The sequence below is a fragment of the Variovorax sp. YR566 genome, from assembly GCF_051992195.1.
In the GTDB taxonomy this organism is placed as follows: Bacteria; Pseudomonadota; Gammaproteobacteria; order Burkholderiales; family Burkholderiaceae_C; genus Variovorax.
In genome coordinates this window covers 1109018-1221830 of record NZ_CP197092.1, presented here as the reverse complement: position 1 = coordinate 1221830, position 112813 = coordinate 1109018, and the positions used below count along the sequence as shown (strand labels likewise).

102 protein-coding genes, 5 tRNA genes and 3 pseudogenes (2 of these 110 cut by a window edge) are annotated in these 112813 nt (G+C 66.5%); 45 read left to right on the top strand and 65 right to left on the bottom strand.

The window, feature by feature from the left end:
* From ACTG4X_RS05655 to ACTG4X_RS05645, 3 genes are all read right to left on the bottom strand, one after another.
* Positions 1–948 carry the 5' portion of an FIST signal transduction protein gene (locus tag ACTG4X_RS05655; protein ID WP_440533384.1) on the bottom strand. 333 nt of this gene lie to the left of the window's left edge, so 948 of the gene's 1281 nt are visible here — the first part of the coding sequence; it begins with the start codon at positions 946–948; the stop codon falls past the left edge of the window.
* 45 nt (positions 949–993) lie between these two features.
* The gene (locus ACTG4X_RS05650; protein WP_440533383.1) at positions 994–1752 is read right to left on the bottom strand and encodes a PhaM family polyhydroxyalkanoate granule multifunctional regulatory protein; all 759 of its coding nucleotides are present in this window, start codon (positions 1750–1752) and stop codon (positions 994–996) included.
* Positions 1753–1845: 93 nt separating this feature from the next.
* A complete protein-coding gene (locus ACTG4X_RS05645; protein ID WP_093079220.1) occupies positions 1846–3291 on the bottom strand; it encodes an aminotransferase-like domain-containing protein in 1446 nt (481 codons plus the stop codon).
* A gap of 114 nt (positions 3292–3405) precedes the next feature.
* Between ACTG4X_RS05645 and ACTG4X_RS05640 the strand changes: the two genes are divergently transcribed.
* From ACTG4X_RS05640 to ACTG4X_RS05595, 10 genes are read left to right on the top strand one after another with little or no spacing between them, the layout of a single operon-like run.
* Positions 3406–4005 carry a LysE family translocator gene (locus ACTG4X_RS05640; protein ID WP_093079222.1) on the top strand — a complete coding sequence of 200 codons (600 nt, stop codon included), beginning with the start codon at positions 3406–3408 and terminating at the stop codon, positions 4003–4005.
* Positions 4002–4952 carry a DMT family transporter gene (locus ACTG4X_RS05635; RefSeq protein ID WP_440533382.1) on the top strand — a complete coding sequence of 317 codons (951 nt, stop codon included), beginning with the start codon at positions 4002–4004 and terminating at the stop codon, positions 4950–4952. Before ACTG4X_RS05640 ends, ACTG4X_RS05635 begins: the two co-directional genes overlap by 4 nt.
* Positions 4953–5012: 60 nt before the next feature.
* A complete protein-coding gene (locus ACTG4X_RS05630) occupies positions 5013–6215 on the top strand; it encodes a PLP-dependent aminotransferase family protein (protein ID WP_440533381.1) in 1203 nt (400 codons plus the stop codon).
* A 23-nt stretch (positions 6216–6238) separates the two neighbouring features.
* A complete protein-coding gene (locus ACTG4X_RS05625; RefSeq protein ID WP_440533380.1) occupies positions 6239–6877 on the top strand; it encodes a LysE family translocator in 639 nt (212 codons plus the stop codon).
* Positions 6878–6889: 12 nt separating this feature from the next.
* Positions 6890–7726, top strand: coding sequence for a PhzF family phenazine biosynthesis protein (locus tag ACTG4X_RS05620; RefSeq protein WP_440533379.1), 837 nt, complete (start codon positions 6890–6892; stop codon positions 7724–7726).
* Positions 7727–7761: 35 nt separating this feature from the next.
* The gene (locus tag ACTG4X_RS05615) at positions 7762–8403 is read left to right on the top strand and encodes a glutathione S-transferase family protein (protein ID WP_093057249.1); all 642 of its coding nucleotides are present in this window, start codon (positions 7762–7764) and stop codon (positions 8401–8403) included.
* Positions 8404–8408: 5 nt separating this feature from the next.
* Positions 8409–9332: a PhzF family phenazine biosynthesis protein gene (locus tag ACTG4X_RS05610; protein ID WP_176928856.1), complete on the top strand. Its 924-nt coding sequence runs from the start codon at positions 8409–8411 to the stop codon at positions 9330–9332.
* A 21-nt stretch (positions 9333–9353) separates the two neighbouring features.
* Positions 9354–10046: a VOC family protein gene (locus tag ACTG4X_RS05605; RefSeq protein ID WP_440533378.1), complete on the top strand. Its 693-nt coding sequence runs from the start codon at positions 9354–9356 to the stop codon at positions 10044–10046.
* A gap of 7 nt (positions 10047–10053) precedes the next feature.
* Positions 10054–10686, top strand: a complete 633-nt coding sequence (locus ACTG4X_RS05600) for a LysE family translocator (RefSeq protein ID WP_093178298.1) — start codon at positions 10054–10056, stop codon at positions 10684–10686.
* A 9-nt stretch (positions 10687–10695) separates the two neighbouring features.
* Positions 10696–11667: a threonine dehydratase gene (locus tag ACTG4X_RS05595; protein ID WP_440533377.1), complete on the top strand. Its 972-nt coding sequence runs from the start codon at positions 10696–10698 to the stop codon at positions 11665–11667.
* Positions 11668–11674: 7 nt separating this feature from the next.
* Here the strand turns inward: ACTG4X_RS05595 and ACTG4X_RS05590 are convergent, their stop codons facing one another.
* The 8 genes from ACTG4X_RS05590 to ACTG4X_RS05555 form a co-directional block, all read right to left on the bottom strand.
* The gene (locus tag ACTG4X_RS05590) at positions 11675–13291 is read right to left on the bottom strand and encodes a phospholipase D family protein (RefSeq protein WP_440533376.1); all 1617 of its coding nucleotides are present in this window, start codon (positions 13289–13291) and stop codon (positions 11675–11677) included.
* Positions 13292–13302: 11 nt separating this feature from the next.
* The gene (locus ACTG4X_RS05585; protein WP_440533375.1) at positions 13303–15531 is read right to left on the bottom strand and encodes a molybdopterin cofactor-binding domain-containing protein; all 2229 of its coding nucleotides are present in this window, start codon (positions 15529–15531) and stop codon (positions 13303–13305) included.
* A 14-nt stretch (positions 15532–15545) separates the two neighbouring features.
* Positions 15546–16532 carry an FAD binding domain-containing protein gene (locus ACTG4X_RS05580; protein ID WP_440533374.1) on the bottom strand — a complete coding sequence of 329 codons (987 nt, stop codon included), beginning with the start codon at positions 16530–16532 and terminating at the stop codon, positions 15546–15548.
* Positions 16529–17173, bottom strand: coding sequence for an aldehyde dehydrogenase iron-sulfur subunit PaoA (gene paoA / locus ACTG4X_RS05575; protein ID WP_097200250.1), 645 nt, complete (start codon positions 17171–17173; stop codon positions 16529–16531). The genes ACTG4X_RS05580 and paoA overlap by 4 nt, the downstream gene beginning before the upstream one ends.
* A 25-nt stretch (positions 17174–17198) precedes the next feature.
* Positions 17199–17546 (bottom strand): DUF4148 domain-containing protein, encoded by a 348-nt coding sequence (locus ACTG4X_RS05570; protein WP_440533373.1) that lies wholly within the window; start codon positions 17544–17546, stop codon positions 17199–17201.
* Positions 17547–17658: 112 nt separating this feature from the next.
* Positions 17659–19065, bottom strand: coding sequence for a sensor histidine kinase (locus ACTG4X_RS05565; protein ID WP_093057239.1), 1407 nt, complete (start codon positions 19063–19065; stop codon positions 17659–17661).
* A gap of 8 nt (positions 19066–19073) precedes the next feature.
* Complete coding sequence (locus ACTG4X_RS05560) at positions 19074–19733, bottom strand: response regulator (RefSeq protein WP_093057238.1); 660 nt, start codon at positions 19731–19733, stop codon at positions 19074–19076.
* Positions 19734–19818: 85 nt separating this feature from the next.
* Positions 19819–20667, bottom strand: a complete 849-nt coding sequence (locus tag ACTG4X_RS05555) for a creatininase family protein (protein WP_440533372.1) — start codon at positions 20665–20667, stop codon at positions 19819–19821.
* A gap of 402 nt (positions 20668–21069) precedes the next feature.
* Here ACTG4X_RS05555 and pgaA point away from each other — a divergent pair, with 402 nt between their 5' ends.
* The 5 genes from pgaA to ACTG4X_RS05530 all read left to right on the top strand — a co-directional run bounded on the left by pgaA (position 21070) and on the right by ACTG4X_RS05530 (position 28333).
* Complete coding sequence (gene pgaA, locus ACTG4X_RS05550; RefSeq protein WP_440533371.1) at positions 21070–23541, top strand: poly-beta-1,6 N-acetyl-D-glucosamine export porin PgaA; 2472 nt, start codon at positions 21070–21072, stop codon at positions 23539–23541.
* Positions 23541–25616, top strand: a complete 2076-nt coding sequence (gene pgaB, locus ACTG4X_RS05545; RefSeq protein WP_440533370.1) for a poly-beta-1,6-N-acetyl-D-glucosamine N-deacetylase PgaB — start codon at positions 23541–23543, stop codon at positions 25614–25616. The genes pgaA and pgaB overlap by 1 nt, the downstream gene beginning before the upstream one ends.
* Positions 25613–26890: a poly-beta-1,6-N-acetyl-D-glucosamine synthase gene (pgaC, locus tag ACTG4X_RS05540; RefSeq protein ID WP_440533369.1), complete on the top strand. Its 1278-nt coding sequence runs from the start codon at positions 25613–25615 to the stop codon at positions 26888–26890. The genes pgaB and pgaC overlap by 4 nt, the downstream gene beginning before the upstream one ends.
* Positions 26880–27452 carry a poly-beta-1,6-N-acetyl-D-glucosamine biosynthesis protein PgaD gene (gene pgaD / locus ACTG4X_RS05535; protein WP_440533368.1) on the top strand — a complete coding sequence of 191 codons (573 nt, stop codon included), beginning with the start codon at positions 26880–26882 and terminating at the stop codon, positions 27450–27452. The genes pgaC and pgaD overlap by 11 nt, the downstream gene beginning before the upstream one ends.
* A gap of 83 nt (positions 27453–27535) precedes the next feature.
* Positions 27536–28333 carry an SDR family oxidoreductase gene (locus ACTG4X_RS05530; RefSeq protein ID WP_440533367.1) on the top strand — a complete coding sequence of 266 codons (798 nt, stop codon included), beginning with the start codon at positions 27536–27538 and terminating at the stop codon, positions 28331–28333.
* Positions 28334–28377: 44 nt separating this feature from the next.
* On the opposite strand, the gene ACTG4X_RS05525 is transcribed toward ACTG4X_RS05530, so the two are convergent.
* Positions 28378–29286: a LysR family transcriptional regulator gene (locus tag ACTG4X_RS05525; protein WP_440533366.1), complete on the bottom strand. Its 909-nt coding sequence runs from the start codon at positions 29284–29286 to the stop codon at positions 28378–28380.
* An 85-nt stretch (positions 29287–29371) separates the two neighbouring features.
* On the opposite strand from ACTG4X_RS05525, the gene ACTG4X_RS05520 reads away from it, so the two are divergent.
* Together ACTG4X_RS05520 and ACTG4X_RS05515 are read left to right on the top strand one after the other, a co-directional pair.
* Positions 29372–30394 carry a zinc-binding alcohol dehydrogenase family protein gene (locus tag ACTG4X_RS05520; RefSeq protein WP_440533365.1) on the top strand — a complete coding sequence of 341 codons (1023 nt, stop codon included), beginning with the start codon at positions 29372–29374 and terminating at the stop codon, positions 30392–30394.
* A gap of 18 nt (positions 30395–30412) precedes the next feature.
* Complete coding sequence (locus ACTG4X_RS05515) at positions 30413–30976, top strand: GNAT family N-acetyltransferase (protein WP_440533364.1); 564 nt, start codon at positions 30413–30415, stop codon at positions 30974–30976.
* Between the two features lie 7 nt (positions 30977–30983).
* Here the strand turns inward: ACTG4X_RS05515 and ACTG4X_RS05510 are convergent, their stop codons facing one another.
* Positions 30984–32357 carry a PQQ-dependent sugar dehydrogenase gene (locus ACTG4X_RS05510; protein WP_097200260.1) on the bottom strand — a complete coding sequence of 458 codons (1374 nt, stop codon included), beginning with the start codon at positions 32355–32357 and terminating at the stop codon, positions 30984–30986.
* Between the two features lie 130 nt (positions 32358–32487).
* Between ACTG4X_RS05510 and ACTG4X_RS05505 the strand changes: the two genes are divergently transcribed.
* The 4 genes from ACTG4X_RS05505 (at position 32488) to ACTG4X_RS05490 (ending at position 37810) form a co-directional block, all read left to right on the top strand.
* Positions 32488–33261, top strand: a complete 774-nt coding sequence (locus ACTG4X_RS05505; protein ID WP_097200261.1) for an alanyl-tRNA editing protein — start codon at positions 32488–32490, stop codon at positions 33259–33261.
* A gap of 43 nt (positions 33262–33304) precedes the next feature.
* Positions 33305–35551 carry a protein-disulfide reductase DsbD family protein gene (locus tag ACTG4X_RS05500; protein ID WP_179830489.1) on the top strand — a complete coding sequence of 749 codons (2247 nt, stop codon included), beginning with the start codon at positions 33305–33307 and terminating at the stop codon, positions 35549–35551.
* A gap of 94 nt (positions 35552–35645) precedes the next feature.
* Positions 35646–36338 (top strand): thioredoxin family protein, encoded by a 693-nt coding sequence (locus tag ACTG4X_RS05495; RefSeq protein ID WP_176928854.1) that lies wholly within the window; start codon positions 35646–35648, stop codon positions 36336–36338.
* Positions 36339–36472: 134 nt separating this feature from the next.
* Complete coding sequence (locus tag ACTG4X_RS05490; protein ID WP_093178278.1) at positions 36473–37810, top strand: MFS transporter; 1338 nt, start codon at positions 36473–36475, stop codon at positions 37808–37810.
* 13 nt (positions 37811–37823) lie between these two features.
* Here the strand turns inward: ACTG4X_RS05490 and ACTG4X_RS05485 are convergent, their stop codons facing one another.
* A complete protein-coding gene (locus tag ACTG4X_RS05485; protein WP_440533363.1) occupies positions 37824–38540 on the bottom strand; it encodes an SDR family oxidoreductase in 717 nt (238 codons plus the stop codon).
* An 80-nt stretch (positions 38541–38620) separates the two neighbouring features.
* Here ACTG4X_RS05485 and ACTG4X_RS05480 point away from each other — a divergent pair, with 80 nt between their 5' ends.
* The 3 genes from ACTG4X_RS05480 (at position 38621) to priA (ending at position 43252) form a co-directional block, all read left to right on the top strand.
* Positions 38621–39556, top strand: a complete 936-nt coding sequence (locus ACTG4X_RS05480; RefSeq protein ID WP_440533362.1) for a LysR family transcriptional regulator — start codon at positions 38621–38623, stop codon at positions 39554–39556.
* A gap of 33 nt (positions 39557–39589) precedes the next feature.
* Positions 39590–40699, top strand: coding sequence for a uroporphyrinogen decarboxylase (hemE, locus tag ACTG4X_RS05475; RefSeq protein ID WP_440533361.1), 1110 nt, complete (start codon positions 39590–39592; stop codon positions 40697–40699).
* Between the two features lie 477 nt (positions 40700–41176).
* A complete protein-coding gene (gene priA, locus ACTG4X_RS05470) occupies positions 41177–43252 on the top strand; it encodes a replication restart helicase PriA (protein WP_093057221.1) in 2076 nt (691 codons plus the stop codon).
* 39 nt (positions 43253–43291) lie between these two features.
* Here the strand turns inward: priA and ACTG4X_RS05465 are convergent, their stop codons facing one another.
* Entirely contained in the window at positions 43292–43501 is a 210-nt protein-coding gene (locus tag ACTG4X_RS05465; protein WP_093079274.1) for a hypothetical protein, read from the bottom strand.
* 240 nt (positions 43502–43741) lie between these two features.
* Here ACTG4X_RS05465 and ACTG4X_RS05460 point away from each other — a divergent pair, with 240 nt between their 5' ends.
* Positions 43742–44419: a hypothetical protein gene (locus ACTG4X_RS05460; protein ID WP_097200265.1), complete on the top strand. Its 678-nt coding sequence runs from the start codon at positions 43742–43744 to the stop codon at positions 44417–44419.
* On the opposite strand, the gene ACTG4X_RS05455 is transcribed toward ACTG4X_RS05460, so the two are convergent.
* A complete protein-coding gene (locus tag ACTG4X_RS05455) occupies positions 44408–45433 on the bottom strand; it encodes an AEC family transporter (RefSeq protein WP_097200266.1) in 1026 nt (341 codons plus the stop codon). The two genes, ACTG4X_RS05460 and ACTG4X_RS05455, sit on opposite strands and share 12 nt — an antisense overlap.
* Positions 45434–45581: 148 nt before the next feature.
* Between ACTG4X_RS05455 and ACTG4X_RS05450 the strand changes: the two genes are divergently transcribed.
* The 5 genes from ACTG4X_RS05450 (at position 45582) to ACTG4X_RS05430 (ending at position 51865) form a co-directional block, all read left to right on the top strand.
* Complete coding sequence (locus ACTG4X_RS05450; RefSeq protein ID WP_093057218.1) at positions 45582–47687, top strand: ATP-dependent helicase; 2106 nt, start codon at positions 45582–45584, stop codon at positions 47685–47687.
* Positions 47684–48145 carry a hypothetical protein gene (locus tag ACTG4X_RS05445; RefSeq protein WP_097200267.1) on the top strand — a complete coding sequence of 154 codons (462 nt, stop codon included), beginning with the start codon at positions 47684–47686 and terminating at the stop codon, positions 48143–48145. Before ACTG4X_RS05450 ends, ACTG4X_RS05445 begins: the two co-directional genes overlap by 4 nt.
* Positions 48145–49320 (top strand): phospholipase A, encoded by a 1176-nt coding sequence (locus ACTG4X_RS05440; RefSeq protein ID WP_097200268.1) that lies wholly within the window; start codon positions 48145–48147, stop codon positions 49318–49320. The genes ACTG4X_RS05445 and ACTG4X_RS05440 overlap by 1 nt, the downstream gene beginning before the upstream one ends.
* A 25-nt stretch (positions 49321–49345) precedes the next feature.
* Positions 49346–50185 carry an ammonia-dependent NAD(+) synthetase gene (gene nadE, locus ACTG4X_RS05435; RefSeq protein ID WP_440533360.1) on the top strand — a complete coding sequence of 280 codons (840 nt, stop codon included), beginning with the start codon at positions 49346–49348 and terminating at the stop codon, positions 50183–50185.
* Positions 50186–50464: 279 nt separating this feature from the next.
* Positions 50465–51865 carry a coniferyl aldehyde dehydrogenase gene (locus ACTG4X_RS05430; protein WP_440533359.1) on the top strand — a complete coding sequence of 467 codons (1401 nt, stop codon included), beginning with the start codon at positions 50465–50467 and terminating at the stop codon, positions 51863–51865.
* A 4-nt stretch (positions 51866–51869) separates the two neighbouring features.
* Here the strand turns inward: ACTG4X_RS05430 and ACTG4X_RS05425 are convergent, their stop codons facing one another.
* The 4 genes from ACTG4X_RS05425 to ACTG4X_RS05410 form a co-directional block, all read right to left on the bottom strand.
* A complete protein-coding gene (locus ACTG4X_RS05425) occupies positions 51870–52259 on the bottom strand; it encodes a hypothetical protein (protein ID WP_440533358.1) in 390 nt (129 codons plus the stop codon).
* A gap of 53 nt (positions 52260–52312) precedes the next feature.
* On the bottom strand, positions 52313–53680 hold the full coding sequence (locus tag ACTG4X_RS05420; protein WP_093079292.1) for a sigma-54-dependent transcriptional regulator: 1368 nt from the start codon (positions 53678–53680) through the stop codon (positions 52313–52315).
* Between the two features lie 7 nt (positions 53681–53687).
* Positions 53688–55541: a sensor histidine kinase gene (locus ACTG4X_RS05415; RefSeq protein ID WP_440533357.1), complete on the bottom strand. Its 1854-nt coding sequence runs from the start codon at positions 55539–55541 to the stop codon at positions 53688–53690.
* A 93-nt stretch (positions 55542–55634) separates the two neighbouring features.
* Positions 55635–56996, bottom strand: a complete 1362-nt coding sequence (locus ACTG4X_RS05410; protein ID WP_093057210.1) for a dicarboxylate/amino acid:cation symporter — start codon at positions 56994–56996, stop codon at positions 55635–55637.
* 252 nt (positions 56997–57248) lie between these two features.
* Here ACTG4X_RS05410 and ACTG4X_RS05405 point away from each other — a divergent pair, with 252 nt between their 5' ends.
* Both ACTG4X_RS05405 and ACTG4X_RS05400 read left to right on the top strand, forming a co-directional pair.
* Positions 57249–58667 (top strand): MFS transporter, encoded by a 1419-nt coding sequence (locus ACTG4X_RS05405; RefSeq protein ID WP_440533356.1) that lies wholly within the window; start codon positions 57249–57251, stop codon positions 58665–58667.
* A 43-nt stretch (positions 58668–58710) separates the two neighbouring features.
* Positions 58711–59406, top strand: a complete 696-nt coding sequence (locus ACTG4X_RS05400) for an aspartate/glutamate racemase family protein (protein ID WP_440533355.1) — start codon at positions 58711–58713, stop codon at positions 59404–59406.
* Positions 59407–59436: 30 nt separating this feature from the next.
* Here ACTG4X_RS05400 and ACTG4X_RS05395 read toward each other — a convergent pair whose 3' ends face one another.
* From ACTG4X_RS05395 to ACTG4X_RS05375, 5 genes are read right to left on the bottom strand one after another with little or no spacing between them, the layout of a single operon-like run.
* Positions 59437–60444 (bottom strand): TRAP transporter substrate-binding protein, encoded by a 1008-nt coding sequence (locus ACTG4X_RS05395; protein ID WP_307616865.1) that lies wholly within the window; start codon positions 60442–60444, stop codon positions 59437–59439.
* A 26-nt stretch (positions 60445–60470) separates the two neighbouring features.
* Positions 60471–61751: a TRAP transporter large permease gene (locus tag ACTG4X_RS05390; protein ID WP_097200277.1), complete on the bottom strand. Its 1281-nt coding sequence runs from the start codon at positions 61749–61751 to the stop codon at positions 60471–60473.
* The gene (locus ACTG4X_RS05385) at positions 61748–62329 is read right to left on the bottom strand and encodes a TRAP transporter small permease (protein ID WP_440533354.1); all 582 of its coding nucleotides are present in this window, start codon (positions 62327–62329) and stop codon (positions 61748–61750) included. The genes ACTG4X_RS05390 and ACTG4X_RS05385 overlap by 4 nt, the downstream gene beginning before the upstream one ends.
* Positions 62330–62344: 15 nt before the next feature.
* Positions 62345–62791 (bottom strand): type II 3-dehydroquinate dehydratase, encoded by a 447-nt coding sequence (locus tag ACTG4X_RS05380; RefSeq protein ID WP_440533353.1) that lies wholly within the window; start codon positions 62789–62791, stop codon positions 62345–62347.
* A gap of 22 nt (positions 62792–62813) precedes the next feature.
* Positions 62814–63824, bottom strand: coding sequence for a TRAP transporter substrate-binding protein (locus ACTG4X_RS05375; protein WP_440533352.1), 1011 nt, complete (start codon positions 63822–63824; stop codon positions 62814–62816).
* A 108-nt stretch (positions 63825–63932) separates the two neighbouring features.
* On the opposite strand from ACTG4X_RS05375, the gene ACTG4X_RS05370 reads away from it, so the two are divergent.
* From ACTG4X_RS05370 to ACTG4X_RS05335, 8 genes and pseudogenes are all read left to right on the top strand, one after another.
* Positions 63933–64715 (top strand): IclR family transcriptional regulator, encoded by a 783-nt coding sequence (locus ACTG4X_RS05370; protein ID WP_093079318.1) that lies wholly within the window; start codon positions 63933–63935, stop codon positions 64713–64715.
* A 73-nt stretch (positions 64716–64788) separates the two neighbouring features.
* Positions 64789–65196 (top strand): PaaI family thioesterase, encoded by a 408-nt coding sequence (locus ACTG4X_RS05365; RefSeq protein WP_440533351.1) that lies wholly within the window; start codon positions 64789–64791, stop codon positions 65194–65196.
* A gap of 240 nt (positions 65197–65436) precedes the next feature.
* Positions 65437–66048 (top strand): hypothetical protein, encoded by a 612-nt coding sequence (locus ACTG4X_RS05360; protein ID WP_440533350.1) that lies wholly within the window; start codon positions 65437–65439, stop codon positions 66046–66048.
* Positions 66049–66068: 20 nt separating this feature from the next.
* A complete protein-coding gene (locus ACTG4X_RS05355) occupies positions 66069–66326 on the top strand; it encodes a hypothetical protein (protein ID WP_440533349.1) in 258 nt (85 codons plus the stop codon).
* A 182-nt stretch (positions 66327–66508) separates the two neighbouring features.
* A complete protein-coding gene (locus ACTG4X_RS05350; RefSeq protein WP_257014997.1) occupies positions 66509–66874 on the top strand; it encodes a hypothetical protein in 366 nt (121 codons plus the stop codon).
* Between the two features lie 30 nt (positions 66875–66904).
* Positions 66905–67108: a hypothetical protein gene (locus ACTG4X_RS05345; protein WP_097200282.1), complete on the top strand. Its 204-nt coding sequence runs from the start codon at positions 66905–66907 to the stop codon at positions 67106–67108.
* A 53-nt stretch (positions 67109–67161) separates the two neighbouring features.
* Positions 67162–67611: a low affinity iron permease family protein gene (locus tag ACTG4X_RS05340; protein ID WP_097200283.1), complete on the top strand. Its 450-nt coding sequence runs from the start codon at positions 67162–67164 to the stop codon at positions 67609–67611.
* A gap of 179 nt (positions 67612–67790) precedes the next feature.
* Positions 67791–67883 (top strand): annotated as a pseudogene (locus tag ACTG4X_RS05335) (prephenate dehydratase); the annotation flags it as partial.
* Between the two features lie 121 nt (positions 67884–68004).
* Here ACTG4X_RS05335 and ACTG4X_RS05330 read toward each other — a convergent pair.
* The 4 genes and pseudogenes from ACTG4X_RS05330 to ACTG4X_RS05315 form a co-directional block, all read right to left on the bottom strand.
* Positions 68005–68229, bottom strand: a pseudogene (locus ACTG4X_RS05330) (3-keto-5-aminohexanoate cleavage protein); the annotation flags it as partial.
* 372 nt (positions 68230–68601) lie between these two features.
* Entirely contained in the window at positions 68602–69708 is a 1107-nt protein-coding gene (locus tag ACTG4X_RS05325) for a relaxase/mobilization nuclease domain-containing protein (protein ID WP_440533348.1), read from the bottom strand.
* Entirely contained in the window at positions 69701–70282 is a 582-nt protein-coding gene (locus ACTG4X_RS05320; RefSeq protein ID WP_257014999.1) for a hypothetical protein, read from the bottom strand. Before ACTG4X_RS05320 ends, ACTG4X_RS05325 begins: the two co-directional genes overlap by 8 nt.
* A 360-nt stretch (positions 70283–70642) precedes the next feature.
* Complete coding sequence (locus ACTG4X_RS05315) at positions 70643–71164, bottom strand: helix-turn-helix domain-containing protein (RefSeq protein WP_440534362.1); 522 nt, start codon at positions 71162–71164, stop codon at positions 70643–70645.
* A gap of 267 nt (positions 71165–71431) precedes the next feature.
* Here ACTG4X_RS05315 and ACTG4X_RS05310 point away from each other — a divergent pair, with 267 nt between their 5' ends.
* Entirely contained in the window at positions 71432–71674 is a 243-nt protein-coding gene (locus ACTG4X_RS05310; RefSeq protein ID WP_097200284.1) for a helix-turn-helix domain-containing protein, read from the top strand.
* 532 nt (positions 71675–72206) lie between these two features.
* Here ACTG4X_RS05310 and ACTG4X_RS05305 read toward each other — a convergent pair.
* Complete coding sequence (locus tag ACTG4X_RS05305; RefSeq protein ID WP_097200285.1) at positions 72207–73466, bottom strand: glycosyl hydrolase family 28-related protein; 1260 nt, start codon at positions 73464–73466, stop codon at positions 72207–72209.
* A 393-nt stretch (positions 73467–73859) separates the two neighbouring features.
* Here ACTG4X_RS05305 and ACTG4X_RS05300 point away from each other — a divergent pair.
* Positions 73860–74622 (top strand): IS5 family transposase gene (locus tag ACTG4X_RS05300; RefSeq protein WP_097200286.1). Its coding sequence is split into 2 segments (ribosomal slippage): positions 73860–74179 and positions 74178–74622, totalling 765 coding nucleotides; the frame shifts between segments, so codons are not numbered across the junction.
* Between the two features lie 167 nt (positions 74623–74789).
* On the opposite strand, the gene ACTG4X_RS05295 is transcribed toward ACTG4X_RS05300, so the two are convergent.
* The 27 genes from ACTG4X_RS05295 to trpE form a co-directional block, all read right to left on the bottom strand.
* Positions 74790–74865 (bottom strand) — tRNA-Phe (locus tag ACTG4X_RS05295).
* 24 nt (positions 74866–74889) lie between these two features.
* Entirely contained in the window at positions 74890–75591 is a 702-nt protein-coding gene (locus ACTG4X_RS05290) for a response regulator (RefSeq protein ID WP_093057187.1), read from the bottom strand.
* 92 nt (positions 75592–75683) lie between these two features.
* Entirely contained in the window at positions 75684–78014 is a 2331-nt protein-coding gene (locus ACTG4X_RS05285) for an ATP-binding protein (RefSeq protein ID WP_440533347.1), read from the bottom strand.
* Positions 78011–78586: a DUF4390 domain-containing protein gene (locus tag ACTG4X_RS05280; protein WP_371127394.1), complete on the bottom strand. Its 576-nt coding sequence runs from the start codon at positions 78584–78586 to the stop codon at positions 78011–78013. The genes ACTG4X_RS05285 and ACTG4X_RS05280 overlap by 4 nt, the downstream gene beginning before the upstream one ends.
* A 46-nt stretch (positions 78587–78632) precedes the next feature.
* Positions 78633–80021: a 16S rRNA (cytosine(967)-C(5))-methyltransferase RsmB gene (gene rsmB / locus ACTG4X_RS05275; RefSeq protein WP_440533346.1), complete on the bottom strand. Its 1389-nt coding sequence runs from the start codon at positions 80019–80021 to the stop codon at positions 78633–78635.
* 80 nt (positions 80022–80101) lie between these two features.
* Positions 80102–80710, bottom strand: coding sequence for a lema family protein (locus tag ACTG4X_RS05270; RefSeq protein ID WP_440533345.1), 609 nt, complete (start codon positions 80708–80710; stop codon positions 80102–80104).
* Between the two features lie 102 nt (positions 80711–80812).
* Complete coding sequence (rpoC, locus tag ACTG4X_RS05265; RefSeq protein WP_440533344.1) at positions 80813–85048, bottom strand: DNA-directed RNA polymerase subunit beta'; 4236 nt, start codon at positions 85046–85048, stop codon at positions 80813–80815.
* Positions 85049–85069: 21 nt separating this feature from the next.
* Entirely contained in the window at positions 85070–89194 is a 4125-nt protein-coding gene (gene rpoB, locus ACTG4X_RS05260) for a DNA-directed RNA polymerase subunit beta (RefSeq protein ID WP_093057182.1), read from the bottom strand.
* 294 nt (positions 89195–89488) lie between these two features.
* On the bottom strand, positions 89489–89863 hold the full coding sequence (gene rplL / locus ACTG4X_RS05255) for a 50S ribosomal protein L7/L12 (protein ID WP_093057181.1): 375 nt from the start codon (positions 89861–89863) through the stop codon (positions 89489–89491).
* A gap of 43 nt (positions 89864–89906) precedes the next feature.
* The gene (rplJ, locus tag ACTG4X_RS05250) at positions 89907–90443 is read right to left on the bottom strand and encodes a 50S ribosomal protein L10 (protein WP_093057180.1); all 537 of its coding nucleotides are present in this window, start codon (positions 90441–90443) and stop codon (positions 89907–89909) included.
* 245 nt (positions 90444–90688) lie between these two features.
* Positions 90689–91387 (bottom strand): 50S ribosomal protein L1, encoded by a 699-nt coding sequence (rplA, locus tag ACTG4X_RS05245; protein ID WP_093057179.1) that lies wholly within the window; start codon positions 91385–91387, stop codon positions 90689–90691.
* Complete coding sequence (rplK, locus tag ACTG4X_RS05240; protein ID WP_007831051.1) at positions 91388–91819, bottom strand: 50S ribosomal protein L11; 432 nt, start codon at positions 91817–91819, stop codon at positions 91388–91390.
* A gap of 143 nt (positions 91820–91962) precedes the next feature.
* A complete protein-coding gene (nusG, locus tag ACTG4X_RS05235) occupies positions 91963–92583 on the bottom strand; it encodes a transcription termination/antitermination protein NusG (protein ID WP_256217011.1) in 621 nt (206 codons plus the stop codon).
* Positions 92584–92967 (bottom strand): preprotein translocase subunit SecE, encoded by a 384-nt coding sequence (secE, locus tag ACTG4X_RS05230; protein WP_093057178.1) that lies wholly within the window; start codon positions 92965–92967, stop codon positions 92584–92586. It lies immediately after the preceding gene.
* A 104-nt stretch (positions 92968–93071) separates the two neighbouring features.
* Positions 93072–93147 (bottom strand) — tRNA-Trp (locus tag ACTG4X_RS05225).
* A 21-nt stretch (positions 93148–93168) separates the two neighbouring features.
* On the bottom strand, positions 93169–94362 hold the full coding sequence (gene tuf, locus ACTG4X_RS05220) for an elongation factor Tu (RefSeq protein ID WP_093060175.1): 1194 nt from the start codon (positions 94360–94362) through the stop codon (positions 93169–93171).
* A gap of 72 nt (positions 94363–94434) precedes the next feature.
* Positions 94435–94509: transfer RNA gene (locus ACTG4X_RS05215), tRNA-Thr, on the bottom strand.
* 51 nt (positions 94510–94560) lie between these two features.
* A tRNA-Gly gene (locus ACTG4X_RS05210) sits at positions 94561–94634 on the bottom strand.
* A gap of 64 nt (positions 94635–94698) precedes the next feature.
* Positions 94699–94784 (bottom strand) — tRNA-Tyr (locus ACTG4X_RS05205).
* Positions 94785–94890: 106 nt separating this feature from the next.
* Complete coding sequence (locus ACTG4X_RS05200; RefSeq protein WP_440533343.1) at positions 94891–95598, bottom strand: uracil-DNA glycosylase; 708 nt, start codon at positions 95596–95598, stop codon at positions 94891–94893.
* Entirely contained in the window at positions 95595–96395 is an 801-nt protein-coding gene (trpC, locus tag ACTG4X_RS05195; protein WP_093058812.1) for an indole-3-glycerol phosphate synthase TrpC, read from the bottom strand. The genes ACTG4X_RS05200 and trpC overlap by 4 nt, the downstream gene beginning before the upstream one ends.
* A 29-nt stretch (positions 96396–96424) precedes the next feature.
* A complete protein-coding gene (gene trpD, locus ACTG4X_RS05190; RefSeq protein WP_093174957.1) occupies positions 96425–97447 on the bottom strand; it encodes an anthranilate phosphoribosyltransferase in 1023 nt (340 codons plus the stop codon).
* 22 nt (positions 97448–97469) lie between these two features.
* On the bottom strand, positions 97470–98132 hold the full coding sequence (locus tag ACTG4X_RS05185; RefSeq protein WP_440533342.1) for a LysE family translocator: 663 nt from the start codon (positions 98130–98132) through the stop codon (positions 97470–97472).
* 16 nt (positions 98133–98148) lie between these two features.
* Positions 98149–99207, bottom strand: a complete 1059-nt coding sequence (gene ltaE, locus ACTG4X_RS05180; protein WP_440533341.1) for a low-specificity L-threonine aldolase — start codon at positions 99205–99207, stop codon at positions 98149–98151.
* A 6-nt stretch (positions 99208–99213) separates the two neighbouring features.
* Positions 99214–99798: an aminodeoxychorismate/anthranilate synthase component II gene (locus tag ACTG4X_RS05175; RefSeq protein ID WP_093058808.1), complete on the bottom strand. Its 585-nt coding sequence runs from the start codon at positions 99796–99798 to the stop codon at positions 99214–99216.
* Positions 99795–100187: a GxxExxY protein gene (locus ACTG4X_RS05170; protein ID WP_093058807.1), complete on the bottom strand. Its 393-nt coding sequence runs from the start codon at positions 100185–100187 to the stop codon at positions 99795–99797. Before ACTG4X_RS05170 ends, ACTG4X_RS05175 begins: the two co-directional genes overlap by 4 nt.
* On the bottom strand, positions 100184–101686 hold the full coding sequence (trpE, locus tag ACTG4X_RS05165) for an anthranilate synthase component I (protein WP_093058806.1): 1503 nt from the start codon (positions 101684–101686) through the stop codon (positions 100184–100186). Before trpE ends, ACTG4X_RS05170 begins: the two co-directional genes overlap by 4 nt.
* 349 nt (positions 101687–102035) lie before the next feature.
* On the opposite strand from trpE, the gene ACTG4X_RS05160 reads away from it, so the two are divergent.
* Positions 102036–102638: a chalcone isomerase family protein gene (locus ACTG4X_RS05160; protein WP_093077145.1), complete on the top strand. Its 603-nt coding sequence runs from the start codon at positions 102036–102038 to the stop codon at positions 102636–102638.
* A 9-nt stretch (positions 102639–102647) separates the two neighbouring features.
* On the opposite strand, the gene gph is transcribed toward ACTG4X_RS05160, so the two are convergent.
* Positions 102648–103289, bottom strand: a complete 642-nt coding sequence (gene gph, locus ACTG4X_RS05155; protein WP_440534361.1) for a phosphoglycolate phosphatase — start codon at positions 103287–103289, stop codon at positions 102648–102650.
* Positions 103290–103847: 558 nt separating this feature from the next.
* On the opposite strand from gph, the pseudogene ACTG4X_RS05150 reads away from it, so the two are divergent.
* Positions 103848–104510: pseudogene (locus ACTG4X_RS05150) on the top strand (IS630 family transposase); the annotation flags it as partial.
* Positions 104511–104555: 45 nt separating this feature from the next.
* On the opposite strand, the gene ACTG4X_RS05145 reads toward ACTG4X_RS05150, so the two are convergent.
* From ACTG4X_RS05145 to ACTG4X_RS05130, 4 genes are read right to left on the bottom strand one after another with little or no spacing between them, the layout of a single operon-like run.
* Positions 104556–105317 carry an SDR family NAD(P)-dependent oxidoreductase gene (locus ACTG4X_RS05145; RefSeq protein WP_007836521.1) on the bottom strand — a complete coding sequence of 254 codons (762 nt, stop codon included), beginning with the start codon at positions 105315–105317 and terminating at the stop codon, positions 104556–104558.
* Between the two features lie 9 nt (positions 105318–105326).
* Positions 105327–105773: a MaoC family dehydratase gene (locus ACTG4X_RS05140; RefSeq protein WP_007836520.1), complete on the bottom strand. Its 447-nt coding sequence runs from the start codon at positions 105771–105773 to the stop codon at positions 105327–105329.
* Positions 105770–107437: an acyl-CoA synthetase gene (locus ACTG4X_RS05135; RefSeq protein WP_007836519.1), complete on the bottom strand. Its 1668-nt coding sequence runs from the start codon at positions 107435–107437 to the stop codon at positions 105770–105772. The genes ACTG4X_RS05140 and ACTG4X_RS05135 overlap by 4 nt, the downstream gene beginning before the upstream one ends.
* Positions 107434–108180, bottom strand: coding sequence for a nitroreductase (locus ACTG4X_RS05130; protein ID WP_440533340.1), 747 nt, complete (start codon positions 108178–108180; stop codon positions 107434–107436). The genes ACTG4X_RS05135 and ACTG4X_RS05130 overlap by 4 nt, the downstream gene beginning before the upstream one ends.
* A 203-nt stretch (positions 108181–108383) precedes the next feature.
* Here ACTG4X_RS05130 and ACTG4X_RS05125 point away from each other — a divergent pair, with 203 nt between their 5' ends.
* Positions 108384–109073, top strand: coding sequence for a Crp/Fnr family transcriptional regulator (locus ACTG4X_RS05125; protein ID WP_007836516.1), 690 nt, complete (start codon positions 108384–108386; stop codon positions 109071–109073).
* 50 nt (positions 109074–109123) lie between these two features.
* Here ACTG4X_RS05125 and ACTG4X_RS05120 read toward each other — a convergent pair whose 3' ends face one another.
* From ACTG4X_RS05120 to ACTG4X_RS05110, 3 genes are all read right to left on the bottom strand, one after another.
* Positions 109124–110506: a tannase/feruloyl esterase family alpha/beta hydrolase gene (locus tag ACTG4X_RS05120; RefSeq protein WP_237726145.1), complete on the bottom strand. Its 1383-nt coding sequence runs from the start codon at positions 110504–110506 to the stop codon at positions 109124–109126.
* Between the two features lie 426 nt (positions 110507–110932).
* Positions 110933–112276: a phenylacetate--CoA ligase family protein gene (locus ACTG4X_RS05115; protein WP_007836514.1), complete on the bottom strand. Its 1344-nt coding sequence runs from the start codon at positions 112274–112276 to the stop codon at positions 110933–110935.
* Positions 112264–112813, bottom strand: the 3' portion of a protein-coding gene (locus ACTG4X_RS05110) for an ABC transporter ATP-binding protein (RefSeq protein ID WP_093208970.1). The gene runs 302 nt beyond the window's last position; 550 of the gene's 852 nt are visible here — the last part of the coding sequence; its start codon lies off the right edge, out of view; the stop codon is at positions 112264–112266. The genes ACTG4X_RS05115 and ACTG4X_RS05110 overlap by 13 nt, the downstream gene beginning before the upstream one ends.

The following is a 112813-nucleotide window of genomic DNA, read 5'->3' as shown; positions in this document are numbered from 1 at the left end:
GTTGCGGCGGCAGAAGGTCAGCCGCATGCCGGCCTCGGCCACATCGGCAATGGCGATGCCGCGCCGCGTCGGGTCCAGCCCGATGATGTGGCGCACCAGCACGTCGGCGCCCAGGTCGCCGGTGCGGCGGATGCCGTCGCTACCGGCATCGGCCAGGCCGACCAGCGTGTTGCGCACGGCGTCGATGGCCTCTTGCGGCCGTTCGAGCGACACCTGCAGATCGGCCAGCAGCACGTCGAGCGCCGGCTCGCCGTCGAGTTTCAGCAGCAGATTGCCGTCGGCCTCGGTGATCTCGCGCTCGCGCACTGCCCCCGAGCGCAGCGGCTGGCAGCCCTGCGTGACGCGCGACACCAGCCGTACGCCCTCGCCGAACACCACGCCCGACAGGCCGCCCGAAAACACCCCACCCGCCGCCCCGTGCCCGCGGATGTTGCCGTTGCCGCCGACTGCGAACTGCAGCGCGCTGCCGCGCCCCGAAGACAGCCCGCCGAACAAATAACCCGTGTCGGTGCGCCCCGCCATCTCGGCGATCAACTCGGCCAGGTCCGGCGTTGCCGGGTCGGCGTGCACCAGCGCCGTGTGCGCCTCGAAGCCGCTCATTTCGGAGTTGCCCAGCGGCGCCACGCCCGAGAACACGCGGTACTGGTCGCTGGGCAAAGCGCAAAGCATCAGGCTCATGCCGGGCTCGTCGAAGTACTCGGCGTTGTTGGCCGACACGCCGATGCCGACAGTGCCCGACCAGTCGGTCACCTCGGGCAGTTCGGCGCTCAGGTGGTCGAGGATGTCCTGCGCCTCGCTCGCATAGTGGTCGGTGATGTAGAGCAGCCCCAGCGTCGGCGACGCGGCGTAGTCGGGCAGGGCCATCTGTGCGCGCAACTGGGCCAGCACGAGGCCGGCCGCCATACGCCATTGCGGATGGGTGGCGTGACCGGAGGGAAACAACTTCATGATGCGTGCCAACCCGTTCTCTTCAACAAATGGATGTGTATGACGTCAGCGCCGGGCGGAGGTTCGCTTGCGCGCGGCGGTCGACGTCTTCTTTTTGGCAGCCGGCGCTGCAGCCTTCTTGGCCGCAGCAGGCTTGCGGGCTGCCGTTGTTGCCGGCTTGCCCACGACCTTGCCGACCGCATCGGCCAGCGGCTGGGCCATGGCCGGCACCTTCAGCTGGGCCGCGTCCTGCAGCGCCGAGCTGGCGATCTGCTGGAACTGTTCGGTGAGCGAGCCCCACCACTGCATGGGATCGACCACGCCGGCGCCATCGGCCGCCGCGGTCTTTGCCTTGGCCGAAGCCGGCCTGCTGCGCGGCTTCGTCGGTGCCGGAGCTTCTTCCTCGGGCACTTCGTCCTCTTCCTCAAATTCCTCGACCTCTTCGGGTTCGGGCTCCGGAGCTGCCGCGGCAGGCGCGGGCTTCATGGCGGCCGCCTGCTTGGTGAACGCGCTGGCGATGTCTTCCATCCGCACGTTCATGCCGCGCAGCGTCGACAGCGTCATCTTCTGTACTTCGAGCGCCTGGATCGTGGCCTTGAGGGCATGGCCGTTCTGCTCGAGCCAGTACTGCACCGTCTTGAGTTCCTGGATGCGCTTGTCGACCTCTTCCACACTCAGCGTGGGAGCCACCCAGCTCGCAAGGCTCGGAATCCCTGGCACAGAACCGGCTCCCGTGCCCGCTGCGGCGCCACCGGCGAGGTTCTTCAGGAAGTCGAATCCGGGGACGAACTGGCTGAAGTCGAAGGGCTTGCTGGCGGTGCTCATGCGGGTGGTCTCCTGGGTGGGTTTTCTTGTGTTGCCAGCTTACTCCAAGCCTCCGGCCTTTTGGCCCGGACCTCCCCCGCCTTTTACCTGCCATCAGAGCTCGCTTCGGACCTTGCTGAACACCTTCCAGAAGGTCGCGTCCTGCGAGGTCGCGAAGTTGATCCGCATCATCGTGCTCGGCGGCCGGCGCGCATGGAACAGGGAGCCCGGCGCCAGCAGGTAGCCCTGGTCGAGCATGCGCTGCGTGAGCGCGTCGGTGTCCACGCCCGTATCGACCCAGCCGAACAGCCCCGCCGGCTCCGAGGCGAAGGTGCAGCCGTGCGACATCGCCAGCTTCACTGCCCGCCCCCGCGCCCCGTCGAGGCGGATGCGCACGCGCTCCGAATGCCGGCGCAGCTGCCCCTGGTCGATGCACCACGACAACGCCCGCTCGAACAGCGTGGGTGAGGTCAGCGTGGCCAGCAGCTTGGTTTCGAGCAGCCGCTCCTTCAGCGCCGGGGGCGCGGCCAGGAAGCCGATGCGCCAGTTGGGCGCCAGGATCTTGGCAAAGCCGCTCACGTAGATGGTGCGCTGCAGCCCGTCGAGCGCGCTGAGCCGCGTGGCGTGCTCGGGCGCGAGGTGGCTGTAGGTGTCGTCCTCGACGATGTGGAAGTCGTATTCGTTGGCCAGCTTCAGCACGCGGTGTGCGCTGCCCGGCGTGAGGCTGTAGCCGGTCGGGTTGTGCAGCACGCTCACGCTGACGAAGAGCTTGGGTTGGTGCAGCGCGCAGTACTGCGCCATCACCTCCAGGTCGGGCCCGTCGGCGCGCCGCGGCACCGGCAGGATGCGCATGCCCAGCGCCTCCAGCCGCGCGAACTCCAGCGCCCAGCCCGGCTCCTCGACCATCACAGGGTCGCCGGCGCGCAGCAGCGTGCGGCTCACGATGTCCAGCGCATGCGTGGCGCCGATGGTGGTCACGATCTGGTCGGGCGACGCCGGCACGTTGATGCCCACCAGCTTCTGCGAGAGGCTGCGCCGCAGGCTCATGTCGCCGGCCGGCTCGCCGTACTGGAGCGACAGCTCCTGCAGGGCGGCTGTACTGGTCATGCGCCGCACGGCCGTGGGCATGAAGGTGGACGACATCCAGTCAGGCGGAAACACGCCCATGCCCGGTTGCGGCTTGTCGCTCGGGCGGTGGAACATGCTGCGTATCAGTGAGCTCGCGTCGGCCGGTATGCGCGAGGCCATCATCTGCACCGCCATCGCCGCCGGCATGCCGCTCGCGCCACCGGCGTCCGCGCCGTGGTTCGGACGGCCGTCCTGTACCGGTGCCGAATCCCGCACATAGAAGCCGCGCTGCCGGCGGGCCTCGACCAGCCCCTGCGCCAGCAGTTGGTCGTACGCGGCGACGACGGTGTACGGGCTCACGCCCTGCTGCCGCGCGCATTCGCGCACCGAAGGCAGGCGAGCGCCGGGCGGCAGCAGGCGGGTGCGGATGCGCTCGGCCAGGCGGTCGGCCAGTTGCCCCGTCAGCGACTGGGTGGAGGTGCGTGTCAGCATGCGTTGTTTTGGGCTGTGCCGGCTTCTGTGTCGAAGGAGTGGCCAATACAGATTGCCTGATTGTTCGACCAACTGTACTGGAACTGTAATGGTCTCAAGTTTAGAGTGTGTGTCATGAACTGGCAAGAATTCACCGCGCTGCTGGTGCTGGCCACGGCGATGAGTTTCTCGCCCGGTCCCAACACCACGCTCTCCACCGCCCTGGCGGCCAACGGCGGCCTGCCGCGCGCCATGCGCTTCGTGGTCGCGGTGCCCGTGGGCTGGACCCTGCTGCTTGCGCTGTGCGCCGCCGGCATCGGCGCGCTGGTGGTGGCAATGCCTTCGCTGCGCCTGGCCATCAAGGCACTGGGCATCGGCTACCTGCTGTGGCTCGCTTACAAGCTCAGCGGCAGCGCCACGCTCGGCAAGGCCGACGGCGCCAAGCTGTCTGTCGGCTTCGGCCAGGGCGTGATGCTGCAGTTCGTGAACATCAAGGCCTGGCTGCTGGCGCTCACGCTGGTGGCCGGCTGGATCGCCGGGCAGCCCGATGCGCTGCGCCGCTTCGCCATCGTGGCGCCGGTGATGCTGACCTATGCCTTCATCAGCAACTTCGCCTACGCACTGGTCGGCGCGCTGCTGCGCGAATGGCTGGCCAAGGGTTCGCGGCTGCTGTGGTTCAACCGCGCGATGGGCCTGGTACTGGTGCTGACAGCCTGGTGGATGGTGAGCGTATGAAGCTCGCCGTGAAAGACGAGACGCTGGGCATGTGGCTCGGCGTTGTAGGCGTGGCCATGTTCGCCGTCACGCTGCCGATGACGCGCCTGGCCACCGGCACGCAAGACGCACCGCAGCTGTCGCCGTGGTTCGTCACGCTCGGGCGCGCGGCGCTGGCGGGCGTGCTGTCGGCCATCTTCCTGCTGGCAACGCGCTCGCCGCGGCCTGCAGCGCACCAGTGGAAGCCGCTGGCCTTCGCGGTGCTGGGCAATGCCATCGGCTTTCCGCTGCTGCTGGCCTATGCACTGCGCGTGGTCACGGCCAGCCATGCGGCGGTGGTGACTGCCCTGCTGCCGCTGGTCACGGCTGCCGTCGCGGCCCTGGTGCTGCACCAGCGCGCACGGCTCGGCTTCTGGCTCTGCGCCATTGCGGGCAGCCTGCTGGTGGTGGCGTTCTCGGTGCTGCGCGCGAGCCAGAGCGGCCATGGCTTCGGCTTCGAATGGGCCGATCTGCTGCTGCTCGGCGCGGTCATCGCCGCCTCCATCGGCTACATCTACGGCGCGCAGGTCACGCCGTCGCTGGGCGCCGAGCGCGTGATCTGCTGGGTCTGCGTGATGGCGCTGCCCTTCACGCTGCCGGTCGCGCTGGCGCTGTGGCCGCAGCAACCCGTCGCCACGGCCTCGTGGCTGGGCTTCGTCTACGTCGGCACGTTCTCGATGTGGATCGGCTTCTTCGCCTGGTATCGCGGCCTGGCCCTGGGCGGCGCGCTGCGCGTGAGCCAGACCCAGCTGCTGCAGCCCTTTCTCTCGATCCTCGCGTCGATCCCGCTGCTGGGCGAGCCGCTCGACATGGTCACGCTGGGCTTCGCCGTCGCGGTGGTGGCCACGGTGGTCATCGGCAAGCGCCTCTCGCAGCCGCAAGACAACAAGGCCCGCGTCGTATACCGTGGCGACATCCAGCCGGATTGAGCGGCGCCGCGCCTGCCCGCATCATTCGAATCTCACCTCACCGCCTGAAAGAAGAAAGCCATGAACTGGAAACTCGCCGCCCGCGCCGCCAAGATGAATCCCTCGGTGCTGCGCGAAATCCTCAAGGTCACCGAGCGCCCCGGCATCATCAGCCTGGCCGGCGGCCTGCCCTCGCCCAAGACCTTCCCGATCCAGGCTTTTGCCGACGCCTGCGCCGAAGTTCTGCACAACGACGGCCAAGCCGCCCTGCAGTACGCCGCCAGCGAGGGCTACGCGCCGCTGCGCCAGGCCGTGGCCGACATGCTGCCGTGGGACGTCGACGCCTCGCAGGTGCTCATCACCACCGGCTCGCAGCAGGGCCTGGACCTGGTCGCCAAGGTGCTGATCGATCCGGGCAGCAAGGTGCTGGTCGAAACGCCCACCTACCTCGGCGCGCTGCAGGCCTTCGGCCCGATGGAGCCGCACCCCGTGGGCGTGGCCAGCGACGATGACGGCGTGATCGTTGAAGACCTAGTGGCCAAGGCCAAGGACGCACGCTTCGTCTACCTGCTGCCCAACTTCCAGAACCCCACCGGCCGCACCATGACCGAGGAGCGCCGCGCCGCGGTGTCGGCCGCCGCTGCGGCTGCCAACCTGCCGATCGTCGAGGACAACCCCTACGGCGAACTCTGGTTCGACGAAGCCCCGCCGCTGCCGCTGGCCGCGCGCAACCCCGAAGGCGTGATCTACCTGGGCTCGTTCTCGAAGGTGCTGGCCCCCGGCCTGCGCCTGGGCTTCCTGGTGGCGCCCAAGTCCATCTACCCGAAGCTGCTGCAGGCCAAGCAGGCGGTCGACCTGCACACGCCGATCTTCACGCAGCGCATGGTCTCGGCCGTGATGAAGGACAAGTTCCTCGACCGCCACGTGCCCACCATCCGCGCCCTCTACAAGCGCCAGCGCGACGCGATGATCGCCGCGCTCAAGCGCGAGATGGCCGGCCTGGACGTGAAGTTCAACGCGCCCAAGGGCGGCATGTTCCTCTGGGCGCGCCTGCCCGAGGGCGTCGACACCGTGACGCTGCTGCCCAAGGCGGTGGAGCGCAACGTGGCCTTCGTGCCCGGCGCGCCGTTCTACGCGGGCGAAGGCGATCCGCGCACGCTGCGCCTGTCGTTCGTGACGGCCAGCGTCGAAGAAATCGACACCGCCATCGCCGCGCTGGCGCAGACGCTGCGCGAAGAGCTGGTGCTGCTGGGCGACAAGAAGCTGGCCGCCGCGCAGGTCTGAAAGCACAAACCAGGAGCCTTCCCGTGATCGGCCTTGCAACGCTGTCGCTCTTCCTGCTCGCGGTCCTGGCGCTGTTCCTGTCGCCCGGCCCGAATATGGCTTTCGTGCTCTCGCACGGCGTGGCCCATGGCCCGCGCGGCGGTCTTGCGGCGGCCATCGGCATCTCGGCGGCCGACCTGGTGCACACGCTGTTCGCGGCCACCGGCGTCACCGCGCTGGTGGCGGCCTGGCCGCCCTCGTTCGATGTGCTGCGCTACGCGGGCGCGCTGTACCTGGTGTGGCTGGCGGCGCAGGCGCTGCGCAACGGTGGCGGACTTCGCATCGGTGCGCAGGCGCAGCCCGCCGGCTTCGGCCGCATCGTGCGCATGGCGCTGCTGAACAACCTCGTCAATCCGAAGGCGCTGCTGTTCTTCATGGTGTTCCTGCCGCAGTTCGTCGATCCCTCGCGCGGCAGCGTGCCGCTGCAGCTGGTGCAGCTCGGCGTGGTGCTGTCGATGGCCGCGCTGGCCTTCAACACGCTGCTGGGCGCGTGCAGCGGTCAGGTCGGCCGCTGGCTGCACAACCGGCCCGGCGCGGCACGGTTCCAGAGCGGCCTGCTGGCCGCCGTGATGCTGGGGCTGGCCGTGCGCCTGCTTTTCCTCGATCGTCCTTCACCTCGCTGAAGAAGGTTTTCCATGAACGTTCTGAAGATCGCGGCCTTCTCGGATCGCGAGACGGGCGGCAACCCCGCCGGTGTTGTCATCGCCGATGCGCTGCCGCCCGCGGAGCAGATGCAGCGCATTGCCGCGGAAGTCGGCTTTTCGGAAACCGCGTTTGCCGCCCGCGCCGATGACGGCGGCTGGCGCGTACGCTACTTCGCGCCGCAGTCCGAAGTGCCCTTCTGTGGCCACGCGACGATCGCGCTGGGCGCTGCGCTGGCAATGCAGCAAGGCGACGGCGTATTCCCGCTGACGCTCAACAATGCGCAGATCACCGTGGAAGGCCGGCGCAGCGGCAGCCTGGTCGAGGCCGCGCTGCAGTCGCCGCCCACGCGCAGCGCCGCTGCGTCGCCCGAGCTGCTGTCCGAGGCCTTGGCCCTGTTCGGCTACGCGCGGCAAGACCTGGATTCGCGCATTCCGCCGGCCGTCGCCCATGCGGGTGCCGACCATCTGGTGCTGGCCCTGAAAAGCCGCGCGGCGCTGTCGGCGATGCACTACGAGCTGGAAGCCGGCCGCACGCTGATGGCCCGTGCCGGGCTCACGACCATCGTGCTGGTCTTCGCCGAGACCGCTCAACTGCTGCACACGCGCAACCCTTTCGCATCCGGCGGCGTATACGAAGACCCCGCCACCGGCGCCGCCACGGCCGCGCTGGCCTGCTACCTGCGCGACATCGGCTGGCCGCACGGCGGCGCCATCGACGTGGTGCAGGGCGAGGACATGGGCATGCTGTCGCGCCTGCACGCCGATATTTCGCCCACACCGGGCAGCTCGATCCGCGTGTCAGGCACCGCGCGCATCATGCGGGCCTGAGTCGCCGAAGCACCAAGGAAAGAAAGAACCAAACCATGCTCAACATCTGGGGCCGCATCAGTTCGATCAACGTCCGCAAGGTGGTGTGGTGCGCGCAGGAGCTCGGGCTCGACTTCCAGCGCACCGAGGCCGGCGGCAAATTCGGCGTGGTGCAGACGCCCGAATACCTGGCGCTCAACCCGAATGCGATGGTGCCCACCATCGACGACGGCGAGGGCGCCGAGCGCGTGACGCTCTGGGAGTCGAACGTGATCGTGCGCTACCTCTGCGCGAAGCATTCGCACGGCAACTTCTACCCGAGCGAGCTGCCCGCGCGCTTCGACGCCGAGCGCTGGATGGACTGGCAGCAGACCACCCTCAACCGCACAAGCCGCGACGCCTTCATCCAGTGGGTGCGCACGCCGCCGTCGGAACGCCAGAGCGCGCTCATCGAGGCGTCCGTCCGCGACAGCGAAGCGCTGTTCTCGATGCTCGACGCGCATCTTGCGAGCCAGCCGTACATGGCCGGCCAGCGCTTCACCATGGCCGACATCCCGGTCGGCTGCGAAGCGCACCGCTGGTTCAACCTGCCGGCTGCCGAATACCGCAGGCCGAACTGGCCGAACGTCGAACGCTGGTATTCAGAGTTGCTTTCCCGCCCGGGCACGCGCGGCGTGCTCGACCTCCCCCTCGAATGAACCCGATGAAATCCCGCCCCTTCAAGCAAGTCGACGTCTTCACCGCCACCGCCTACTACGGCAATCCGCTCGCGGTGGTGATCGATGGCCAGGACCTCGACGACGCCGCCATGCAGCGCTTTGCGCAATGGACCAACCTGTCCGAAACCACCTTCCTGCTGCCGCCCACCGATCCGGCCGCCGACTACCGCGTGCGCATCTTCACTCCCGGCGGCGAGCTGCCCTTTGCCGGCCACCCGACCATCGGCAGCTGCCATGCGTGGCTGCAGGCCGGCGGCAAGCCCAAGGCTGCAGGCCTGGTGGTGCAGCAATGCGGCGCCGGCCTCGTGCCCCTGCGGCGCGACGGCGAGCGCCTGGCATTCGCCGCGCCGCCCCTGAAGCGCAGTGCACCGAGTCCCGCACTGCTGGCCAAGGTGGCCGGCGCGCTAGGCCTGAAGGCGCAGCAGGTCATCGCGGCGCAAGTGCTCGACAACGGGCCGGTCTGGTTCGGCCTGCTGGTGAACGACGCCGACGCCGTGCTGGCGCTGCAGCCCGATCACCGCGCCCTGAAGGAGCTGGGCGTGAAGGCCGGCGTGGCGGGCGTGCCCGCGGCGCACGACACCGCGCTGCTCATCGGCCGCTCGAACCGCGAGGCGCGCGCCTTCGGCAACCGGCCCGCGACCCCGAACGAAGACGGCGCGAAGATTGACCTCGAGGTGCGCGCCTTCGCCGAGCCCATCGGCGTGCAGGAAGACCCGGTCACCGGCAGCCTCAACGCCAGCCTGGCCGAATGGCTGATCGCCGACGGCCACATGCCCGAGCGCTACCTTGCCGCGCAGGGCCAGTGCCTGGGCCGCGCGGGCCGCGTCTACATCGAGCGTGACGCCGAAGGAAAGATCTGGGTCGGCGGCGACGCCGTGACCTGCGTCGACGGCCACGTCACGCTGTAAGCGCAACGCCTGAGGCCCGCCATGCACGCGCAACTCGACCACCTCGTGATTGCCGCCGCCTCGCTCGCCGAGGGCGTGGCCTGGTGCGAGGCAACGCTCGGCGTCACGCCGGCCCCGGGCGGCTCGCATCCGCTGATGGGCACGCACAACCGCCTGCTGAACATCGCGAGCGACGCCTTCCCCGCAGCCTACGCGGAAATCATCGCGATAGAGCCGGGCAAGCAGCCCTCGCGCCCCAAGACGCATCGCTGGTTCGACCTCGACGACGCCGCGCTGCAGGCCGGGCTCGCACAGCATGGCCCGAAGCTGATTCATTTCGTCGCCCGCGTGCCCGACGCGCATGCGGCAACGCGAGCGCTCGCACATGAAGAGCACGCGCACATCGACCGCGGCCAGTTGCTCGAAGCCTCGCGCGACACGCCCGCCGGCCGGCTCGAATGGCAGATCACCGTGCGCGACGACGGCCAGCGGCTGTTCTATGGCGCACTGCCCACGCTCATCCAGTGGGGCCCGGTGCATCCCACCGATGCCATGCCGAAGTCTGGCCTCGCCATGCGCTCGCTGCGCGCCGTGCACCCGCGCGCGCCCACGCTGGTCGCCGCGCTGTCAGCCATCGGCATGACCGGCATGGAGGTCGATGCCGGCCCGCCCAATCTCATCGCCGTGCTCGACACGCCGCGCGGCACCGTCACGCTCGAATCGCAAGGACTCTGACCCGATCATGCTGAGCCTCACCGAAATCGCCTGGTTCGCCCTCGCCTCGCTGCTGCTGGCGCTCACGCCGGGGCCGAACATGATCTATTGCGTCTCGCGCACGCTGGTGCAGGGTCGACGCGCCGGGCTCATCTCACTCGGCGGCGTGCTGCTGGCGTTCCTGGCGCATCTGTTCGCCGCGGCGCTCGGGCTCACTGCGCTGCTGCTGGCAGTGCCGCTGGCGTTCGACGCGATCCGCATCGCCGGCGCGGCCTACCTGCTGTGGCTCGCGTGGCAGGCGGTCAGGCCCGGCGGCAATGCACCCTTCGAGGCGCGCGCACTGCCGGCCGATCCGCCGGGCAAGCTGTTTCGCATGGGCTTTCTCACGAACCTGCTGAACCCGAAGGTGGCGATGTTCTATCTCTCGTTCTTTCCGCAGTTCATTCACCCAGAACGCGGCTCGGTGCTGTTGCAGAGCATGCAACTGGGCATCGCGCAGATGGCGACCAGCGCCGTGGTCAACACGGTGATGATCGTCGGCGCCGCCAGCATCACGGCCGTGCTGTCGCAAAGCGCGGGCTGGCTGCGCGCGCAGCGCTACATCATGGGCAGCGTGCTGGCCGCGCTGGCCGTTCGCGTGGCACTCACCGAACGCAAGTAAGGACATCCCGTGAAATTCACCCGCGAAGAAATCGAAGCCGCGCAGCGCACCGTGCATGCGGCCATGCCGCCCACGCCGCAGTACGCCTGGCCGCTGCTTTCGCAGCGCCTGGGCGCCACCGTGTGGGCCAAGCACGAGAACCACACGCCGGCTGGCGCCTTCAAGATCCGCGGCGGCCTGACCTACTTCGAAACCCTGGCGCGCGAGCAGCCCGGAGTGCGCCATGCCATCAGCGCCACGCGCGGAAACCACGGCCAGTCGGTCGGCTTCGCCACGCGGCGCCACGGGCTGGCCGCGACCATCGTGGTGCCGCACGGCAATTCGACCGAGAAGAACGCCGCGATGCGCGCGCTCGGCGTCACGCTGGTCGAGCACGGCGACGACTTCCAGGCCGCCTCCGAGCATGCGGCCGCGCTGGCCGAACGCGACGGCCTGCACCGCGTGCCTTCGTTCCACCGCGAACTGGTGCGCGGCGTGTCGACTGCGTATGCGGAGTTCTTCGACGCGTTGAAAGACACGCCGCCCGACGTGCTGTTCGTACCCATCGGCCTGGGCTCCGGCTTTGCCGCCGCGGCGGCGGCGCGCGCGCATTGCGGCGTGTCGACCAAGCTCATCGGCGTGGTGTCGGCGCATGCCACGGCGTATCGCGATTCCTTTCGCGCCGGCAAGCCCGTCGAGTCGCCCGTCACCACGCGGCTGGCCGACGGCATGGCCTGCCGCGTCCCGGTGCCCGAATCGGTCGAAGTGATCCTGCGCGAAGCCGACGACGTTGTCACCGTCACCGATGACGAGATCGCCGAGGCCATGCGCATCCTTTTCAGCGACACGCACAACGTGGCCGAGGGGGCCGGCGCAGCCGCACTGGCAGCCGCGCTCCAGCAGCAGGAACGCTGGCGCGGCAAGACGGTGGGGGTGTGCGTGAGCGGGGGCAATGTCGATACCGGCATGTTCGCCGGCGTGCTCGGGCGCAACGCGTCTTGACGCTCCTCTACAGCATCGACTCGGGAATCACGAGCGACTGCAGATAGAGCTTCGCGCGCGTCGCCAGGTCCGCGCCGGGCTCCTCGTCGGTCACCTTGACCGGCTGGTCGCCGTCCACGCGCCACCATTCCAGCTCGCTGTCGCTGCCTGGCTTGAGGCGCACCTGGAAGGCCGAGTGCTGCATGAGTTCGCCGAAGAAGGCGCGCGCCTCCTCGGCCAGCGCGGGGCAATCGATGCGCAGGCCGAACTCGGTGTTCAGCGCGTCCGAGCGCGGGTCCATGTTGACCGAGCCCAGGAAGAGGGTCTTCCTGTCGATCACAAGCGCCTTGGTGTGCAGCCGCACCTGCGTGCCTGCGCCGATGCTGCCGACGAACAGCGCCCGGCCCGCGTTCGGGTGGATCTCGTAGATCTGCATGCCGTCGCCCAGCAGCCGGGCGCGGTAGCGGCGGTAGCCGGTGTGGACTACCGGCTCGTCGGTCGCGGCCAGCGAGTTGGTGATGAGCGTCTGGCGAATGCCCCTCGCCGCATTGCGGCGCATGCCGTCGAGTGCCACCGGACCCGGCACGAAGTACGGCGACGACGTGATGATTTCAACCTGCGCCTGTTGCGCCGCCTCGCCCAGCAGGCGGCGGCTGGTGTCGATGAGCGCACCGCTCGGCAGGCGCTGCGTCTCCGCCTGGCCCCAGGCCTTGGCCGGCGAATCGGCAAAAGCCTGCGCCGTGCCGAACGCAAGCTTCACGCGGCCTGCCCCCAGTTCGTCGCCGAGGGTGACGCGGCCCAAGGGATCGACGGTGCGGAACGGCACCGGCTCGGGCGTGTCGGCGCCATCCACCCGCGCATCGAAGCCCCGGCGCGCGGCTTCGGTGTCGCCCGACGGGCGCAGCACCGACGCTGCGGTGCGCACCTGCGGCGCATTCCAGTACTCGTCGAAGATGCTCGCCATCTGCGGCAGCACCGCGCCCGCCACCAGCACGTCGTAGTCGAAGAAGTTGTCGTCGGTGTCGCGCATGAAATAGACGTCGCCGAGGTTGCGTCCGCCGGCCACGGCCAGCACGCCGTCCGCCACGAACAGCTTGTTGTGCATGCGGCGGTTGACGCGGGCAAAGTCGAGCAGGGCGAAGCCGAAGCGGGTGGCCATGCCGCCGCGCGTGGGAAAGGGATTGAAGATGCGCACTTCCACGTTCGGATAGGCGCCCAGGCCCTCGAGCAAGGGCCCGATGTCTTCCGTGTACAGATCGTCCACGAGCAGCCGCACGCGCACGCCGCGCTGGGCCGCGTTGCGCAGCTCCCGCAACACCAGCCGGCCGGTCGCGTCGTCGTGCAGGTGGTAGTACTGCAGGTCGAGCGAGCGTTGCGCGCCGCGCAGCAGCACAAGGCGCGTGTCCATGCTGGCAAGGCCCAGCATCAGGCGAAAGCCGCTGGCTCCGGGCTCTGCCCCCTCCATCGACGCGGTGGCGATCCGGTCGAGCGGCGTGGCGGGGCCCTGTACGGGCAGCGAGGTGCTGGCGGTGCGCGGCCCTTCGTCGGGAAGCGTTGCGCATCCGGCGAGCGACAGGGCAACGCAGGCTGCAGCGGCCAGCAGGAGCTTGCGAGTCAGTGCGACAAAAGAGGCTGCGGCGGGCATGGCGGCGCCATTCAAGCACGCATCGGCAGCCCGGGCAGCAGTTTGTCGAGCGTGATCGGGTAGTTCCGCACGCGCACGCCGGTGGCGTTGTAGATCGCGTTCGCCACCGCCGCGCCCGAGCCGCAGGTGCCCAGCTCGCCGATGCCCTTCGACTTGATCGGGCTCGCGAGATCGTCGGCGTCCTGCAGGTAGATGGCGTCGATGTCCGGAATGTCGGCGTGCACCGGCACGAGGTACTCGGCCATGTCGTGGTTGACGAAGTAGCCGTGGTGCACGTCGACCACTGCCTCTTCCGTGAGCGCCGCGCCCACGCCGAACACCATGCCGCCGATGGCCTGGCTGCGCGCGGTCTTCATGTTGAGGATGCGGCCCGCCGCGAACACGCCGAGCATGCGGCGCACGCGCGTCTCGCCGGTGTCGATGTCCACCCCCAACTCGCAGAAGTGGGCGCCGAACGCGGCCTGCGCATAGCGGCGGTGCAGGTCGCCGGGCTCGACGTTGCCGAGCACGCTCAGGCCTTCCGCGCCGGCCAGCTCGCCGAGCTCGTGCGAGCGGCGCCCAAGGGCGATGCGGCCGCGCTCGAAGCGCGCCTTCTGCGCGTCGAAGCCGGCACGCTCGGCGAGCAGGCGGCACAGTTGCTGGCAGCCATCAAACACCGAGGCACCGGCGCTCGACGCGCCTATCGAGGCGATCGAGCCCGCGCCCATGGGAAACGCGGTGTCGCCCAGCCGCACGCCGATGCGGTCCATCGGAATGCCCGTCATCTCGGCCGCGATCTGCGCCAGCACGGTGTAGGTGCCGGTGCCGATGTCGGTCATCGACGTCTCGATCAGCAACCGGCCCTGCGCGTCGAGGCTCAGCTTCGCGCTCGACGGCCGCACCGAGTGGTGATGGATGGCGCTGGCCACGCCCATGCCGACCAGCCAGCGGCCGTCGCGCACCCGCCCCGGCACAGTGCTTCTCTTCGCCCAGCCGAAACGCTGCGCGCCTTCTCGCAGGCATTCGACCAGCTTGCGCCCCGAGTAAGGGCGCGACGGCCCGCGCTCGGGGTCATGCTGGCTGTCGTTGAGGATGCGCAGCTGCACCGGATCGATGCGCAGCTTCTCGGCGAGTTCGTCGAGCGCCACCTCGAAGGCCAGTTGGCCGCTGGCGGTAGCCGGTGCGCGCATGGCCGCGGCCTCGGGCAGGTCGAGCGCGGCCAGGCGGTGCGCCGTCATGCGGTGGGGGGCGGCATAGAGCAGGCGCGTCTGGCGCGATGCGCCCTCGTAGTAGTTGCGGCCCGGCAGGTTGCTGGTCCAGGTCTCGTGGCCGATGGCGGTGAGCCGGCCGTCGGGCGTGGCGCCGAGCCGCACGCGCTGGATGGTCGCGGCGCGGCGCGTCGTGTGATTGAGCAACTGCTCGCGCGCCAGCGCCGTCTTCACCGGCCGGCGCAGTTCGCGCGCCGCGAAGGCAGAGAGCACCGCGTCCGCATGCGTGCGCAGCTTGGAGCCGAAGCCGCCACCCACGAAGGCCGAGACCACGCGCACCTGCGCGACCGGCACGTCCAGCATGGCAGCCACATCGCCTGCGGCCCAGTTCGGCATCTGGTGCGAGGTGTAGATCGTGAGCCGGTCGCCGTCCCAGCGCGCGGTGGTGGCCTGCGGCTCCATCATCGCGGGATGCTGGTCGGGCGTGGTGTAGTTCTGGTCGAGCGTGACGGGCGCGGTGTCGAATGCGCCCTGGAAGTCGCCCACCGCCGTGTCGGCCGCGCTCTCGCTGCCTGCGCTCGGGTCGTCGCCGGGCTTGGGGGCGCTCGCCTGCGCGGCCGCAAGATCGAAGCGCCCGGCGCTGCGCTCGTAGTCGATGCGGATCATGAACGCGGCCGCGCGCGCCTGCTCGAAGGTCTGCGCCACCACGAAGGCCACCGCCTGGCCGTGCTGCTGCACTTCCGGCCCCGAAAGCTGCGAGACCACGTTGGCACGCCCCTTCGGCACCATGCGCGGAACGTTGGCGTAGGTGTAGACCAGCAGCACACCCGGCGCACGCTGCGCCCCGGCGGTGTCGATGCGCGTGATGCGGCCCTTGGCGATGCCGGCGAGCACGACCCAGCCGTAGACGGCACCGGGTACTTCGTCGTGGCACTCGTAGCTGTAGTGCGCGTGGCCGCTGACCTTGAGCGGCCCGTCGATGCGGTCGAGCGGGCGGCCCAGCACGCGCACGCGGTCCAGGGCGCTCGGCCCTGCGGCTTCGGTGAATTGCATGGTGCCTGCTCCCTTCAGGTGGTTTCGATCGCCTGCGCCAGCGTGGCGTGCAGGGTGCGGCGCAGCAGCGGAATCTTGAAATCGTTGTGCCCGTGGCCGCGCGCATCGGCGAGCAGCAGGTCGGCAACCGCATCGCGTGCCTGCGCGCCGCCGTCGGTGCCGATCAGGCGCCGCTCGGCTTCCTCGTTGCGCCACGGCTTCGCGGCCAGGCCGCCGAAGGCCAGGCGCACGGCGGTCACCGTGCGGCCCTCGCGCACCACCACGGCCGCGACCGAGACCAGCGCGAAGGCGTAGGACGCGCGGTCGCGCACCTTGCGGTAGAGCTGCACGCCGCCCAGCGGCGCGGGCAGAGTCACGCCGGTGATCAGCTCGTCCGGTGCCAGCACGGTCTCGACCTCCGGCGTGCTGCCCGGCAGGCGATGCAGTTCGGCGATGGGAATACGGCGCACGGCACCGCTGGCCGACACGGTCTCCACATGCGCATCGAGCGCACGCAGCGCCACCGCCATGTCGGACGAGTGCACCGAAATGCACTGCGCGCTCGCGCCGAGGATCGCGTGGATGCGGTTGAAGCCCTCCATGGCCGCACAGCCGCTGCCCGGCGTGCGCTTGTTGCAGGGCTTGGTCGTGTCGTAGAAGTAGAAGCAGCGCGTGCGCTGCAGCAGGTTGCCGGCGGTGGTCGCCTTGTTGCGCAACTGCGCGCTGGCGCCGGACAGCAAGGCGCGCGACAGCAGCGGATGGCCGCGACGCACGCGCGCATCGGCGGCGAGGTCGCTGTTGCGCACCAGCGCGCCGATCTTCAGCCCGCCATCTGGCATGGCTTCGATGCGGTCGAGCCCCAGGCGATTGACGTCGATCAGGTGCGTGGGCTGCTCGATGTCGAGCTTCATCAGGTCCAGCAGGTTGGTGCCGCCCGCGATGAAGCGCGCGCCCGGATGCTGCTGCATTGCCAGCGCCGCGGCGGCCGGCGTGGCGGCGCGTTCGAAGGTGAAAGCCCTCATGTCGCAACTCCCGCCACTTCGCGGATGGCCGCGATGATGTTCGGATAGCCCGCGCAGCGACAGATGTTGCCGCTCATGCGCTCGCGCATTTCCTCGCTGCTGAAGACCGTTGGCGCCGAGAGGTCGTGCGTGACATGGCTCGGCATGCCGCCGCGCATCTCGCCGAGCATGCCGACCGCCGAACAGATCTGGCCCGGCGTGCAGTAGCCGCACTGGTAGCCGTCGTGCTTGACGAAGGCGGCCTGCATCGGGTGCAGCTTCTTCGGCTCGCCCAGGCCCTCGATGGTCGTCACCTGGTCGCCCTCGTGCAGCACCGCCAGTGTGAGGCAGCTGTTGATGCGCCGCCCGTTGACCAGCACCGTGCAGGCGCCGCACTGACCGTGGTCGCAGCCCTTCTTGGAACCCGTGAGGTGCAGCTGCTCGCGCAGCAGGTCGAGCAGCGTGACACGCGGGTCGATGGAGAGGGCGTGCAGTTGGCCGTTGATGCGCAAGCTCACATCCGTTGTCGGGCCCTGCACGGCGGCGTCATGCGCCACCGGCTCGGCATCCACCGCCAGCGGCAACGCGGCAGCCGCCACACCGGCCGCGCCGGTCACCAGCACCGTGCGGCGGGTGTAGCCGTCTGGGGTTTCGGGATTCATCGTGGGTTCCCCCGGTGTTTTTGCTTCAGAGTCGGCTGTCGTTCACAGCGCTTGCGGCAGACCGCGCGGGCGGCATCGTGGAGATGACCACGCTGTTGACGCGCGAGCCGCTGGTCACGTTCTGGTCGGGCGCATTGGCGGCCGCCACCGCGACTTGGCGCATGGCCTCGCGCGAGACGGTGGAGGTGAAGGGATCGGGCCCGCGCGAGCCGCGCGTCACGTTCTGGTCGGGGGCGTGGGCCGTGGCCACGGCCTGGGCCGCCACGTCGTCGCGCGAGAGCAGGCCAGGGCCCTGGTGCACGCCGTCGTAGCTCTCTGCATGGGCCGCACCGGCCAGGATCAGGATGGCCAGGAGGCCGAGGGTCTTTCGCATGTGAACTCCTTTAGAAGACTGGGTTGGCGCCTTGCGGCGCGACCGCTTTCGCGGCTGGAGTCACTGTAGGAAGCCCGCTTTATGCGACCTTTAAGCGAGAGTTACCTGAGCGTTAAGCCGCGCGGCCCACCCCGTGATCGCGCAGGTGATCGCGCAGGTGGACGCGCGCCTGCAGCCCCGCAGGCCGGCCCTGAGCGTCATGGCGGTTGGCCAGCACGATGCGCAGGCCGTTGCGCAGCGCGGCCATGCGCGCGATGGCCAGGCCCAGGCCGCTGCCTTCGGTCGGGTTGCCCGGCACCCGGAAGAAGCGGTCGAAGGCGCGGTCGATCAGCTCGGGCGGAATGCCCGGCCCGTTGTCCAGCACATCGACCACCGGTCGCCCTTCCACCTCGTGCAGCCGCACATCGACCACCCCGCCCTCGGGCGAATGGCGCAACGCGTTGTCGATCAGGTTGTCGAAGACGCTGCGCAGCTCGGCCGGGGGCGCGGTCACCGTCGCGGAGGTCTCGCCCTCGAAGCCGATGTCGATGCGGCGGCGGTCGGCCACGACCATCAGCTGGGCCACGCTGTCGCGCAGCACCGAGGCCACGTCGAGCGACTCCGGCGCCTCGGGCTCGGTGCTGCTTTCCTGGCGCGACAGGCGCAGCAGCTGCTCGATCAGGTGCTGGGCACGCGTCACACCGCCCTTCAGGTGCGTGTAGTGCTCGGCGATGCTCTCGGCCGGCACTTCGGCGCGCATGTTGTCGAGTTGCAGGCCGATGGCGGCGATGGGCGTGCGCAGCTCGTGCGCGGCGTCCTGCACGAAGCGGCGCTGCGCGGCAAAGGCCTGGCGAAGCCGCCCGAGCAGGCTGTTGAAGGCCTCCACCAGCGGCGCGATCTCGTCGGGCACGCGCGACACCGACAGCTCCGAGAGGCTGCGCTCGTCCTGCGCCGCGACGTCGAGCACCACGCTGCGCAGCTTGCGCGACGAGGCCCACACCACCAGCCACAGCACGGCCAGCGACAGGGGCAGCAGCAGCGCGATGGGCGCCGTCGAAGACAGCGCGCGCTTGGCCACCAGCCGGCGCACGAAGCCGCCGTTCTGGATCACCTGCACCTGGAAGCGGTCGGCGTCGGCCACCGGCGCCGTGGAATAGATGCGCCAAACACCGTCGTCGCCGGAGCCCATGCGCACGGTGCTCAGCCCCTCCGCCGGCTGGCGGGCCACGGCCAGCGCGGGCCATGAACTGACCAGCAGCTCACCCCGCCCGTTCCAGATCTGGATGACGAAGGCGCCGCGACCGAAGATGCTGCGTTCGTCCGCCGGCCTGAGTTCGGGCACGGCCACGTTGCTGGCGTAGGAGTCGGCCAGCATCTGCATCTGGTCGTCCTTGAAGGTGACGATGAGCCTGTCGTAGCTGGCGTAGGTGAACCACGCGACGCCGGCCGCCGCGAGAAGATGCACCACCACCAGCCACATCAGCAGCCTGTTGCGCAGCGAACTCGGCGAGTACCAGGGCCGGCCTGGCGCGGCGGTCATTGGAGAACTCATGAATCCACCACGCGCCAGCCCAGCCCGCGCACGTTGCGGATGGTGTCTGCACCGAGCTTGCGCCGCATGTTGTGGATGATCACGTCGACGGCGTTGCTCATCACTTCCTCGCCCCATCCGTAGATGCGGTTCTCCAACTGCTCGCGCGACAGGATCGCGCCCGGGCGCTCGAGCATGGCGTGCATCAGCGCGAACTCGCGGGCCGAGAGCGTTTCGCGCGTGCCCTGGTAGAGCACCTCGCGCGTGGTGAGGTCGAGCTGCACCTTGCCGCTGCCGATGATGGAGTTGGAGGCGCCGTGGCGGCGGCGCACCACCGCACGCATGCGCGCCAGCAGTTCGGGCAGCTCGAAGGGTTTGAGCAGGTAGTCGTCGGCGCCGAGGTCGAGCCCTTCCACGCGCTGGCCGAGGCCGTCGCGCGCGGTGAGGATCAGGATGGGCGTGTCGTTCTTGAGGCCGCGCGCGTGGCGCAGCACCTCGATGCCGTCCATTCCGGGCAGGCCCAGGTCCAGCAGCACGCAGGTGTAGTCGCCATCGGCCAGTGCGCTGCGCGCGAGCAGGCCGTCGCGCACCCAGTCCACCGCCCAGCCCGATCTCTCGAGGCCGCGCAGCAGGCTCTTCCCGATCATTTCGTCGTCTTCGACAAGCAGCACGCGCACGCCGTCTCCCGTTGTTTGGTTGGTGCGCCGCGAAGGTAGCGCAGAACCGTTAGGTCAACGTTAACGCCACGGGGGCGCCATCAACTCAAGGCAGTGGGCCAGTGTTTGCCGTGCCCAGCGGCAGCCGCGACACCTCTGCCAGCAGCAGCGCCAGTTGGCTCGCCGCCGCATCGATCACCGCCTGGCCATGCTCCGCCGTGGCGGCAGCTGCGTTGCCGGCGGCGCCATGGGCGTTGTAGTCCTCCATGGCCCAGCCGAGCTTGGCACTCTTGCCGTTGCCCAGGATCGCGTAGTCGGCCGCGCGCTGCTCGGAGGTCGAGCGGAAATCCTGCGCCTCGCCCATGCGCACGAGTTGCGGCGTCAGCGCCAGCATCATCGAAGTCTCGATCTCGCCCGCGTGCACGCCGAAGCGGTGCTCCTGCGCGCTGAACTGCGTGCCCGCGTCGCCCAGCGGCAGGTTGAACCAGCTCACGCTGTAGACGATGAGCCCGTGCGCCGCGCGCAGCTCGCGCGCCACGATGTCCATCGCGCCCACATGGCCGCCGTGCGCATTGAACAGCACCAGCTTCTTCACGCCCGCGCGTGCCACGCCCGCGCCGATCTCGTTCCACAGGCGGATCAAAGTCTCGGCCGACAGCGTGAGCGTGCCCGCGAAGCGCGCGTGCTCGGGGCTCAGGCCGATCTGCTGGGTCGGCAGGAAGAGCACCGGCAGTTCGGCCGGCAACAGGGGCAGCGACGCGGCGACGATGCCGTCTGCCAGCACCGTGTCCACGCCCAGCGGCAGGTGCGGGCCGTGCTGCTCGGTCGCGCCCAGCGGCAGCACCGCGACGGTGGTTGCCGCATCGAGCGACGCGAAGTCGCGCGTGGTGAGGCGGGACCAGAAGCGGGGAAGTAGCGAAGGCGAAGGCAAAGGGGCCTGGGTAGCAGCGTTCATCGCGCGATCTTAGGCCGGTCGCGAGCCGGCATCGATGGCTTCCGGACCACAAAAGTAAACGACGGGGACGCCAAAAACGCGAATCTGTTCACACATACAACCAGTTCGTGACACTTTGGTTTGCCATTGTTAATGATCCTCTCTAGAGTGATTCCCAAGTGAGTTTTCAAGGTTGCCGGCCTGTCACATACGCTGGCGACCCGGTTTTCGCTGCGGCTTCGGTCGCCGGAAACCGCAGTCCAAATTCAAGGGAGCAGAGTGTTCATCCAGAAAAAAGCTGGAGGCACGGTCATGGCCGGGCGCAAAGCTGCGCTCGCCTGCTCGTTGTCTCATCGCCTTGCACATACATCACAAGGACTTCCACCTCTAGCAGCCTGTGCACTGGCCCTCGTCACGCCCGCAGTGCTCGCGCAGCCGTCTGCCGCTATCGCCGCCACGACCTACGACGTCCGGCAGCACGATGCGCTGATCGTCGCGCGGCGCGAAGGCCGCGTTACCGCGGCTCAGGCGCTCCAGCAATTGAAGGCCTGGCTTGCGGCGCCCATCGGCGACGACGCCCGCCAGCGCGTGGCTTCCGATGCCATCGCGATCGCCGCTGGCGACGGCCAGTTCGCCGAAGCCGTGGCGCTGGGCCGCCAGTTCGCACCGTCGAAGCTGAGCGACTACGCCCTGGGCCCGCTCGCGCTGGCCGCGCGGCGCACCCATGAGCTCGCCCTGCAGGGCGAGGCCGTGGCCGTCTGGCGCGCCCGGCAACCCGGAGCGCGCGAGCCGCGCCTGCACGAAGCCTGGTGGCGCATCGACAGCGGCGACGTCGCGGGCGCGCAGGCGCTGTACCGCGCGCTGTCGCAGCCGGCGCCCACGCAGATCGAAGACCGCGTCGCGCTGCTGGAGCTGCGTGCCGCCCTGGCGCGCGCGGCGAAAGACCCGCTGCAGGCACTCGCTGCCTACACCGAGGCCGGCGCGCTGCGGCCCGAACGCCGCGACATCCGCCGCGAGGCCGACTTTCTGCTCGGCAGCGCCGGCGCCGCATCGAGCGCCTTCGAAGACGCAGAGGCGGCGGAGCGTGCCGCGCCGGGCAGCTTCTCGCCGCTGGCGCTCTCGACCCTGCAGCAGGAGGCGCTGGCGCAGCGGCTGCGCTGGGCGATCCAGGCGCGCGACCAGCGACTGGGCGCGGAGCGCCTCGTCGCGCTCGACCGCGTGCTCGCCGACCAGGAGGCCGCGATGGCACGGGCCGATGCCGCGGCCCTGAAGGCGGACGCCAGCGACGCCGATGCATGGCGCACAGTGCGCGTGCGCCTGCTGTCCGACCGCCTGCTGGCGCTGGTCGAAAGCGGCCGCCCGGCCGACGCCATCGCGCTCTACGACACGGCGCGCGCCACTGGCATGGAGCTGCCCTTCTACGGCCTCGGGGCCGCGGCACGCGCCCTCGCGCAGGAGCGCCGCTCGGCCGAGGCCGTGCCGGTCTACGAGGCGGCCGTGGCACGCGGCGGCGCCGAGCTGCAGACGCCCGACCCGCTCTACTTCGGCCTGCTCTACGCCTACCAGGACACAGGCCGCTTCGAGGACGCCGAGGCGCTGCTGCAGCGGCTGGAGCACGGCACGCCGGCCCTGCTGCGCCTCACGCCCGAAGCCGGCCGCCCCAACGGCGAGTACACCGACGTGAGCGGCCTGCGCGGCCTGACGCAGCTCTACACCGACCGGCCGGCGCTGGCGCAGCAAAGCTTCTCGGTGCTGACGCGTGAGGCGCCGCTCAACCCGGGCTATGCCTACGGCGCGGCCCTCACCGAGCGCCTGCGCGAACACCCCGAAGCCGCGCTCGCGCGCTTCGAGGCGCTGGCGGCCGACTCGCCCTACGACATCGGCGCGCGCACCGGCCATGTCGAGGCCCTGCTCGATGCCGGCGAATTCGCCGAAGCCCGCCGGCGCGCCGAATCGCTCGCGGCCGACCTGCCGGACTCGGTGCAAGTGCGCGACATGGAGCGCAAGCGCCGCGCCCAGGTCGGCCCGCGGCTCGACGTGGACGCCGAAGCCTCCTCCGGCGGTGCGGCCATCGCCAGCCGCGAATGGCGCATCGACAGCCGGCTCAGCTCCGGCCTCATCGACGACCAGTGGCGCGTGTTCTACGACCAGTCGCTGGGCCGCGGCGTCACCGACATCGGCAACGCCAACTGGGCGCGCGGCGGCCTCGGCCTGGGCTGGCAGCGCGGCCGCTGGCTGGCCGAAGGCGCGCTGCAGCACGCCAACAGCGGCCCCTACCGCAACAGCGTGGCCGGCCGGCTCGACTACCGCGCGGGCGACGCGTGGCGGCTGTCGGCCACCTATGACGGCGACAGCAAGGAGCTGCCGTGGAAGGCGCGCGTGGCCGGCATCGGCGCGCGCGAAGCCGGCGCGAGCGTGGGCTATGTGGTGAACGAGTCGCGCCGCTTCGACCTGAAGTGGCAGCAGCTGGACTTCAGCGACGGCAACCTGCGCAGCGGCTTCGACATCGGCTGGAGCGAGCGCTGGGTCAGCACGCCGGGCTTCCAGCTCGAGACGAAGCTTGGCGCCGACGCGAGCCGCGGCCGCGCCATCGACACCGCGCCCTACTTCAACCCCTCGAGCGACAGCAGCGTGCAACTCAGCGTGCGCGCGCAATGGCTCAACTGGAAGAGCGACGACCGCCAGTTCTTCCAGGCCGTGGAGCTCGGCGGTGGCAGCTACCGGCAGGCCGGCTTCGGCAGCGGCCCGATGTGGACCCTGCGCTACGAGCACCGCTGGAACCTCGGCCGCAGGCTCGCGCTGCGCTACGGCCTGAGCATTTCCAGCCATCCCTACGACGGCGTGCGCGAACGACAGCGCGGCGTCTTCCTGAACCTCTCGACGCCCCTGCCGTGATGCGAAGAACGACGAAGAACCCTTTCACCTTCCTGCGCGCAGCCCTGCCATGGCTGCTGCTGGCGCTCTGCCTGCCGGCCCTCGCACAGCCGCTGCCGAGCGCCGACCCCGACGACGGCCTGAGCTTTCGCGTGATCTCCTTCCACGACGTGCGCACCAACGTGCGTGCGAGCTTCGAGACCTCGCCCGACGAGACTGCCGTGGACGAGCGCACCTTCGCCGAAGTGTTCGCCTGGCTGCAATACAGCGGCTACCACCCGGTGAGCCTGCAGCAGATCGTCGACGCGCGCGCCGGTGGCAAGCCGCTGCCGCCCAGGCCCGTGCTGCTGACCTTCGACGACGGCTACCGCAGCGCCTACACCAAGGTGTTTCCGCTGCTCAAGCGCTATAACTACCCCGCGCTGATGGCGCTGGTGACCAGCTGGCTCGAAGTGCCCCAAGGCCAGCAGGTGCACTGGGGCGACAAGCCCGCGCCGCGCGAAGACTTCCTGCTGTGGAGCGAAGCCGCCGAGATGGCGCGCTCGGGCCTCGTCGAGTTCGCGAGCCATACCGACGCAATGCACACCGGCATCCTCGCCAACCCGCAGGGCAACATGCTGCCGGCCGCGGCCACGCACCGCTACGACCCGAAGACCGACCGCTACGAGGACGACGCCGCCTACACCCGGCGCATCGAGACCGACCTGCGCCGCAGCCGCGAGCTCATCGAGAAACGCACCGGCGCGAAGGTGCGCGCCATGGTGTGGCCCTACGGCGCCTACAACGACGCGGCGCTGAAAGCCTCCGCGCGCGCGGGCATGCCCATCACCTTCACGCTGGACGACGGCTCGAACACGCCCGCCGTGCCGCTCTCGCGCATCCGCCGTGCGCTCGCTGCCTACGACAACGAGGCGCCCGAATACGCGCAGCTGCTGCGCAGCCCCGTGGGCGGCGAAGTGCGGCCCGTCAACCGCGTGATGCACGTCGACCTCGACTATGTGTACGACCCCGACCCGGCCCAGCAGGAGCGCAACCTCTCGGCACTGATCGACCGCGTGGCCGCCGTGCGCCCGCGCGCGGTGTTCCTGCAGGCGTACGCCGACCCCGACGGCGACGGCGTGGCCGACGCGCTGTACTTTCCCAACCGCCACCTGCCGGTGCGCGCCGACCTGTTCGGCCGCGCTGCGTGGCAACTGCGCAGCCGCACCGGCGTGAAGGTCTACGCGTGGATGCCGGTCGCGGCCTTCCGGCTGCCGGCCTCGAACCCGCTCGCCACGCACACGGTGGCGGCGCAGGGCGGCGCGATGCCGGCCGACCGCTACCACCGGCTCACGCCCTTCGACCCCGCAGTGCGCGCGCTGGTCGGCGACATCTACGAAGACCTGGGCAGCCACGCCTTCTTCGAAGGCCTGCTGTTCCACGACGACGCGACCCTGTCGGACGACGAGGACGCGAGCCCCGCCGCGCTGGCCACCTATGCGCAATGGGGCCTGCCGCCCGACGTGGCCGCGATCCGCGCGAACCCGGAACTGATGGCGCGCTGGACCACCGCCAAGACGCGCTACCTGATCGCGTTCACGCAGGAGCTCGCCGCGCGCGTGGGAGCCTGGCGGCCCGCGCTGGAAACTGCGCGCAACCTCTACGCGCGCCCGGTGCTGGAGCCCCAGGCCGAGCAGTGGTTCGCGCAGAACTACGAAGCCTCGCTCGCCGCCTACGACTACGTCGCGTTGATGGCGATGCCGCGCATGGAGCGCGAGACCGATGCGGACGCGTGGCTGGGCCGGCTCGCGCGTCGCGCGGCCGATACGCCGCGCGGCCTCGACGGCACCGTGTTCGAGCTGCAGGCGCGCGACTGGCGCACCGGCAAGCCCGTGCCCGACGCGGAACTCGCGCGCCAGTGGACGCTGCTGCAGCGCGCCGGCGTGCGCCACCTGGGCTACTACCCCGACGACTTCCTCGATAACCAGCCATCGCTGGAGACCGTGCGCCGCGCGATCTCGGTGCGCACGCTGCTGCCGCGCGCATTGCGCACGCCTTTCGCCGCGGAAACTCCCGCACAGCCCGCGCAAGCCGCGCCAGGAGAACGGTCGCCATGACCACCACACAGTTCCTCGCGCAGACGCTGCCCACGCTGCTGTTCGGCTTCGTCTTCTACTACCCGTTCTTCATGGCCTATGTGTGGATGGCAGGCGGCCTCTCGCATGCGTGGGTGTTCGAGCGCAAGCGCGACGTCGACGTGAACCCGCTCACCCTGCTGCCCTCGCACCCGCTGGTCACGGTGGTGGTGCCATGCTTCAACGAAGCGCCGCACCTGCGCGAGGTGATCGAGCAGCTGATGCGCACGCGCTACCTGCACTACGAGGTCATTGCCGTGAACGACGGCAGCACCGACGGCACCGGCGAGCTGCTCGACGAGATGACGAAGGAGTACGGCCGCCTGCGCGTGATCCACAACGCAAGCAACCAGGGCAAGGCCGTCGGGCTCAACACCGCCTGCCAGCTCGCGCGCGGCGAATACATCCTGGGCATCGACGGCGACGCGCTGATCGACGAGGACGCCATTGCGTGGATGCTGCAGCCGATGCTGGCGTCGGAGCGCATCGGCGCGGTCACGGGCAACCCGCGCATCCGCACCCGCACCACGCTGCTGGGGCGCATGCAGGTGGGCGAGTTCTCTTCGATCATCGGGCTCATCAAGCGATCGCAGCAGCTGGTGGGCACGCTGTTCACGGTGTCGGGCGTGATTGCCATGTTCCGCCGCCGCGCCGTGCTGGAAGTGGGCTTCTGGAGCCCCGACGTGCTCACCGAGGACATCGACATGAGCTGGAAGCTCCAGCTCGGCGGCTGGCAGCTGCGCTTCGAGCCGCGCGCGCTGTGCTGGATCTTGATGCCCGAGACCTTGCGCGGTCTCTGGAAGCAGCGCCTGCGCTGGGCCGTCGGCGGCATCCAGACCATGCTGCGCTACACCTCGAAGATCCTGCGGCCGCGCCACTGGCGCATGTGGCTCATCTACTTCGAGTACATGACGAGCGTGGTCTGGGCCTATGCGATGGCCGGGGTGCTGCTCGTCAGCCTGGTGCGGCCGTTCCTGCCGGCCGACTCGTCCTGGCACTCGGCATTGCTGCCGCACTGGCAGGGCACGCTGCTGGCCATGACCTGCATCCTGCAGATGCTGCTGAGCCTGTGGATCGACCGCCGCTACGACCGCGACCTGATGCGCTATTTCGCCGGAACGATCTGGTATCCGATCGCTTTCTGGACCATCACGATGGCGAGCACCGTCGTCGCCCTTCCCAACGCTCTGATACGCCGCCGCGGCAAGCGCGCGGTGTGGACGAGCCCTGACCGAGGAGTTTCCGATGCACCTTGAGACCCATGCCCACAGCCGACCGCACGACGACAAACCGCCGCCGAGCCGCCAGCGCTCCTGGGGGCAACCCGCGGTGGACGAACCGATCATCGACGCCGCGCGCATCTCGCTGCGCGCGTTCGGCAGCGGCCGCTCGCCGCAGCGCACGCTGGCCATGTACCTGTGGCTGCGCGTGCTGCGCCCAGCCATCACCATCGCCATCTGGTTCTGCGCGGTCTGGTATGCGTGGCCCTATGTGCTGGGCGCGCGCTCGCAACCCGAGGTGCTGCACCTGCTGGGCCTGTACGCGGTAGTGATCGGCGTGATCCTGGTGTCGATGCTGGCGATGGCGCCATGGCGCCGCCGCCAGCACCGGCGCGAGGCCCCGCCGGAGCAGGAGCAGTCGTCGCTGTTCGCGCTGGCTTCGTACATCGAGGTGCCGCCCGCGCGGCTGTCGGCCTGGCAGCGCACGCGGCAGCTGCTGGTGCACCACGACAACAACGGCCACCTGCGCGACGCCACCGACACCGCGCCGGGCGCGCTGGAGCCCGAACCGCTGCAGCGCGCAGTCGCGCGGCGCTGAGGGCACAGCCGCGTCCGTGCAGGGGTTTCGCGGCGATGCTTCAATCACCGCCTCACACCACTCATCACGGCAAGGACTCTTTCATGGACCTCCAGCTCCAGGACCAGCACGTACTCATCACCGGCGGCAGCAAGGGCATCGGCCTGGCCTGCGCACTGGGCTTTTTGCGCGAAGGCGCGCGCGTGAGCCTCGTGTCACGCGACATCGCCAATCTGGAGCAGGGCCGCAAGACGCTGATCGAGACCTTCGCGCAGGCCGAAGGCCGAGTCTCCGTGCATGCGGCCGACCTCAAGGACCCGGCCAGCGCAGTGGCCGCGCTCGATGCGGCAGAGAAAGCCTTCGGTGCGGTCGGCGTGCTAGTCAACTCGGCCGGCGCCGCGCGCCGCACCCCGCCCGACGATCTGACCGCCGCGTCGTGGCACGACGCGATGGACGCGAAGTACTTCACCTACATCCACATGATCGACCCGGTCGTGAAGCGCATGGGCCAACGCGGCCGCGGCGCCATCGTCAACGTGATCGGCCAGGGCGGCAAAGTCGCAAGCCCTGTGCACATGGCCGGCGGCGCGGCCAATGCGGCGCTGATGCTGGTGAGCGCCGGCATGGCCGCTGCCTACGCCGCCAAGGGCGTGCGCGTGAACGCGGTGAACCCCGGACTCACGCTGACCGAGCGGCTGCAGGAAGGCATGAAGGCCGACGCGAAACTGCAAGGCATCGGCACCGACGAAGCACTGCAGCGCGCCAAGGCCCGCTTGCCGCTGGGCCGCATCGCAACGCCCGAAGAGATCGCCAACACGGTCGTGTTCCTGGCATCGCCGAAGGCGAGCTACGTGACCGGCGCCATCGTGGCGATGGACGGCGCCGTCACCCCAATGATCTGAGGGCAAGTCGCCCGCCGGGGCGAGTCCCGGCCCCGGAAAAAACCTCACCCCAAAGCCAGCAAAGTCTCGAACTTCAAAGCAAGAAAATCGACAAAAGCCCGCACCCGCGCAGGCACGAAGCGCCCACTGGGCAACAGCGCATGCAGCGGGTAAGGCTCGGTCTCCCATTCAGGCAGCAGCCGCACGAGGCGCCCTTCGCGGATGTCATTGCGCACATCAAGCGCCGACTTGAGCGACACGCCATACCCCGCCACCGTCCATTCACGCGCCAGCGAGGCGTCATCCACGCTGCGATTGCCGTTCACGCGCACCTCGGTCCACTGCCCGTTCTGCGCAAACCGCCAGACGCGATGCCGCCGCCCCGAGCGGTTGAAGGTCAGGCAGTTGTGGTGCACCAGGTCTTGCGGCACCTTCGGCGCAGGATGGCGGCGCAGGTAATCGGGCGAGGCGGTGAGCACCGGGTTGGTCAGGGCAAAGGGCCGCGCCACCAGCCGCGAATCGGCCAGCGCGCCGTAGCGCAGCGCCACGTCGACCTCGTCTCGCATCACGTCCAGCGGGCGGTCGCCCACCGAAAGCGACAGCTGCACGCCGGGGTTCAGCGCCAGGAATTCGTCGAACCACGGCAGCAGCGTGCTGCGCGTGAGATCGGACGGCGAGGCCACGCGCAGCGTGCCGACCAGCTCGCCGCGGTCGGCCGTGACCAGCGATTCGCCCTCGTCCAGCAGCTCGAACGCACGCACCGCGTAATCGAGCAGCGTCTGGCCCTGGGGCGTGAGGCGCATGGCGCGGGTGGAGCGCTCGAACAGGCGCGCGCCAAGCTGGGCCTCCAGCCGCTTGAGCGTGGCGCTGGCGGCCGCGGGCGTGATGCCCAGCGCATGCGCCGCCGCCGTGAGCGTGCCGCCGCGCGCCGTGTGCACCAGCACCTGCAGGTCGGAGAGATTTTCAATCTTCATTTGAAAGTGTTGCTGGTTTAAGCCACCTTATCAAACCGGTCTTGCGATCCTACATTCGGAGCATCGTTACTGAAAGGTTCCCGTCATGAAAGCCGTCGGCTATTACCAGCCCCTCCCCATCGACAACCCCGAATCGCTGCAGGACATCGAGCTGCCCGTCCCCGTGGCGGGCCCGCGCGACCTGCTGGTGCGCGTGAAGGCGGTGTCGGTCAACCCGGTGGATACCAAGGTCCGCAAGAACGCCGCGCCCGAGGCCGGCCAGGCCAAGGTGCTGGGCTGGGACGCCGTCGGCACGGTCGAGGCCATTGGCAGCGGCGTGAAGAACTTCAAGGTGGGCGATCGCGTGTACTACGCGGGCTCGATCATCCGGCCGGGCGCGAATGCCGAGCTGCACGCGGTGGACGAGCGCATCGCCGCCCTCGCGCCGAAGAGCCTGGACGACGCACAGGCCGCCGCGCTGCCGCTGACCACCATCACCGCGTACGAGCTGCTGTTCGACCGCCTGCAGGTGCCCAAAAACGGTAGTGCTGGCGGCGGCGAAGGCCAGACGCTGCTGATTACCGGTGGCGCGGGCGGAGTCGGCTCCATCCTCATCCAGCTGGCGCGCCAGCTCACCAAGCTGCGCATCGTCGCCACCGCCTCGCGTGCCGAAACGCGCGCGTGGTGCCTGGAGTTGGGCGCACACGTGGTCATCGACCATTCGAAGCCGCTCGCGGCCGAGCTCAAGGCGGCCGGCATCGGCGAAGTCGACATGGTCGCCAGCCTCACGCAGACCGAGCAGCACTACGCGCAGATCATCGAAAGCCTCAAGCCCCAGGGCCAGCTGGCGGTGATCGACGACATGAAGGTGCTCGACGCGATGCCGCTGAAGACCAAGTGCATCTCGCTGCACTGGGAAATGATGTTCGCGCGCTCGCGCTTCGAGACGCCGGACATCGCCGAGCAGGGCGCGCTGCTGGCGGAAGTGGCGGCGCTGGTCGACGCGGGCCGAATCCGCACGACGGCGAACGCGAGCTTCGGCACCATCAACGCCGCGAACCTTCAGCGTGCACATGCGCTGGTCGAAAGCGGCAAGGCGCAGGGCAAGGTGGTGCTGGCGGGGTTCTGAGTCAGCACAATCGGTCGCATGATCGATAACGCTGCCCGTCCTCGCCTCATCATCGAATTCGAAACCGAACGCCTGCGGATGCGCCAATGGCGCGAGAGCGATCTCGCGCCATTTTTTGCGCTGGCCTGCGACCCGCAGGTGATGGAGTTCCTGCTGCCGCTGGCGACGCGGGCCGACAGCGATGCGCTGGTCGAGCGCATCAGGACGCGCATTGCCGGGAACGGCTGGGGCTTCTGGGCCGTGGAGCACAAGGCGTCCGGCGAGTTCATGGGCTTTACCGGACTGAACTCGCCGCTGGCCGACCTGCCGTTTTCGCCGTGCGTCGAGATCGGCTGGCGCTTCGCTCGCAAGTGGTGGGGTCAGGGGTTTGCGAGCGAGGCGGCGCGCGGTGCGCTGCAGGTCGGCTTCGAAAAGCTCGGGCTCGCCGAGATCGTGGCATTCACCGCCTGGAACAACACCCGATCGGCAGCGGTCATGGAACGCATCGGCATGAAGGAAGACGTGGCCGGTGCATTCGATCACCCGCTGGTGCCCGAGGGGCATCCGCTGCGCCGGCACCGCCTCTACCGAATCCAGCGCTGAAGGAGCGTTACCTCGCCTTCGACACACGCCATACGGCGTTGCCCACGTCGTCCGCCACGATCAGCGCGCCGCCCTTGTCCAGCGCCACGCCCACCGGCCGGCCCTGCGCCTTCTCGTCGGCCGTCAGGAAGCCGGTCAGCACGTCGACCGGCGGTCCGCTGGGCTTGCCGCCGATGAAGGGCACGAACACCACCTTGTAGCCCGACTTGGGCTTGCGGTTCCACGAGCCGTGCTCGCCGATGAAGACGCCGCTGGCGAACTGCTCGGGCATGCCGCCCGCGCGCGAGAACGCCAGGCCCAGCGGCGCGACGTGCGAGCCCAGCGCGTAGTCGGGCGCGATGGCCTTGGCCGCCATCTCGGGGTTCTGCGGCGTCACGCGCGCATCGACGATGCCGCCGTAGTAGCTCCAGGGCCAGCCGTAGAAGGCGCCGTCTTTCACCGAGGTGAGGTAGTCGGGCACGAGGTCGCTGCCGATTTCGTCGCGCTCGTTCACCACGGTCCACAGCGCCTTGGTGTCCGGGTCCCAGCCCATGCCGTTGGGGTTGCGCAGGCCGCTGGCGAACAGGCGCTTCTCGCCGGTCTTGGTGTCGACTTCCCAGATGGCGGCGCGGCCCTCTTCGGCCGCGAGGCCGTTCTCGCCGATGTTGCTGTTGGAGCCGACCGTCACGTAGAGCTTGCTGCCGTCGGCATTGGCGATCACGTTCTTGGTCCAGTGGTGGTTGATGCCGGCGGGCAGCGGCGTCACCAGCGTGGGGTTGGCGCTGATCGAGGTCTGGCCTTCTGTGTAGGGCACCTTCACCAGCGCATCGGCGTTGGCAATGAAGAGTTCGTTGCCGACCAGCGCCATGCCGTAGGGCGACATCAGGTTGGTCATGAACACCTGCCTGACCTCGGCCAGGCCGTCGCCGTTGGCGTCGCGCAGCAGGGTGATGCGGTTGGCGCTGGGCACGCCGGCGCCAGCGCGGCCCATGACCTTGCCCATGACCCAGTTGCGGATCTTGGCCATGAGGCCATCGCCGCCATCGGTGGCGCCGCCGCCGGGCTTGGGCGGCTTGTTGCTCTCGGCCACGAGGATGTCGCCGTTGGGCAGGGTGTAGACCCAGCGCGGGTGGTCGAGCCCGCGCGCCAGCGCCGTCACCTGCAGGCCTTCGGCCGGAGTGGGCGAGGCGGTGTCGGTCCACCCCACGGCGGGGGCGACGTTGACGGTGGGAATCAGGGTCTTGTTCGGCTCGGCCAGCTGTGGGCGGGGGCCGGTGGTCAGCTCGGGCGCCAGCTTGGCGGCCTCGCCGCAGCCGGCGACCAGCAGTGCGGCGGCCAGGGCCAGGGCGGTCGTCTGCCAGGGAAACACGATGCGGGTGGGTGCTTGCTGCGGTTCATTCATGCATGGTCCTTGCGCGGCCGGGGGCCGCATGCACCGGATCATCCACAGCCGGGCGGCCCCGGGGTTGTCGGTCGTGGGCGCTTTCTGGCGTGGGCGCGCCTCATTTGCGCATCGCCGCTACCATCGCCGGATGACCGACGACCTGTTCCGTGCCGACGCCTACCTGCGCACCTGCGAGGCCCGCGTGCTGCGCATCGACGACACCGGCATCGTGCTGGACCGCACCGTGTTCTACCCGCTGGGCGGCGGGCAGGCTGGAGACAGCGGCGTGCTGGCCCTGGCCGACGGGCGTGAACTGGTCATTGCCGACACCCGCAAGGCCAAGGATGCGGAGGGCCTGCCGACCAATGAATTCGTCCACGTGCCGGCCCCCGAGCAAGCCGAGCTGCTGGCCGCGCTGAAGCCCGGCGACACCGTCACCGCCCGCCTCGACTGGGAGCGCCGCCACCGGCTCATGCGCTTCCACACCGCCACCCATCTCCTGTGCCATCTGGTGCCGCAGCCGGTGAACGGCTGCTCCATCACCCCCGAGTACGCACGGCTCGACTTTCACATGACCGACCCGCTGGACAAGGAAGCGCTGACCGCCGGCCTCGCCAGGCTGGTCGAAGCCTCCCACCCGCTGACCGTGGGCGCCATCACCGACGAAGAACTCGACGCCAACCCCGCGCTGGTCAAGAGCATGAGCGTGCAGCCGCCGCGCGGCACGGGCACGGTGCGCACCATCCGCATCGGCGGAACGGGCGAAGGCGACGCGCAGATCGACTTCCAGCCCTGCGGCGGCACGCATGTTGCAAACACTTCGGAAATCGGGGCCGTGGTGGTCACCAAGATCGAGAAGAAGAGCGCCAACAGCCGGCGCGTGGTGCTGGGTTGGGCCTCATCAGCCGATTTGGCCGCCTGAAACATCCGGAACTTCGCCCCCACTGAATGCTCCGACTGACGGCATGATCTTTTCGCGCATCCATTTCGCTACGCTTCTGATAGCAACAGCCGCAGCCAGCATGCCGGCTGCGGCGCAATCGACCTCCAGCCTGCCATCCAAGCCGGGCGCGGTTGTAACCACTCCCCACGTACGCGCCGAACTGATCGCACACGCCCCCGACGGCGTGACGCCCGGCGCCCCGGTGTGGGTCGGCCTGCAGATCACGCACCAGCCCGAGTGGCACACCTACTGGAGGAACGCCGGCGATTCGGGCCTGCCCACCGAGATGACGTGGACCCTGCCGGCCGGCGTGTCCACCGGCGAAATCGCCTGGCCGGTGCCGAAGAAGATCCCGGTCGGCAGCCTCGCCAACTACGGCTACGAGAACACCGTGCTGCTGCCGGTGCCGCTGGAGGTGTCCACGCTCTACAAGCCGCCGGTGGCGCTGGGCGGCACGCCGGCGATGGACATCCAGCTGAAGGCCTCCTGGCTGGTCTGCCGCAAGGAATGCATTCCCGAAGAGGGCACGTTCACGCTGGCCCTGCCGCTGCAAGGCTCGACCGCGCTGCACAAGGCCGATTTCGACACCGCCGCGGCGGCCCAGCCCCAGCCGCTGGCCAAGCCCGGCACCGTCGAAGTCGACGGCCACAACCTGAAGGTGCGGCTCGAAGGCCTGCCGGCCGCCGTTCAGGGCAAGACGCTGGGCTTCTTCCCCGAGACTCCCGAGGTGATCCGCACCGCGGCCGTCTCCGGCAAGGACTGGACCCAATCCTGGCAGGGCAGCACCTGGACCGCGACGATGCCGTTGGCCGACCAGCGCAGCGCCAGCCCCACGACGATGCCGGTGGTGGTGGCGCTGGCCGAGGCCGACCGGCAAGCTGGCCAGCCGGTGGCTTGGCGCGCCGAAGCGCCGGTCACGGGCGCCTGGCCCGCGGGCGCGGCGCCGCGCGCCGAGGTGCCGCCAGCGCTGCAGGCCGCGCTCACCGCCAACGCTGCCAACGCAGCCAACAACGGCGCAGCAGCAACGCCGGCCGGCGAGTTGCCCGCCCCCTCCTCGACCACCTTCATGGCCGCCCTGCTTGGCGCGCTGCTCGGTGGCCTGCTGCTCAACCTCATGCCCTGCGTGTTCCCGATCCTCGCGATCAAGGTGCTGGGCTTCGCGCGGCAGGCGGGCAACGCCAGCGCGCACCGCAAGGCCGGGCTGGCCTACACGGGCGGCGTGATGCTGTCCTTCCTCACGCTGGGCGGCGGCATGCTCGCGTTGCGCGCGGCCGGCGCCGGGCTGGGCTGGGGCTTCCAGCTGCAGTCGCCGGGCGTGGTCGCGGCGCTGGCAGCGCTGTTCACGCTGATCGGGCTCAACCTCGTGGGCGTGTTCGAGTTCGGCCGGGCCGCCCCCTCGTCGGTGTGCAGCGCGCAGGCCAAGCACCCGCTGGCCAACGACTTCCTCTCCGGCGTGCTCGCCGTGGTCATCGCCTCGCCGTGCTCCGCGCCGTTCATGGGCGCGTCGATGGGTTTCGCCATCGGCCTGCCGGCCGCCCAGGCGCTGCTGCTGTTCGTTGCGCTGGGCTTCGGGCTGGCGCTGCCGTATCTGCTGGCCGGCTTCGTGCCCGCCGTCGCGCACCTGCTGCCCAAGCCCGGCCCGTGGATGCACACGCTGCGCCGCCTGCTCGCATTCCCGATGTTCGCCACCGTGGCGTGGCTGGTGTGGGTGCTGGGCCAGCAAAGCGGCATCGATGGCGCCGGCACGCTGCTCGCGCTGCTGGTCTGCCTGGCCGCCATCGTCTGGGCGTTCACGCTGCGCGGACGCACCCGGGTCGTGATCGCGACGATGCTGATCGGCTTTACCGCCGTGCTCACCGCCACTATCGGCCGCAATGTGTTGCAAGTGGTGGAGCCGGCCAGACTGGCATCTGCCCAGGGCACCGCCAGCCAGCGCTGGCAGCCATGGTCCGCCGAGCGCGTGGCCGAGCTGTCTGGCGCCGGCCAGCCGGTGTTCATCGACTTCACCGCCGCCTGGTGCGTGACCTGCCAGTACAACAAGAAGAGCACCCTGGCCGACACGCAGGTGCTGGCCGACTTCGACGCCAAGAAGGTCGCCATGCTGCGCGCCGACTGGACCCGGCGCGACCCCGCCATCACCGCGGCGCTCACCGCGCTGGGCCGCAGCGGCGTGCCGGTGTACGTGCTGCAGGCGCCGGGCAAGCCGCCTGTCGTGCTGACCGAAATCCTCGGTAAAGACGAGGTCCGCGCCGCGCTCGCCGCGCTTTGACCACCGCTGTGACATGGGTTGTCACATGCACTTGAAGAAACCGTTCTAAGCTGCACTCGTTGTTTGGAATTTTGTTTTGGAGTTCAAGCTGGCCATGTCTCTTTCGCCATCCACAGACTCGCGTTCCCGTCGTGCCGCGCGTCATGCCCGCGCCGCCCTGAGCCGGGCCTCCCGCCGTGCCGTAGTCGCCGCCGCCGTGGCGCTCGGCGCCACCTTCCTGATGGGCAGCAATGCCGCCGCCGCGCCCGCCGTGGGCCAGCAGGCGCCCGATTTCGTTGCCGTCGACACCAGCGGCGCCAAGCACAAGCTTTCGGACTTCGCCGGCAAGTTCGTGGTGCTCGAATGGACCAACCCCGGCTGCCCCTTCGTGCGCAAGCACTACGGCAGCGGCAACATGCCCGCCACGCAGAAGGCCGCGACCGACAAGGGCGTGGTGTGGCTGGCCATCAACTCCACCGAGCGCGCCGCCACCGACTACCTGAAGCCCGACGCGCTCGACGCGTGGATGAGGTCGCAAAAGGCCGCACCCACCGCCGTGCTGATGGACGAAGACGGCCTGATCGGCCAGGTCTACGGCGCGCGCACCACGCCGCACATCTTCATCATCGACCCCAAGGGCACGCTGGTGTACGCGGGCGGCATCGACAGCATTGCCTCGGCGCGGGCGGACGACATCAAGACCGCGACCAACTACGTGAACCAGGCGCTGGGCGAGGCCTTCGGCGGCAAGCCGATCTCGGCCGCCAGCACGCGGCCCTACGGCTGTTCGATCAAGTACAAAACCTGAAGTCCGTCCGCGCGACGCAACGTAACGCAATGCGCGCGTGACAGCTACCTGACCTGCGCAGTCAGGTAGCGGTCGGGGAGTCCGGCCTACCCTTGTGCGAGCACATCGCCAATACAGCCCAAGGGGACAAAAAGATGAATCCTGCGCCCAACGCTGCGCAATCGGGCACGGCCGCCCACGCCTCCACCGCCTCGTCCTCCAAGGTCGCCACCGTCCTGCGCGTGACCGGCGGCAACTTCATGGAGATGTTCGACTTCTTCCTGTTCGGCTTCTATGCCACGCAGATCTCGAAGGCGTTCTTCCCCGCGGGCAACGAATTCGCCTCGCTGATGCTGACCTTCATGACCTTCGGCGCGGGCTTCCTGATGCGGCCGCTGGGTGCGATCTTTCTCGGCGCGTACGTCGACCGCGTCGGCCGCCGCAAGGGCCTGATCGTCACGCTCGCGCTGATGGCCGTCGGCACGCTGCTGATCGCCTGCGTGCCGGCCTACGCCACCATCGGCCTGGCCGCGCCGCTGCTGGTGCTGATCGGCCGGCTGCTGCAGGGCTTCTCGGCCGGCGTGGAGCTGGGCGGCGTGTCGGTGTACCTGTCGGAAATGGCGACACCGGGCCACAAGGGCTTCTACGTGAGCTGGCAGTCGGCCAGCCAGCAGGTGGCCATCGTCGTCGCGGCCGCGCTCGGCTACTGGCTCAATGTGACCTTCACCTCGCAGGAGATCGGCGACTTCTACTGGCGCATTCCCTTCTTCGTGGGCTGCCTGATCGTGCCGGTGCTGTTCATCATCCGCCGCTCGCTGCAGGAAACCGAGGAGTTCATGGCGCGCAAGCACCGCCCCGACGCGCGCGAGATCTTCCAGTCGATGGTCGCCAACTGGGGCCTCGTGGTCGCCGGGATGATGCTGGTGTCGATGACCACCGTGTCGTTCTACCTGATCACCGTCTACACGCCCACCTTCGGCAAGGCCGTGCTGCACCTGAGCACCACCGACGCGCTGATCGTCACGCTGTGCGTGGCCATCTCCAACTTCATCTGGCTGCCGATCATGGGCTCGCTGTCGGACCGCGTGGGCCGCAAGCCGCTGCTGATTCTGTTCACGGTGCTGACCATCCTCACGGCATATCCGTCGCTCAAGTGGCTGGTGGGCGCGCCGAGCTTCGCGCGCATGCTCGAAGTGGAGCTGTGGCTGTCGTTCCTCTATGCGAGCTACAACGGCGCGATGGTCGTGGCCCTGACCGAAGTGATGCCGGTGAACGTGCGCACCGCCGGCTTCTCGCTGGCCTACAGCCTGGCGACGGCGCTGTTCGGCGGCTTCACGCCGGCCATTGCAACCGGGCTGATCGAGATGACCGGCGACAAGGGCGCGCCGGGCCTGTGGATGACGGCAGCCGCGATCTGCGGGCTGATCGCGACGCTGGTGCTGTACCGGCGCAACGTGAGTCCGGCGGACGCACGGCGCGTGCCGGCGGTCTGATCCTCCGTCTTCTTCACACCAGCCGCAACCCGCCGTCGCACTCGATCACCGTGCCCGTGGTGTAGCCGTTCTCGATCAGGAACTGGATAGCGTGCGCCACGTCCTGCGGCTGCCCCACGCGGCCGACGGGCAGCGTCTCGACCTGCTGGCGGAACAGGTCGTCCTTCATCGCGGTCGGCACGCGGTTCCACCACGGCGTGTCGATGAGGCCGGGTGACACGGCATTCACCCGGCTCGGCTTCAGTTCGCGCGCCAGGCTGCCCACCATCGCCTCGATTGCGCCGTTGATCGCGGCCAGCCCGGCCGTGCCGGGCAGCGAATTGCGCGCGGAAATCGCCGTCACGAAAGTCAGGCTGCCGCCCTTGCGCAGCACCCGCGCACCGGCTTGCGCCGCTTCGAGCTGCGGCCAGAACTTGGCCTCGAAGCCGCGGCGCAGCGACTGAAGATCGAGTTGCGCGAACTCGCCCGCGCCCTCGCCGCCGCTGAGCGTGAGCACCAGATGGTCGACGGGCCCGGTCTTCTCGAAGAAGGCATCGAGCGCGCCGCGGTCGCAGGCATCGAAGGCCGCGCCGCTCACGTTCGCGCCCAGTCCGCCGATCGCCTCCTGCAGCTTGCCGTTGTCGCGCCCGGTCGCGATCACGCGGGCACCGCTTGCCGCGAGCCGCCGCACGGTTTCGAGCCCCACGCCCGACGAGCCGCCAACCACCACTGTCTGTTGTTCCAAAGCCATGTCGACTCCTTTGAATGCCTGATGAAGAAAGTGCCTTCAGGTTAGGGAGCGGCGCCCTATCATTCAAATCGTTTGAAACCATGGAATACATCAACGAAAGTGATTTCAGGCGGCTCGACCTGAACCTGCTGCTGGTGTTCCACGCGCTGCTGCACGAACGCAGCGTCACGCGTGCGGCGCAGCGCCTGTTCATCGGCCAGCCGGCCCTGAGCGGCGCACTCAAGCGCCTGCGCGCCGCGCTGGGCGACGAGCTGTTCGTGCGCACCTCGCACGGCATGACGCCGACGCCGCGCGCGCTCGAACTCGCGCGCGTCATCGAGCCGCTGCTGCTGTCGCTGCAGCAGGCGCTGCATGCACAGCCGGCGTTCGACCCCGCCACGGCCAAGCGCGTGTTCCGCATCGGGCTGAGCGATGCGCTCGAGGTGGCGCTGATGCCGCAGCTCATGCAGCGGCTTTCCGAACAGGCGCCGGGCGTGCGGCTCATCGCGCGCGCGGCCGACCGCACCAACGCGCCCGGCATGCTCGACGCGACCGAAATCGAGCTGGCCGTAGGCGTGTTCATCGAGTGCGCCGCATGGCACCGACAACGCGCGCTGTTCGGCTGGCACTTCGTCTGCGTCTACAACGCCGCGCTCGTGAAGACGCGGGGCAGGAAGATCACGCTGGCGGAATACCTGCACCACCCGCACCTGCTGACCTCGTTCAGTGCCGACCTGAGCGGCCTCGTCGACGATCTGCTGCGCGAGCAGGGACATGCGCGCCAGGTCGTGTTCTCCAGCCGCAACTTCGCGACCAGCCCCTTCATCGTGCGGCAGATGCCCGCCATCACCACCGTGCCCACCTTCGCCGCCGCCACGTGGCGCGACGCGCTCGGGCTGGCCGTGAGCCCGCTGCCTTTCGAGACGCCCAGCTACGAGGTCTCGCTGCTGTGGGCGGCCGCGCACGACGGCGACCCGGGCCTGAAATGGCTGGTGTCGCTGATGGCCGAGGTGTTCGGCGGCAAGCCCGTCAACTGAGAGGCCAGGACACACCCCTGCGACAATCGCGGGATGCCTTTCGCCCCACTGCACAACGACACTTTCCTGCGAGCCTGCTGGCGCCAGGCCACCGACCACACGCCCGTCTGGCTCATGCGCCAGGCCGGCCGCTATCTGCCGGAGTACGTTGCCACCCGCGCCAAGGCGGGCAGCTTCATGGGGCTGGCCACCAACACCGACTACGCCACCGAGGTCACGCTGCAGCCGCTGGAGCGCTACCCGCTCGACGCGGCCATCCTGTTTTCCGACATCCTGACGGTGCCCGACGCGATGGGCCTGGGCCTGTCGTTCGAGGCCGGCGAGGGCCCGCGCTTCGCGCGCCCGGTGCGCGACGAAGCGGCCGTGGCCGCGCTCGAAGTGCCCGACATGGACAAGCTGCGCTACGTGTTCGATGCCGTGGCCTCGATCCGCAAGGCGCTGGACGGCCGCGTGCCGCTGATCGGCTTCTCGGGCAGCCCGTGGACGCTGGCCTGCTACATGGTGGAAGGCGCGGGCTCCAGCGACTACCGCCTCGTGAAGAGCATGCTCTACAGCCGCCCCGACCTCATGCATCGCCTGCTGGCCGTGAATGCCGACTCGGTGGCCACGTACCTCAATGCCCAGATCGACACCGGCGCGCAGGCCGTGATGGTGTTCGACAGCTGGGGCGGCGTGCTGGCCGACGGCGCGTTCCAGGAATTCAGCCTCGCCTACACGGCCCGCGTGCTGGCCGGCCTCAAACGCACCGGCGCCGACGGCCAGCCCGTGCCGCGCATCGTGTTCACCAAGGGCGGCGGCCTGTGGCTCGACGCCATGCGCGAACTCGACTGCGAAGTGCTGGGCGTCGACTGGACCGTGAACCTGGCCTCGGCGCGAAAGCAGATCGCCGAAGGCTCGGACGGCAAGGCCAAGGCACTGCAGGGCAACATCGACCCCAACGTGCTGTTCGCGCCGCCCGCGCAGATCGAGGCCGAGGTGGCGAAAGTGCTGCAGGCCTTCGGCAAGCCCCACGCCGACCGCAGCACCCAGGGCCCGACGCACATCTTCAACCTGGGCCATGGCATCAGCCAGTTCACGCCGCCGGACCACGTGGCGGCGCTGGTGCAGGCGGTGCACGCCCAGTCGCGCGCGCTGCGCGGTTGACACTGCAGTCTTCGGGAACGGGCCGGCGGGGCACCGAGGCGCCCCGTAAAGTTGGTACGAAGCCGTTTGTCAAGCGCAAAAACGGCATATCGGTCTGACTTATGCACAAAACCCGTGTTGCACTGCGCAAGATTTTCCGGAGGACCTCCCTCTTTGCTCCTAAAGAGATAGCGACGCTAAGTTATTGATTTATATAGGATTTGAACTTTGCTTTTTTTCCGGGCATTCCAGCCAGAGCCTTGATTTTCAAGGCCCCGCAGCGAATCGAGCCGGCTTGTCAACAAAGTTATCCACAGAAACTCTGGACGGCCTCCAAAGCTCTGAAAAATCAACAACTTAAGCGCTCTTGCTCAAAGTCTCCTTAACAAACCTTTCCAACAAGGACCGCTCATCTCCACAGCCGGCCTCCCCTTAGACAGCGCGTCCCAGCCGACGAACGGTGCGCCACCGGCCCTGCCGTGGCGACTCGACATCGCGGTGCAGACGCCCGCGCATGCCGCGCTCGGCGACCTGCTGAGCTACGCCAGCGCCGAGCCGATGCCGCCCGGCACGCTGGTGCGCGTACCGCTGGGCAAGCGCGAAGTGCTGGGCGTGGTCTGGAACGAGCCGGTTTCGCTGGTGGGTGCCGAGCCCGACATGGCGCTGAAGCCTGTGGGCGCGGCGCTCGACGCGCTGGCCCCGCTGGGCGAGGCGTGGCGCGACCTCGTGGCCTTTGCAGCGCGCTACTACCAGCGCTCGATCGGCGAGATCGCGCTGGCCGCCCTGCCGCCGCAGCTGCGCGACCTGTCGACGACGCAGCTGGCGCGCCGGCTCAAGCGCAAGACGACGGCCGGGCCAGTGGCCGAAACAGCCGAGTCGGCGAACCTGATCGCGCTGAGCGCGGAGCAGACGGCCGCCCTGGCGCGCATCGAGGCCGAAGCAGGTACTTTTTTGCTGGTCGGCAGCACAGGCAGCGGCAAGACCGAGGTCTACCTGCGCTGCGTGGCCGACCTGCTGGCGCGCGACCCCGAGGCGCAGGCGCTGGTGATGGTGCCCGAGATCAACCTCACGCCGCAGCTCGAAGCCCGCTTCAAGGCCCGCTTCGGCGAAGAAGCGGTGGTGTCGCTGCACAGCGGCATGACCAACCCGCAGCGGCTCGCGAGCTGGCTGGCGGCGCACAGCGGCGCGGCGCGCATCGTGCTGGGCACGCGCATGGCGGTGTTCGCGTCGATCCCGGGGCTCAAGCTCATCGTGGTCGACGAAGAGCATGACCCGAGCTACAAGCAGCAGGAAGGCGCGCGCTATTCCGCGCGCGACCTCGCCGTGTGGCGCGGCCAGCGCGAAAAGGCCAAGGTGATCCTGGGCTCGGCCACGCCCTCGCTCGAAAGCTGGCACCAGAGCCGGCCCGCCGAAGGCGAAGACCCGGGCGGGCGCTATGTGCGGCTGGCCATGCCATCGCGCATCGGCGCGGGCGAGTTGCCGGCCGTGCGGCTGGTCGACATGAACCTGCAGCCGCCGAAGACGGTGATTTCGGGCGCGCTGCTCGACGCCATCGGCCAGCGCATCGCGCGCGGCGAGCAGAGCATGATCTTCCTGAACCGGCGCGGCTACGCACCGGTGCTGGCCTGCGGCGACTGCGGCTGGAAGAGCGAATGCCCGCATTGCAGCGCGTATCGCGTGTTCCACAAGATCGACCGCACGCTGCGCTGCCACCACTGCGGCTTTACCGAGCGCGTGCCGCGCGCCTGCCCGGCCTGCGGCAACCCCGACATCGCGCCCGTGGGCCGCGGCACCGAGCGGCTCGAAGAGCACCTGGCCGAGCTGTTCTCGGCCGTGAAGCACCCCGACGGCAGCGCAGTGCGCATCGCACGCATCGACGCCGACAGCACCAAGAAGCAGGGCGCGCTCGAATCGCAGCTCGCGGCCGTGCACGCGGGCGAGGTCGACGTGCTGGTCGGCACGCAGATGATCGCCAAGGGCCACGACTTCCGCCGCATCACGCTGGTGGCGGCGGTGAACCCCGACGGCGCGCTGTTCTCCAGTGACTTCCGCGCGCCCGAGCGGCTGTTCAGCCTGCTGATGCAGTCGGCCGGCCGCGCGGGCCGCGATGCCGCGTATCTCGCGGCGCAGGGCGCCAAGGCCGAAATGTGGATCCAGACGCACCATGCGCAGCACCCGCTGTTCATGGCGCTGCGCAAGCACGACTACGCCAGCTTCGCGCAGCAGCAGCTCGACGAGCGCCGCGCGGCCGGCATGCCGCCCTTCGCGTTCCAGGCGCTGCTGCGGGCCGATGCGCGAGAGCAGTCGGTGGCGCAGGGCTTCCTGAACATCGCAGCCGATCAGGCCGAGGCGCTGCCGGGCTCCGACCTCGTCACGCGCTACCCGGCTGTGCCGCTGGCGATCCAGCGCGTGGCCAATGTGGAACGTGCGCAGATGCTGATCGAAAGCCCCTCGCGCGCGGCGCTGCAGCGGCTGCTTGCGAGTTGGCAGCCGCTATTGCACGAGCTGCGGCGCACGCCGGAGGGCAAAGGCGTGATCCGCTGGCTCGTCGACGTCGATCCGCACAGCATCTGAGCCGATGGATCGGCGACTGGTCAACCTGAGACCGCGGTTTCAGTGGTAGCCAGTGGGCTCCTTACCCATGTCCACATAACGCAGCTCGTTGTGCCTGCGCCGCGCGATGCTCACGGGCCAAGCGAACACCACAAGGCTCAGCGCGGCGAGCGCGAGCCCGGTGGCGGTGCCGAACTTGCCGGCATGCCAGAACCAGCCGACGCCGGCGAGACAGGCCAACCACAGCAGGATGCGAAAAAGAATTGCCATTGCGCGCCCCTTCACACCTTTGACTTGCAAGCACTGTAGCAGCGCATCTGCAAACTCAAGCATTCATCTGAAGTCATAGCGATATCTATGTCTTACGGCCTGTCTCGGCCTACCCGAAAATTTGTGAAAAAAGAGTTGACGACATGCCTCGTCGCTGTTCAAGCTGTAACAGCGCGCGAACTCCTCGCGGGTTTCGCGTTCCAAACTGGCTCGCTCATCGAAGGCAAAGGGTAGGTCGCCGTGAAACCGCCGTCTTTCTCAGGTTGGGTTCTCTCGCTCGCGTCGTGCCTCGCCTGCGCTTTTGCCGCACCCGCCGCCTCGGCGGCCGAGCTCGATCTGCAGGGCAGCCGCCTGGTGGTGTCGGGCATGCTCGACGGCACCGCGATCAAGGAATTCACCGACCAGCTGGGCAGCGGAACAGTCCATACCGTGGTCTTCGAAGATTCGTTCGGCGGCACCGCCGAAGCAGCGGGCGCATATGCCGACGCCATCCGCGCGAGCGGCGTGCAGACCGAAATACGAGGCCAGTGCATGGCCGCCTGCGCCTATGCCTTCCTGGCCGGCAAGACACACCGCTTCGGCTATGGCCTGCAGGTCAACGGCATCCTGCTGCCGGTCGCGTCGCGCCCCACGGCCGCCGAGCTGGCAATACGCTGGCGCGGCGACGAGGCCCACAAGACGCTGGCCGACTTCACGCCCACCACCACCTCGGCAGCCAAGCCGGTGGAAGCCAGCGCCCCGCCCGTCGTCAAGGACAACTGGCAGCCCGACCACGGCGTGCTTTTCACCGCGAGCCCGACGCTCTTCGGCCGCATCTACAACACCTACTACTGCGACGGCACGCAGGGCCGCGACTTCTCGAAGTGCGAGCGCCTTGCCGATGCCGATCCGTACAAGCTCGGCGTCCTAACCCCGTAGCACGCTCACCGCGAGCGGAAAGCTGCAGAAGGCGATCGCCGTCGTCCACAGGATGATGCGCGCGATGCGCCCGTTGTCCGCACTGAAGCGCTCGGCCAGCATCGACACGTTGCTCGCGCTCGGCAGCGCCGCGACCAGCACGATCACCACCAGCGCCTCGTGCGACAGCGGCAACCCGAGCGCGATGGCGCCCAGCCCCAGGCCCCACACCAGCAGCGGATGCGCGAGCAGCTTCACCGCCACCACCGGCAGCACGTCGCTCCATGGCGCCTTGGTCGCAGGGCTGCGCGCCGTGGTGCCCATGGCCTCGGCCACCGCGGCGCTGGCGCCATGCTCGCGCGCCAGCAGCGCCGAACGGGCCAGCACCGCCCCGATGGTGAAGAGCGCCACCGGCGAGGCCGCATCGGCCAGCATGGCGATGGTGCGCTCGATGGGCCCCGGCAGCGGCCAGCGCGCAGCCGACAGCAGCACGCCCAGCAGGATCGACCACGGCATCGGGTTGACCAGAATCCCGCGCAGCGCCTTGCGCGCGGCCTGCGTGGCGCCGTGCCGTCCCGCGCCGCCTGCACCGTCGAGGCGCGACAGCGCAATGCACAGCGACGACGTCACCACGAGGTCGAACGCGATCGTGATGATCATCGGCCCCGCTGCCTGAGCCCCAAGGATGGCCACCAGCAGCGGCACGCCCATGAAGCCGGTGTTCGGAAACGCCGCCACCAGCGCGCCGAAGGCCGCGTCGTTCCAGCCGATGCGCGCATTGCGCGTGAACGTCACCACGCCCGCCACCACGGCCAGCGCGCTGATGCCCCAGACCAGTGCAACGCTGCCGTCCAGCAACTGGCCGATGGGCGTGCCCGCGCCGAAGCGCAGCAGCATGCACGGCAGCGCGAAATACAGCACGAAGGTGTTGAGGCCGGGAATGGCATCCAGCGGCAGGATGCGGGCGCGCGCCGCGCCATAGCCGGCCGCGATTAACGCGAAGAAAGGGAAGGTAACAAGGAATACAGGCAGCACCGGACCATTGTCGTTGGCCTCCAGCAGGCTGCATCGGCGTGTCTGGCCTACAACCCCGCGGGGGGCCGGCCCCGTATCATTGCCCGCTTTGCGCCTGCCGTTCCCCACGGCGTTCTTCACGGCCTTTTTCCGGTTCTCTTTTTCTCCAATGTCTCACGGTCTCAATCCCGCGCAGCTCGAAGCTGTCAACTACATGTACGGTCCCTGCCTGGTGCTTGCCGGTGCGGGCTCGGGCAAGACGCGGGTGATCACTCACAAGATCGGCCGCCTCATCCAGTCGGGCATCGCGCCCCAGCGCATCGCGGCCATCACCTTCACCAACAAGGCAGCCGCAGAAATGCGCGAGCGCGCCAAAGACCTGATCGGCAAGGACGCACGCAAGGTCGTTGTCTGCACCTTCCACGCGCTGGGCGTGCGCATGATGCGCGAGGACGGCGCCGTGCTCGGCCTGAAGAAGGCCTTCAGCATTCTCGACAGCGACGACGTCACCAAGATCCTGAAAGACGCCGGCGGCACCACCGACGCGGCCACCGCCCGCATCTGGCAGTGGACCATCAGCAAGTGGAAGAACATGGGCCTGAACGCCGCGCAGGCCGAGGCCCAGGCCGCGGACGACAACGAGCGCATCACCGCGAAGATCATGGGCCGCTACGAAGAGCGCCTGGCGGCCTACCAGAGCGTGGACTTCGACGACCTGATCGGCATGCCGCTGAAGCTGCTCTACGAATTTCCCGAGGTGCGCGCCAAGTGGCAGGCCGCGCTCGGCCACATCCTGGTGGACGAATATCAGGACACCAACGCCACCCAGTACGAAGTGCTCAAGGCCCTGGCCGGCGAGCGCGGCCACTTCACCGCGGTGGGCGACGACGACCAGTCCATCTACGGCTGGCGCGGCGCCACGCTCGACAACCTGCGCAAGCTGCCGGTCGACTATCCCAAGCTCAAGGTCATCAAGCTGGAGCAGAACTACCGCTCCACCAGCGCCATCCTGCGCGCGGCCAACAACGTGATCGGGCCCAACCCCAAGCTGTTTCCGAAGACGCTGTTCTCCGAGCTCGGCGAAGGCGAGCCGGTGCGCATCGTCGATGCCGACAGCGAAGTGCACGAGGCCGAGCGCGCGGTGGCGCGCATCGTGAGCATCCGCGCGGGCGACGCCATCACGCAGGGCAAGCAGCACAAGGAGTTCCGCGACTTCGCCATCCTGTACCGCGCCAATCACCAGGCACGCGTGTTCGAGCAGGCGCTGCGCAAGGCGCAGATTCCGTACAAGGTCTCGGGCGGCCAGAGCTTCTTCGACCGCGCCGAAATCAAGGACCTGTGCGGCTGGTTCCGCCTGTGGGTCAACAACGACGACGACCCGGCGTTCCTGCGCGCCATCACCACGCCCAAGCGCGGCATCGGTCACACCACGCTCGCGAGCCTGGGCACCTTCGCAAGCCAGTACAAGCTGAGCCTGTTCGAGGCGCTGTTCAGCCCCTCGCTGCCCAGCGTGATGCCCAAGCGCACGCTCGAGGGCATCCACGAGTTCGGCCGCTACATCAACGACCTGGAATACCGCGCGCGCCGCACCATGGGCGCGGAAGACTCGCGCACCTTCATGCTCGACTGGCTGAAGGAGATCGACTACGAGAAGCACCTGTACGACGGCGAGGACAGCGAAGCCGCCGCGGCCTCGCGCTGGACCAACGTGCTCGAGTTTGTCGACTGGATGTCGCAGCGCGCCGGCGGCACGCTGGACGACGCCTCGGGCGCCAACGACAACATCGAGACCGAACGCAAGAGCCTGCTCGAGGTGGCGCAGACCATCTCGCTGCTGTCGACCATCAGCGAGCGCGAGCAAGACCAGGACGTGGTCACGCTCTCGACGCTGCACGCCTCCAAGGGCCTCGAATGGCCGCACGTGATGCTGATCGGCGTGAGCGAGGGCCTGCTGCCCTTCAAGCTCGACGACGACAACGGCCGCCAGCAGAAGGTGAGCGAAGACACGCTGCAGCGGCTGCAGGAAGAGCGCCGCCTGATGTACGTGGGCATCACGCGCGCGCAACGCAGCCTGGCCGTGAGCTGGACCAAGAAGCGCAAGCAGGGCCGCGAAATGGTGCCCTGCATACCCAGCCGCTTCATCGCCGAGATGGGCCTCGACAAGGAAACCATCAAGGAAGACCCGCGCGAAAAACTCAAGGCGCTGCGCGCCGAGTTCGCGCGCAAGGCGCAGGACAGCGCGGCAAAGGCGGCGGCAGCCGCAGCAGCGCCATGAGAACGGCCGCCACTGCCGCGCTGCTGGCCGGCGCCCTGCTCGTACTGTCGGGCTGCGCCTCCGTAAGGGCCAGCGCCGACTGCCCCGCCGACGCGCGCGACCTGCCGGTGCAATCGCTCTACGGCCGCTGGGAAGCTCGCTTCGACAACCTGCCGGCCGTGGCCGCCGTGCAGCTCGGCAAGCACCCCGACTACGACGGCGTGCGCGGCACCATCACGCGCAACGGCGCCAACCCCGCGAAGGCCACGATCGCGCAGCTCGCGGGCGACGTGGACGACGAAGGCGCACTCTCCATCGACGAATCGCAGGACGGCCGCGCCATCAGCGGCGTGTGGTCGGGCAAGCTGCAGGCCGGCTCCTGCGGGCGCGAATTCAGGGGCACGTGGCGCAACGCCGCGGACGAAAGCACGCATCCCTTCGTGCTCAGCAAGACGGTTGCCCAGGAAGGAAAGCAATGATGACGACGACACGACGACAACCCCGTTTCAACCTCCGCGCGCTCGCAGCCGTGGCCGCCTGCCTCGGCGGCGCCGCCGCGGTGCACGCACAGGCCGTGGACAAGCCAGCGAGCCCGCTGGCCGACTCCCAGCTCACCTGGCAGCAGTGCGCCGCGCTCGGCGCCAACAACGAAGCGCGCCTGGCCTGCTTCGACCGCTGGGCGCAGCAGCAGACGCTGCCTTCGGTGTCGGTGCCCGTGGCGCCGCCCGTGCTGGCGACCACGCAGCCGCCGGTGGACTCATCGATCCCGGCCACGCGCATCGTCTCGGTCGCCACCACCGAAGGCTGCCGCGACCGCCAGTACTCGGCGCTCTCGCGCTTCTGGGAACTGGAGAACGCCACCGACTGCGGCACCTTCGGCTTCCGCGGCTACCGCCCGCTCAACGTGTCGGCCTCGGCCGCCACCAAGAAGCCCGAGACGCCGACCTCGCCCTCGGCCGGCCACACCGCCGACCCGGTGGCCTACCAGGCCAACGAGATGCGCATCGGCCTGTCGGTGCGCACCAAGCTCGCGCAAGGCATGCTCACGCAGGACGACCCGACCAAGAAAGACTCGCTGTGGTTCGCCTACAGCCAGCAGTCGACCTGGCAGCTGTTCAACGGCGCCATCTCGCGGCCCTTCCGCACCACCGACCACGAACCCGAGCTGATGTATGTCTACCCGACCGACTTCAAGCTGCCGGGTGGCTGGCGCTGGCGCTATTCGGGCCTGGGCATCGTGCACCAGTCGAACGGCCAGACCCTGCCGCTGTCGCGCAGCTGGAACCGCGTGTACCTGATGGGCGGCGCCGAGCTCGACGACCGCTTCACCATCACCGGCCGCATCTGGAAGCGCATTTCCGAGAATGCCGCCAAGGACGACAACCCCGACATCGCCGACTACTACGGCCGCGCCGAAATCACCGGCCGCTGGAACCTCAACCGCGACAACCAGCTCGCCGTGACCGTGCGCAACAACCTGCGCGACAGCGGCCGCGGCTCGGTGCGCCTCGAATGGCTCAAGGCCATCGGCGACCCGACCAAGAGCAACCTGCGCTTCCACACGCAGCTGTTCTCGGGCTATGGCGACACGCTGGTGGACTACAACCGCAAGCGCACGGTGCTGAGCATTGGTCTCAGCCTCGTCGATTTCTGATTCACTTCACACGTCGTATCCCACAATGAGCGCAGACCTCACTCCCGTCGACGACACGCAGCGCGAGATCATCGCGGCGCTGCATGTCGCGCCCGTCTTCGATGCCGCCCACGAGCTGGAGCGCCGCACCGACTTTCTCGCCAGCTACCTGAAGCGCACCGGCCTGAAGACGCTGGTGCTGGGCATCAGCGGCGGCGTCGATTCGCTGACCGCCGGCTGCCTCGCGCAGCGCGCCATCGAGCGGCTGCGCGCCACGGGCTACGACGCCACCTTCATCGCGATGCGCCTGCCCTACGGCGTGCAGAAGGACGAAGCCGAAGCGCAGGCTTCGCTCGCGGTGATGAAGCCCGACCGCACCATCACCGTCGACATCCGCCCCGCCGCCGACGGCATGCTCGCCGCGCTGAAGGCCGGCGACCTGACCTTCCGCGACGCGGCACATGAAGACTTCGTGCTCGGCAACATCAAGGCGCGCCAGCGCATGATTGCGCAGTTCGCGGTGGCCGGCGCGCACGACGGCATCGTCATCGGCACCGACCATGCGGCCGAGGCGCTGATGGGATTCTTCACCAAGTTCGGCGACGGCGCGGCCGACATCACGCCGCTCACCGGCCTCAACAAGCGCCGCGTGCGCGCGGTGGCACAACTGCTGGGCGCGCCCGACGCGCTGGTCTACAAGGTGCCCACCGCCGACCTCGAATCGCTGGTGCCGGGCAAGCCCGACGAAGATGCCTTCGGCGTCACCTACGAGCAGATCGACGACTTCCTCGAAGGCAAGCCGGTGTCGGCCGCGGCCCGACAGATCATTCTTGCGACGCATCGCAAGAGCGCCCACAAGCGCGCGCTGCCCGTCGAGCCCTTCTGACGGCGGCGGCCGCGGGGTTCGCCCGCGGCCTTTTTTCTTTTTTCGAAACGCATAGCGCCCTGCCCAGGGCGCTACTTGGCGCTGGCCGAGCATGAGTCGCCCAGGGGCTGCAGTTCAATGGCATCCTCGGGCACAGTGCCAACCAGGAGAGCGTGAACGGCCCGTCATCACCGAAGGCGTGTTGCTGCAGTTCGGCGACCTCGTCGCGCAGCGCGGCGGCACAGTGCAGGATCGCTGGGCGGTGTATCAACAAACGGGCTGAGGCCTTCGCAACAAACCATGACACACGACGACATGCGACAGACCTTCGACACCATGCGCGCCGCGAGCCTGCGCGCGCAGACGCCGCCGTGGAGCGAGCGCGCCGACCGCTTGAAGCGCCTGCGTGCGCTGGTGAAAGACAACCGCCAGGAAATCGCTGCCGCCATCAGCGCCGACTTCCACCACCGGGCCTTTCAGGAAACCGAGCTTGCCGAAGTGTTCCCCTGCATCGAGGGCGTGCAGCACGCGCTCGCGCACGGCAAGGCATGGATGCGCGTGCGCCGCCGCTCCACGGGCCTGTGGTTCAAGCCCGCATCGTCGCGGATCATGCCGCAGCCGCTGGGCGTGGTGGGCATCGTGGTGCCGTGGAACTATCCGCTGTATCTGGCGGTGGGGCCGATGACCGCGGCGCTGGCGGCGGGCAACCGGCTGATGGTGAAGCAGTCGGAGTTCACGCCGCGCTTCGCCGAGCTGTTCGCCGCGCTGGTGCGAAAGCAGTTTGCCGAAGACGAGATCGCCATCGTCAACGGCGATGCCGAGACCGCGCGCGCCTTCTCCAGCCTGCCCTTCGACCATTTGCTGTTCACCGGTTCGACCGCCGTCGGCCACCACGTGATGCGCGCCGCGAGCGAGCATCTCACGCCGGTGACGCTGGAGCTGGGCGGCAAGTCGCCCGCGATCATCGGGCCCGAAGCCAACTTCGACAAGGCCGTCGAACGCATCCTGGTCGGCAAGACGCTCAACGCGGGCCAGACCTGCATCGCGCCCGACTACGTGCTGCTGCTCGAAGGCCAGCAGCAGCGCTTTGCCGACAGCGCCCGGCGCCTGTTCGCCTCGATGTACCCCACGCTGGCCACCAACACCGACTACACGAGCATCGTGAGCCCGCGCCACTTTGCACGGCTGCAGGAGCTGTCGGCGCTGGCGCAGGAGCAGGGCGCCTCTGCCCTGCCCTTGTCCGACACCGCACCCGACCCCGCAACGCGCCGCTTTCCACCCGTGCTGCTGACCGGCGTGAACGACGGCATGCGTGTGATGCAGGAAGAAATCTTCGGCCCGCTGCTGCCGGTGCTGACCTACAAGGGCATCGACGAAGCCATTGCGTACGTCAACGCACACCCTCGCCCGCTCGCGCTGTACCTGTTCGAGAAGAACAGCGCGACCATCGACAGCGTGATGGAAAACACGGTGACCGGCGGCGTGTCGATCAACGAGACCCTGCTGCATGTCGCACAAGACAACCTGCCCTTCGGCGGCGTAGGCGCCAGCGGCATGGGCGCGTACCACGGCGAGCACGGCTTCGAGACCTTCTCGAAGATGAAGCCGATCTTTCACCAGTCGGCGCTGAATGGCCTGGGCCTGTTCAAGCCGCCCTACGGCAAGACCTTCGAACGGATGATGAAGCTGCTGGTGCGCTGAAGAATCAGGGTGCGGGAATGCTGGCGCCGTCGCCGTTGTCGCGGACGACGGCGTCGTAGCTGCAGACGGCCTGGCCCCTTGCGTCGTACAGGGGCCAGCGCACCCGCGTGCCGTCGGGCGCCGCGTGCGCCACCTGCATCGAAGACGCGTCGATGTTCGCGCCAACGTGGGCATAGCGCGCGTCCACGGTCATGGGCACATGGGGCGAAAAGGCCTGGTAGCCGGGCAGGTCGAACCATTCGTCATGCGCGAGCATGCTGCGCTGGGCGACCTTCCGGACGCGGTGCCGCAGGAAGTGCTGGTCGGCGTCGCGGGCGCAGAACGGTCTGCTCTTCAGGTACGCACGCATGTCGCCCACGATGTCCGCAAAGACGCCCTGGCATGCGCCCCGCATGCCGGCGAGCTGTTGATTTCCACGGAATCCTGACCCCATAAGACTCGAGCTACTTACTTGAACTCGTCCACAGTCACGCCCAGCTTGCGCACCTTGTCGTGCAGCGTCTGGCGCGCAATGCCCAGTGCGGCAGCCGTGGCCGGCTGGTCGCCGTGCTGGCGGCGCAGCTCCTCGACGATCACCGCGCGTTCGAACGACTCCACCTGCTGCGGCAACCCGCGCGGCAGGGCGGGCACGCCTTCGGCGCTGTTGCCGCCGCGCGTCTGCGTCAGGCGCTCGCCGAGCAGGCCCAGCACGAAGCGGTCGGCCACGTTGCGCAGTTCGCGCACGTTGCCGGGCCAGGCGTAGGCCATCAGGTCGGCGAGCTGCGCATTGCTCAGCAGCGGCGCGGGGCGCTCGTAGCGGCTCGCGGCCTGCAGGGTGAAGTGCTCGAACAGCAGCGGAATATCTTCGCGCCGCTCACGCAGCGGCGGCAGCTCGATGAAGGCCACGCCCAGGCGGTAGTACAGGTCGGCCCTGAACTTCTGCTGGTCGCTCATGGCCTTCAGGTCGTCCTTGCTCGCGGCCACCACGCGGCAGTCGAAGGGAATGGTCTTGTTGGAGCCGATGCGCTCGATGCTGCGCTCCTGCAGCGCGCGCAGCAGCTTGATCTGCACCGCCATCGGCATGCTCTCGATCTCGTCGAGGAACAGCGTGCCGCCGCTGGCGTATTCGAACTTGCCCACGCGCATGCGGCTGGCGCCGGTGAATGCGCCGGCCTCGTGGCCGAACAGCTCGCTCTCGGCCAGCGACTCGGGCAGGCCGCCGCAATTGAGCGGCACGAAATGCTGCCGGCGGCGCGCGCTGTGGTCGTGCAGGCAGCGCGCGACCAGCTCCTTGCCGGTGCCGGTCTCGCCGTAGACCAGCACGTCGGCGGAGGTCTCGGCCAGCGTCTTCACGGTCTGGCGCACCTGCTGCATCTGCGCCGACCGACCGATCAGCACCGACTGGATGCCCTGCCAGTTTTCCAGCGCGTCGCGCAGCGCGCGCACCTGAAGGCTGAGCTGGCGGCGCTCGATGGCATGGCGCACGATGGCCACCAGCCGCTCGGAGCTGAAAGGCTTTTCGATGAAGTCGTAGGCGCCCTCGCGCATGGCCTGCACGGCCATTGCGATGTGGCCGTGGCCGGTGACCAGGATCACGGGCAGTTCGGCATCGACGTTGCGCAGCTCGGGCAGCCACTCGGTGCCGCTCAGGCCCGGCAGGCGCACGTCGCTGATGACGACGGCCGGCACGCCGAAGCCGATGTGCGGCCGCGCGCGCTCGGCGCTGGCGAAAGATTCGACCTCGAAACCGGCCAGGGTCAGCACCTGGGTCGTGCTGATGCGGACGTCTTCGTCGTCCTCGACCAGCAGCACCCGGATGGCAGGGGCTTCGCTCACTTGGGGGTCACTCCTGTTGTGCAATGGAAAGGGGGGAATGGGAGGGGACAGGCGGGTTGTGGATCACGGCAATGGCAGCGGGCAGGTCGATGACGAAGCATGCCCCGCCGCCGTCCAGGTTGGCCGCGCGCAGTGAACCGTCCATGGACCGCACCAATTGTGCCGAGATCACAAGCCCCAGGCCCAGCCCCGAGCCCGCGGCCTTGCCGGTGACGAAGGGTTCGAACAGGCGCGGCAGGATGTCGGGGCGAATGCCCGGGCCGGTGTCTGTCACCGACAGGAGCACACGCCCCTCCTTCGGCCGTGCCTCCAGGCGCAGCGTGCGGACCGGCGCGTCCTGCATGGCGTCGATGGCGTTGCGCATCAGGTTGGCGAGCACGCTGCCCAGGGCTGCGTCTTCCGCCATGACGCTCAGCGCCGGGGGCTGCACGTCGACCTCGATGGTCACGCGCTGCTTCTTCGAGGCCTCGGCGACGATCACCTGCGCGTCGGCGATGGCGTGCGACAGCTGCACGGGCGCCAGCGGCAGCTCGCCCTTGTAGGCAAAGGTTCGCAGCTGCGAGGTCAGCCGCGCGAGCCGGTCGACCATGCCGCGGATGCGCTCGAGGTTGCCGCGCACGTCGTCAAGGCGGCTCTTGTCGAGCAGGATGGTGGCGCTCTCCGACAGGGTGCGCATGGCCGTGAGCGGCTGGTTGAGTTCGTGCACCACGCCGGCCGACATCTGGCCCAGCGCGGCCATCTTGCCGGCGTGCACCAGCTCGCCCTGTGCGGCGCGCAGCTGCGCAGTGCGCGCCACCACGGTCGATTCGAGCGTGTCGTGCGCCGCCTGCAGCGCGGCCTGGTTGGCCAGCTTCTGGCGCACCGCGCGGCGCCGCTGCCACAACGCAACGGCCACCAGCAGCAGCACCGCCATCGCGAGGCTGGCGGTAATGGCCGCATTGCGCGCCGCCACGCGCAGCGGTGCCAGGTCGTCGAGCACCACCAGCTGCCAGGGCGCGCCGCGCAGGGTGCGGGCCGAAGCGAGCTGGTCCACGCCGTCGAGCGCGATCACCTGCACGTCGCGGTCGAGCGCCTCCTTCTGCGTCCACCGCAGCGGCTGCAGGGTGGCCTCGCCGTAGGGGCGCGAGCGCAGCACCTCGGCGCGCTGCAGCGCATCGAGCGGCAGCAGCGGGCGGAACTTCAGGTCGTCGCGCGTGGAAAGAATGACCACGCCGCGCTGGTCGATCAGCGCCACGTCGCCGGGCAGCTTGCGCCAGGCGCGCTCGGTCTCTTCCAGGTTGATCTTCACGGCCACCACGCCGCGCGCGGACTGGCCGCGGCGCAACGCATACGAAAGGTAGTAGCCCGGCCGCTTGCTGGTGATGCCCACACCGTAGAAGCGGCCCCTGCCCTGCCCCAGCGCGTCGATCACGTAGGGCCGGAACGACAGGTCCTGCCCGACGGTGGTGCCGGGCTTGTCCCAGTCCGATGCCGCCAGCGAAGTGCCGGCGGCGTCGAGCACATAGAGCATCTCGGCACCGGCGGTGGCGTTGACGCCGTCGAGGTAGCGGTTGACCACGTCGCGCAGGCGAGTGTCGGTCGGCGTGCCGAGCAGCGCCGGCACGACAGGCGTCATCTCCAGCAGCGCGGGGAGGTAGTCGAAGCGGGCCAGGTCGGCGTCGAGCCCGGTCGCGAGCATGTCGAGCCGGTGTTCGGCCGCCTCGCGCAGGCGCGCCAGGCCGGCCTGCATGGCGATCTGGTGGCCGGCGAAGGCGGCCACGGCCACCAGGGCCAGTGCGCCGCACCAGCGCGGCAGGCCGCGCCATCCCCTGGCATTGTCGGAAGGTCCATCGAAACGCCGGGCCGGCTCCCTTGAAATCATGGGAGCGTTATTGCACAAGGCCGGGCCGTCCGCATCGGTGGCAGCCCGATGGCCCTGCGCCGCCCCGCCTTCGCGGGGCCGGTAAGGAAGGGGTCAGGCCTGCCGCGCCGGGCTGGCGGGCATGTGCGCCTCGGTGGCGTCGAGCACGCGCTCGGGCTCGTCGGCCTCGACCGTGCTTTCCTGGTCCAGGTGCTGATGCATGCGCACGGTGTCGAGATCGCCGGTCCACTTGGCGACCACGATGGTGGCCACGCCGTTGCCGATCAGGTTGGTGAGCGCGCGCGCTTCCGACATGAAGCGGTCGATGCCCAGGATGAGCGCGAGCCCCGCCACCGGCACATGGCCCACCGCCGACAGCGTGGCCGCCAGCACGATGAAGCCGCTGCCGGTAACGCCCGCCGCGCCCTTCGATGTGAGCAGCAGCACGGCCAGCAGCGTGAGCTGCTGCGTCAGCGTCATGTCGGTGTTGGTCGCCTGGGCGATGAACACCGCCGCCATCGTCAGATAGATCGAGGTGCCGTCGAGGTTGAACGAGTAGCCCGTGGGCACCACCAGCCCGACCACCGACTTCTTCGCGCCCAGGTTCTCCAGCTTGGCCATCATGCGCGGCAGCACCGACTCGCTCGACGAAGTGCCCAGCACGATCAGCAGTTCTTCCTTGATGTACTTGATGAACTTCCAGATGCTGAAGCCGTGGAACCTCGCTATGAGCCCCAGCACCACGAAGATGAAGAACAGGCAGGTGGCATAGAAGGTGGCCATCAGCTGGCCCAGCTGCAGCAGCGAGCTCACGCCGTACTTGCCGATGGTGAAGGCCATGGCGCCGAAGGCGCCGATGGGCGCGACCTTCATGATGTAGCCGACGATCACGAAGAGCACGTGCGAGCCCTTCTCGATCACGTCGAACACCAGCGTGCCGCGGCCGCCGAACTTGTGCAGCGCAAAGCCGAACATCACCGCGATCAGCAGCACCTGCAGGATCTCGCCCTTGGCGAAGGCGTCGACCACCGTGTTCGGGATGATGTTGAGCAGGAAGTCGGTGGTGCTCTGCATCTTGCCCGGGCCGGTGTAGGCCGCAATGCTCTTGGTGTCGAGCTGGCTCACGTCGACGTTCATGCCCGCGCCGGGCTTCACGATGTTGATGATGACCAGGCCCACCACCAGCGCGATGCTGCTGACGACCTCGAAGTACAGCAGCGCCAGGCCGCCGGTCTTGCCGACCTTCTTCATGTCTTCCATGCCGGCGATGCCCACCACCACCGTGCAGAAGATGATCGGCGCAATGATCATCTTGATCAGCTTGATGAAGCCGTCGCCCAGCGGCTTCATCGAAGCGCCGGTGTCGGGGTAGAAATGCCCCAGCAGCACCCCCAGCACGATGGCCGTGATGACCTGGAAATACAGGGATTTGTAGAAGGGCTTGGGTGCGGTGGTGTGTTCCACGGGGTGGCTCATCGGGTTGTCTCCAATTTCGTGGCCAGGCTCCGCAGCGGGGCGCGCGGCCGGCCCCGTGGTTCAGCAATCGACATGCCACGCGCGGCACCGGTCGCACCGCGCGCTAAGTCCTTGATTTGATGGACCTTTTGGTGAGCGCGCGAACCGCGGCACGCCGACGATCCGGATGGCGCGGGCAACGCCCGTCCGATCCACCGGATCAACGCCTCGGGGAAAACCCTAGCCCTCATTCAACGATGTCAGACTTGCCGCATGAACGACAACGCCCAGCCGGCAGCGGCCACGGACAGCGCCTCCAAGCGCATCGCGCTCACGGTGGCGGCGGCCTTCTTCATGGAGACGCTGGACGCCACCATCATCGTCACCGCCCTGCCGGCCATCGGCGCCGGCTTCGGCATGGGCGCGCTGGACGCGAGCCTGGGCGTCACGGTCTACCTGATCGCGATGGCGGCGCTGGTGCCGGCGGCGGGCTGGTGCGCCGGGCGCTTCGGGGCGCGGCGGGTGTTCGCGCTCGCGGTCGGCACCTTCACCGCGGCTTCGCTGGCCTGCGGGCTGGCGCCCACCTTCGAGGTGTTCGTTGCGGCGCGAGTGCTGCAGGGCGCGGCCGCGGCCTTCATGTCGCCGGTGGGCCGGCTCGTGGTGCTGCGCGAGACGCCGAAGCACAGGCTGATCGAGGCCATCGGCACCATCACCTGGCCGGGGCTCATTGCGCCGGTGATCGGCCCGCCGCTGGGCGGGCTCATCGCGACGCATGCGTCGTGGCGCTGGATCTTCCTGCTGAACGTGCCGCTGGGCCTCGTGGGCCTGTGGCTGATCATGCGGCTGTTCCCGCGCCGCACCGACGTGGCTCCGACGCGCTTCGATGCAGTCGGCTTCGTGCTCACCGCCGTTGCGCTGGCCGCGCTGGTCGAAGGCCTCACGCGCCTGGGCGGCTCGCAGCCGGGCTCGGCCACCACCCTTGGCCTGCTGGCCGTCGGCGCCGTAGCTGCGGCCGCTGCAGTGCATCATGCGCGACGGACAACAGCGCCCCTGCTCGACCTGCGCGCGCTGGCGGTGCCAACCTATGCGCTGGCCACCGCGACGGCCGGTTTCATCTCGCGCATCGCGATCAACGCCTCGCCCTTCTTGCTGCCGCTGATGTTCCAGATCGGCTTCGGCATGAACGCGTTCCAGGCGGGCTCGATGCTGCTGGTGTACATGGGCGGCAACCTCGTGATGAAGAGCGCCACCACGGCGGTGCTGCGGCGCTTCGGCTTTCGCAATGTGCTGACGGTGAACGGTGCGATCTGCGCCGCCACGCTGTTCGGCTGCGGGCTGCTGTCACCGGGCGACCCGCTGCCGTGGGTGTGCGTGCTGCTCTTCGTGGCGGGCATGGCGCGCTCGATGAACTTCACGGCCATCAACACGCTGGCCTTTGCCGACGTGCCCGACGAATCCCGCGCCGGCGCAAGCACGCTCGGCACGATGCTGCAGCAGGTCTCGCTCGCGCTCGGCGTTGCGCTGGGCGCGATGGTGCTCGGCGCGTCGAAGGCACTGCGCGGCGCGCCGGCCGTGCAGCTCGCGGATTTCCATCACGCCTGGTACGTGGTCGGCCTGCTGATGGCCATCGCAACGCTGATGACGCTGCGGCTCGACCGCCATGCGGGCATGGCAGTGTCGCGAAGGCCGTGAGAACATCGTTCGCCCTGCTGTTTCCCTTTCGGAGATTTCTTCCATGCCACTGCACATTGGCATCGTCGGCTGCTCGGCCGAAGGCGCTGCGCTGTGCTATCGCACGCTGTGCGTCGAAGGCGCCCAGCACATGGGCCAGGCCCACGCGCACCCCGAGGTTTCGATGCACACGCACTCGCTCGCCAGCTATGTGGACTGCCTTGACCGCGGCGACGTCGACGGTGTCGCGCAACTGATGCTGTCGTCGGCGGGCAAGCTTGCGGCAGCTGGCGCCGACTTTCTGATCTGCCCCGACAACACGATCCACCAGGCGATGCATCGGGTGCTGCCGCAGTCGCCGCTGCCCTGGCTCCACATTGCCGAGGTGGCTGCAGCAGAGGCGGTGTCGCGGGGCTTTCGCCGCGTGGGCGTGCTGGGCACGCGCTGGCTGGTCGACAGCGAGGTCTACCCGCAGGCGCTGTCGGCCGCCGGGCTGCAAGCCGTGCGGCCTGATGCCGATGAGCGTGCGACGCTTGGCCGCATCATCATGGACGAACTGGTGCGCGGCGTGGTCCGGCCCGAATCCACCGCGGTGCTGCAGCAGATGATCGAAGGTCTGAAGGCACGCGGCTGCGATGCCGTGGCGCTGGGTTGCACCGAGTTGCCACTGGTGCTGAACGACGGCAACTCGGCGCTTCCGACACTCGACTCGACGCGCTTGCTGGCGCGCGCGGCGCTGCGGCGCGCAACGGCCGGCTGAGGCGCCTCGCCCGTCTCGCCGTACCCCCGCCTATTTGCGCGCCTTGTCGATCTCGGCCATCAGCTCTTTCACGGTGGCCTCGCCGACCGAGGCCGAGTACTTGTCGATGACCGGCTTCACCTTCGTGCGCAGCTTCGCCATCTCTTCGGGCGGCAGCTCCGACACGGTCATGCCCGCCTTCTTCAATGCGTCGAGCGCGCTGTCGGCGGCGCCGCGCGAGGCCTCGCGCTGGAACGCGGTCGATTCGGCCGACGCCTCGGTGATGATCTTCTTCTCTTCCGCGCTCATGCCGTCCCAGGTCTTCCTGCTGATCAGCAGCGCCTGCGGGTTGTAGATGTGCCGGGTCTGGGTGATGTACTTCTGCACCTCGGCGAACTTGGACGACAGGATGGTGGTGTTCGGGTTCTCCTGCCCATCGACCGCCTTCTGGTCGAGGGCGGGATACAGCTCGGGAAACGGCAGCGGGGTGGCATTGGCGCCCAGCGCGCCGAACAGGTCGATGTAGATCGGCGACTGGATCACGCGGATCTTCAGCCCCGCGATGTCGTCCGCCTTCACGATCGGCCGCTTGCTGTTGGTGAGGTTGCGAAAGCCCAGGTCCCAGTAGCCCAGCCCATGCAGGCCCTTGTCTTCCAGCCTGGCCATCAGCTTCTGGCCGAAGGGGCCGTCGGTGACCGCGTCGGCCTCCTTGCCGCTGTTGAACAGGAACGGAAAGTCGTAGGCCGCGAACTCCTTGACCTGCGCCGAGAGAATGCCCGCGTTCAGCACCGTGAGTTCGACCGTGCCGCCCTGCAGCGCCGACACGGTCTGAAGATCGCCGCCGAGCGCGCCGCCCGCGAACAGCTTGACGGTGATCTTGCCGCCCGACTTGGCGGCCACGAGGTCGGCGAACTTCTGCGCGCCCTGCGCCTGCGGATGGCCGCTCTGGTTCTGGAACGCGAACTTGAGCGTTCGCTCCTTGACCTGCGCACCGGCGCCGCACATGGCGAACAACGCAACGGCGGCAACCAGCAGTTTCAGCATCGAAGGCTTCTTCATGGCAACGTCTCCTTGTATGTATGTGTCTATCCGTGGAACAACCTGGCCGGCCCCGTCACCAGCCACGGGAACAGCACCATCAGGAACATGACGGCGAACTCGGCGATCATGAAAGGCACCACGCCGCGCGTGACGTCGTCCATCGAGATCTTTCCGACGCCGGCCACCACGTTGAGGACCGTGCCCACCGGCGGCGTGACCAGGCCGATCGAGTTGTTGATGATGAAGAGCACGCCGAAGTAGACCGGGTCGATGCCCGCGGCCTTCACGATGGGCATCAGCACGGGTGTGAGGATCAGGATCGTCGGCGTCATGTCCATCGCGGTGCCCACGATCATCACCAGCACCATGATCGCGATCATCAGCAGGATCTGGTTGCCCATGAAGGGCTGCAGCAGCCCCACCACCTTCGAAGGCAGGTCGGCCACCGTGATGAGCCACGCGCTCACCATGGCCGCGGCGATCAGGAACATCACGATGGCGCTGGTCTTGGCCGCGCCCACGAACACCGCGTAGAGGTCCTTCCAGCTCAGCTCGCGATAGACCACGATCGACACGAAAAGCGCATAGACGGCGGCCACCACGGCCGCCTCGGTCGGCGTGAACACGCCCATGCGCAGACCTACGAGGATGATCACCGGCAGCATCAGCGCCCACAGCGCCTTGCGGAACGCGGTGAAGATTTCGGCGCCCGACTTGCGCGGCGGAGGCACGATCTTCTCGCGGCGCACCAGCCACGCCCAGGTGATCCACAGCGCGCCGCCGATCAGCAGGCCCGGCACGATGGCCGCGAGAAACAGCTTGGAGATCGAGACGTTGGCCGCCACGCCGAAGATCACGAGCCCGATGCTCGGCGGGATCACCGGGCCGATCACGCCGGTGGCCGCGATGAGCCCGCCCGCGCGCGCCTTGTCGTGGCCCGCCTTGACCATCATAGGCAGCAGCAGCGCCGTCAGCGCGGCGGCGTCGGCCACGGCCGACCCCGAGAGCGCCGAGAGCAGGCAGCCCGCCATGATGGTCACGTAGCCGAGACCGCCTTTGACATGGCCGACCAGCGCGAGCGCGAAATCGACGATGCGCTTGGAGAGGCCACCCACGTTCATGATCTCGCCGGCCAGCATGAAGAACGGCACGGCCAGCAGCGGAAAGCTGTCGGCGCCGCCGATCACGTTCTGCGCAAGGATCTGCGCGTCGAACAGGTCGAGGTGCCACATCAGCGCAACGCCGCTGGCCAGCAGCGAGAACGCGATGGGAATGCCCATCGCCATGGCAAGGAGCAGCGAGCCCACGAAGACGACGATGGTCACTTGCGTGCTCCCTGTTGTGCATCACCTTGCACAGTGCTGTCTTGCGAACCGAGGATCTGCTGCAGCTGCACCGCTTCTTCAGACTCCTGCACCATCACCAGGTCGCTCTCGGCAATGCGCCCGGTGAGCAGGCGCAACAGGTCGAGCATGAGGATGAACGCGACCAGCACCGAGAACACCACGCCTGACAGGTACACCACCGCCATCGAGGCGCCGGTGACCGGCGCGGTCACGTCCCAGTTGATGCGCGTCTGCGCCGTGCTGCCCTGGAACAGCAGCCACACGATGTAGAGCATCACCACGTGCCCTATCGCAAGGCAGATCTTCTTGCCGATGGGCGGCAGCTTCTGCACGACCATGTCGACGCCCAGGTGGCCGTGCTCCTTCAGCGCGACGACCGCGCCGAGAAAGGTCATCCAGATGAAGAGCCAGCGCGAGACTTCCTCGGACAGGGTGATGCCCGAATTGAAGCCGTAGCGCAGCACCACGTTGCCGAAGACCAGCACGACCATGACCGCAAGCGCGGCTGCGATCAGGGCTTCGATGCCGGCGCAGCACCGGTCGATCCATCGGTTCATGGCCATGCGCTGCGTTCAGGCCAGCGCGGCCTGCCTGTGCATCTCGACCAGCGCGCGCAGCGCAGCCAGGTAAGACTGCGGGCCCAGGCCCTGGACCGTGCCTTTCACCGCCGGCGAGATGATCGAATGCGCGCGCCATGTCTCGCGCGCGGCGATGTTGGACATGTGCACCTCGATGGTGGGGAACGGCATCGCCTTGATCGCGTCGTGCAGCGGCACGCCGTGCTGCGTGAGGCCGGCCGGATTGACCAGCGCACCCTGAGCCTCGTCGATGTGGGTGTGCAAAAAGTCGATCAGGTCGCCTTCGTGGTTCGACTGGAGGATGTCCAGCGTCACGCCGAGTTCGGTGGCGAGCTGCTGCAGCTGCGCGTTGATTTCGGCCAGCGTGGTCTTGCCGTAGATGTGGGGTTCGCGGCGGCCGAACAGGTTGAGGTTGGGGCCGTGCAGGACGAGGATCTTCATGAGGCGCCTTCGGTCAGAGGTCTTACTGCTTGAGGATGCGCGCGAGTTCGTCGGTGTAGAGCTTGACGATGGCGGGGTCATAGCTCGCGGCGAAACGCTCGGTGACAGGCTTGGCAATCTGCCGCATGCGGGCCTGCTCGGCGGGCGCGAGCTCGTTGAACTGCGCCCCCTTGGCCTGCAAGTCGCCTACGGCGCGCTGCGCGGCGGCGCGGCTCACCTGGCGCTGATAGCCGCGCGCTTCGTCGGCGGCCTCGCGCATCATCTTCTGCTCAGCGGGGCTCAGCGAGTCCCAGAACTTCTTGCTGACCAGCACGATGTTGGCCGCATACACATGGTTCGTGGCACTCACGAACTTCTGCACCTCGTAGAACTTGTTCGACAGGATCACCGCGTACGGGTTCTCCTGGCCATCGACCGCCTTCGACTCGAGCGCGCCGTACAGCTCGGCGAAAGGCATCGGCACCGGGTTGGCCTTGAAGGCCTTGAAGGTTTCGAGGAACACGGGGTTCGGAATGACGCGGATCTTCAGGCCTTCGAGGTCCTCGGGCCTGGTGATGGGCCGCTTGCTGTTGGTGACGTTGCGAAAGCCCAGGTCCCAATAGCCCAGCGCCACCAGCCCCTTCTCCGGCAGCTTCGCAATCAACGCCTGGCCCAGCGGGCCGTCGAGCAGCGCATCGGCCTGCGCAAAGCTGCCCACCGCGAACGGGAAGTCGACAAGGCCGAACTCCTTGACGATGCCCGCGAGCGACGTGGTGGCCGGTGCCGACATCTGCTGCACACCGCCCTGCAGCGCCGACTGCTGCTGCATCTCGTTGCCCAGCTGCGAGGCCGGAAACTCCTGCACCTTCATCTTGCCGCCGCTCTTGGCCGCGAGCAGCTCGGCGAAACGCTTCACGCCGAAGCTCACCGGATGGTCTGCGTTGTTGAGGTGGCCGAAGCGGATCACACGGTCCTGCACGCCCTGCGCGAAGGCGGGAATGGCCAGGGCGAGGGTCAGGCCGGCCGCTGCCAGCTGGCGATGAAGCGTTCTCAAGATGTGATCTCCAGCTGTGTGAAGGTGCAAGGGCGGCGCGATCTTAGGACAGAATTGGAAAATATTTCCACTAGTGAAAACACTTGGCAAAAGCGCTAGAGTGACGTCATGACAGCCATACTCGAACGCAGCTTCAAGGTCCTCGAACACCTGGCCGGCCACCCCGAAGGCCGCGCGCTGTCGGCACTGTCGGCCGAGCTGGAAATGCCGCTGAGCGCCACGCACCGCCTGCTGACCGAGCTCATCCGCTGCGGCTATGTGCGGCAGGACCAGAGCCACGGCGACTACATGCTCACCATCAAGCTGGTGTCGCTGGGCCTGAGCTTTCTCAGCAACAGCGGCATCGTCGACGTGGCGCAGCCGCTGCTCGACCGGCTCGCCGCCGAATCGGGCGAACTGGTGCGGCTGGCTGTGGTCGACGGCGACGAGCTCACCTTCGTTGCCAAGGCGCAGGGTGCAACGCGCGGCCTGCGCTACGACCCGGACATGGGCCTTTCGGTGAACCTCTCCTGCAGCTCCGCCGGCCACGCCTGGCTGTCGACAATGACGGACGAGCAAGCGCTGCAACTCGTGGCGAAGCAGGGCTTCGGCAAGCCCGAGGACTACGGCCCGAAGGCGCCGACCACAGTGAAAGCGCTGCTGGCGTATCTGCGCGCGGCACGCAAGCGCGGCTTCGCGATGATCAGCGAGGTGTTCGCGCCGGCAATGACAGCCATGGCCGCGCCGGTGCGCAGCGGCAACGGCGCGGTGATCGGCGTCATCACCATCGCAGGGCCATTGGTGCGACTGACCGAGGAACGCATGCTCGAACTGGGACCGGTGCTGCTGTCGTCGGCCGAGGACGTGGCGCAGGCCAGCGGGGCTTCCGCGATGTTCAAGCGAAGGGCCTGACCGGACATCGCGCGGCGGCCATGGTGCTTATCTATTCAGAATGGAGCCTCCTCGACAAGCCAAGGAGACATTCATGCACGACATCGCCGCGCTCCAGAAACTGCTGGACACGATCTTCCCCGGCCTGATGGGCGTACGACTCACCGAGCTCGCACCCGACCGCGTGGTCGCGCAGATGGAGGTGCGGCAAGACCTGTGCACCGCCGGCGGCATCCTGCACGGCGGCGCCTACATGGCCTTCGCCGACACGCTGGGTGCGGTCGGCACCATCGCCAACCTGCCAGAAGGCAAGCGCACGACGACCACCGATTCGAGCACCAAGTTCATCGCGGGCGCGCGCCTGGGCACTACCGTCACGGGCACCTGCCTGGCGCTGCATCGCGGACGCACTACGCATGTGTGGCAAACCTCGATCACCAATGCCGACGGCAAGCTGTGCGCGGTCGTCACGCAGACGCAACTGGTGCTGGACGGGGCTTAGAAGCCGCGGTGGCCAGCAGTCCGCAAAGTAGACTTTGGACTGCTTGTATCACCCGTCACAAAATCATACATTTCGCCTCAAGGAGGCCACCAGCCAATTCGGCTGCTCGAAGCGGTGGCAAAACCAGCCATGGCAATCGAATGGAATCCAGGTCCGCCCCCGCCTCCGGGCTTCATCGTCAGAGGCCGGGTTGGCTTTGACAGGGACGATGCGAAATTTGTGGACTCATCCACAAGCTACATGCAGACCGTCTTCCGGCCTTTGGGCACCTGGAGCCCGTTGGGTCCGACGGAAAGCCGCTATGTGCATGGCACGCCCCACCAGAACGTCACCGACCGATCCACCGGAGTAGTGACTCCCGGGCAGGGAACGATGCGCGCCCATCACATCGCGGACCATGAAATCCAGCTGATGATCTGCGACTACATGAACGGCACCATCAACATGGCTGTTCTACTGGATCGAATCGGGGCGCTGTACCTGACGAGCTGGGTCGATGTGATCGTCACGCCGCGTCTCTTCAAGATCTGGCTCCAGTGGTCCCTGGCCTTGGCGAAGGCACTCACCGTCATAACGTCGCAAGTCGTCAGATTGTCAAAGACAAAGCAAGCCGAATACGCGACCCGACTGAGCGAAGCGCTCTCGAGTTCGGTGGCAAACCTCCGGGTGGGGCATGCGCAAACAGACGTTGCGCTGGCACACGGAGTTGCCCCCCGCATGCAGCGCGGTGTGTACGACCTGTTCGGCTACTTCATCGGCTGGCTGACGGGACACAACTTCGCACAACCGACGCTCTCCGTCGAAACATCGCTGGTCTCGACTCCTGGGACAGCCACTACACCGGACACCTGACCGCGCCGTCCGGGACAAGCGTGATTGTCAACAACGTCTTCATCGGGCCCGGCGGCATACCGGGCAGCCTCTTCATCTCGGAGGAAGATCCGCTTCATCCTGCAACGCGGTCTACGCGGCCGGTTCCCCAACGCTATCCGGGAACGACGGGGCTTACCGGTTATGTGCTCAGGAGCACCCGGTCGATCACCCATCTCGGCGTGATCGTGCTGATCCTGACCCTCCTGGGCTACAAGGGAAAAGAACTGATCTGGCCGCGAGCGCTCCCCCGGATCTGAATGCCGCCCTGCATGCGAGGCGATACGGCGGATGCACGAAAGTAAAGGCCTGCTGCCGATCAATCGATCCATAGCCGTCGGCAAGCGGCGATATCCAATATGGTGCCCCGTCCCGGTGGCGTCGGCATGCGCTTACGGCCAGTTCGCGCAGCGTCCTATCGACGCATCGACCGTGGTTTCTAGTGAACCCGCCTCCGGCGGCGACCGTTGATCCGGCCATTGCCGAACTCAAGGCCGGCCGCGACAAGATTGCAGCCGACTACAAGACCGACCGTGCAGCCTGCGACGCCATGAAGGACAACGCCAAGGACCTCTGCATCGAAGAGGCCAAGGGCAAGGAAAAGATCGCCAAGGCCGAGCTGGACCAGAAGCTCAAGCCAAGTGACGGCAACGCCCGCAAGGTGGCGCAAGCCAAGGAGGACGTTGCCTACAGCATCGCGAAGGAAAAGTGCGACGACCGGAAGGGCGACGCCAAGTCCGCCTGCATAAAGCAGGCCAAGGCCGATGAAGACAAGGGCAAGGCCGAGATCAAGGCAATGAAAAAGTAGATCGCGGTGCGCGCAGAAGGAGCCTCGAGCATGAAGCAGCAACAGGCGGGAAGCGACGAGCGTGACGACAACCGCCGCGTATCGGCATGGGGCGTCGTGGCGGTCATCGTCGTGCTGCTTGGCGCGCTTGCGTACTTCCATGCACTCCAGAAACGCTTCGAATTCCCGGCAGAGATGATGCCGCCCGTGCAGAGCGCTCCCAGCGAAATGCCCGGCGTTCTTCCGGGCAGATAGAGCGTTCGGCGGTGCAGGCATCGCCGAGCGCATCAGAAGACATAGGCAAGCCCATGGAACGACTCTTCGACTCCTTCGCCAACACCTTCGCCCGCATGGCCGGCAGCCCGGCGGCCTTCCTGATCTGCGTGGCCGTGGTCGTGGCCTGGGCGGTTTCGGGGCCGTTCTTCGGCTTTTCGGAAACGTGGCAGCTCGTGATCAACACGGGCACCACCATCGTCACCTTCCTGATGGTCTTCCTTATTCAGAACACCCAGAACCGCGACGGTGTCGCCTTACAGACCAAGCTGGACGAACTGATCCGCTCCTCCAACGCAGAGGATGACTTCATCGGCATCGAGAAGCTCACGGACAGGGAGTTGATTGCGCTGCACGAGCGCTGCGAGGCGGCTGCCAAGAAAAGCCAGGAGACGCTGGAGAAAGCCCGGACCGAGCGCAAGCGCCGCGGCCACCACGACGACCGCGCGGACCGAGGCAGCAGCGCCCGCTCAATCGATCCGTAGCCACCGGCAAGCGGCTATATCCAATATGGTGACGAGCTGTTTGTTGCGCAGTATCAGGCCACGCTCCGATGCCCGTCGGGTTTTCGCGTCAGTGTGTTCAGCCCGCTGTTCGTAGACTGTTCACGTCTTTACATCGGCCGTGCTGGCGCCGCACCGATGCCGCCAGCGGTGGCGCCGCCGCCCAGGCTGGCGTGCAGATCCTGACGATCTACGAACGCCCGAGCAGAAAGACCCTGGGCACGCACCTCTACCTCGTCGAGGTGGCGGGCCATCCGTCCGGGTGGACGCTCAAGAACCAAGGCGTGCCACGAGGCCATCGCCAGTCGACAGGCCGCGGTGATTTGCGTTCCCGTGCTCATAGCGAAGGCCATGCGAAACGGCGTCGACGAGGAGTCATGCGGCCTTGCGCAGGAACCCCTGGTTGGCACCGTTGCGGTTCGGGGCGAAACCGTTTGCCAACAGTGACTCTTCGGTGGTCTTGTAGAACACGCCCATCTTCGAGATCTCGCGCGCCTGCTGCGCCGTCGCAATCGGCCGGCCGAACTCGCGCGCGATGCGCACCAGCTGCTCGATCTGCGCGACGGTACCGTTCTTGGCGGAGCGCGCCTGGTTCCACAGCTGGGGCGTAATCGAAAGAACCGCAGACAACGCCATCTGCGCTGCTTCGACATCGCAGCCCACCCTCTCAAGATCGCCTTCAGTACGAACTTCTGCCGAGCGTGCGACGAGGCTCGACTTTAGACAACTGCCAAATCTACTAGGCCTGCAGGAGCTCGCGTATCAACAGCGGCCCTCAGCCCTCCCCAACCGAGCCTTTTCTCTTCACCGGCTGAACAGCTTTCGGACAATCGCCGGCCAGGCCCGAGTCGCCCTGTCGGGAACGGGGGGCGTTCGACCAGCTTCTTGCCCCGTGCAAACGCACTCGGCTCCTCGACCGTCTGCGCAACGTTGTCGATGCTGCCGGCAAGGCAATCACGACCTCTCGCGTGTTCATCGGACTTGCGACCTCTGCAAATCGGTGATCGTGCGTTCTGGCGCCCGGCTTCTGGCTTGCTCTTTCCAGCGGCCAGCCATTCGTTGCGCATCGGTCTGTACCTCCGGCATGCGCGCGACGAAACGATCCACCTGGGCAGCCAGATCACCTTCGCCCTGCCTTCGAAGTGCATCCGCCGTTGCACGCCAGTCCGCAGCCACCTCCTGCCGGGTCCCCTGCATCGCCTTCAGGCCGGCATCCAAGGTGCCCCACCCAGACCTGAGAACCTGGAGCACGCTCTCCAGCTTGGCGCGCACGAAGGTCGAGGTCTTCGGTGGCGGGCGTTTGGCCTGCTCACTGGACGGCAATTGCCCGAACGCCCGAAGTGCACGGAGCCGATGATGGATCGCGTCCTTGTACGGCTTGCGGATCTGCCCTCGCACCTGACGCGGCGTCGCATTGGCCGCCACGCCCTGCTCACGCATCAGCACGGCGAACTGTTCGCGCCATTGCCGCAGCGTGTCCTTGCGGATGTACAGGCGCTGGCCAGGCTCGAATTCGTGCTCGCACTTGACCACCAGATGCACGTGCGGGTGCGGCTGGTCGGTGTGCAGCACCAAGGCGTAGCGATACCGCAGCGCGAAGTTCTCGCGAGCGAACAAGCGGGCCGCGGCCAGCACCTTCTGCGGCGGCGTGCCGGCCGGCATCGACAGCACGATGTTGTGAACGAGCTTGGCCCGAGGGTCCTTCTGCCCCTCGGCCGGCTTGGGCTTGTACTGGCTTCTGCAAAGGTCCAGTTGCCAGTCGGCTGTGATCTCCCTGGCAGCGCCTCGGCCCTGCAGCATCAGTCCCTCGTCGGTTTCCGTCGGCAGCTTGCCATGCCGGCCGATGTAACGCAGGTGCGCTCCCACCCCGCCAACATCCCGCCCACCGCCGGAGACCTTCACGATCACCTCGGGCGTGCGACCCACCGTGCGCTGGATCTGTGCGATCTGGTCGGCACCGAAGCGCAGGGTGCCGCCCGGCCCCCGCCGGCCATAGCTCACGATGTCCAAGGCCATGTCGCGCGATGCACCAGCCGAGCCGCGGCTGCTTCGGCCCAAGCGCACAGTCTGCTTAGGCATGGCCCGTCTCCCTGCCGGTCTCCCAGCTGATGAGGTTCCGGCGCACGACGGCCGCTGTGGCTTCGCGTGCCACCTCGACTTCTCGCAGGACCAGCGCCATCGCATCGCGCAGTTCGCATGCCTGCGACTCCGCCGCGTTGTTCGGCACGCCGAACCTTCGAAGCTGCCGCCCGAGCGCAGCCAGCTGCGCGCAGGTCACTCGGAGCTGGTCCAGCTCTTTCGGAGGCAGCACCGCCGAGCGCCGAACATGGTTGTGGACCAGCATGGTCAGGTAACTGCTGGTCTTCATCTCACGAGCATCGGCCCGCTTTGCGGCCAGCATCCGGTCGCCGGGACGAAGTCGCAGTGTGATGAGATCCGTTACGCCAAGGCCACTCTCTGAATCGCATGCGGACCGTTGTCCATCCGACCCGAGCGAGATTGCGCCATTGGTCTTGAGCACTTCGTCGACCATCTTCGCAAGCAGATCCGACGCGCTGAGCTGATGCCGCGCGGCCAGTGCGGCAAACCGCGTCCTCGTATCGGACGACAACCGGGTACTGATCACGCAGCTTGATCGGGAGGTTTTGACCATTGCAACGCCGTTGAGTAAACAATGTCTGAGGGCAGTCTAGCCTGCCCTCAACACCGCGCAAGGACTCTGCTCTCGAAATTTCAATGCCCCCTGCAACTGCCACTTCCAGACTGCTCGTGCTTCGTCATCCATCCCGTTCACGCAGAGCCCCCCACACCGCCGCCTCACAGATTTCCTAGCCCATTCATCAAACGAGAAGACCCCACTGTTGATAGCCGCTCAAAGCTTCCTCAATGTTCGGCATGCCGAACATTGAGGAAAGGATGAGGAAGGGGAATACGGCACATGGCGAATGCGCGGGCGATCGGTTGGTTAGACATCCACCTCGCTCCACAACACGACAGCGTCGCCGCGAGCAGCCTACTCGCGCAGCGTGAAAACCACCGAGAGGTACGAAACAGGCCCCGAATGAATGGTATCGATGCCATGCAGCGCAGTCGCATCGAACAGCAGCGAGTCCCCTGCCCCCACCTCGACCGTCTTGCCAGCGTAACGGTAGCTGACCTCCCCGGACAGGAAGTACAAGAACTTGAGGCCCGGGTGCTGGAAGGTCACGTAGGGGTCGGCGCCGGGCAGCAGTGTGACCATGTAGGGCTCGACGAACAGGTTGCCCGACAGCAGGTGGCCCAGCAGTTCGTAGCGGTAGTCCGTCACGGCGCCAATGCGGTCGACAAGGACGCCACGTCCGGCTCGCACGTGGCAGAAATCCGTGCGGCGCGCCTGGTCGCTGAAGAAGCGCGACGTCGGCACATGAAGCCCCTGCGCGAGGCGCTCCAGGGTCTCCACTGAAGGCGAGACCAGCCCGCGCTCGATGCGCGAGAGCATCGAGGAGGAAATCCCCGAGGCCTGCGCCAGCGTGCCGCCGGACACACCAGCCGCCATGCGAAGCGCCCTCACCTGCACACCGATGCGTGCCGCCGACAAACTGCGTACGACAGGTGCGGGCTGCCGCGGAAGGGCGCGCGTCACCGAGGCCGGCAGCCGCAGCGGGCGGGCCGTTGGCAGAGGTGAAGCAATCTGTCGACGCGTCATTTGGATCTCACAGCAGAAGAGCATCGAGAAAGGCCAAAACGGCATTTCCTCCTGCTGTGCATGATAACTAATAAAGGTCGAAATGGCCTTTTTTGATTTGCCTCCCAGCATCGAGAAGTGCCGCCGTCCATTCACCATCGCCGATATGAGGTGCTAAGAAAGCATCTGCGCTCCCTTCGGCGCTCTGCCGGCTTGACGCAGGCAGAACTTGGAGTACGCCTCAAGGTAGATCAGTCCCATGTCTCCAAAGTCGAGCGAGGCGAACGGTATATGGACGTGCTGTTTTATTTGGACTGGTGTCGCGCTTGCAAACAGCATCCCGAGGCCGCGATCACGGTTCTGGCTAAGGCTGGAGCCTAGCTGTCAACTCGGAAGCGACACGCCACCTGGGCGCCAGGCGCGATGCTCTCTTGGATAAACGGGATCAGGTACTGCACTGAAGCCTCGGGAATGCGACGCAGCCGGATGCGGCTGAACCCCTTGGACTCCACGACGACGGGTCTGGAATGGAAAAAGCCCTAAGCAGTTGATTTACTTAGGGCTTTCTAACTTTGGCGGACGTCTATTAACGACTGCGAAGTGAGTGGTGGCTGGGGTGGAATCGAACCACCGACACGCGGATTTTCAATCTATGCGACAACACAACAGGCATGCGGATTGCCGCACATTGACGGGAATAAACCCATCTTTCCGAGCTGCGCTCCTTGCGGCTTCGGAAGCGATGGTTCCCGCAGGCAGCTTGCAGCAGCCCGATGTCCGCACTAATCCCGCGCCTTCGCCTCTTGCAACTTAATGGATGCCCCATCACCACCAGAGACAACGCTCTGCCCTGCTGCTCGGAGACGTTTTCCAGCGGGCCTTGAGCAGCAGGACGCTTGGCCAGGAGGTTCGGCTACCCGATGTTTTGGCCAATCACCTTGTTCGTGCCGGTGCCGTTATCTACGACACCGCCAGACGTGTTCCCGCTTACGCGGTTGTTCGTGATGATGTAGCGATTCGAGGACCCGTTCGAGACGACGATGCCGTAGGTATTGCCAACGCCTGGGTGCGTCGGGTCGTATGCCCCTGCGCTCACATTCGTGATGGTGAAGTCCGAGACATTCGGGCCTGCGGCGATGCCGTAGAAGTGGCCTTGGACCATCCCGCCATTGATGGTCACGTCCTTGATGCCCGCGCCTTGGAACAGGATGCCAGTACCGCCCGGCCCAAAGTCGTTGTGGCAAGTGAAGTTCGTGATGTTCACATTCCCGATGCTGCCGGTGTCCGCATTGAAGAAGAAGCCGTTGGCATTCTGTTCGGCGGGACTGGTCCAGACGTTGGTGAACTTCAGCCATTCTGCGGCACCGCCTGCACCAGGCTGCACCAGAACACAGCTCCCGTAGCACGTATCGAAGTACGTGTTGGTTACGAACACTGCCTGCACTCGCTGGCTAGCTTGGGGATTGATCAGCAGCGCGATGCCCTGCTTCACGATCTCCGTATTGCTGACGGTGAGAGCCCCAACTCGCTGAACGTTAATGCCATATGTGGCCGGCCCGCTACCATCGTTCAAGAACAGCAAGCTGTCGAGATAGACATCGGAACTCGCCCGATCGATCCAGATCCCGCCGCTGCCAAAAGAAGTGCCGCCCGGCGTGGCGTCATGGAAAAGACAGTGGCTCACCCAAGCCGGCGCTGAAGGGGTGACATCCGGAATCGAAACAGCAACCCAGTGACGGTCAAAACGACACTTGTCGATGTAGCTAAAGACACCCGCGAGAACAATATAGAAGCCGTTGGTACGAGTCACGGTCGAATCGAAGCCCATCGATTCCACCCCGCTGTTCCAACCGGTGATATTCAATGAGGTTGCCGTCGGCGAAGTGATCTTAATGATCGAGGCTAAGTAGCCTGCCCCTTCGAAAACCAAACCGTTCACGGTGGAGTTCAACTGGCTACTGATCATGTACGTGCCAGCCGGGAAATAGAGCGTTCCACCACTCGAAAAAGAGTTGATGGCAGCTTGAATGGCCGCCGTGTCATCGGTGGAACCATCGCCCTTCGCGCCGAAGTCCTTGACGCTGACAACGTCGGCTAAACGCGATTCCCCCGTCCGGGCAACCGCACCAGGACGCGGTGCCGTGTAAATGACGTCGGATGCATTGGTAGGCATAGAGCAGTGTCCCTTCAAATGTGGCCATGTAGGGGCCGTGACTAGCTATGGCAGCATGCGCCGCCATTCCTAAAACACAGCATCAACAAGGCGTTCACCGGCAAAACGCCGGCATGTGAAAGACATCTTGGATGTCCGATAGACTCTCCTAGAATACTGTGTTTTCATACAGTTTAAGACTCCGCTTGAAGAGTAGGCGATGATCTTTTTTGATCGCGGGCAGCACTGATGAAAATCGATGTGGAAGACCGTTCCGGGAATGAAGCGCAGATCTCGCCACCGTCCGTCTAACGCGATCTGGGGTGCCCGAAAGTTGCGGCTCAGGCCCCCAATCGAACTAGGGCGTGTTAACACTACTGGCGTGACTCCAGGCTCATATCGGAAACTCCGGGTATGGAGATCACGCAAGCCCAATTCGAGCAGATTGCACATTGTTTGCCTACACAGAGAGGCAACGTGAGCCTGTCAAACCTGAGTGTGTTGAACGCGGTGCTGTATGTGGCCGAGCACGGCTGCAAGTGGCGCGGTCTGCCCAAGCGGTTCGGCAATTGGCACACGATCTATACACGCATGAATCGGTGGTCCAAGGCCGGCGTGCTCGATAGGGTGTTCGAGGAGTTGCAGCGCGCTCAGGTTGTGCGCATCAAGATCGAGGCCGTCTCGCTGGACAGCACGAGCATCAAGGTACATCCGGATGGAACTGGTGCGTTAAAAAAACGGGCCACAAGCCATCGGCAAGTCCCGAGGCGGATGGAACACCAAGATTCATATGGTTGCCGCGGATGCTCGAACGGCCATAACGTTCTGGCTGTCGCCCGGGCAGGCACACGATGCGCCCGAAGGCCGGGCCTTGCTGCGTCGGGTGGGTGGGCCAAACCGCCCACTGCATCTGCTGATGGATCGTGCCTACGAAGGCAACGAGACACGGCAGTTGGCGCTCGACCTTGGATTCATCCCGGTAGTGCCGCCGCTGAAGACCAGGGTCGAGCCCTGGGAGTACGACCGAGAGATGTACAAGCGCCGCAACGAAGTCGAGCGACTGTTCCGGCGCTTGAAGGGCTTCCGCCGAATCTTCTCGCGATTCGAGAAGCTCGACGTGATGTTCCTGGGCTTCATCAGCTTTGCGCTCATCGCCGACGGACTTCGATTGTGTTAACAGGCCCTAGGCGGTAGTTCCACCGAGTTCAACTTTGCTACTGCGACGCTTTTGTGGCACGTCAGTAGTGACGCTCCGCGAGCATCAGTAAACAGTGCGAAATCCCACAGTGGGAATAAAACGAAAAAAGCGCTACAGCATTGATAGCTGTAGCGCCTTGCGAAATATGGTGGCCTGGGGCGGAATCGAACCACCGACACGCGGATTTTCAATCCGCTGCTCTACCAACTGAGCTACCGGGCCATTGCATTTGTGTGCAGCCCTAAATTATACAGCGCTTCTGCGCCCTCTTGAAAGATCGACGCCAAGTTGTTTGAGCTTGCGGTACAGGTGGGTGCGTTCGAGACCGGTTTTCTCGGCGACGCGGGTCATCGAACCGTTCTCCATCGCCAAGTGAAACTCGAAGTACGCCTTCTCGAAACCATCGCGCGCATCGCGCAGCGGGCGGTCGAGGTCGAAGCTCTGGGTCGATTGCGGGCCGGCGTCGACCACGGGCACGGAAGCCAGCGAGGCCATCAGCAGGCTGTCGCCTGTCGTGGTGATGGCAGCTGCCTGGTTGCCGGTGACCGGCGCGGGCACCACGCCTGCCGCGGCGCGGCGTGCGCTCTCGCGTGCCAGGCCCTGCTCCACTGCCTTGAGCAGCTTCTGCATGGTGATGGGCTTCTCGAGGAAGGCGAAGGCGCCGATGCGCGTGGCGTCGACCGCGGTGTCGATGGTGGCGTGGCCACTCATCATGATGACGGGCATGCTCAGCAGGCCCGCGGTGGACCACTCCTTGAGCAGCGTGACGCCGTCGGTGTCGGGCATCCAGATGTCGAGCAGCACGAGATCGGGCCGTGCGCGCTGGCGCGCAGCGCGGGCTTCGGCGGCGTTTTCCGCGAGCTCCACGTTGTGGCCTTCGTCATTGAGAATTTCGAAGAGCAGGTCCCGGATGCCCAGCTCGTCATCGACCACGAGAATGTTTGCCATGAGTGCTGCTTGTTGTTTGCGCTGGTGTCTGCAATGTATTGAGGGTCCGCTGGCCCATCCATCGCCTGTGCGACGACGGAGATTCGTGCGGCTCAGGCGGCGGAAGACTTCGAATCTTCGGTGTGAGCGACCGCTGCCCGCGGCTCGCCTGCCAGCGCGAATGATAGCGAGACTTGTGCCCCTGCTACAGCCCCATCGACGACGCGGTTGGAAAGCTCGATGCGCGCGCCGTGTTCGTCCGCGATTTTCTTCACGACCGCAAGGCCCAAACCAGTACCTTTTGTTTTCGTGGTTACGTAGGGTTCGAAGGCGCGCTTCAAAATATTTTCCGCAAAACCTGGGCCGCTGTCCTGTACTGTCAGGCGCACGCGCTGCCCCGAATCGCCGAGCCGCGTGCGGATGACGACCTCGCCCGCCTTGCCCGTGCCGCTGGCGGCAGCTTCGGCGGCGTCCTGCGCGTTCTGCAACAGGTTGTGTATGACCTGGCGGATCTGCTGCGCGTCGCCGCGGATGGGCGGGCAGCGCTCGTCGAGCTCGGAGCGCAGCGTGATCGGCAGGCTCTCGGCGTTGTAGAGCTGGAGCACGTCGGTCAGCAAGGCGTTGAGGTCCACCGGCTTGAGGTCGGCTGCGGGCAGGCGCGCGTAGTCGCGGAATTCGTTCACCAGCCGCTTCATCGCATCGACCTGGTCGACGATGGTCTTCACCGACTTCACGAGCACGGCCTGTTCGGGCGGCGGGACCTTGCCCGAGAGCTTCATCTCGAGCCGCTCGGCCGAGAGCTGGATCGGCGTGAGCGGATTCTTGATCTCGTGCGCGAGGCGGCGCGCCACTTCGCCCCAGGCCTGCGCGCGCTGGGCCGAGACGATTTCGGAGATGTCGTCGAACACCAGCAGCCGCGCGGCGCCGGGCAGTTCCGCGCCGCGCGCGACGATGTTGATGGCGCCGTCCTGCTGCGGCAGGTCGGTGCCGGAGGCGTGCAGCTCGAAGGCGTGCTGCCAGTGGTCGAGGCCGTGCTGCATGCGCTCGACGAGAAAGTCGTCGAACTGCTGCTGCACCTTGGCACCGAACTCGGCCAGGCCCGGCACATCGACGAGCGCCCGGCCTTCGTAGGCCGCGAGCGGCGCGCGCAGCACACGGGTCGCGCCCGGATTGGTGGACAGCACGGTGCCCTTGGCGTCGAGCACGATCACGCCCGATGTCAGGTTGTCCAGAATGGTCTGCAGGTTGGCGCGCGCGGCGTCGAGCTGGCCCATGGTCTTCTCGACCGCGCCGCGGGCGTCGGCCAGCTGCTGCGTCATGACGGCGAACGAGCGCGTGAGGCCGCCGAGTTCGTCCTTGCCCTGCAGCACGGCGGTGGGCCGCAGGTCACCGGCCGCCACCTGGCGCACGCCGTCTGCCAGCACGAGCAGCGGCCGCGCCAGCTGATTGCCGAACAGCACGGCCAGCAGCACCGCACCGAACACAGCGAGGAACAGGCTCAGCGTGAGCGTGCCGATGTACATGCGACGCAGGCCCTCGCGCGCGAGCGCCCGCTCCTGGTATTCGCGGTTGGCCTCCTGCACGGCCAGCGCGTTGGCGACCACGGCCGGCGGCAGCGGCCGCGTGACCTGCAGATAGCGCGGCGCGGTGTCGAAGTCGAAGCCCGGCCTTTGCACCATGGCGAGTGCACGCACGCTCGCGACGGGCGGGGTTGCGCCCGGCGCGGCGGTTTCGTCCAGCCCCTCGACGTGCGCGACAGCGCGCTCGGGGCGGACCTGGCGGAACTGCTGCACCGTTGGCCGCTCGGGGTTCAGCTGGAAGCGCGAGGAGCCGGCGCTGGCCACCAGTTGCCCATTGCCGGTCCACAGGATCACGTCGGTGGCTTCGAGCTGGTCGCGGATGCGCTCCAGCACCAGGCCTGCGCTCGCATCAGGCACTTGCGCCAGCTGCGCGCTGGCGCTGCGCGTCTTGGCAGCGAGGTCGTCGGACAGCGAATCGAGCGTGGCGCGCCCGAGGTTGAGGCCGGCATCGAGCGCACCCTCGACCTTGACGTCGAACCAGCTCTCGATGGAGCGTGCGACGAACTGATAAGACACCACGTAGACCAGCGCCCCGGGCACCACGCCCACCAGCGCGAAGATGGCCGCCAGCTTGATGAGCAATCGGCTGCCGAACTTGCCTTGCCGCAGCCGCCGCAGCAGACGGAAGGCAACCCAGCCGATCACCAGCACCAGCAGCACCGCCACCACGACGTTGATGCCGAACAGGCGCACGTAGTAGCGCTCGTACAGCGCGCGGTTGTTGGTGGCCTGCGCCAGCAGGAACATCAGCACCAGACCGATGGCCGTGACCAGCGCGGCGCCGACACCAATGGCCCAGCGCGTGGCCCGCGCGCGGCGCGCGGCCGGCGTGGCCGCTGCGCCGCTGCGCCCGGAAGTGCTCACTTCTGCTTCTCCAGCGGGAGCTTGGCCGTGCGTTCGGCGGCGATGTTCCAGTCGGCCTGCCCGACCACGCCGATCTGGAACGGGCGCGGCAGCTGCGAGGTGTCGAGCCGGAAGCGGAAAGTGACCTGGTGCTGCGGGTCGTCGCCGATCTCGGCCACATCGCCCAGCCGCAGGCGGCCAATGCGCTTGATGGCATCGAGCGCATCGCCGAGGGTGTCGAAGTTCTGGTTCAGCGAGATGCCCAGGCCGGCCGCGCCGGTCATCGGCGCCGCCGACACATTGAGTCGCCAGCGCCGCGTGAGCGGCTGGTAGGCCAGCCGCATGTGGCGCGCGACCTGGGCGACCTTGCGATCGGTCCAGTACCAGCGCTCCTGGTAGAGCTCGGCCTCGGCCACGAAATAGATGGCGATGCCCTTGTCGAGCACCTCCTCCACCAGCGAGGGCAGCTCGAACTGCACGGCAGCGCTGAAGTAGACGCCATCGTCGGACTGCTCGAGGCGCATCTGGGTGATCGACGTGCCGTTGCGGCCCTGGGCGGCCGCCGGGGCCGGCAGCAGCAGGACCATCCACATGGCCCAGGCCCAGAGCAGGACGGCCAGCAAGGCCGGACAGCGCCGTTCAGTGCGGGCGCTTCTCAAGCAGGGCGTAGAAGAAACCGTCGTGGTCACCAGAGGGATTGTCCGGGACGCCACGGGCATTCGACCCGCTTTGGGGCAGCAAATGGCCTGGCGATGGCAGCAATCGTGCGTCGGTGTTGTGTACAAGAAACGCATCAATTTGTTGCGAACCCTCTTCGCGGAACACGGAGCAGGTGCAGTAAAGGAGCCGGCCGCCGGGCCGCACCAGCGGCCAGAGCGCGGCCAGGAGGGCGGCCTGCTGAGCTGCGAGCTGGGCGGTGTCGCTTTCGCGGCGCAGCCAGCGCACATCAGGATGGCGTCGCACGATGCCCGAGGCCGTGCATGGTGCGTCGAGCAGGATGGCGTCGAAGGGCGTGCCGTCCCACCATTGGTCCGGACGCCCCGCGTCGGCGACGAGCACCTTGGCCTTGAGGCCGATGCGGGCCAGGGTTTCATCGATGCGGCGGCTGCGGACGGCATCGACTTCCAGGGCTGTCACGTCGATGGCGCCGGGGGCCGCCATTTCGAGCAGGTGCGCGGTCTTGCCGCCGGGGGCGGCGCAGGCGTCGAGCACGCGCAGTGGCGCCGCCGCACCCGGCTTCGTCGGCAAGAGGCCTTCGAGCAGCAGCGGTGCGGCCATCTGCGCGGCGGCATCCTGCACCGAGCAGGCGCCGTCGGCAAAACCGGGCAGCTGCTGCACGGGGCGTGCGCGCGTCAGCTGCAGGCCGCTAGGGCCTACGCGTATCGCACCGAGGCCGACGGCTTCCAGCTCCGCCAGATAGGAAGCGGCGGTCGATTTCTGGGCGTTGACCCGCAGCGTCATCGGCGCCTGTGCGTTGTCGGCGCCCAGCACCCGTTGCCAGTCGCGTGGATGGTCGCGCTTGAGGCGCTCGATCCACCAGCGCGGGTGGTTCCATTGCGCGACGGGTTCGGTGTCGGTGGCGGCCACGAGCTCGTCGCGTTCGCGCAAGAAGCGCCGCAGACAGGCATTGATGAAGCTGGCCTGCGCCCGCGTGGCCGGGTTGCGCTTGGCGGCCTCGACGGCCTGGTCGACCAGCGTGAAGGGCTCGTAGGGTGCACGCTCGCTGTCCCACGCCAGCGCCAGCGCGGTGCACAGCAGGGCATCGGGCAGCGGCGGCGGCGTGCGCTTGGCCAGGTGGCGACGCAGCGCCTCGGCGCGGCCGAGCCAGCGCAGCACCTGGAAGCCGAGCGCCTGCACGCCGGGGCGCAGCAAAGGCTCGACCGCCTCGAAGGCAACCGAGCCCGAGGTGCCGGCGCGAATCGACGCCAGCGCCACCGCGGTCAGTTGCAGTTGGCGCCAGAGCGGAGGCTGCAGCGACGGCGCACCGTTGTTGCTGCTGGAGGAAGGATCGGAAGGTAGTTCTGACAAGTTGGGGCGATGGTAACGGGCGACCGTAAAGCCGGACGCCGTGCAATGGAAAGAAGAAAGAGCCGCGCCGGGCGCCGAACTCAGAGCAGCGGAGCGGCTGGACGCAGACGCACGGCCCATGCCACCAGCAACGCCGGAAACTGCGCGATCGCAGCGTTGTAGTGCCCCACCGCCTGGTTGAACTGGCTGCGCGCGATCTCCGCCGCGGCCGAAGGCTCGGGCCACGCGATCGGCTCGATGGCGCTGGGCACCGCGGCATCGGTCCCGGGCTGAAGTTGCGCTGGCCGCGACAGCGTGCCGTCGGCGTCGAACACCGTCACATCGTCCGGGTGCTGGCGTCGCCACGCGTTGATCCACACCTGCAGCGCAGTAGCCAGCGCGGCCATGACGCCAGTGTCCAGCGGGTGCAGCCGGGTCGCGCCGAGCAGGGTCGCGAGCTGGGTGGTCGCGGCCTGCAATGGCGCGATGGACGACAGCGACTCACCCGTTGGCGACGCCTCCGCCGGTGGCGCAGCGGTGATGCTGGCCTGCACGAAGTCGAGCTGCTTGCCCAGGGCCGCATCGAGCAGGCCGTAGGCCTGCAGCACGGCCGCGCGCAAGCGCACCAGCCGGTTGTAGGCACCGACAAACCAGAACAGCAGGACCGCGATCACGATCCAGCTGGTCAGCGATTCGGGCAATACGCTCATCGACGACAACGCCTCATCATTGAAAACACAAAGAAAAACGCCCCCCAACCGGAGGCGGTCGGGGGGCGTGGTGTACCGGTCATGGCCGGTGATGCTACCGAGTTATTCGGTCGCGGCGCCTTCGCTGGCGTCAGCCGTGCTGGCCGCTGCATCGCTTTCGGCGGAGCCTGCCAGTTCGGCAGCTTCCGATTCGGCGATGGCACGGCGCTCGGCTTCGTCCATGGCGTCCTTGACCTTGCGGGCCTGGTGGTAGGCCATGCCGGTGCCTGCGGGGATCAGGCGGCCGACAATGACATTTTCCTTCAGGCCGCGCAGCTCGTCGCGCTTGCCCATGATCGCGGCTTCGGTCAGTACGCGCGTCGTTTCCTGGAACGAAGCAGCCGAGATGAACGAGTCGGTCGACAGCGACGCCTTCGTGATACCCAGCAGCAGGTTGGTGAACGTCGCGGGGATCTTGCCGTCGGCGCGCAGGGCGTCGTTGGTGTTGAGCATTTCGCTGCGTTCGACCTGTTCGCCGGAGATGTAGCTCGTGTCGCCGATGTTGTCGACCACGACGCGGCGCAGCATCTGGCGAACGATCACCTCGATGTGCTTGTCGTTGATCTTCACACCCTGCAGGCGGTACACGTCCTGCACTTCGTCCACGATGTAGCGCGCCAGTTCTTCCGAACCCAGCAGGCGCAGGATGTCCTGCGGGTCCGCCGGGCCGTCGACCACGGATTCGCCCTTGTTCACCACCTGGCCTTCGTGCACCAGGATGTTCTTTTCCTTCGGCACGAGGTCTTCCCAGACCGTGCCTTCCGGATCGGTGATCTGCAGGCGGATCTTGCCCTTCGTTTCCTTGCCGAACGACACGGTGCCGGTCATTTCGGCCAGCATGCCCTTGTCCTTCGGCGAACGGGCTTCGAACAGCTCGGCAACGCGCGGCAGACCGCCGGTAATGTCGCGGGTCTTCTGGCCTTCGACCGGAATACGCGCCAGCACTTCGCCGGGGCCCACGTCCTGACCGTCACGGATCTGCACCAGAGCGCCGATCGGGAAGCCGATCGTCACCGAGTGGTCGGTGCCCGGGATCTTCACTTCGGCGCCGGAGGCGTCGATGAGCTTCACCTGCGGGCGCACGACCTTGGCAGCGCCGCGGCGCTTCGGGTCGATCACGACCAGGGTCGACAGACCGGTCACTTCGTCCACCTGCTTGGCAACCGTGAGGCCTTCCTCGACGTTTTCGAACTGCGTCTTGCCGGCGAACTCGGTAATGATCGGGCGCGTCAGCGGATCCCAGTTGGCAAGCACGTGGCCGGCCTTGATCTGCTGGTCGGCCTTGACCGTCAGGGTCGCGCCGTACGGCACCTTGTGGCGTTCGCGCTCACGGCCGTGCTCGTCATGGATGACGATCTCGCCCGAACGCGAAATCACGACCAGTTCGCCCTTGCTGTTGGTCACGTAGCGCATCGTGGCGTTGAAGCCGATCGAGCCGTTCGACTTGGCTTCCACGCTCGAAGCGATGGCAGCGCGCGAAGCGGCACCACCGATGTGGAAGGTACGCATCGTCAGCTGCGTGCCGGGTTCGCCGATGGACTGAGCGGCGATCACACCGACGGCTTCGCCGATGTTGATCAGGCCGCCGCGGCCCAGGTCGCGGCCGTAGCAGGTCGCGCAGATGCCGAAGCGGGTTTCGCAGGTCAGCGCGGTGCGGACCTTGACCTCGTCGACGCCTTGCGCTTCCAGCGCTTCGATGTTGTCTTCGTCGAACATCTCGCCGGCCTTCAGCAGCACCGAGCGGTTTTCCGGGTGCAGCACGTCGTCCGCAGCCGAGCGGCCAAGGATACGGTCGCGCAGCGACTCGATCACTTCACCGCCTTCGACGATGGCGCGCATCAGGTAGCCGCCGTGCGTGCCGCAGTCCTGCTCGGTCACGACCAGGTCTTGCGTCACGTCGACCAGACGACGGGTCAGGTAGCCCGAGTTCGCCGTCTTCAGCGCCGTGTCGGCCAGACCCTTACGGGCACCGTGGGTGGAGATGAAGTACTCCAGCACGTTCAGGCCTTCGCGGAAGTTCGCGGTAATGGGCGTCTCGATGATCGAGCCGTCCGGCTTGGCCATCAGGCCCCGCATACCGGCCACCTGGCGAATCTGGGCCGCGGAACCGCGGGCGCCCGAGTCGGCCATCATGTAGATCGAGTTGAAGGACTCCTGCTCGACTTCCTTGCCATGGCGGTCGATGACGCGTTGCTTCGACAGCTTGGCCATCATGACCTTCGACACTTCGTCGCCGGCCTTGCCCCAGATGTCCACCACCTTGTTGTAGCGTTCGCCGGAGGTCACCAGACCCGACACGTACTGCTGCTCGATCTCCTTCACTTCCTTGGCGGAGCGCTCGATGATGCCGTGCTTCTCGGCGGGCACCAGCATGTCGTCGATGGCGATCGAGATACCGGCCTTGGTCGCCAGGCGGAAGCCGTTTTGCAGCAGCTTGTCGGCGAACACGACGGTCTCTTTCAGGCCGCACTTGCGGAACGAGACGTTGATGAGCTTGGAGATTTCCTTCTTCTTCAGCGCCTTGTTGATGTTCGAGAACGGCAGGCCCTTGGGCAGGATCTCGGACAGCAGGGCACGGCCCACGGTGGTGTCCACGAGCGAGGTCGACGGCGTGAATTCGCCGGTTTCCTTGTTCTTGGTGTATTCCGTGATGCGCACTGCCACCTTGGCGGTGAGTTCGACTTCGTTGGCGTCGAGCGCGCGCTGCAGTTCACCGATGTCGGAGAAGATCAGGCCCTCGCCCTTGCCGTTGATGCGGTCGCGGGTCGTGTAGTACAGACCCAGCACCACGTCCTGCGAAGGAACGATCGACGGTTCGCCCGAAGCCGGGAACAGCACGTTGTTGGAGGCCAGCATCAGCGTGCGGGCTTCCATTTGCGCTTCCACCGACAGCGGCACGTGAACGGCCATCTGGTCGCCGTCGAAGTCGGCGTTGAATGCCGCGCAGACGAGCGGGTGCAGCTGGATGGCCTTGCCTTCGATCAGGATCGGTTCGAAGGCCTGGATGCCCAGACGGTGCAGCGTCGGAGCGCGGTTCAGCATGACCGGGTGCTCCTTGATGACCTCTTCCAGGATGTCCCAGACCACCGGCGTGCCCGATTCGACTTCCTTCTTGGCAGCCTTGATCGTCGTCGCGATGCCCATGGCTTCGAGGCGCGAGAAGATGAAGGGCTTGAACAGCTCGAGCGCCATCAGCTTCGGCAGGCCGCACTGGTGCAGCTTGAGCGTCGGGCCCACCACGATGACCGAACGGCCCGAGTAGTCGACGCGCTTGCCCAGCAGATTCTGGCGGAAGCGGCCGCTCTTGCCCTTGATCATGTCGGCCAGCGACTTCAGCGCGCGCTTGTTGGCGCCCGTCATGGCCTTGCCACGGCGGCCGTTGTCCAGCAGCGAGTCGACAGCTTCCTGCAGCATCCGCTTTTCGTTGCGCGCGATGATTTCCGGAGCCTTCAGCTCCAGCAGGCGGCGCAGACGCGAATTGCGGTTGATGACGCGGCGATACAGGTCGTTCAGGTCGGAGGTCGCGAAGCGGCCGCCGTCCAGCGGCACCAGCGGACGCAGGTCCGGCGGCAGCACGGGCAGCACGTCGAGCACCATCCACTCGGGCTTGATGCCCGACTTGCGGAAGGCTTCCAGCACCTTCAGGCGCTTGGAGTTCTTCTTGACCTTGACTTCGGAGCCGGTCAGGTCGCCGCGCAGGCGTTCGATCTCGCTGTCGAGTTCGATGCCTTCGAGCAGATCCTTGATGCCTTCGGCGCCCATCTTGGCGACGAATTCGTCACCGTATTCCTTGCGCTTCGCGTCGTAGTCGTCCTCGGACATGATGCCGAACTTCTTCAGCGGGGTCATGCCGGGGTCGGTGATCACGTAGGCTTCGAAGTACAGCACGCGTTCGATGTCGCGCAGCGTCATGTCGAGCACGAGGCCCAGGCGCGACGGCAGCGACTTCAGGAACCAGATGTGGGCGCAGGGCGCGGCCAGGTCGATGTGACCCATGCGCTCGCGACGCACCTTGGTCTGCGTGACTTCAACGCCGCACTTCTCGCAGATCACGCCGCGGTGCTTCAGGCGCTTGTACTTGCCGCACAGGCACTCGTAGTCCTTGATGGGGCCGAAGATCTTGGCGCAGAAGAGACCGTCGCGCTCGGGCTTGAACGTGCGGTAGTTGATCGTCTCGGGCTTCTTCACCTCGCCGAAAGACCACGAACGGATCTTCTCGGGCGAAGCCATGCCGATCTTGATGGCATCGAAATGCTCATCAGGCGTGAATTGCTTGAACAGGTCGAGTAGCGATTTCATAAGACTCTTTCCCTTTTCAAATTAAGAACGCTCGAGCTCGATGTCGAGGCCCAGCGAACGAATTTCCTTGACCAGCACGTTGAACGATTCCGGCATGCCGGCTTCGATCGAGTGCTCGCCCTTGACGATGCTTTCGTACACCTTGGTACGGCCTTGCACGTCGTCGGACTTCACGGTCAGCATTTCCTGCAGGACGTAGGCGGCGCCGTAAGCTTCCAGCGCCCACACTTCCATTTCCCCGAAACGCTGGCCGCCGAACTGCGCCTTGCCGCCCAGCGGTTGCTGCGTGACGAGCGAGTACGGGCCGGTGGAGCGCGCGTGCATCTTGTCGTCGACCAGGTGATGCAGCTTCAGGAAGTGCATGTAGCCGACGGTGACGGGACGCTCGAACTGGTCGCCGGTGCGGCCGTCGAACAGGTACGCCTGCGTGCGCGTATCGGTCAGGCCCTTGAGTTTGGCGATGTCGTCCGGGTAGGCGAGCTTCAGCATGCCGCGGATTTCTTCTTCCGAAGCACCGTCGAACACAGGCGTCGCGAAGGTCGCGCCGTTTTGCAGGTTCGCTGCCATTTCGAGCAGTTCGGTGTCGTTCAGCGAGCTGATGTTTTCCTGGCGGCCCGAGCCGTTGTACAGCTGCTCCATGAACTTGCGCAGCTCGGCCACCTTGGCCTCCTGCTGCAGCAGGTCACCGATGCGCTGGCCGATGCCCTTGCCGGCCCAGCCCAGATGCACCTCGAGCACCTGGCCCACGTTCATCCGCGAAGGCACGCCCAGCGGGTTCAGGCAGATGTCGCACGGCGTGCCGTCGGCCATGTGGGGCATGTCTTCGACCGGAACGATCTTCGACACCACACCCTTGTTGCCGTGGCGGCCGGCCATCTTGTCGCCGGGTTGCAGGCGGCGCTTGACGGCCAGGTAGACCTTGACCATCTTGAGCACGCCCGCGGGCAGCTCGTCGCCCTGCGTGAGCTTCTTGCGCTTTTCTTCGAACGCGAGGTCGAAGCTGTGGCGCGTCTGCTCCAGCGAGTTCTTGATCGACTCGAGCTGCGAAGCCACTTCGTCTTCCGCCGGGCGGATGTCGAACCAGTGGAACTTCTCGACCGACGACAGGTAGGCCTTGTCGAGCTTCGTGCCCTTGGCCAGCTTGTTCGGGCCGCCGTTGGCGACCTTGCCGGTCAGCAGCTTCTCGATACGGTCGAACGCGTCGGCTTCGACGATGCGAAGCTGGTCGTTCAGGTCGAGGCGGAAGCGCTTGAGCTCGTCGTCGATGATCTGCTGGGCGCGCTTGTCGCGCGTGATGCCTTCGCGGGTGAACACCTGCACGTCGATCACGGTGCCTTGCGAGCCCTGATCCACACGCAGCGAGGTGTCCTTCACGTCGGAAGCCTTCTCGCCGAAGATGGCGCGAAGCAGCTTCTCTTCAGGCGTCAGCGTGGTCTCGCCCTTCGGCGTGACCTTGCCCACCAGCGTGTCGCCCGGCTGCACTTCGGCACCGACATAAATGATGCCGGATTCGTCGAGGCGGTTGAGCTGCTGCTCGGCCAGGTTCGGGATGTCGCGCGTGATTTCTTCTGCGCCCAGCTTCGTGTCGCGAGCCATCACCACCAGTTCCTCGATGTGGATCGAGGTGTAGCGGTCTTCGGCCACGACGCGTTCCGAGATCAGGATCGAGTCTTCGAAGTTGTAGCCGTTCCACGGCATGAACGCGATCAGCATGTTCTGGCCGAGGGCCAGTTCGCCGAGGTCGGTCGATGCGCCGTCGGCCACCACGTCGCCCTTGGCGATCTTGTCGCCGCGCTTGACGATGGGACGCTGGTGGATGTTGGTGTTCTGGTTCGAACGCTGATACTTGATCAGGTTGTAGATGTCCACACCGACTTCACCGGCAGCCGCTTCGGCGTCGTTCACGCGCACCACGACACGGGTCGCATCGACGTAGTCGACGATACCGCCGCGGGTGGCCGTGACCACGGTGCCGGAGTCGACCGCGGAGACGCGCTCGATACCCGTACCGACCATCGGCTTCTCGGGGCGCAGCACAGGCACGGCCTGGCGCTGCATGTTGGCGCCCATCAACGCGCGGTTCGCGTCGTCGTGCTCGAGGAACGGCACGAGCGATGCGGCCACCGACACGATCTGCGCGGGCGACACGTCCATGTACTGGATGCGTTCGGCACCGACCAGGATCGATTCGCCGGCTTCACGCGCCGAGACCAGGTCGCCGGTCAGCTTGCCGTCCTTGTCCAGGGCCGCGTTGGCCTGGGCGATGACGTACTTGCCTTCCTCGATGGCCGACAGGTAGTCGATGTCCATCGTGACCTTGCTGTCGATCACGCGACGGTACGGCGTCTCGATGAAACCGTATTCGTTCAGGCGGGCGTACAGGGCCAGCGAGTTGATCAGGCCGATGTTCGGGCCTTCAGGCGTTTCGATCGGGCACACGCGGCCGTAGTGGGTCACGTGCACGTCGCGCACTTCGAAGCCTGCACGTTCACGCGTCAGACCACCCGGGCCAAGGGCCGACACGCGGCGCTTGTGGGTGATTTCGGACAGCGGGTTCGTCTGGTCCATGAACTGCGACAGCTGCGAGGCACCGAAGAATTCCTTCAGCGCGGCCGAGATCGGCTTGCTGTTGATCAGATCGTGCGGCATCAGCGGCTCTTGCTCCGCTTGACCCAGACGTTCCTTCACGGCCTTCTCGATACGTGCCAGGCCGGTGCGGTACTGGTTTTCGGCCAGCTCGCCGACGCAACGCACGCGGCGGTTGCCCAGGTGGTCGATGTCGTCGACTTCGCCGTTGCCGTTGCGCAGGTCAACGAGGATCTTGACCACGGCCAGGATGTCTTCGTTGGTCAGCACCATCGGACCGGTCGATTCGTCGCGGCCGACCTTGGCGTTGAACTTCATGCGGCCGACGCGCGACAGGTCGTACGTGTCCGGGTTGTAGAACAGGCGCTGGAACAGGGCCTGCACGGCGTCTTCCGTCGGCGGCTCGCCGGGGCGCATCATGCGGTAGATGGCCACGCGCGCAGCGAATTCGTCCACGGTTTCGTCGATGCGCAGGGTCTGCGAGATGTACGCGCCCTGGTCGAGTTCGTTCGTGTAGATGACCTGCACGTCTTGCACGCCGGCCGTGCGCAGCTTCTTCAGCAGCGCTTCGGTCAGCTCGTCGTTGGCCTTGGCCAGGATTTCGCCGGAGTCGGCGTCGACGATGTTGCGGGCGATCACGCGGCCGATCAGGAAGTCTTCCGGCACGCTGATGTGCGTGGTGCCGCCCTGCTCGAGCTCACGCGTGTGGCGCGCGGTAACGCGCTTGTCCTTGGCGACCACGACCTTGCCCGACTTGTCGGTGATGTCGAAGCGCGCGACTTCGCCGCGCAGGCGCTCGGAGACGAACTCCATCTGCGCGCCGCTGTCCATCAGGCGGAAGTTGTCGTTCACGAAAAAGTTCGCGAGGATCGATTCCGGGTTCAGGCCGATGGCCTTCAGCAGGATCGTGACCGGCATCTTGCGGCGACGGTCCACGCGGAAGTACAGCATGTCCTTCGGGTCGAACTCGAAGTCGAGCCACGAACCGCGGTAGGGAATCACGCGGGCCGAGAACAGCAGCTTGCCCGAGCTGTGCGTCTTGCCCTTGTCGTGTTCGAAGAACACGCCCGGCGAACGGTGCAGCTGCGACACGATCACGCGTTCGGTGCCGTTGATGATGAACGAACCCTTTTCGGTCATGAGCGGCACTTCGCCCATGTAGACCTCTTGTTCCTTCACTTCCTTGACCACCTTCGACTGCGAAGTCGACGACTCGCGGTCATAGATGATGAGCTGGACCTTGGCGCGCACGGCCGAGGCGAAGGTCAGACCACGGGTCTGGCACTCGCGCACATCGAACGCCGGCTTCGCCAGGTTGTACTCGAGGAACTTCATCTCGACGAAACCGTTGTGCGAGACGATCGGGAAGGCGGCGTCGAACGCGGCCTGCAGGCCTTCGACGGTGCGTTGTTTCGGGGGAATGCCGGCTTGCAGGAACGCGGTGTACGCGTCTTTCTGCATCTGCAGCAGGTAGGGGATTTCGACGACGCTGTCGCGATTGCCGAAACTTTTTCGGATGCGCTTGCGTTCGGTGTAACTGTACGCGGACGATTGGGCCATGAGAGCTCCGGTGCTTGAGATCTTCAGCGACTTGTCAGCAGTGCCGAGGCACCACTGCTTGGCGGCTGGCCACTACCAGCCGTTGGCGGACAGCGATGCGTTGCACATCGCCCGAACCAAGGGGTCTTCTGCAGTCGGGGTCAGAAGACACTCAAAAAACGTCTCGTCTTGGCTTTTCCGTCGACCTGAAGGTCTCCGGGAAAGCCGGCAACGAGCCGGCTTTTGGGTGCGCTCTGAAAGCGGCAAAGGCTGGAGGGCCTTTTCAGGCGCCTCCAGCCCTCCAGGGGGTCTGAATTACTTCAGTTCCACCTTGGCGCCGGCTTCTTCCAGCTTCTTCTTGGCAGCGTCAGCGTCAGCCTTCGACAGGCCTTCCTTGACAGCCTTGGGAGCGGCTTCCACCAGATCCTTGGCTTCCTTGAGGCCCAGGCCGGTGATTTCGCGCACGGCCTTGATGACCGACACCTTGTTCGCGCCGACGTCAGCCAGCACGACATTGAATTCGGTCTTTTCTTCGACCACAGCAGCGGCTGCGCCACCACCAGCGGCCGGAGCCGACATTGCAGCGGCGCTCACGCCGAACTTCTCTTCGATGGCTTTCACCAGGTCGTTGAGTTCCAGGACCGTCATGCTGTCGAGCGCGGTCAGAAATGCGTCTTTATCGAATGCCATTTTTGTTTCCTAACAATTGGGTTGAATATTTCAAACGCGAGGCTCAGGCGGCCTGCGCTTCTGCCGGTGCATCGGCAACGGGTGCAGCTTCGCCACCACCGCGCTTCTCGGCCAGCGCCGCGAGCACGCGGGCGGTACGAGAGATCGGGGATTGCATCAAGCCCAGCAATTGCGCCAGCAGCACTTCCTTCGAAGGGATGTTGGCCAGTTGCTTCACGCCGTCGACGTCCAGGGCCTTGCCACCGAAGGCGCCGCCGCGAATGACCAGCTTGTCGTTGGTCTTCGCGAAATCGGCCACCACCTTGGCGGCGGCCACAGCGTCTTCGGAGAAGCCGTAGATCAGCGGACCGGTCATCTGGTCGCCAACAATCTCAAACGGGCTACCAGCGACAGCACGGCGGGCCAGGGTGTTCTTCAGAACACTCAGGCTCACACCCTTGCTGCGCGCTTCGTTGCGCAGTTTGGTCATATCGGCCACCGTGATGCCACGGTACTCCGCCATCACGAGCGTTTGAGCTTTTGCGGCGAGGCTGGTCACATCACTGATGACCGCTTCTTTCTCACTGCGATTCAGACTCAAGGTCTACTCCTTTTAATGCGATCTTCGGCCGGGGCCTGGGATCGCGCTTCATGCAGCGACCAACTGTTTCGGAACAAAAATCAAATTCCTTGCAGCGGGATCGCCATCTGCGCTGATTGCCTGACGGAAAGGTCCGGCGATTAAGTGCAGCACCCTGCACACCAGCGGTCTTGGATGGCCCGCGGCAACCGAAGCTGCCGCGACCCACCACATTCGCCCCACCCTTTCGGGCGGAGCAAATCTCTTTAGCTCGCCGAGATGGTTTGCGTGTCCACGCGGACACCCAGACCCATGGTCGACGACACAGCCACCTTGCGCAGGTACACGCCCTTGCTGGTCGCGGGCTTGGCCTTGACCAGAGCATCGATCAGCGCGGCGAGGTTGCCCTGCAGCTTGTCGTTGTCGAACGAGCGACGGCCGATCGTGCCGTGCACAATGCCGGCCTTGTCGACGCGGAACTGAACCTGGCCAGCCTTGGCGTTCTTCACGGCCGTAGCGACGTCCGGGGTCACCGTGCCAACCTTCGGGTTAGGCATCAGGCCGCGCGGGCCGAGGATCTGGCCGAGCGTACCGACGACGCGCATGGCGTCCGGTGCAGCGATCACGACGTCGAAAGGCATGTCGCCAGCCTTGACCATGGCAGCCAGGTCGTCCATGCCGACGATGTCGGCGCCGGCGGCCTTGGCTTCTTCAGCCTTGGCGCCTTGGGCGAACACGGCGACGCGCTTGGTCTTGCCGGTGCCGTTGGGCAGCACGACGGCGCCACGCACGACCTGGTCCGACTTCTTCGCATCGATGCCGAGTTGCACGGCCACGTCGATCGATTCATCGAACTTGGCGGTGGCGGCTTCCTTGACGATGGTGATCGCGTCAACCAGCGGGTACAGCTTGTTGCTGTCGACCTTGCCTTCGAGCGACTTCTGCTTCTTGGTGATCTTGGACATTTACACGCCCTCCACATTCACGCCCATCGAGCGGGCCGAGCCGGCGATGGTACGAACTGCTGCGTCGAGGTCGGCGGCAGTCAGGTCCTTCATCTTGGCCTTGGCGATTTCTTCGAGCTGAGCGCGCGTGATCTTGCCGACCTTGTCGGTGTGCGGACGGGCCGAGCCCTTTTCCAGCTTGATGGCCTTCTTGATCAAGGTGATCGCCGGGGGCGTCTTGATGATGAAGGTGAAGCTCTTGTCAGCGAACGCGGTGATGACCACCGGCAGCGGCAGACCCGGCTCGACGCCTTGGGTTTGCGCGTTGAACGCCTTGCAGAACTCCATGATGTTCAGACCGCGCTGACCGAGTGCGGGACCGATCGGCGGGGACGGGTTGGCCTTACCAGCTGGCACTTGCAGCTTGATGAAGCCGACGATTTTTTTCGCCATGCTATTTGCTCCTTGCGGGTGATATCGCCTTGGCTTGCGGCCGCGGCTCCCCGGGGTTAAACGACTCTTCGATCAAGGCCGCGCGCCGAGTCGGACAACGCGCAGCCGGAAACAGTAACGCCGACCCGAAGGCCGGCGGGGCGTCAGGTCTTCTCGACCTGGCTGAATTCGAGTTCCACAGGTGTCGCGCGGCCGAAAATCATGACCGACACGCTGACCTTGCTCTTCTCGTAGTTGACTTCTTCGACAGTGCCGTTGAAGTCGGTGAACGGGCCTTCCTTGACGCGCACGAATTCGCCAACGGTGAACTCGACCTTGTGGCGCGGCTTCTCGGTGCCCTGCTGCATCTGGCTGACGATGTCCTCGACCTCTTTCTGCGAGATCGGGGCCGGACGGTTCTTGGCGCCGCCCACGAAACCCGTCACCTTGTTGGTGTGCTTCACCAGGTGCCAGCTCTCGTCGTCCATGATCATTTCGACCAGCACGTAGCCCGGGAAGAAGCGGCGCTCGGTGGTGCGCTTCTGGCCGTTCTTGATCTCGACCACTTCTTCGGTCGGAACCAGGATGCGGCCGAACTTGTCCTGCATGCCGGCGCGATTGATGCGCTCGGTGATGTTGCGCTCGACGGCCTTCTCCATGCCCGAATAGGCATGCACCACGTACCAACGCAGATCTGGATTGGCGGCTGGGGCCAGCACCGAGGTGTTTTCTTCCTCTGGCGCGCCCGGCGTGGTTTCAACTGCATTCACTGGATCAGCGGTCATTTATTTTCTCCAGCCCAGAATGAGGTCGAAAAACACCCATTCGAGCGTCTTGTCGGTGAGCCAGAGGAAGACGGACATGATCGCCACGAAGGCAAACACATAAGCCGTCATCTGCATCGCTTCCTTGCGGGTCGGCCAGACGACCTTCTTGACCTCGCGCCACGAGTCGCGGCCGAAGGCCCACAACTGACGGCCATTCTCCGAACTGCCGAAGGCAGCGACCGCTGCGGCCAAGCCGACCAGCAGCGCAGCCCATTGCACCAGCGAGCCTTGGCGCGACAGCAGATAGAACGCCACGATGGCGCCCACTGCCAGCACGACAGCCACGGCCAGTTTGGCCTTGTCGGCGCCGGTGCTCACGGTTTCGATTTGAGAAGTGGCCATGTTTGGCTGATTTCCTGTGGCCCTGAGGCCTTCAATTCAATGCGTCTCTTGAGACGCCGAAGCCCGTCGGGACGCGACGGGCTTTTTTCGGAGTGCCACCTAAGTGGCAGGGGCAGTAGGAATCGAACCTACAACCTTCGGTTTTGGAGACCGACGCTCTGCCAATTGAGCTATACCCCTCCGGTACTCTTTGCGCCCGACTTAGATGTCGAGGATCTTGGCCACGACGCCCGAACCCACGGTACGGCCGCCTTCACGGATGGCGAAGCGCAGGCCTTCTTCCATCGCGATCGGGTTGATCAGCTTCACGGTGATGCTGACGTTGTCGCCAGGCATGACCATTTCCTTGTCCTTGGGCAGCTCGATCGCGCCGGTCACGTCCGTCGTGCGGAAGTAGAACTGCGGACGGTAGTTGTTGAAGAACGGCGTGTGACGGCCGCCTTCGTCCTTCGACAGAACGTACACCTCGGCGGTGAAGTGCGTGTGCGGCTTGATCGAGCCGGGCTTGCACAACACTTGGCCGCGCTCGACTTCCTCGCGCTTCGTGCCGCGCAGCAGCACGCCGACGTTGTCGCCAGCCTGGCCCTGGTCCAGCAGCTTGCGGAACATTTCCACGCCGGTGCAGGTGGTCTTGACCGTCGGGCGGATGCCCACGATTTCGATTTCTTCACCAACCTTGATCACGCCGCGCTCGACAGCGCCGGTCACCACCGTGCCGCGACCCGAGATCGAGAACACGTCTTCCACGGGCATCAGGAACGTGCCGTCCACGGCGCGCTCGGGCGTCGGGATGTACGTGTCCAGGGCTTCGGCCAGCTTCATGATGGCGCCTTCGCCCAGTTCGCCCTTGTCGCCTTCCAGGGCGAGCTTGGCCGAGCCATGGATGATCGGGGTGTCGTCGCCGGGGAATTCGTACTTGTCGAGGAGTTCGCGAACTTCCATTTCGACCAGCTCGAGCAGTTCCTTGTCGTCGACCATGTCGCACTTGTTCAGGAACACGATGATGTAGCCCACGCCCACCTGGCGAGCCAGCAGGATGTGCTCACGGGTCTGGGGCATCGGGCCGTCAGCGGCCGAGCACACCAGAATAGCGCCGTCCATCTGGGCAGCACCGGTGATCATGTTCTTCACGTAGTCGGCGTGGCCGGGGCAGTCGACGTGTGCGTAGTGGCGGTTGGCCGTTTCGTACTCGACGTGCGCGGTGTTGATCGTGATGCCGCGGGCCTTTTCTTCAGGCGCAGCGTCGATCTGGTCGTAGGCCTTGGCTTCGCCGCCGAACTTGGCCGACAGAACCGTCGCAATCGCAGCCGTCAGCGTCGTCTTGCCGTGGTCAACGTGACCGATCGTGCCCACGTTCACGTGCGGCTTGGTGCGGGTGAATTTACCTTTTGCCATTTTTCGACTCCGAAAAAAACGTTTCCAACGTATGCAGATGGGTTGCAAAGCTGCCGTTGCAACCCCCAAAACTGGTGCCCTTTGCGGGAATCGGACCCGCGACCTCTCCCTTACCAAGGGAGTGCTCTACCACTGAGCCAAAAGGGCATTTGTAACAAAGTTACGAATTCACATCGCCTCAACAATGAACCGAGTCTCTGGAGCGGGAGACGGGAATCGAACCCGCGTCATCAGCTTGGAAGGCTGGGGTTCTACCATTGAACTACTCCCGCATCGGGGGCACTCAAGGCACCCAAAGCGCGAAATCCAATCACTCTTAGAAACCAAATTCATCGCTGGTGGAGAGGGCTGGATTCGAACCAGCGTACTCGTAAGAGGGCAGATTTACAGTCTGCTGCCATTAACCACTCGGCCACCTCTCCGGCGAACCTCGAAATATAGCACGGTTTTGTGACTACTCAGAAATCCAAGCATCCAGAAGATGCTGGGAAACTGCTCAAGGTGTGAGCCTACGATTATCGCCCAACTTCACCCCTCCGCCCGCTGGGCCTCCCGCCACGCACGCGCTTCACCGAAGTGGCCGCAGCCGATGAACGGCACGGGCGGGCGCAACGCCGAAAGAGGCGACGGATGATTCGACATCAGCACCTTATGGCGCTTAACGTCGATCAACGCCCGCTTACTCTGCGCGTGCGAGCCCCACAGCATAAAAACAACAGGTTTTGCGCCGTCTGAAACATGGCGAATGACGGCATCCGTCAGCACCTCCCAGCCACGGCCGGAATGGCTGGCCGGCTGCGCTTCCTCGACCGTCAGGCAGGTGTTGAGCAGCAGTACGCCATGCGTCGCCCACTTCACCAGACTGCCGCCCGGATTCGGGAATGCTGGCGGCTGTGTGCCCAGGTCGCGCTGGAGCTCCTTGAAGATGTTGCGCAGCGAAGGCGGCAGTGCCACGCCGGGCGCCACGGAGAACGCCAGCCCCTCGGCCTGGCCGCGCCCGTGGTACGGATCCTGGCCCAGGATCACCACGCGCACATCTTCCGGCGGCGTGAGTTCCAGCGCCCTCAGCGGCTGCGGCGGAAAAATCACCGCCCCCGCATCGAGACGCTCGCGCAAGAAGCCCAGCAGCTTCTGTCCCACGACACCGCCAAAGAAATCGTCAACCAGTGGCTTCCAGCCAGGCGCCACCGGCCAGTCGACAGGATCGCTGCTTAACAGCTGATCGGGCCGGCTCATTTGAACAACGCAGCGAGGGCCTCGCCGGGTTCCTTGGCGCGCATGAATGCTTCGCCGACCAGGAAGGCGTTGACACCGGCCGCACGCAGCGTGGCGACGTCTTCGCGCGTGCCGATGCCCGACTCGGTCACCGGCAAACGATCGGAAGGCAGCTTCGGCAGCAAGTCGATGGTCGCTTGGATCGACACCTCGAAATTGCGCAGATTGCGGTTGTTGACCCCGATCAGCGCCGTCTTCAGCCTGAGCGCACGGTCGAGCTCAGCCGCGTCGTGCACCTCCACCAGCACCGCCATGCCCAGCCCGCGCGCGATGGCTTCGTAGTCCTTCATCTGCGCATCGTCGAGACAAGCGACGATCAGCAAGATGGCATCGGCACCCATCGCGCGCGATTCATACACCTGGTACGCATCGATGATGAAGTCCTTGCGCAGCACCGGCAGGTCGCACGAGGCGCGCGCCTGCTTGAGATAGTCCACGCCGCCCTGGAAGAACTGTTTGTCGGTCAGCACCGAAAGGCAGGCCGCGCTGATCTCGCCGTCGCCCTCGGCGTAGCTCTGGGCGATGTCGGCCGGAATGAAGTCTTCGCGCAGCACGCCCTTGCTCGGGCTGGCCTTCTTGACTTCAGCAATCACCGCGGCCTGGCCGGCGGCGATCTTGGCGCGCAGCGCGCCTTCGAAGTCGCGTGTCAGCACGCGGCTCTCGGCATCGAAGCGCACGGCCTCGAGCGGCGCTCGCTTCAGGGCCGCAGCCACCTCCTGGTGCTTGACGGCAACGATCTTGTCGAGGATGTCGGACATAGCTTCTGGGGTTTTCGGTTTCTTGGGACTCAGACTGTCGTGGAGGCCTTGATCAGCTCGGCCAGCTTGGCCTTCGCCGCGCCCGAGGCGATGGCGCTGCGCGAGCGCTCCACACCCGCTTGCACCGAATCGACCACGTTCGCCGCATACAGTGCCGCGCCAGCATTCAGCAGCACGATGTCGAGCGCAGGGCCGGCCTGATTGTCGAGCACGCCCAGCAGCATCGTCTTCGACTGCTCGGGCGTTTCCACGCGCAGCGCGCGGTTGCTCGACATCTGGAAGCCGAAGTCCTCGGGATGCAGTTCGTACTCGCGGATCTCGCCGTCCTTCAGCTCGCCCACCATGGTGGCGGCACCGAGCGAGATCTCGTCCATGCCGTCGCGCCCGTAGACCACCACCGCATGCTCGGCGCCGAGCCGCTGCAGCGCGCGCACCTGGATGCCCACGAGGTCGGGGTGGAACACGCCCATCAGGATGTTCGGCGCGCCGGCCGGATTGGTCAGCGGCCCAAGGATGTTGAAGATGGTCTTGATGCCGAGCTCCTTGCGCACCGGCGCGACGTTCTTCATCGCCGGATGGTGGTTCGGCGCGAACATGAAGCCGATGCCGCATTCCTCGATCGAGCGCGCGATCTGCTCGGGCTTGAGGTTGATGTTCACGCCCAGCGACTCCAGCACGTCGGCGCTGCCCGACTTGCTCGACACGCTGCGACCGCCGTGCTTGCTCACCTTGGCGCCCGCCGCGGCCGCCACGAACATCGAGCAGGTCGAGATGTTGAATGTGTGCGAGCCATCGCCGCCTGTGCCGACGATGTCCACGAGATGCGTCGTGTCCGCGACGGGCACCTTGGTCGACACCTCGCGCATCACCTGCGCGGCGGCGGTGATCTCGCCGATGGTTTCCTTCTTCACGCGCAGGCCGGTGATCAGCGCGGCCATCATCACGGGCGAGCACTCGCCGCTCATGATGAGGCGCACGATGTGCAGCATCTCGTCGTGGAAGACTTCGCGGTGTTCGATGGTGCGCTGCAGCGCTTCCTGGGGGGTGATCATGGAAAGTCTCCTCGAGAGTGAATCAGCGGCCGACGCGAACGGCAGGCGCGTCGGTGAACGCGAGCTTGAGGCCGAAGCCGATGAAAAGCACGCCGGCAGCACGGTCGAGCCAGTGCATGCCCTTCTGCACGGCGCTGCGGTGCGCCATCCAGCCTGCTGCCAAAGCCCATCCCACGTTGACGGGAATGGCATTGAGGTTGAACAGCACGCCCAGCAGCACGAAGGCCAACGCCTTGTTGCCGGTGCCCGGCGCGATGAACTGCGGCACGAAGGCCAGGAAGAACAGCGCGACCTTGGGGTTCAACACGTTCGTCCAGAACCCCCCCAGAAAGATCGCCTTGAGACTGCGCTCCCCGCCCGCATCGGCGGCCGCCTTGTCGAGATCCGCAGGCGGCGCCGCGCGCGACAGCAGCATGCGCACGCCCAGATACAGCAGGTACGCCGCACCGATGTACTTGAGCACCGTGAAGGCCGCCGCCGATGTCGCCATCAGGGTGCCGACGCCGACTGCGGCGGCAAAGATGTGAACGAAGCAGCCGGCCGTGACGCCCAGCCCCGCAACGATGCCGGCGCGCACGCCGGAGCGCAGCGAATTCGTCACGACGTACAGCACGTCGGGCCCGGGCGTGAGGTTCAGCAGCCAGCCGGCGGCGATGAAAGCGAGCAGATGGGGAAGATCAGGCATCGCGTCCTCGCCGGGCTCAGGCGTTGAAGAAGGCGCGGATCGCGGCGACGGCCCGGTCGACGCCGGCGGCATCGACGTCGAGGTGCGTCACGAAGCGCAACCGGTAAAGCCCCGTCGCCAGGATGCCTTGCTGGTTCAGGCTCGCGATCAGTTCCGACGAACGCGCCTGCGCAGCCCCGGTGAGATCCGCGAACACGATGTTCGTGTGCGGCGCCTCGACCGTCAGGCCCTCGATGCCTTCGAGCCCTTGTGCAAGCCGCTGTGCCAATGCGTGGTCGTCGGCCAGGCGATCGATATGGTGATCGAGTGCATGCGAAGCCGCCGCAGCCAGCAGCCCGGCCTGCCGCATGCCGCCGCCTGCCATCTTGCGAATGCGATGTGCGCGTGCTATGAATTCACGCGATCCCACCAGCGCCGAGCCGATGGGCGCGCCCAGCCCCTTGCTGAAGCACACCGACACGCTGTCGAAGCATTGCGCGATGCGGCGCGCCTCCGCGCGGATGTCGCTGCGCTTGTTCAACGCCGCCTGCGCGGTCGCCGCATTGAAGAGCCGTGCGCCGTCCAGATGCCGCTGCAGCCCCTTGCTCTTCGCCAGATCGGTCGCAGCCTGCACGTACTCGAAGGGCAGCAGCTTGCCGCCCAGCGTGTTCTCCAGCGCCAGCAGCCGCGTGCGCGCGAAGTGCGCGTCATCGGGCTTGATGGCCGCCTCGATCTGCGCCAGCGGCAGCGTGCCATCGGGCGCGTGGTCGAGCGGCTGGGGCTGCACGCTGCCGAACACCGCCGCGCCGCCGCCTTCCCACCGATAGCAGTGCGCCTGCTGGCCGACGATGTATTCGTCGCCGCGGCCGCAGTGCGAAAGAATCGCGCACAGGTTGCTCTGCGTGCCGGTGGGCACGAGCAGCGCAGCCTCGAAGCCCAGCATCGTGGCAATCTTTTCCTGCAGCGCATTGACGCTCGGGTCGGTGCCGAAGACGTCGTCGCCCAGCGGCGCCGCCATCATGGCCTCCCGCATCGCGGGCGTGGGTTGCGTGACGGTGTCGCTGCGCAGGTCGACGAGGGAAGTGCGATCGGTCATGGTGGCTCAGTCCAGGAAGTTCTTGAGCATGGCGTGGCCGTGCTCCGTCAGGATGGATTCGGGATGGAACTGCACGCCTTCGATGCGCACGTCATGCGCGAATCCGGTGTGCCGCACCCCCATGATCTCGCCGTCATCGGTCCATGCGGTGACAGCCAGTGCCTTCGGGCAGCTCTCGCGCTCGATGGAAAGCGAGTGGTAGCGGTTGACGATGAACTTCTCGGGCAGCCCCGCGAACACGCCTTCTTGCGTGGTCGTGATCTCGCTGGTCTTGCCGTGCATGAGCTGCTGCGCGCGCACGATCTTGCCGCCGAAGGCCGCGCCGATGGCCTGGTGGCCCAGGCACACGCCAAGAATGGGCAGCTTGCCCGCAAAGGCCTCGATGGCCGCCACCGAAACACCCGCCTCAGCAGGCGAACACGGCCCGGGCGACACCACCAGCCGCGTCACGCCGGAGGCGATCAGCTCGCCGATCTGCTCCACCGTGATCTCGTCGTTGCGGTGCACCTGCACGTCCGCACCCAGCTCGCCGAAGTACTGGACGATGTTGTAGGTGAAGGAATCGTAGTTGTCGATCATCAGCAGTTTCATGGCTTGCTCACAATCCGGTGCACGCCCTTGACGACGGGGAACACGTTGAAGTTGATCAGAAGGCCCAGCTTGAGGCCCGACAGGCGCAGCGCGGCAAGCACCTGCGCGCGATGCAGGTCGGTCAGCACGTCGACTGCCTTGAGTTCGACGATGACAGATTGCTCGATCACGAAGCCCGCACGGTACACCTCGCCGAGCGAGCGGCCCTTGTAGCTGGCCGACAGCGCCACGTCGCGCGTGAAGCCGATCTCGCGCTCGGCGAGCTCGATGGCCAGCGCAGCCGCATAGGCCCCTTCGTCGAGCCCCGTGCCGAGCACGCGCTGCACCTCGACGGCCGCGCCGATGATCTCGTGCGAGAAGTCGTTCTGAATATCGGGTGCGGTGCTCATTCCAGGCCTTCCTCGACCAGTTCGGCGGCACGCAGGAGTGCGCGCGCCTTGGCTTCAGTTTCTTTCCACTCCAGCTCGGGCACCGAGTCGGCCACCACGCCGGCCGCGGCCTGCACGTGCAGCATCTGGTCCTTCACGATGCCGGTGCGAATGGCGATGGCCACGTCCATGTCGCCCGCGTAGCTGATGTAGCCGCACGCGCCACCATACAGCCCGCGCTTGGTCGGCTCCAACTGGTCGATGAGCTCCATCGCATGCACCTTCGGCGCACCGGTCAGCGTGCCCGCCGGGAACGTGGCTTTCAGCACGTCGATGGCGGTCATGCCGTCCTTCAGCGTGCCTTCGACGTTGCTCACGATGTGCATCACGTGGCTGTAGCGCTCCACCGCAAAGGCTTCCGTCACTTTCACCGTGCCGGTCTTGGCGATGCGGCCGATGTCGTTGCGCGCGAGGTCGATCAGCATCACGTGCTCGGCGCGCTCCTTCGGGTCGTTGATGAGTTCTTCCTCCGCCGCCTTGTCGAGCTCGATCGATGCGCCACGAGGACGCGTGCCGGCCAGCGGGCGGATGGTGATCTTCTGCTCGCCCTCGCCCGTGTTTTCCTGGCGCACCAGGATCTCGGGCGAAGCGCCCACCACGTGGAAGTCGCCGAGGTTGTAGTAGTACATGTAGGGCGACGGGTTCAGCGAACGCAGCGCGCGGTACAGCGACAGCGGCGACTCGGTGTAGCGCTTGCTGATGCGCTGGCCCACCTGCACCTGCATGAAGTCGCCGGCGGCAATCATTTCCTTGGCGCGCTCGACGGCCGCGAGGTAATCGGCCTTGGCAAAGCTTCGCTCCGGCGGATGCGGCTGCGTGGGCTTCACGACGGGGGCGCTCACCGAGTACTTGAGCTTTTCCTTCAGCTCGCGCAGGCGGCGCTTGCCCACGGCATAGGCCTCGGGCTGCTTCGGATCGGCATAGACGATGAGGTAAAGCTTGCCCGACAGGTTGTCGATGACGGCCAGCTCCTCGCACTGCAGCAGCAGGATGTCGGGGCAGCCCAGCGTGTCGGGCGGGCAGCTCTTTTCGAGCTTGCGCTCGATGTGGCGCACGGTGTCGTAGCCGAAGTAGCCGGCAAGGCCACCGCAGAAGCGCGGCAGTCCGGGCCGCAGCGCAACCTTGAATCGCTTCTGGTACTCGGCCACGAAGTCGAGCGGGTTGCCCTTTGCAGTCTCGACCACCTGCCCGTCAGTCACCACTTCGGTGACGGCCTCGGCGCCGAAGCCGCTGGCACGCAGCAGCGTGCGAGCCGGCAGTCCGATGAAGCTGTAGCGCCCGAAGCGCTCGCCGCCCACCACCGATTCGAGTAGAAAGCTGTGCTTGCCGCCGCCCTGCGAGTGGGCCAGCTTGAGGTAGAGGGAAAGAGGCGTCTCGAGGTCGGCAAAGGCCTCGGCCATCAGCGGAATGCGGTTGTAGCCCTGGGCGCTGAGGCTCTTGAATTCAAGTTCGGTGATCACGGATTCGTTCTCCATTTGCCTGCGGCGCTCCTTCGGCCGGCGGCAAGGTCATTCACGGGTGGTCCGGCGTCGTAGTGTGTATCGACTCGGAACCGCGGGCGCACGGCGTGCGCCGTGCAATCAAACAGTCAGCGAAGTATGGCGACGCCAGGGCCAGGCTCCCCGGCTGCCTTCACCTGTTTGAATGATGTGATGAACGAACATATGAGGCGCGGAGTTTAGCCCACGAAAACGCCAAAGCGTGCAACGGTCGTCTTCATTGGCCGCTTTCAGGGTTCCCCCGAAGCCGTGAACGTAAAACAAAAAGATACATTCGCACGACCGTTCGCAAAACTCCAAGGAGACTCCGTTGACCGCTCTTTCGCTTCCGACCGTGCTCTTCTCCCGCCTCGCCCTGGCCGCCTGCCTGGCCACCGCCCTCGGCGCCTCGGCCGCGCAGGTCGACGTGGCCGGCGTCAAGCTGGAAGACCAGATGGATCTGCGCGGCAGCCCCTTGGTGCTCAATGGCGCGGGCATCCGCTACAAAGCCATCTTCAAGGTCTACACGGCCGGCCTGTACGTGGGCAAGAAGGTGTCGACCACCGAAGAGGCACTGGCCGCGCCGGGCCCCAAGCGCGTGGCCATCACCATGCTGCGCGACATCGACGCGAACGAACTCGGCAAGCTCTTCACCAAGGGCGTAGAAGACAACTCGCCCAAGAGCGAAATGGTCAACCTCATTCCGGGCCTGCTGCGCATGGGCCAGATGTTCGCGGACCAGAAACAGCTGAAGACCGGCGACACCTTCACCATCGACTGGCTTCCCGGCACCGGCACGGTGATCACGGTGCGCGGCGTGCCTCAGCCCGACCCGGTGAAGGAGCCGGCCTTCTTCAATGCGCTGCTGCGCATCTGGCTGGGGCCGAACCCGGCCGACTGGAAGCTGAAGGACGCGCTACTCGGCAAGCAATAAGAAGGGCCGCTACCGCAACGCAGCCGGAGGAAGCTCGGCCAGCGAATCGACGAAGCCGTCGGCATCGACGCCGCGCACCGGTTCACCGTGGTTGTAGCCGTAGGTCACGAGCACGACGGGGCAGCCCGCGGCGCGTGCGGCGCGCGCGTCGTTGCTCGAGTCGCCAATCATCAGCGTGCGCGCGGGCGTGGTGCCCAGCGCTTCGCAGGTCTTCAGCAGCGGCATCGGATCGGGCTTCTTGCGCTCGAAGGCATCGCCACCAAACACCAGCTCGAAGAAACCGTCGAGGCCCTTGTCGACCAGCAATGGCTTTGCGAACGACGTCGGCTTGTTGGTGAGGCAGGCCAGCCGCAGGCCGCTTGCACGCAACGCCTTCAGGCCGTCGATCACGCCGGGGTACACCGCCGAGTGCTGTCCGTTGATGGCGAGGTAGTGGTGCTGGTAGCGCTCCCATGCGCGGTCGAACAAGGCCCGTGCCTTCGCATCGGCAGCAGCATCTGGCGCCATCACATGCACGAGCGCCGAATGAATCAGGTGCTCCGAGCCCTTGCCCACCATCGTCTCGATGGCGGCAGGCGTCACATGCGGCAGCGAGAGGTCGTCGAGCATGCGGTTCAGCGACGCAGCGAAGTCGCCGAGCGTGTCGACCATGGTGCCGTCGAGGTCGACGATGGCGGCGTCGAAGCGGGTGTGGTACGGGCTAATAGAGTTCAAAACAGAATAATAGAGTTGCGAAATTTTCCACGCGATTCGCTCATCGTTGAACAATAGAGTTCAGAACTTGCCCACAGAAATGAGGGCCTATCCCACCTCTTCTTACCCGTTCGACTCGGCTGGCCGCGGAACCGGCAATGCCCGCCATAGGCCGGCAGCTACGCGCCGAAATGCTGGGTGGCTTCGCCAAGCCCGCCCCATTGGCTAGCCGCCTGCCCCCAAGGCCCCCTTAAGACCCATTGGCGCGATGGCATATCCCAGGCCGCGCGCGTGGCGCCTAAAGCGCAAAATACTGCATAAACATACAGTATCAACATGCACGCCCTTCCTGCCATAGATAGGTCCCCATCGACGGCACGCAGCGACGTGCAGGGCACAGATTCGTCGGTACGAGAGCGACGACCGCTTGCGCCATCGCGCAGTTGGTACAAAGCGCTGGAATGCGAAGCCCTCCGGGCACGCACGCCCGAGCACCCCTCCCATTCATCGAGGAGTACCGACAGCTTCAAGCTGTCCAACGACTCGTTCGTCATCGAGAAGCTGCGCGATGTGATCGGCCTGTATCTGATCCCACCGGACAACGCGCTGGTCATCTGCGTGGACGAGAAAAGTCAGTGCCGGGCGCTGGAGCGCACACAACCAATGCTGCCCATGGGGTTCGGCTATGTCGAGGGCGTCACCCACGACTACAAGCGCCATGGCACAACCACGCTGTTCGCGGCGCTGAACGTGCTCAACGGTGCGGTGCTTGCGGCGTGCAAGCCGCGCCATCGGCATCAGGAGTTCCCGTCGTTCCTGCGTGAGATTGACAAGGCCGTGCCGCCCGGGCTGGACATCCACTGCATCGTCGACAACTACGCCACCCACAGCCATGCGCAGATCAAGGCGTGGTTGGCGACTCGCCCGCGCTGGCACATTCACTTCATTCCGACCTACAGCTCCTGGCTCAATCAGGTCGAACGCTTCTTCGCCCTCATCACCGACAAGACCATCCGCCGCGGCTCATTCTCCAGCGTCAAGCAGCTCGTACAACGTATTGATCGCTTCGTTGCCGCCTACAACACCGAATGCCAGCCTTTCAAGTGGGCCGCCACCGCCGACTCGATCCTTGAGAAGCTGCATCGACTTTGCTCACGTATCAGCGGGACAGGGCACTAGAGCCGGCCATCTTTAGCGCTCTTCTCTTATCGCAGCGGCGAGCCTTCAGCGCGGCTGCATCCGCAGCGCTCCATCCAGCCTGAGCGTCACACCGTTTAGCATGACGCTGCGCACCATGTTGAGTGCTTGCTCGGCATACTCTTCGGACCGGCCGAGCCGCTGAGGAAACGGGGTGACTGACGCCAGATTCTTGCGCACCGATTCAGGCATCCCGGCCATCATCGGCGTCTCGAACAGGCCTGGTGCGATGGTACAGACGCGGATGCCCGCCGATGCAAATTCGCGCGCCGCCTGGAGCGTGAGTGAGACGACGCCGCCCTTCGAAGCCGCATACGCCGATTGCCCGACCTGTCCTTCGAAAGCCGCGACCGACGCTGTGTTCACGATCACGCCCCGCTCGCCATCTTCCATCGGCTCGAGCGCCATCATCTGCGCAGCGGCAAGCCGGATCATGTTGAAGGTGCCGACGAGATTGATGTCCACCGCGCGCTTGAACTCCTCCAGCGCCATCGGGCCGTTGCGCCCGACGATCTTCGCGCCCGGCGCAATGCCGGCACAGTTCACGAGGATGCGAGCAGGACCGTGCGCGGCCGCAGCGGCCGCGACGGCACGCTCCGCGGAAGGTCCATCCGACACGTCACATTCGACGGCAATGCCGTCGATCTCCATCGCGAGCCGCGAAGCCCGCTCCTTGCTCAAGTCGAGCAAGGCGACTCTTGCACCCGCCTTGGCGAGCGCCTTCGCTGTGGCTGCACCCAGCCCCGATGCCGCGCCCGTCACCAGCGCGCTATGGCCTTCAATTCGCATTCTGATCTCCTATTGATTTGAAATATTCATGGGCGCACCGACTCGAATGGTGCCCCGTGCAGCCACGCACTCTTCACCTACCTCGTCACGCATCGATCCCCGAAGCGTCACCCGCTGTGAACCGCGATCGCCGTGCGTGACCGCAATGACTTCCCATTCCATCCAGACCGTCGCATCGGCGTAGACCGGCCGGTGCAGATCGACGGAAAACGAGATGCCCACGACCGAATGCATCCGGGAAAAATGCGAAGCCGTCAGCCCCAGCAACAGCGCCGTTGTGTGCGTTCCGCTGGCGATCAATCGACCGTATCGGGAGGCCTCGGCAAATGCGATATCGTGATGCAACGGATTGGTGTCGCCCGCCGCACTCGCGAACGTGCGAACCTGGGCCTCATCGAAGGTATGGACGCCGGTGAACCGGTGACCCACTTCGACTCGGTCGAATTTCTCGCTCATCCACGCACGGAGAAATCGGCAAGGCGAGTGATGGCGGACTGGCTGCCGGCCAACTCGCGAAGTCTGAACTTTTGGATCTTCCCGGTCGCCGTCTTTGGCAACGCGGTGAACACCACCTTGCGTGGGCACTTGAAATGCGCCAGCCGTTCACGGCAGAAGGCGATGACCTCGGATTCCTGAAGACCGAGAGACTCCGGCTTGAGCTCGATGAAAGCGCATGGCACCTCCCCCCACTTCTCGTCGGGCTGCGCCACAACGGCCGCGTAGAGGATCGAAGGATGCCGGTGCAGAATGTCCTCGACTTCGACGGACGAGATGTTCTCACCGCCGGAGATGATCACGTCCTTCGATCGGTCGGTGATCTGCACGTAGCCATCGGCATGAACCACCGCGATGTCGCCGGTGCGGAACCAGCCGCCTTCGAAGGCTTTCTGCGTCGAAGCCGTATTCTTCAGATAGCCCTTCATGACGGTGTTCCCGCGGATCACCAGTTCTCCTGCAGTGGTTCCGTCGAATGGCACCGGGCGCATCGTCTCGGGGTCGACGACCTGCAAACCCTCCAGCGCCGCGGCACGAACGCCCTGGCGGGCCTGGAGCCGCCCCCGTTCGGCCGCGCTCAGCCCATCCCATGCCGGTTGCCACGCACAACTGACCGGCGTTCCGCTCACCTCGGTGATGCCGTAGACATGATCGACGTCGAAGCCCATCACCGCTGCCGCCTCCAGCACAGCGGCGGGCGGAGGCGACCCGGCGGTGAGAACACGCACGCGGCCAGGGAGAGGCCGACGTTCTTCATCGCGCGCATTCACCAGCAAGCCCATGACGGTGGGCGCCGCGCAGAAGTGATCCGCCTTGTGGTCGGCGAGTGCCTTGTAAATGCCGGCCGCCGTGACCTTGCGCATGCACACGTGCGTACCCGCGGCGGCGGTGATGGCCCATGTGAAGCACCAACCGTTCGCATGAAACATCGGCAGTGTCCACAGGTAGACGGGCGCTTTGGGAACGGCCCAGTCGGTCAGCTGCAACAGGCTCATGAGATAGGTGCCGCGATGACTCGGCACCACGCCTTTCGGGTCGCCCGTGGTGCCCGATGTGTAGTTCAACGCGATGGGTTCGCACTCATCGGTAGGCCACACGCCATCGAAGTCGGGGTCTCCTTCGGACAGGAGCGTCTCGTAGTCCAAATCACCCACGGCCTCGCCGTCCGGAGCTTCATGGTCATTGATGTCTACGAGAAATGGCGGGTTGTCCAGAAGCGCAACTGCCTGCTTCGCCAATGCACCGAACTCCCTGTCCACCAACAGCAGCCTGGACTCGCTGTGCCGCAAGATGAACGCGAGTCCCTCTACATCCAACCTCGAGTTGATCGCATTCAGCACCGCACCGGAGAGTGGAACGCCGAAATGGGCCTCCAGCATAGCCGGCGTATTCGGCGCCATGATGGAAACGGTGTCTGCGCGGCGGATGCCGCGCTTGCTCAAGGCAGATGCCAAGCGATAGCAACGCTCGCGGGTCTGCGCCCATGACCGGCGAAGCTCGCCATGAACAATTGCTGTGCGATCCGGGTAGACATCGGCAGCCCGATCGAGAAAGCGCAGCGGGCTGAGCGGAACGAAATTGGCCGCGGTGCGGTCCAGGCCTTTGTCATAGATGCTTGTGCTCATGAGCGGACCTCCTTGCGCGTATCGTCGTGAAAGGTAGTGAAGCGTTCCACCGGCTCGCGCTCCGTCACCAAGGTGTTCTCGACACGAGACATGTCTGCGTGGCCGAGGCTCATGCCGCACACCAGCATCTGGCTGTCCGGTATGCCGAGTTCGGCGACAATCACGCGATGGAACTTCGTGAAAGCGACCTGCGGACAGGTGTCCAGCCCGCGCGCTCGCGCACTGACCATGACGCTTTGCAGGAACATGCCGTAGTCGATGAGGCTTCCTTGCTCCATCACCCGGTCCACGGTGAAAAAGAGGCCCACCGGCGCATCGAAGAACCTGTAGTTCCGCCCGTGCTGGGCGTGCATGCGCGCCTTGTCGCCCTTCTCGATCTCCAGCAGGCCATACAGGTCCCACCCCACCTTGCGGCGCCGGTCGACGAACGGCGATGTCCACGTTACCGGGTAGTACTCGTAGGGCTCCTTCAGCGCGACGCTTCTTTCCGGATCATTGTCGATCTCTGCAATAGCCGCGCTGATCCGGTCCTTGACCGCGCCGCGCACCACATGCACATGCCAGGGCTGCGTGTTCATCCCGGAAGCGGCATAGCGTGCCACGTCCAGGATGTCGGCGACCTGCTCGTTCGATACATCGCGAGGCAGAAAAGCGCGCACGCTGCGGCGCGACACGATCGCCCAGTCGACGGCAAGCCGCAGATCCTGGTCGTCGAGCGAGGGCGGATGGGATAGTCGATGCATTTGTCTCCTTGCACTTGTTCGCGAACTGCAGGAGATCCTAGGTTTGGCTGCTGTCCGTGAATGTCTTGCACAGGACATACAGGGCAGCTTCCGCCCCTGAAATTCGGGGGCACCGCACCCCTGCATGGGTAGGGTTGGTCTTGTTGCGATCCCCATCGCAGCGACAGAAAATAAAAGCAATACCGCTATATCTGTCGCAACCCATGTCCGGCACGAGTCGATTGCAGGAGTTTCTTTCGTCTTCCACCTGGAGCACCGGACTGACTGACGAGCAGTTGGCCCGCGTCAGCCGAGACGCGTTCGCACGCGAGTACCAGGCCGGCGCCACGATATGCGCTCTCGGCCAGCCCGCCGTGCATTGGATGGGCGTTGTCGAGGGCATGCTGAAGGTGGACAAGGTCGCCGAGGACGGCCGAAGCACCACGTTTTCGGGAGTTCCGTCCGGCTCATGGTTCGGTGAAGGCGCTGTCATCAAGGGCGAACCCAGGCCCTATGCGGTGGTTGCCATCCGCGACAGCTGCGTTGCATTCCTGCCGCGCGCCACGTTCCAGTGGCTCATCGACGACAGCTCATTCTTCAGCCGCTGGGTCATCGATCAACTCAATGCACGCCTCGCGTATTACGTCTCCCTGGTCGAGACCTTCAGGTTTCAGGAGGCCACGGCGCGTGTGGCTTTCTGTGTGTCGGAGCTGTTCAATCCGCAGCTCTTCCCCTCCACAAACAAGCAGCTCGCGATCTCTCAGGAAGAGATCGCGCGCCTCAGTGGTCTTGCGCGGCAGAACACCAACAAGGCCCTTCACGAACTGGAGGAGGCCGGGCTGCTGCGCGCCCGCTACGGAACCATCGAGATCCTTGACCTGCCCGGCCTGCAGCACTTCGCGCGCACGAGCTGATTCGCTCTCAAAGCGCTACAGCCCGGCCCTCCCCGGGCGGCCAGGAAACGCTAGCTTGACGCGCACACAAAGCTGGCGGCCGCATCGAGGTCGCCGCCGATGTACTTCGGATACTGGGGATACCTGCACAGAGGCCGGCTTTTGGACGTGGTGCCCGGAAGCACGAACAGCGTCGATGCGGTGATCGGCGCACTCGATGGCGCGACGCCTTGCTCGAGCCACTCGAACATGGGACCGGCCAAGTCCACCTTGTCGGCTCCATTTCCAAGTGCACAGTGACCCACCCCGGGCGCGGTGTAGTACTCGACGAACTCGTCGGCAGCAGCCTGCCCGCCGCTCCTCTGCACGACGCTTTGATAGTAGGCCGTGGCATTGTTCGCGGTGATAAGCCAGTCCGACAGGCCTGTCCACAGAATCAACTTGCCACCGCGCGCCTTGAATCTGCTGAGGTCAGGGTCGGTCGCGTCCATCATAGAGACAAGCTCGTCGATCCGCGCGGTGTACTGCGCAGGGTCGAGCTGAAGAGGGTCAATGGTGCCATCCCGGGCAACCATGTACTTGATGTAGCCCTCCATCAAGCCCTTCGATGTCGCACCGCCCCACTCCGACCCCGTGAATGAAGATCCCTCTTCGCCGCCCGGCGGAAAGGCCGGCCAGACATAGCGGCCGTTGGCCACGTTGGTCGACGAGTAGATGGTTTGCGCCGACTCGACCTGCGCCGGCGTGAGGCAGGAGTCAGTCTCTGCGCCAGTGCAAGCAAGCTCGGCAGGATCGAAGCTGCACGCATCGGGTCGACCGATGATTCTGTCGTTCAAACCATCGAGGCCATCGCACTTCGCGTACACGGCATTGGCGATGGCATTGATCTTGGGCGCAGTCAGCGCGGCACCCGGCTTCGCGAGTTGCTTGAAGACCTTTTGGTAGGAGAGGAACTGCGGGTTGAAGGCATTGGCAGGAGCCCGTGCAATGATCCCGTCGAACAACTCGGGATTGCGCTGGGCCTGCAGCAACGCCTGCCGTCCTCCGCCAGAGCAGCCTTCGAACACGATCTTGGTGTTCTGAGTGGCATTGCCATAGCGAGCCTTCAGAATCGCCTTCGCCGGCGCGAGCACTCTTGGAACCGACTGATTCGCATAGTCGCTGAACATCTGATCGTCGAGTGCCCACGAGGCATCCATTCCATTGGTGCTGTTGTGACCGTGGTTGGTCGCAATCGTCGCGTAGCGGCGAACGGCCAGATCAGGGCTCACCGAGGGATAGACGGCGGGCGAAGCAATGACGCCGTCGAAGCCCCCCCCGCCCATGAACACCGTGCGATGGTTCCAATCGGTGGGCATGCGCACCTCGAAGTCCAGGTCCTTCGCCATCTCACCAAGCACTACGCAATACTCGGGCACATTGCCGGTCGTCGGCACGAAAGTGGCTTTCGTCACAGTCGCATCCCCGAAGGTTTGGCCGACGAACGCGTGGCACTGACTCTCAGCACTGACTTGCGGAGTCTCCGGCACCACTGGCCCGGCCGGCGGTGCGGGCGATACGGGTGCCGGGGGGGTCGTTGGTAACGTCAGAGCAGGACTGCCGCCGCCACCGCCTCCACATCCGGACGCTGCTGTCAACAAGACAAACGTCGACATGGCAGCGCGTACGCGCCAGGTCGATCGCCCTGCAAGCGAACGCTTGAACGGGCCACGCGCCCTGACCATTGGGGCCGTGAGTAACGGGTTCTTCATGAAGTTGTCTCCTACTGGTTTGTGCGGCTGAATGTCAGTGCGCATAGAGACAGTAGGACGCTGGAAAAGCCTGAAATGTCTGCTGTTGGACATTTCAGGGTTTGTCCGCATCGTCGCGATCGAGACCGCTCATTGCTCTCGCAGATCATCGATCACCTTGCCGTCGTTCGGCAGGCTGTTCGGCACGACGATCTCGACCTCGCAGCGCAGCTTGGTCACCTCCCGCATGCTGGCCACCAGCGACTCGTGCAGGCCGGACGCAGCGTTAACCACTTCCACCTTCAGCGTCATGGCATCGGGCTCCCAGGCGCTTGCGCTGCTTCCGCCGATCACGAGACGGGTGCGTCCAACTTCAGGATGCCGGCGAGCAACTTCTGCCACCTGCTGGGGGCTCACGAACATGCCACGCACCTTTGCCGTCTGATTGGCCCGCCCCAGCCAGCCCCGGATGCGAACGTTGGTCCGACCCGAGGGACAGGGCCCCGGCAACACCGCCGACAGGTCACCGGTGCCGAATCGGATCAACGGGCAGTCCGGGTTGAGCGATGTCACCACCACCTCGCCAATCTCTCCCTCCGCAACCGGATCCCCGGTTCCGGGTCGCACGATCTCCACGATCACCCCTTCGTCAAGGACCATGCCCTCACGCGGTGCCGTCTCGTAGGCAATCAGGCCTAGCTCGGCCGTCACGTAGCACTGGTAGGCATCGATGCCGCGCTCCTGGAGCCAGCTTCGGGCAACCGACGGAAAGGCCTCGCCCGAAACCAACGCCTTGGTGAAAGACAGGCGCGCGATGCCTTGAGCCGCTGCGCGCTCCAGCAGCACCTTCAGGAAGCTGGGCGTTCCCACATAGCAGGTCGGCCGCAGATCCACGATGGCCCGAAGCTGAAGATCCGTATTGCCGGTTCCGCCAGGAAAGACCGCGCAACCCAGGGCCAGCGCACCCGCCTCCATCATGGCGCCGGCAGGGGTCAAGTGATAGCTGAAGCTGTTGTGCACGAGCTCGCCGGGCTTGAAGCCTGCCGCGAACATCGCTCGCGCTGTGCGCTCGAAATCACCGCCGTGGCCTTCGGGCTCATACAAGGGCCCGGGTGACTGAAAGACCCGACGCACGCTGGATGGTCCGTGCACGCCGCTCCATCCAACCGCCGAGAACCCCGCAAAGGGATCGTGCGCAGTTCTCGCCGCCTGGCGTTCCATGAAGTCTTCGTGCTTTCGTACGACTGGAAGCGTGGCAAGCACTGAGCGGCTCGTCACGCAAGACGCGTTCACGTCGCGAAGAATGTGCCCCAACGCGGGAGCCGTCGTCATCGCATGAGCGATCTGCCGGGGAAGGGCCGCCATGAGCGCACGCTCGCGCTCCGAGACAGCCCGCACGTCGAGCGCGTCGAAGTACAGGCCACTGGCCCGCTTGGCCCTCGAGCCCTTTGCCACGGCCACCGGGGCCAACTTTGCTTCAGTCACGACAACCATCTCTTTCTTCGCTTGTAGCTCTTCACATCCCGGAAGCTCTTGCGATCGCCCCCACCGACGCCGAGGTAAAACTCCTTGACGTCCTCGTTCTCCCGAAGGCTGGCGGCAGGGCCGTCCATCACGATCCGGCCACTCTCGAGGATGTAGCCATAGTCTGCGTACTGCAGCGCCATGTTCGTGTTCTGCTCAGCGAGCAGGAAGGTCACATGCTCCTTGTCGTTGAGGTCTTTCACGATGGCGAAGACCTCCTCGACGATCTGCGGCGCGAGCCCCATCGACGGCTCGTCGAGCAGCACCATGTTCGGGTCGGCCATCAGCGCGCGTCCGATGGCGCACATCTGCTGCTCGCCGCCGGAGGTGTAGGCGGCCTGGCTGGCGCGCCGCGTCTTGAGCCGCGGAAAGTAGGCGTAGACCTTCTCCAGGGTCTGCAGCACCGCGGCCTTGCCGTCGGTGCGGGTGTACGCGCCGGTCATCAGGTTCTCTTCGATGCTCAGGTGCGCGAAGCAGTGCCGCCCTTCCATCACCTGCACCAGTCCG

Coding starts and splice junctions, on each gene's coding strand:
- ACTG4X_RS05650 (WP_440533383.1), bottom strand. CDS start 1,752: ATGAGCACCGCCAGCAAGCCCTTCGACTTCAGCCAGTTCGTCCCCGGA.
- ACTG4X_RS05645 (WP_093079220.1), bottom strand. CDS start 3,291: ATGCTGACACGCACCTCCACCCAGTCGCTGACGGGGCAACTGGCCGAC.
- ACTG4X_RS05640 (WP_093079222.1), top strand. CDS start 3,406: ATGAACTGGCAAGAATTCACCGCGCTGCTGGTGCTGGCCACGGCGATG.
- ACTG4X_RS05635 (WP_440533382.1), top strand. CDS start 4,002: ATGAAGCTCGCCGTGAAAGACGAGACGCTGGGCATGTGGCTCGGCGTT.
- ACTG4X_RS05630 (WP_440533381.1), top strand. CDS start 5,013: ATGAACTGGAAACTCGCCGCCCGCGCCGCCAAGATGAATCCCTCGGTG.
- ACTG4X_RS05620 (WP_440533379.1), top strand. CDS start 6,890: ATGAACGTTCTGAAGATCGCGGCCTTCTCGGATCGCGAGACGGGCGGC.
- ACTG4X_RS05615 (WP_093057249.1), top strand. CDS start 7,762: ATGCTCAACATCTGGGGCCGCATCAGTTCGATCAACGTCCGCAAGGTG.
- ACTG4X_RS05610 (WP_176928856.1), top strand. CDS start 8,409: ATGAAATCCCGCCCCTTCAAGCAAGTCGACGTCTTCACCGCCACCGCC.
- ACTG4X_RS05605 (WP_440533378.1), top strand. CDS start 9,354: ATGCACGCGCAACTCGACCACCTCGTGATTGCCGCCGCCTCGCTCGCC.
- ACTG4X_RS05600 (WP_093178298.1), top strand. CDS start 10,054: ATGCTGAGCCTCACCGAAATCGCCTGGTTCGCCCTCGCCTCGCTGCTG.
- ACTG4X_RS05590 (WP_440533376.1), bottom strand. CDS start 13,291: ATGCCCGCCGCAGCCTCTTTTGTCGCACTGACTCGCAAGCTCCTGCTG.
- ACTG4X_RS05585 (WP_440533375.1), bottom strand. CDS start 15,531: ATGCAATTCACCGAAGCCGCAGGGCCGAGCGCCCTGGACCGCGTGCGC.
- ACTG4X_RS05580 (WP_440533374.1), bottom strand. CDS start 16,532: ATGAGGGCTTTCACCTTCGAACGCGCCGCCACGCCGGCCGCCGCGGCG.
- paoA (WP_097200250.1), bottom strand. CDS start 17,173: ATGAATCCCGAAACCCCAGACGGCTACACCCGCCGCACGGTGCTGGTG.
- ACTG4X_RS05570 (WP_440533373.1), bottom strand. CDS start 17,546: ATGCGAAAGACCCTCGGCCTCCTGGCCATCCTGATCCTGGCCGGTGCG.
- ACTG4X_RS05565 (WP_093057239.1), bottom strand. CDS start 19,065: ATGACCGCCGCGCCAGGCCGGCCCTGGTACTCGCCGAGTTCGCTGCGC.
- ACTG4X_RS05555 (WP_440533372.1), bottom strand. CDS start 20,667: ATGAACGCTGCTACCCAGGCCCCTTTGCCTTCGCCTTCGCTACTTCCC.
- pgaB (WP_440533370.1), top strand. CDS start 23,541: ATGCGAAGAACGACGAAGAACCCTTTCACCTTCCTGCGCGCAGCCCTG.
- pgaC (WP_440533369.1), top strand. CDS start 25,613: ATGACCACCACACAGTTCCTCGCGCAGACGCTGCCCACGCTGCTGTTC.
- pgaD (WP_440533368.1), top strand. CDS start 26,880: ATGCACCTTGAGACCCATGCCCACAGCCGACCGCACGACGACAAACCG.
- ACTG4X_RS05530 (WP_440533367.1), top strand. CDS start 27,536: ATGGACCTCCAGCTCCAGGACCAGCACGTACTCATCACCGGCGGCAGC.
- ACTG4X_RS05525 (WP_440533366.1), bottom strand. CDS start 29,286: ATGAAGATTGAAAATCTCTCCGACCTGCAGGTGCTGGTGCACACGGCG.
- ACTG4X_RS05520 (WP_440533365.1), top strand. CDS start 29,372: ATGAAAGCCGTCGGCTATTACCAGCCCCTCCCCATCGACAACCCCGAA.
- ACTG4X_RS05515 (WP_440533364.1), top strand. CDS start 30,413: ATGATCGATAACGCTGCCCGTCCTCGCCTCATCATCGAATTCGAAACC.
- ACTG4X_RS05510 (WP_097200260.1), bottom strand. CDS start 32,357: ATGAATGAACCGCAGCAAGCACCCACCCGCATCGTGTTTCCCTGGCAG.
- ACTG4X_RS05505 (WP_097200261.1), top strand. CDS start 32,488: ATGACCGACGACCTGTTCCGTGCCGACGCCTACCTGCGCACCTGCGAG.
- ACTG4X_RS05500 (WP_179830489.1), top strand. CDS start 33,305: ATGATCTTTTCGCGCATCCATTTCGCTACGCTTCTGATAGCAACAGCC.
- ACTG4X_RS05495 (WP_176928854.1), top strand. CDS start 35,646: ATGTCTCTTTCGCCATCCACAGACTCGCGTTCCCGTCGTGCCGCGCGT.
- ACTG4X_RS05490 (WP_093178278.1), top strand. CDS start 36,473: ATGAATCCTGCGCCCAACGCTGCGCAATCGGGCACGGCCGCCCACGCC.
- ACTG4X_RS05485 (WP_440533363.1), bottom strand. CDS start 38,540: ATGGCTTTGGAACAACAGACAGTGGTGGTTGGCGGCTCGTCGGGCGTG.
- ACTG4X_RS05480 (WP_440533362.1), top strand. CDS start 38,621: ATGGAATACATCAACGAAAGTGATTTCAGGCGGCTCGACCTGAACCTG.
- hemE (WP_440533361.1), top strand. CDS start 39,590: ATGCCTTTCGCCCCACTGCACAACGACACTTTCCTGCGAGCCTGCTGG.
- ACTG4X_RS05465 (WP_093079274.1), bottom strand. CDS start 43,501: ATGGCAATTCTTTTTCGCATCCTGCTGTGGTTGGCCTGTCTCGCCGGC.
- ACTG4X_RS05450 (WP_093057218.1), top strand. CDS start 45,582: ATGTCTCACGGTCTCAATCCCGCGCAGCTCGAAGCTGTCAACTACATG.
- ACTG4X_RS05445 (WP_097200267.1), top strand. CDS start 47,684: ATGAGAACGGCCGCCACTGCCGCGCTGCTGGCCGGCGCCCTGCTCGTA.
- ACTG4X_RS05440 (WP_097200268.1), top strand. CDS start 48,145: ATGACGACGACACGACGACAACCCCGTTTCAACCTCCGCGCGCTCGCA.
- nadE (WP_440533360.1), top strand. CDS start 49,346: ATGAGCGCAGACCTCACTCCCGTCGACGACACGCAGCGCGAGATCATC.
- ACTG4X_RS05430 (WP_440533359.1), top strand. CDS start 50,465: ATGACACACGACGACATGCGACAGACCTTCGACACCATGCGCGCCGCG.
- ACTG4X_RS05425 (WP_440533358.1), bottom strand. CDS start 52,259: ATGCGGGGCGCATGCCAGGGCGTCTTTGCGGACATCGTGGGCGACATG.
- ACTG4X_RS05415 (WP_440533357.1), bottom strand. CDS start 55,541: ATGATTTCAAGGGAGCCGGCCCGGCGTTTCGATGGACCTTCCGACAAT.
- ACTG4X_RS05410 (WP_093057210.1), bottom strand. CDS start 56,996: ATGAGCCACCCCGTGGAACACACCACCGCACCCAAGCCCTTCTACAAA.
- ACTG4X_RS05405 (WP_440533356.1), top strand. CDS start 57,249: ATGAACGACAACGCCCAGCCGGCAGCGGCCACGGACAGCGCCTCCAAG.
- ACTG4X_RS05400 (WP_440533355.1), top strand. CDS start 58,711: ATGCCACTGCACATTGGCATCGTCGGCTGCTCGGCCGAAGGCGCTGCG.
- ACTG4X_RS05395 (WP_307616865.1), bottom strand. CDS start 60,444: ATGAAGAAGCCTTCGATGCTGAAACTGCTGGTTGCCGCCGTTGCGTTG.
- ACTG4X_RS05385 (WP_440533354.1), bottom strand. CDS start 62,329: ATGAACCGATGGATCGACCGGTGCTGCGCCGGCATCGAAGCCCTGATC.
- ACTG4X_RS05380 (WP_440533353.1), bottom strand. CDS start 62,791: ATGAAGATCCTCGTCCTGCACGGCCCCAACCTCAACCTGTTCGGCCGC.
- ACTG4X_RS05370 (WP_093079318.1), top strand. CDS start 63,933: ATGACAGCCATACTCGAACGCAGCTTCAAGGTCCTCGAACACCTGGCC.
- ACTG4X_RS05365 (WP_440533351.1), top strand. CDS start 64,789: ATGCACGACATCGCCGCGCTCCAGAAACTGCTGGACACGATCTTCCCC.
- ACTG4X_RS05360 (WP_440533350.1), top strand. CDS start 65,437: ATGCAGACCGTCTTCCGGCCTTTGGGCACCTGGAGCCCGTTGGGTCCG.
- ACTG4X_RS05345 (WP_097200282.1), top strand. CDS start 66,905: ATGAAGCAGCAACAGGCGGGAAGCGACGAGCGTGACGACAACCGCCGC.
- ACTG4X_RS05340 (WP_097200283.1), top strand. CDS start 67,162: ATGGAACGACTCTTCGACTCCTTCGCCAACACCTTCGCCCGCATGGCC.
- ACTG4X_RS05325 (WP_440533348.1), bottom strand. CDS start 69,708: ATGCCTAAGCAGACTGTGCGCTTGGGCCGAAGCAGCCGCGGCTCGGCT.
- ACTG4X_RS05320 (WP_257014999.1), bottom strand. CDS start 70,282: ATGGTCAAAACCTCCCGATCAAGCTGCGTGATCAGTACCCGGTTGTCG.
- ACTG4X_RS05315 (WP_440534362.1), bottom strand. CDS start 71,164: ATGGCGGCTGGTGTGTCCGGCGGCACGCTGGCGCAGGCCTCGGGGATT.
- ACTG4X_RS05305 (WP_097200285.1), bottom strand. CDS start 73,466: ATGCCTACCAATGCATCCGACGTCATTTACACGGCACCGCGTCCTGGT.
- ACTG4X_RS05290 (WP_093057187.1), bottom strand. CDS start 75,591: ATGGCAAACATTCTCGTGGTCGATGACGAGCTGGGCATCCGGGACCTG.
- ACTG4X_RS05280 (WP_371127394.1), bottom strand. CDS start 78,586: ATGTGGATGGTCCTGCTGCTGCCGGCCCCGGCGGCCGCCCAGGGCCGC.
- ACTG4X_RS05270 (WP_440533345.1), bottom strand. CDS start 80,710: ATGAGCGTATTGCCCGAATCGCTGACCAGCTGGATCGTGATCGCGGTC.
- rpoC (WP_440533344.1), bottom strand. CDS start 85,048: ATGAAATCGCTACTCGACCTGTTCAAGCAATTCACGCCTGATGAGCAT.
- rpoB (WP_093057182.1), bottom strand. CDS start 89,194: ATGGCCCAATCGTCCGCGTACAGTTACACCGAACGCAAGCGCATCCGA.
- rplL (WP_093057181.1), bottom strand. CDS start 89,863: ATGGCATTCGATAAAGACGCATTTCTGACCGCGCTCGACAGCATGACG.
- rplA (WP_093057179.1), bottom strand. CDS start 91,387: ATGTCCAAGATCACCAAGAAGCAGAAGTCGCTCGAAGGCAAGGTCGAC.
- rplK (WP_007831051.1), bottom strand. CDS start 91,819: ATGGCGAAAAAAATCGTCGGCTTCATCAAGCTGCAAGTGCCAGCTGGT.
- nusG (WP_256217011.1), bottom strand. CDS start 92,583: ATGACCGCTGATCCAGTGAATGCAGTTGAAACCACGCCGGGCGCGCCA.
- secE (WP_093057178.1), bottom strand. CDS start 92,967: ATGGCCACTTCTCAAATCGAAACCGTGAGCACCGGCGCCGACAAGGCC.
- tuf (WP_093060175.1), bottom strand. CDS start 94,362: ATGGCAAAAGGTAAATTCACCCGCACCAAGCCGCACGTGAACGTGGGC.
- ACTG4X_RS05200 (WP_440533343.1), bottom strand. CDS start 95,598: ATGAGCCGGCCCGATCAGCTGTTAAGCAGCGATCCTGTCGACTGGCCG.
- trpC (WP_093058812.1), bottom strand. CDS start 96,395: ATGTCCGACATCCTCGACAAGATCGTTGCCGTCAAGCACCAGGAGGTG.
- trpD (WP_093174957.1), bottom strand. CDS start 97,447: ATGATCACCCCCCAGGAAGCGCTGCAGCGCACCATCGAACACCGCGAA.
- ACTG4X_RS05185 (WP_440533342.1), bottom strand. CDS start 98,132: ATGCCTGATCTTCCCCATCTGCTCGCTTTCATCGCCGCCGGCTGGCTG.
- ltaE (WP_440533341.1), bottom strand. CDS start 99,207: ATGACCGATCGCACTTCCCTCGTCGACCTGCGCAGCGACACCGTCACG.
- ACTG4X_RS05175 (WP_093058808.1), bottom strand. CDS start 99,798: ATGAAACTGCTGATGATCGACAACTACGATTCCTTCACCTACAACATC.
- ACTG4X_RS05170 (WP_093058807.1), bottom strand. CDS start 100,187: ATGAGCACCGCACCCGATATTCAGAACGACTTCTCGCACGAGATCATC.
- gph (WP_440534361.1), bottom strand. CDS start 103,289: ATGGTCGACACGCTCGGCGACTTCGCTGCGTCGCTGAACCGCATGCTC.
- ACTG4X_RS05145 (WP_007836521.1), bottom strand. CDS start 105,317: ATGCGAATTGAAGGCCATAGCGCGCTGGTGACGGGCGCGGCATCGGGG.
- ACTG4X_RS05140 (WP_007836520.1), bottom strand. CDS start 105,773: ATGAGCGAGAAATTCGACCGAGTCGAAGTGGGTCACCGGTTCACCGGC.
- ACTG4X_RS05135 (WP_007836519.1), bottom strand. CDS start 107,437: ATGAGCACAAGCATCTATGACAAAGGCCTGGACCGCACCGCGGCCAAT.
- ACTG4X_RS05130 (WP_440533340.1), bottom strand. CDS start 108,180: ATGCATCGACTATCCCATCCGCCCTCGCTCGACGACCAGGATCTGCGG.
- ACTG4X_RS05125 (WP_007836516.1), top strand. CDS start 108,384: ATGTCCGGCACGAGTCGATTGCAGGAGTTTCTTTCGTCTTCCACCTGG.
- ACTG4X_RS05115 (WP_007836514.1), bottom strand. CDS start 112,276: ATGGTTGTCGTGACTGAAGCAAAGTTGGCCCCGGTGGCCGTGGCAAAG.